Source organism: Pseudomonas sp. PDM01 (assembly GCF_014852325.1).
Taxonomy (GTDB): Bacteria; Pseudomonadota; Gammaproteobacteria; order Pseudomonadales; family Pseudomonadaceae; genus Aquipseudomonas; species Aquipseudomonas migulae.
Window position 1 is genome coordinate 115,344 of sequence record NZ_JACVBK010000012.1, and the last position, 85,467, is coordinate 200,810.

The window sequence follows — 85,467 nt, forward strand, 5'->3', positions numbered from 1 at the left end:
TCTTTATCAGGCCATCCTGCTATTGCTGTGAACAGCACGAGGTGCAAAAGCATGAACGGATTTCGACGGTTGCTGGCCACTGTTCTGGTCGCTTTCGGTCTGGGTTCACCCATTCCCGTATTCGCCGCCCAGGCGCCGATCCACTTCGCCGACCTGAACTGGGAAAGCGGCAGTCTGATCACCGATATCCTGCGGATCATTGTCGAGAAGGGCTACGGGCTGCAGACCGATACCTTGCCGGGAACGACCATCACCCTGGAAACCGCCCTGGCCAACAATGACATTCAGGTCATTGGCGAAGAATGGGCCGGTCGCAGCCCGGTCTGGGTCAAGGCTGAAGCCGAAGGCAAAGTCGCGAGTCTTGGCGATACGGTGAAGGGCGCCACCGAAGGCTGGTGGGTGCCCGAATACGTGATCAAGGGCGATCCGGCCAAGGGGATCAAACCGCTGGCCCCCGGCTTGCGCAGTGTCAGTGACCTGCCGAAATACAAGGACGTGTTCAGTGACCCGGAAAGCCCGGGCAAGGGGCGCTTCCTCAACAGCCCGATCGGCTGGACCTCGGAGGTGGTCAACAAGCAGAAGCTCACGGCCTATGGCTTGAACGACAGCTATGTGAACTTTCGCAGCGGCTCCGGGGCGGCGCTGGATGCGGAAATCAGTTCGTCGATCCGTCGTGGCAAGCCGGTCCTGTTCTATTACTGGTCGCCTACGCCCTTGCTCGGGCGCTTCAAACTGGTTCAGCTGGAAGAACCGCCGTTCGATGCCGAAGCCTGGAAAACCCTGACCGACGCCGACAACCCCAATCCGAAACCGACGCGCTCACTGCCCTCGAAGCTGTCGATTGGGGTGTCCACACCGTTCCAGAAACAATATCCGCAGATTGCCGAGTTCTTCAGCAAGGTCGATTTCCCCATCGGCCCGTTGAACAAGGCGCTGGCTGATATGAGCGAGAAACACACTCCACCGCGCCAGGCGGCGGAGGCGTTCATGAAGGCGCACCCGGATGTGTGGCAGGCGTGGCTGCCGAAGGACGTGGCGGATAAAGTCTCCGCCGATTTGAAATGATGGGTGCCGCTGATATCACCGGACTGTAGGAGCCAGCTTGCTGGCGATGGCGGCCTCCAATTCGATGCAGAACGCTCGGGCCTCATCGCCAGCAAGCCGGCTCCTACAGTGGGTCGTGTTGTTCACCTTATTCAGGCTAGCCACAACATCCCTTGTAGGAGCCGGCTTGCTGGCGATGGCGACCTCGAAATCGATGCCGAACGCTCGGGCCTCATCGCCGGCAAGCCGGCTCCTACAGTGGGTCGTGTTGTTCACCTTATTCAGGCCAGCCACAACATCCCTTGTAGGAGCCAGCTTGCTGGCGATAACGACCTTCAATTCGATACAGAACGCTCGGGCCTCATCGCCGGCAAGCCGGCTCCTACAGTGGGTCGTGTTGTTCACCTTGTTCAGGCCTGCCACAACATCCCTTGTAGGAGCCAGCTTGCTGGCGATGGCGACCTCCAAACCGATGCAAAACTTTCGGGCCTCATCGCCAGCAAGCCGGCTCCTACAGGGAGTGTGGATCGAGCACTAAAACCGGGTTTGCACCGCCAGTTCGAAAGTCCGCGGTGTACCCAGGTAATACGCCGGCGACACGTGCGCAAACTCGGCATACACCTCGTTGGTCAGGTTGCGTACCCGGCCAGTGACGGTGGTGTGCCGATCGACCTTGTAGCTGAGAAACGTGCCGTAAAGCGTGTAAGACGGCACGGTCATCGTGTTGGCGCTGTCGGCAAACACCGAGGCGACGTACCGCGCATCGACACCTCCTTGCCATTGCGGCGCAAAGTCATAGGTCAGCCACAGATTGCCGACCCGGTCCGGCACGTTGGTCGGTGTGTTGCCCTTGCGTGAAACCACCACACCCGCAGCATTCTTCTCGGTGAACTCGTCGTACTGAGCGTCAACCCAGGCAAAGTTACCTTCGGCCAACAGCTTGTCGGTGATCCGCAGCGAACTGGCCAGTTCGATGCCTTTGGACGTCTGCTGGCCCACGGGAATGCTTAGCGTCGGGTCCAGCGGATCGGTCACCGCGAAGTCTTTGCGCTCAATCGTGTACGCCGCCAGCGTCGCCGAACCGCGCCCGTCCAGATAGTCGAATTTGCTGCCGACTTCCCATTGCTTGCCGGTCGAGACATCAAAATCCTGCGTGCCGTTGGGTTGTTCGGCGGCGGTGCTGTATTGCACGTAGACGTTGGCGTCTGGGATGAACTGGTAGGTCAGACCGACGCGCCCAGTCACAGGTTCCCAGCTACGTTTGAGATGACGTGGATTGCTGGCGGTCACTTCCCGGTGGTTGGTCACGTCCAGATCGATGTCGTCGTAACGCAGGCCGGTCAGCAACGACAATTTATCGGTCAGCGCCAGGCGGTTCTCGGCGAACAGTGCCTTGGTGGTGACTTCGTTGGTCTTGTCGCTGACAAACCCCGGCCGGGTGCCCGGGATGTCGTAGAAATGTCCCGGCTGAAAGTTGTTCGGGTTGACCGTGCTCGCGCCTTTGACGTTCAGCGGCGAATTGGTGGTCTGGTTGACCTTGTACTCGAAACCGCCGGACCAGGTGGTGTCCAGGCCAAACAACGTGTTGTCGTGACGCAGTTCGAACTGGTTGCCGTTCTGCTCGCCCTGATGGCGCACCTGATACGCCGTGGAACGGTTCACCGCGCGGTTGTTGGCGCTGTACTGATAGGTTTCCAGGTTGCGGTAATCGCGCTGACTGTCGAGGTGATAAAGCGTGTTGCGCAGGGTGGTGCTGTCGTTGATCCGGTAATCGATGATCGAGCGCACCCAGATCGTACGCTGCTCGTAACGGCCGTCCTCGACGTTGTAGTTGTTGAAGCGGTTGTGCTTGTCGATCTTCAGTTCACCGGCCTTGGGATTCAGCACCGGCGTGCCCCAGTACGGACTGTCTTCGTGTTCATCCTGATATTCCAGGGCCAGGGTGTGGGACAGGTTTGGCGTCAGGTCACTGAGCAGCGAAAACGCCACGCTCCACGCATCGCGCTCCTGGCGATCAATGTAGCCGTTGCCGGTGTTGTGGCTGACATCCAGCCGCGCGTAGTGCTGCACATCCGCGCTGGCTTCACTGAGCGCGTGATTAAGGCCGAACGCGGTCTCGGTGGTGTCGTAACTGCCGTAGCTGACCCGGCCTTCGACCGCTTGCTCTTCACGGGTCGCCAGTTTGGTCACGTAGTTCAGTGAACCGCCCACGGAGCCGGCGCCATTGATCAGCGATGACGGGCCGCCCACCAGCTCCACCCGATCATAGATCCACGCATCCACGGGCCGGGCAAGGCCGCCGGAGACGTTCACGCCATTGAACATCTGGGTGATCTGGCTGCTGGTGAAACCACGGTAGGAAACGAACCCGCCGAAACCCGGCGGCGCACTGGCATTCACGCCGGGCAAGGTGTTGGCGGCGTCCTGGAAGTTCTGCGCGCCGTGGCGTTCGATGTCGTTGCGGTTGGCAATCGCCACCGACGCCGGGGTTTCACGCACGCTCAGCCCCAGGCGCGAGGCCATCCCGCTGGATTGGTCCAGGCTCAGACCCGGCTCGGCGATGGCTTCGCCATCAATGGTGATTGGTGCGAGGTCCACTGTGGATTGTGCCCAGGCGTTAACGGACAGGCAGCCGATCAGGCTGGCCAGCAAAGGAATGGTTTTCATCGATGAATCCTGAATGCTTGCTAGGAAACAGCGCACAGGCGAACGCCTCGCGTTGGCGAAGTGAGCTGATTGAATGGCGAAGGATTCAGGCGAACGGCGGGGCGCGGGGGTTGGCCGAAGGCCAGGTGAAGCGGGCAGGGAGGTCAGCGTTGGCGACGACCGCCAAGGGTGGACTGTGTGTTTGCGGGAGGATCGCCAGGGTCAGGCTGGAATTGAGCGCCGGGCCCATGCCTCCGGTGGAGCACAACGGGCAGCCGAAGGCTTTCGACAGTGTCGGCAGTTGCTCTTCGGACGTGTTTGAGGACGCAGGTGCCTGAGTGCGCGGGTCAACCGTACAGAACTGGCCACCGAGGCCGTTGAGCTGCGCCCCGACCATTTGCCCGTGACCGATGCTGCAGGCGAACACATTGAACAGGACGCAGCAATAAAGCATCCATGCAATGAGTGAGCGATCGGTCCGGGCGAGTTTCATGGGGTGGCACTTTACCACCGTTGATCAGCCGCGCACTTCTAAAAATGCCGACTAGGATGATTCTGTTAATTCACTTTCAAGGATCCTCGACATGACGTTTGTGTTGGCTCAGTGGCTGGTGACGATCTTCGCGGTGATAAGCCTGATACATGTCTACTGGGCGCTGGGTGGCCAGTGGGCTTTCGTGGCGGCCGTGCCGCAAGTGCCGGGGGAGGACGGCGCGCAATCGCGACCCGCATTCAAGCCTTCGAGGTGGCTGACGTTATTGGTGGCTTTCGGATTGCTGCTGATTGCAGCGCTGGTGTGTTTGCGCGTTGGCTGGTGGGTGCCGGCGGTGACCCATCAATCGCTGCAATGGGTGATCAGCGCCATCGCGATGCTGATGTTCGCCCGGGCGATTGGCGATTCGCACCTGGTGGGGTTTTTCAAGCAGGTCAAGGGATCGGAATTTGCCCGGCTGGATACGTGGGTGTATTCGCCGTTGTGTGTGGTGTTGGGGGCGGGGTTGTTGGTCGTTGCCTGGATTTGAAAAGCATCGCCGGCAAGCCGGCTCCTACAGGTGAACACAAACCCCTTGTAGGAGCCGGCTTGCCGGCGATGAGGCCCGAATAATCAACACAAATCCCCGGATTTAACTCCCGCTTTCAGTCCGCCGACTACTCACCTCGGCCGGCACATCATCCCCCGCCATACGCTTGCGGAACAACGCCGCCCGCGCCAGCAGCAGCGTGGTCACCGGCACCGTAATCGCCAACAGAATCGGGATCAGCCAGGCATGCAGCACCGGCCCGGACTTGAGCGCCGAAAAGTAGATGATCGACCCCAGCGCCACGCACCACGCACCCAATGTCGAGGCCAGCGCCGGCGGGTGCATGCGTTGAAAATAATCCTTCATACGCACCAGCCCGATCGCCCCGATCAGCGCAAAAACACTGCTGAGTACCAGCAGGATCGCCACCGGGATTTCCACCCACAGAGACAGTTCAGCGTTCATTCGATCACCTCGCCACGCAGCAGGAATTTCGCCAGGGCAAACGAGCCGACGAAGCCGAACAGCGCGATCAGCAGCGCCGCTTCGAAGTACGTGTCACTGGCATAACGAATACCCAGTGTCAGCATCATCAGCATCGCGATGATGTACAGGTAATCCAGCGCCAGAACCCGGTCCTGCGCCGACGGCCCTTTGAACAGGCGGATCAGGGTCAGGACCATCGCCAGCGAAAAAATGAACAGGCTCAGCAGAACCGCATTCGACAGCAACGGGCTCATTCGAAAATCTCCATCAACGGGCGTTCGTAAGTCACCTTGAAATGCTCGATGAACAGCGCTTCGTCATCCAGATCGAAGACGTGCAGCAACAAAATGCTGCGGTCCAGCGCCAGTTCGGACCAGACCGTACCGGGCACCACCGTGCAGATCATCGCCAGTGCCGCCAGGCCGTTGGCGTCGCGCAAATCCAGCGGCACCTTGATGAACCGCGAGCGCGGCGGGCGTCGACCGGCGTTCAAGACACCCCAGGCCACAGCAAGGTTGGAGACCAGCACGTCGCGACCGACGATCAAGAACAAACGCAGAATCACACCGGGACGCCGAATGCGGATCGGCAGGGGGCGCAACTTGCGCATCATCAACGGCGCGCAAAACCCGAGTACGGCGCCCAGTAGCAGATTGCCGGGGCTTATCGACAGGTTCAGCACCAGCCACAACAACCACAGCGCCAGCGACAACCAAGGTGCAGGAAACAGACGCCTCATGGCTGCACCTCCGCGACGGCCGCTTTGGCTTCCGGACTCGGAACTGCCCGGGTGCCAAGCACCGCCATCACGTATTGCTGCGGATTGTTCAAGGTTTGTGCGGCGGCCTGGGTGTAACGCAGCAGCGGCTCGGCCTTGAAGGTCAGCAGAATGCTCAGGCCCAACAGTGCAATAATCGGCACACATTCGAGCCGTCGCAGCAAGGGTGATGGCCGTTCTTCAGGCGTCCAGAAACGCTGGATGCCCAGACGCGAGAAGGCAATCAACGACGCCAGCCCGGAGAGAATCAGCAACGCCAACAAACCCCACGCGGCGTTCGACACCGGTTCATCCGCGCCATTGCCCAGGCCCAGCGGGTTGAGCAGGGCGTGCAGTAAACCGAGTTTGCCGATAAAGCCGGACAGCGGCGGCATGCCGATGATCAGCAACGCGCAAGCGATGAAGCTCAAGCCGAGAAAGGCCATGGTCCAGGGAATCACCTGGCCGACCACGGCTTTTTGTTCATCGTCGAGGTTGATGCCTTTGAGCGGTTGTAGGGGCTCCATCGGCCGCGCAATCAGGTCGGCGTCATCGAACAGTGGCATTTCGTTGGCCGAACGCGAACGTTCGATCAACTCGGCCAGCAGGAACAACGCGCTCAACGCCAGGGTCGAGCTGACGAGATAGAACAGCGCCGCGCCGATCAGGTTCGGCTGGGCGAAACCGATGGCCGACAGCAGAATCCCTGCCGACACCAGAATGCTCAGGCTGGCCATGCGTTCCAGACGTTGCGCGGCGAGGATCGCCACGGCGGCGCAGACGATGGTTGCCATGCCGCCGTAGATCAGCCAGTCGCCGCCAAAATACGCCGACGCGCCGGCCTGACCGGAGAACAGCAAAGTCCACAGGCGCAGCAAGGTGTAGACGCCAACCTTGGTCATGATCGCGAACATCGCCGCCACCGGCGCACTGGCCGAGGAATAGGCCGGCACCAGCCAGAAATTCAGCGGCCACATCCCGGCCTTGGCCAGGAACGCCACGGCGAGAATCGCCGCGCCGGCATGCAGCAAGCCGCGATCGGCTTCCGGTACCAGCGGGATTTTCAGCGCCAGGTCAGCCATGTTCAGCGTGCCGGTAACGCCGTAGATCAGCGCCGCGCCAATCAGGAACAGCGAAGAGGCCAGCAGATTGATCGAGATGTAATGCAACCCCGACGACACCCGCGCCCGGCCCGAACCGTGGAGCATCAGGCCGTAAGATGCCGCCAGCAGCACCTCGAAAAACACGAACAGGTTGAACAGGTCCGCCGTCAGGAACGCGCCATACAAACCCATCATCTGGATCTGGAACAGCGCGTGGAAACTGGAACCGGCGCCGTCCCATCGGGCCATCGCGAACAGCAGGGCGCTGACGCCGATGATCCCGGTCAGTACCAGCATCAGCGCGGACAGGCGATCGACCACCAGCACGATCCCGAACGGTACTTGCCAGTTGCCCGGCAGGTAGACGCCGATGGAGCCGGGCACATCAGTGGTTTGCGTCCATTGCAGCAACAGCACGGCGATGCCCAGCCCCAAGAGGCTGGAGAGCAGGTTGATTTTAGCCTTCAGCGGGCGGTGCTTCTCGCCCAGCATCAGCATGATGGCGGCGGTCAGCAGCGGCAACAGAATCGGTGCGGCGATCAGGTGCGTCATTGCATTCATTCTTTAGGCTCCCGGCCATCCACATGGTCGGTGCCGGTCAAGCCACGCGAAGCCAGCAGCACGACGAGAAACAGCGCGGTCATGGCGAAGCTGATCACGATGGCGGTCAGCACCAGCGCTTGTGGCAGCGGGTCGGTGTAATGCAACAGATCTTGCGGCACGCCGTCCTTGATGTTCGGCTCTTTGCCGATGAACAGACTGCCCATGCTAAAGATGAACAGATTGACGCCGTACGACAGCAGGCACAGGCCCATGACCACCTGGAACGTCCGTGGCCGTAGCACCAGCCAGACACCGGACGCGGCCAGTACGCCGATGGCGATTGCGATGACTTCTTCCATCAGACGGCTCCTTTCGTGGCGACGGATCTGGGCTGGGCAGCGGTTTTGTGGCCGCGTACCGATTGGTGGCCGAGTGCAGTGAGGATCAACAGCGTCGAGCCGACCACCACCGAGTAAACGCCGATGTCGAAGAACAGTGCGCTGGCAATGTGAATGTCGCCCAATACCGGCAGTTCGGCATGCCAGGTGTGGGTGGTCAGGAACGGATAGCCGACCGCCATCGCCCCGAGCCCGGTGACCGTGGCGAACAGCAAACCGGTGCCCATCCAGCGCAGTGGTCGCAGGCTCATTTGTGCCTCGACCCACTGCGTGCCGGCGACCATGTATTGCAGGATGAACGCCACCGACATCACCAGCCCCGCGACAAACCCGCCGCCCGGCTGGTTGTGGCCGCGCATGAACAGGTAGATCGAGACCACGAACGCAATCGGCAACAGCATGCGCACCAGCACCGCCGGGACCATCATGAAACCGAGCGCGGTGTCGCTGGCGTGACGCGGGTTGACCAGATCGGTGACCACGTCGGGCGCGAGCAAGCGTTGTTGCGCCGGCAGTTGCAGGCTTTCTTTCGGCGGGCGGAAGCGTCGCAACAGCGCGAACACGGTCAGCGCCACAGCCACCAGCACGGTGATTTCGCCGAGGGTATCGAAGCCACGGAAGTCCACCAGCATCACGTTGACCACGTTGCTGCCGCCACCTTCCGGCAGGGCTCGGCTGAGGTAGAACGAGGAAATATCGTTGGGCGTCTGGCGCGTCAGCATTGCGTACGACAGCAACGCCATGCCGCCGCCGACAGCGATCGACAGCAGCAAGTCGCGCAGACGCCGGATGCGTGCCTTGCGCAGGCTGCTCGGCAGCGGCGAGACCTCTTCGATCCGTCGCGGCAACCAGCGCAGGCCCAGCAGGATCAGCACCGTGGTCACCACTTCAACCACCAGTTGCGTCAGCGCTAGATCGGGCGCGGAGAACCAGACGAAGGTGACGCAGGTCATCAGCCCACAGACGCTGACCATGGTCAGGGCCGCGAGCCGGTGATACTTGGCTTGCCACGCCGCGCCGAGGGCACAGGCAATCGCCAGCAGCCACAAGGTCACGAACACGATCGAGCCCGGAATCTTCGGCCGGTCACCCCAGCTCAGGCTGCTGTGCAGCATCGGGATCAACCCGGCCAGCACGGCGGCGAGCACCATCAGGAACAGCTGGGTTTGCAGGCGTCTGGTGCTGATCCGCCGCTCCAGGCGACGGGCCAGGCGCATCATGATCACCAGGCTGCGCTCGAACAGGCGCTTGCCGTTGAACAGGCCAATCACCGGCGGGTATTTGAAACGCCCGTGCTTGAATTGGTTGCGCAGCAGCAGGTAGAGCACGATGCCGCCGGACATGGCGACCAGGCTCATGATCATCGGCGCGTTCCAGCCGTGCCAGATCGCCAGGCTGTATTCAGGCAAGGTGCCGCCAACGACGGGCAGGGCAGCGGCAGCCAGTAACGAGCCGACCACTTGCGCCGGGAAAATCCCCACGATCAGGCAGGTGAACACCAGCAATTCCACCGGCGCACGCATCCAGCGTGGCGGTTCGTGCGGGGTGTGCGGCAGGTCGGTGGCGGTCGGGCCGAAGAACACATCAACCGTGAAGCGCAGTGAATAGGCAACGCTGAACGTGCCGGCGATGGTTGCGACGATGGGCAGGGTCAGCTCGATCCAGGCGGTCGCGTTGATGAATACCGTTTCGGCGAAGAACATCTCTTTCGACAGGAAACCGTTGAGCAATGGCACGCCCGCCATCGAGGCACTGGCGACCATGGCCAACGTCGCGGTGAACGGAATCAGTTTGATCAGGCCGCTGAGTTTGCGAATGTCGCGGGTGCCGCTTTCGTGGTCAATGATCCCGGCGGCCATGAACAGCGACGCCTTGAAGGTGGCGTGGTTGAGGATGTGAAACACGGCGGCCACGGCAGCCAGTGGACTGTTCAGGCCCAGCAGCAGGGTGATCAGGCCTAGGTGGCTGATGGTCGAGTACGCGAGCAGGCCTTTGAGGTCGTTCTGGAACATCGCGCAGTACGCGCCGAGTAACAGGGTGCAAGCACCGGCACCGCTGACGATGTAGAACCATTCTTCACTGCCGGACAACGACGGCCACAGCCGCGCCAGCAGAAACACCCCAGCCTTGACCATGGTCGCCGAGTGCAGATACGCAGAGACCGGTGTCGGCGCCGCCATCGCGTGGGGCAGCCAGAAGTGGAAGGGGAATTGCGCGCTTTTACTCAGGGCGCCGATCAGAATCAGGGGAAGCAAAAGAGGGTAGAGGGCATGTGCACGAATCAGATCGCCGGCGGCCAGGACCTTGTCCAGGTCATAGCTGCCGACCACATGGCCAAGCAGCATGACCCCCGCCAACAGGCACAAACCGCCCGCGCCGGTGACCATCAGCGCCATGTAAGCGCCGCGTCGCGCATCGGCGCGGTGGTGCCAATAGCCGATCAACAGGAATGAAAAGAGGCTGGTCAGCTCCCAGAAAAACACGATCTGGATCAGGTTGCCGGAAATCACCAGGCCGAGCATGGCGCCCATGAACGCCAGGAAAAACGCGAAGAACCGCGGCACCGGGTCATCCGGCGACATGTAATAGCGGGCATACAACGACACCAGCGTGCCGATGCCCAGCACCAGCATCGAGAACAGCCAGGCAAACCCGTCCATGCGCAGAACGAAGTTCAGGCCGAGGCTGGGTAGCCAGAAAAACTCTTCGCGAATGACGCCACCATCGGCGATCTGCGGGTACAGGAGTGCGACCTGGACGGTGCCTATGAGGGCAACGACGCCAGCCAACAAAGATTCAGTGTTACGCGCGTTGTGCGGCAGCACGGCTGCCAGACAGCTGCCGACAAAGGGCAGAAGCAGTAGAACTATCAGGGACATAGGCTTCTAATCTGCGGAAGTTTGTGAAGCATCATACGTGCCAGTCCCCGGATCACCAAACGGCAAGCTGTGGCAGAATCCTACAAGGTAGACGGAAAAAGCCTGATTCACATTGTTTCAGGGGGCTGTGTTCAGTGGGGCTGGACCCTTTGTGAGCCGGCTTGCTGCGGGCGGCGTTCCGACGATGGCGTACTTATGGCCGGCGTGTTTCTTTGATGGTGTACATATCCATTGCTGCGGTGACGGCCACTTATGGTTTCGCCCTTACGGCGAGTCACTTGGAAAAGCCCCAAGTAACCAAGGGCTCTTGCCCCTTTCGTTCGGTGCCTCGCTAATGCTCGGCATGCCCTCGCTCCGGTCCTGCTCCGTGGGCGCGCCGCCATCGGCCATCCCTGGCCGGGGGCGGCTAACCCGGCATCCATGCCGGGTTGCCCACTACGCAGAACCTCCACTCGGCCTCTCGAGGGGGCGCTCAGATCAAAAGCTGAAGGCGAGCTAACGCTCGGCCTGATGAGTGGTGGGAATCAAAAGCGTATGGGGTTCCCTGTAGGAGCGAGGCTTGCCCGCGAAAAACGTCCGGACAACGCATTCATTCAGACAGCCCGCGTTATCGTTGACGTCCATCGCCGGCAAGCCAGCTCCTACAGGAGGGATGTGTACATGGCGACCAGCAACACCGGAATATCGCAATCATTGTTGGTCTTCGGTATGTGCAGGTTCATGTGTCACCTCCCGCTTGAGCGGCGTGCATGCCGTCAATAGAGGCCTGTCCCCGTGAGCGCGGTGCCGATCATATGTTTGGCATGTTCCGCAGCGTCGAGCAGCGGGATGTCGGGTTGTACGGCAAAGAGGTGAAGGTCGACGTGGTCGCAAGGGGCGAAGACGATTTATCAGGCGCTTCAAATCTTGAGGCTTACCCCTGAGTTTCGCGCTCCAACTCTTCCTCGACCGCAGCTGCCTTACCCTTGGTCTTCAACTCACTCACAATCACCGCCGCCACAATCAACCCCGCGCCCACCAACGCAATCGCCGGCAACCGCTCCCCGGCGATCCTTCCGACGATTCCGGCCCACACCGGTTCACCGGCATAGATCAACGTCGCCCGCGTCGGAGAAACGCTCTTCTGCGCCCAGTTCATCGCCACCTGAATCGCCGCGCTCGCTGCGCCGAGGCCGAGGGCGCTGCACAGCAAAAACCATGAAAAGTCAGGAATGACTTCCTGAGTCGGCACCACCAGCAAGAACGACAACACCGAGGTGGTCGCCAATTGCACCACCGTCACCCGGCGCACATCGACCTGGCCGGCGTAGGTGCTGATCAGAATGATCTCCGCGGCAATCGCGATGGCGCTGATCAGCGTGGCGATTTCACCCGGACTGAAGTTGAACGATGCACCCGCGGGCCCCGACAGCAACATCAACCCGGTAAACGCCAGCATGATCCCGATGCTCGGCATCAACCCCGGACGCCGCCCCAGCACCAGCCATTGCAGCAACGGCACGAAGGGTACGTACAGCGCGGTAATAAAGGCCGACTGACTGCTTGGAATGCTCTGCAGCCCGACGGTCTGCAGGCCGTAGCCGAGCATGATCGCCACGCCGATAAAGGCGCCGGCCTTGAGTTCGAACAGGGTCATTTCCCGCAGATGACGCCAGGAGAACAGGGCGACGATGCACGCGGCGGCGGCAAAGCGCAGGCCGACGAAGAACATCGGGCCGCTGACGGTCATCGCGTGCTGCACCAGCAAGAAGGTCCCGCCCCAGACCATGGTGATCAGCAACAGCACGCACTCGGCCTTGCTGAATTTGCGGGAAGAAGCCGGGGAGGAGTTCAACGACGTCATGACCTTGCGCGCTACCTGAGGGCGACGCACAATGCGCCGAATGTTGCGCAGTATACTGCCCAACCCCGATAAGTGAGCAATATAGTGCACAAAGATTCAACGCAGCGGGCTTCGGTCCTTCAGCACGTCAGTCTGAACGTTCGGCGCCTGCGCCACGCCGCCGACATGAGCCAGACCGCGCTCGCCGAAAAGTCCGGGGTCAGCCGCCGGATGCTGGTGGCCATCGAGGCCGGCGAGAAGAACGTGAGCCTGACCACCCTCGACCGCGTGGCCGAAGCGCTGGATGTGGCCTTTAGCGACCTGATCCAGGCGCCGGACGCCCGCGACCCGAGCCGCATCAATGAAGTGGCCTGGGCCGGGGTGATTCCGGGCAGCAAAGCCGTGTTGTTGTCCAAAGCCACCGCCACCCGCGAAGTGGAACAGTGGGAGTGGTGCCTGCAACCGGGGGAGATTTATCCGTCGCAACCGGATGCAGAAGGTTGGAGCGAACAGATCTACGTGTTCGAAGGTTGCCTGACGCTGATGGTGCGCGACACGCCACATAACATCGGCGCGGGGGAGTTTTTCATGTTCGCCAGCAACCAGCCTCATTCCTATCGCAACGATGGGGACGTGGCGACGCGATTTGTGCGAAATGTGGTGATCTGATTTCGGATACCGCTCATCTGAAATGATGCGCTACCTGTTATTTATGACAGTAGGCGGGCGGGATGATTGTTCTTTAAATATCGTTTAGTACGTTGTACTCGTGACTTGCCCTGACTGCCGGGTAGGGTTTGCCCGACCGTCCACTGAACGGAGTTGGATAAATGGCTTTATTACCAGCGCTCCAAATGAAAGAAGCTGTAGGTGGGGTGATTAAACTTACAGATGTTCCGGCGGATGGCGCTACGGCCCTCATTCCTGAGCCCGACAATAATTTTCCCCGTGAAGATGTTAGCGTGTTTATTGAGCGTCAGGAGTATCTGCTGAAGCTCGGCGTGCCGACCGATGGTTATTATCAAGTAAAAGTACCAAAAAGTACTTTGCTTGATCATGTAGGGCCGAACAAACAGTTCAAATACATCATCTGGCATGACGCGACCGGAGACCTCTCTGATTCAATAAATTACGAGATCTTGCGTTCTTGATTGAGTGGAATAACAAAGCGCTCGACCTCTATGAAAGGGGCGAGCGTTTTGCTGTCAGAAGTGTTTGTCGAGCAACAGTAAATCCACAGATTGTCTCGCTTCATTTAGTTAAGTCATTTAAGTTTTGTCGGTAACGTACTGATTAATAAGGATTCAAAATATTGGCACGACTTCTGTAGAGGTGTTTGGGTATTCACCTGACGCTGGAGTCGCGTAATGACAATCTCAGCCCAACCCCCTCGCACCGTCCACGTCATCCATTCGGATGCCGAGGCAATCGCCGTCGCTCACAAACTCGCTGCACGCTTCGCCGTCGAGGCCAGCGTGCGTGATCGCGAGCGCCGCTTGCCGGTCGCCGAGCTCGACGAGTTTTCCGCCAGCGGCCTCTGGGGCATCACCGTTCCCAAGGCATACGGTGGCGCCGGCGTTTCCTACGTGACCGTCGCCGAAGTGATCAAGATCATATCCGCCGCCGATTCTTCCCTTGGCCAGATCCCGCAAAACCACCTCGGCGTGCTCGACATCCTGCTGCAAACCGCCAGCGAAGAGCAGAAGCGCTACTACTTCGGCAAAGTCTTGCAGGGTTACCGTTTCGGCAACGCTTTCTCCGAGTCCAAAAGCAAAAACGCCGGGGCCTTTGAAACCCGCATTCGTTTCGACAAGGACACCGCGCAGATCGACGGCGAGAAGTTCTACTGCACCGGCGCGCTGTTTGCGCACATCGTCCCGGCGGTGGCGGTCAACGAGCAGAACCAGGCGTTCATCGCGTTCATCGAGCGCGACAATCCCGGCCTGACCGTGATCGACAGTTGGGACGGTTTTGGCCAGCGCACCACCGCCAGCGGCGGCGTCACGTTGAATGCGGTTAAGGTGCCATTGAGTGCGGTGATCCCTGCTCACAAAGCGTTTGACGAACCCACTGCGGACGGCCCGATTTCACAGATCATCCAGGCAGCGGTGGACACCGGCATCGCCGTCGGCGCGCTGGAAGAAACCAAGCGCTATGCCCGTGAATCCCGGCCATGGATCGACAGCGGACAGGATCACGGCTGGCAGGACCCGTTCAGCATCGCCGCCATCGGCGACCTCGAATGGCGGGTCCACGGCACCGAAGCGATCCTCAAGAAAGCCGGGCAAGCCATCGACGCGGCGTTGCTCAATCCCAATGAAGACACAGTGGCCAACGCTTCGGTGGTGGTCGCCCAGGCCAAAGTCCTGTCTGCCGAAATCGCGCTGCTCGCCAGCAGCAAACTTTTCGAACTGGCCGGCACCCGCTCGGTGCTCGGCAAGTACAACCTCGACCGCCACTGGCGCAACGCCCGCACGCATACGCTGCACGACCCGGCACGCTGGAAATACCACCTGATCGGCAACTACCTACTCAACGGCGTCAAGCCTGCGCGCCACGCCTGGAACTGAGGAGTCCACCATGAATGCCTTGACCCAACCGATTGCTGCCGGGCAACTCCTGGCCAAGAGTCAGCACGACTTGCACAACGCGCGCAGTTTGCTCGATGCGACCCTGCGCTTCGTTCGTCAGCAGAGCAAAACCACGGACGATCCGTTTGTCATCAGTCGCTTCGGCGATGCGTACATCCGCATCGAAGTTGCCGCCGCGCTGCTCGAACGTGCGGAGGAGTTTTTGAATAGCCATGAAGATGCCACTGAGGTCAGCGTCGCCATTGCCGAGTCTCACCTTGCCAGTGCAGAGGCGCTGAGTGCGGTCAGCAGTGCTGAATTCGAACTGACTGGGCAACGCACTGTGTTGCCTGGATCGCTGCAGGATCCGTTGCGCTGGAAGCTTCACCTTATTGGCAATTTTCGACTGAATGGCATACATCCGGCGAAGTTTTCTTAGGTAGCTTCCGGACAAATAAAAAAGTTTTTCGACAACAACTCCAAGCCTGTCGCAATGACAGGCTTTGTCGTAGCCGAATTCTTGCTCGACGCGGCCAGTTAAACCTCCGTTACCACTCGTCTGAAACGCATGTTGACCTGTTATTTCTGTCAGTAGACGCCCTCGCATTACCGGTTTTATATATAAGTCAGTGCAAGTGCATGCACTAACCCAGGTTGGGTGCCGAAATCCGAACCAATCCAAAAGTTATATTTGATTTCTAAAAGGGAGTGCGAAATGTCAAACGAACTGGATGCTCCAAAGGTGGAAGTAACGAAGTTTAACTTTGAAATCTCTACTCCTCCGTCGACTAATAAAAATGCGAAAAAAGGTCAGCTTGTCCATGGCTGGTTTAAGCCAGGGGAACTTAATTATTTTTCGTTAGGTACACACGAAGTGAAAAAAGATGGCGGGCAAGCAAATTTTACAATTGAAAAGAACCACGAAAAGCTAAAGGGCCAAAAAACTGTAGCGTTTAGATATGATCTGGAGAATGCAGACGGCAGTGAGCGGCATAAGTCGACTGCCGTTACAGTTGCAAACCCTGGTTCTTGATTATTAATAGTTGATATGCAAATAAGTGCTCTTGTCTGCCTGCAGATTCGAGCGCTTTCAATCGCAGGTGTTGCTCTGCAAACAGTTGTTCAGCATTTTGTGTTGTCAGATGGATTCCTGTTTCCTGTCGCTCGGCATGAAGTGTCGAAGTTTAGTGGTTTATCTATTATGGCGCGACTCCTGCATTAGGACTCTCATGTCCATCAGGAGTCCGAAAGTCATGTTGTCCACTTCTGCTATTCCCCGTTTTAATCGCACTATCGCCTGCGCGGTTTCAGGAGTATTGCCTGATGCCTCGTGAAATCCGCCTCAACGCTTTCGACATGAACTGCGTCGGTCACCAGTCGCCCGGTTTATGGGCGCACCCACGGGACCGTTCGTGGCAGTACAAAGACCTTGAATACTGGACCGACCTGGCGAAAATCCTCGAGCGCGGCAAGTTCGACGGATTGTTCATCGCCGACGTGCTCGGCATCTACGACGTCTACAACGGCAACGGTGAGGCGGCGATCCGTCAGGCGGCGCAGGTGCCGGTCAACGATCCGCTGCAACTGATTCCGCCGATGGCGCTGGTCACCGAACATCTGGGTTTCGGCCTGACTGCGTCGCTGTCGTTTGAGCACCCGTATCCGTTCGCCCGACGCCTGTCGACCCTCGATCACCTGACCAAGGGCCGCGCCGGCTGGAACATCGTCACCTCGTACCTGGAGAGTGGCGCGAAGAACCTCGGGCAGAAAAACCAGACTGAACACGACGCCCGCTACGACTTCGCCGAAGAGTACCTGGAGGTTTGCTACAAACTCTGGGAAGGCAGTTGGGAAGAGGGCGCGATCCTGCGCGATCGCGAGCGTCGGATTTTCAGTGATCCGAGCAAAATCCACGAAATCCAGCACGTCGGCAAACACTTCCAGGTGCCGGGCATTCACCTCTGCGAACCGTCACCGCAACGCACGCCCGTGCTGTACCAGGCCGGCGCATCGAGTCGTGGCAAGCAGTTCGCCGCTGAACATGCCGAATGCGTGTTTGTGGCAGCGCCGTCGAAAGTGCTGCTGAAAAAGACCGTGGCCGACATTCGTCGTCGCGCCGCCGAGGCTGGGCGTGATCCGTCGAAGATCCTGATCTTCAACCTGCAAACGGTGATCCTCGGTGAGACCGATGCCAAGGCTAAAGCCAAGTTCGAGGAATACAAAACCTGGGTCAGCTATGAAGGTGCGATGGCATTGATTTCGGGCTGGACCGGGATTGATTTCAGTCAGTTCAAACCGGATGAACCGCTCAAGCATGTGCACACCAACGCCATTCAATCGGCGGTGGAAGCGTTCTCCACGGCCGATCCGAACAAGGTCTGGACGCCGAATGAACTGGCCGACTGGGTCGGGATTGGCGGGTTTGGTCCGCTGTTTGTCGGCAGTCCCGAGACGGTTGCCGATCTTTTGCAGGAGTGGGTTGAAGAGACCGATGTGGACGGCTTCAACCTGGCCTATGCGCTGACGCACGAAACCTTTATCGACGCCGTGGAACTGCTGGTGCCGGAGTTGCAGAAGCGTGGGGTCTACAAGACCGAGTACGCACCGGGGACCTTGCGCGAGAAGTTGTTCGGGGAGGGCGCGCGGTTGCCGGAGATTCATCCGGGCGCGGGGTATCGGGATTTGGCGGGGTTGCGGCAGCAGGGGAAGAAAGTGGTGTCTGCCTAGAGGCCATCGTCGGAACGCCGCCCGCAGCAAGCCGGCTCCTACAGGATTCGTGTTGCCGGTGATTTCCGTGGACGACACAAAACCCTGTAGGAGCGTGGCTTGCCCGCGAAGAGGCCGGTACATCCAGCATTGATGTCGGCTGTCTCGCCGCCATCGCCGCCATCGCCGGCAAGCCGGCTCCTACAGGGTTTTGTGTCATGCACAAATATCACTGGCGACACGAAACCTGTGGGAGCGAGCCTGCTCGCGAAGGGGCCGGTACATCCAGCATTGATGTCGGCTGTCACGCCGCTATCGCCAGCAAGCCGGCTCCTACAGGGTTTTGTGTCGTGCACAAATATCGCTGGCGACACGAAACCTGTGGGAGCGTGGCTTGCCCGCGAAGAGGCCGGCACATCCAGCATTGATGTCGGCTGTCACGCCGCTATCGCCGGCGAGCCGGCTCCTACAGGATTCGTGTTGTGGATGATATTTGCAGACAACACAAAACCCTGTAGGAGCGAGGCTTGCCCGCGAAGGGGCCGGTACATCCAGCATTGATGTTGGCTGTCACGCCGCTATCGCCGGCGAGCCGGCTCCTACAGGGGATGGTGGTGTTTTAGAGATTTTGGCCCAGCGGACCACCGCACGCTTTTGCCCATGAACAGGAGGTCAACCCATGAGCGTGCATGAACTCAAACGTCCGCCCTTTGCGGACACCGCCGAGTGGCGGGTCGAGCTGCCCACGGCGCTGGAGCAATTGCGTCACTGGGCGCAGGTCAGTCCGTTGCAGCCGGCGCTGCGTCACAAGCGCCATGGCCAGTGGTTTGTCTGGCGCTGGATCGATGCCCTGCGCGATGTCGAGCGCTTGGCCGACGGCTTGCGCCAACAAGGTTTTACCGAAGATTCGCGGTTGGCCCTCAGCGGCGCGTTCGAACCGAATCTGTTGCTGCTGGCCCTGGCCGCACAACACATTGGCGGGCAATTGCTGACCCTGCCGGACAACCTCGACCCCGAATCCCTGCACAAAACCCTCTGGCGCAGCGGGCCCACGCACGCCTTCGTTCAAGGCCGGCAGACCCGGCAACTGTGGCTCAATCAGGGCCAAACGCTGCTCAACTTCAACGACCTGCTTGGCCCGGTCGACACTCCGCAGCGCCTCAACCGTTGGCGCCAGAACGCGCAACTGTGGAGCGAAGAGGGCACGCAATGGCAGGCCGGCCTGACGGTGTTGCTTGAGCAATGGCTGAGCAGCGGCCAATCCCTGGCTTTCCCGGAAAGCCCCGGCAGTGCCAGTCGCGACCGTCGTGAGGTGGCGCCTTCGGGGCTGTTGCTGTCGGCCGAACGCCTGCAACTGCTGGCCGAGGAAATCGACAGTCGCCTCGCCGCGCAAGGCACCTGGCGTCGACGACTTTGCGAGTGGGCCATCGCTCACCCGGAAAAAGGCCTGCAACGCCTGATCAAGAACCGCGTTCGGCGACTGCTCGGTTTTCACAACCTGCATTACATCTGGCAAGCCACGCGCACGCCTGAGGTGAAAGCCGCGCCAACCTGGCTCACTGAATTCAAACAGGACATCGCATGACTTCGACCGATTCCATCCTGCAAGTCAGCGGCATTTCCCTGTCCTTCAAAGGCGTGAAAGCGATCAACGAGCTGTCCTTCGACGTGCGTCGGGGCGAGATCTGCGCGCTGATCGGCCCCAACGGCGCGGGCAAGAGTTCGCTGCTCAACGTACTGAACGGCGTGTACCGCTTCGACACCGGTTCGATTGTCTTCGAGCAACAGCCGTTCAAACGCATCGACCCGTTGACCGCTGCGCGCCGAGGCATTGGCCGCACGTTCCAGAACAACGCGTTGTTCAAGAAAATGAGCGTGATCGACAACATCCTCACCGGCCTGTCGCGGCACTTGCGCAGCAGCTTCATCGAACAGGCACTCAACCTGCCGCGAGCACGCCGCGAGGCCGAAGCCTTCCGCCAGCAAGCCCAGGGCATTCTCGAATTCCTTGAGCTGCAGGCGCATCGCGATGTGCCGGTGGGCAATCTGTCCTACGGCCTGCAAAAACGCGTAGAGCTCGGCCGCGCCTTGATCGCCGGCCCGCGCCTGTTGCTGCTGGATGAGCCGATGGCCGGAATGAACGCCGAAGAGAAACAGGAAATGGCCCGTTTCATCGCCGACATCAACCGCGATCTCGGCACCACGGTGGTGTTGATCGAGCACGACATGAGCGTGGTCATGGGCCTGTCCGACCACGTCGTGGTGCTCGACTACGGGCGCAAGGTCGGCGACGGCACGCCGGCCGAAGTGCAGGCCGATCCCGAAGTGATCGCGGCGTATCTGGGAGTGGTGCACTGATGACATTTTTCTTCGAAACCCTGCTCGGCGGCTTGCTCGCCGGGACCATGTATTCGCTGGTCGCCATCGGCTTCGTGCTGATCTACAAGGCCAGCGGCGTGTTCAATTTTGCCCAGGGCGCGATGCTGTTGTTCGCCGCGCTGACCTTCGTCAGCCTGCACGATCAGGGCGTGCCGTTTGCCCTGGCGCTGTTGCTGACCGTGGTGGTGATGATCATCGGCGCGTTGCTGATCGAACGGCTGGTGCTGCGGCCATTGGTCAACCGCTCGCAGATCACCTTGTTCATGGCCACGCTTGGGCTGTCCTTCATCATCGAAGGCCTGGCACAAGGCTTGATGGGCTCGCAAGTGCGGGCGCTGGACTTAGGGATAGACGACGTGCCGGTGTTCATCGGCGGGATGATGGTCAGCCAGTTCGACCTGATCGCCGCGGCGGCGGCCATTGTGCTGGTCACGGTGTTGGCGTTGCTGTTCAACAAGACCCGCATCGGCGTGTCGTTGCGGGCGGTGGCGGATGACACCACCGCCGCGTTGTCGATTGGCATCAACCTAAACCGGATCTGGCAGATCGTCTGGGCCGTCGCGGGCATTGTCGGATTAGTCGCGGGTTTGCTCTGGGGCGCACGCCAAGGCGTGCAGTTTTCCTTGTCGCTGGTGGTGCTCAAGGCTCTGCCGGTCTTGATCATCGGCGGCTTCACTTCGATTGGCGGGGCGATTGTCGGCGGGCTGATTGTCGGCGCGGCGGAGAACCTCGCCGAGGTCTACGTCGGTCCGCTGATCGGCGGCGGCATCACCCCGTGGTTCGCCTATGTCCTGGCTTTGGCCTTCCTGTACATCCGTCCCGCCGGCCTGTTCGGCGAGCGCGCCATCGAGCGAGTCTGAACCCATGACCATTTCCCTTGCCCGCGAAACCGCGCCGTCGGTGTTGATCCAGCGTCGTATCCCGTTTGGACTGCTTGGCCTGTTATTGATCGCCTTCGTGGTCGTGCCGCTGACCGGCAACGACTATTGGCTGAACGCAATCCTGATCCCGTTTCTGGTGCTGTCCCTGGCCGGCCTCGGCCTGAATCTGCTCACCGGATACACCGGCCAGACCTCGGTCGGCGCAGCCGGGTTCATGGCGGTCGGGGCGTTTGCCACGTATGGGTTTTTGCTGCGTTTGCCTGAGCTTGGCTTGCCCGTCGCGCTGCTCGGCGGCGGGTTGATCAGCGCGGTGGTGGGGTTTGTTTTCGGCCTGCCGAGTTCGCGGATCAAAGGCTTTTACCTGATGGTCACCACGCTGGCGGCGCAGTTTTTCCTGGAGTGGCTGTTCGTCAAATTCCCCTGGTTCTACAACTACGGATCGTCCGGGACCATTTCCGCACCGAAACTGGCGCTGTTCGGGCACGACCTGAACACTCCGCTCGGTCGCTATCTGCTGACCCTGACCACCGTATTGTTGCTGACCTGGGTGGCGGTGAACCTGGTGAAAAGCCAGACCGGCCGCAACTGGATGGCGATCCGCGACATGGACACCGCCGCAGCGGTAATCGGCATTCCGGTGGTGCGCTACAAACACCTGGCGTTCGCCGTCAGTTCGTTCTACCTCGGCATCGCCGGCGCGCTGTGGGCCTTCGCCTACCTGGGCACCGCCAGCGCCAGCAGTTTCGATATCAACCGGTCGTTCCAGATCCTGTTCATCATCATTATCGGCGGCATGGGCAGCATCGCCGGCAACTTCGTCGGCGCGGCGTTCATCAGCCTGTTGCCGATCCTGCTCAGCCACGCCGGGCAAGCTTTGTTCGGTGGTTCGGTGGACGCCGGGCAGTTGCAGAACCTGCAAAAAATCATCTTCGGGGTGCTGATCATCCTGTTCCTGATCAAGGAGCCGGAAGGCCTGATCCGCCTGCTGGGCAACCTTCGTGAACGGCTGAGTCACTGGCCGCTGCGCTTCTGAATCCTTTCCATTATTAGATAGAGAGACAACATGCGTGCATCCTTGAAACGTTCGTTGGTCGGCGCCGCTTTGACGCTGGCCGTTTTCAGCAGTGCAGTGCCGGTGGTCCAGGCCTCGGCGGACCAGCAATTCTTCCCGTTGGCCACCTATCGCGTCGGCGCGTACGCCTCCAGCGGCGTGCAGGTGTGGGCCGGGATGCTCGATTACCTGAACTACATCAACGATGTGGAAGGCGGAATCAACGGCGTCAAATTGGTATGGCAGGAATGCGAAACCGAGTGGACGGCGGAGAAGGGCATCGAGTGCTACGAGCGCTTCAAGAAAGGCCTGGATGGCGCGCCGGTGGCGATCTATTCACCCAACGGCGCGCCGGCGGCCTATGCGCTGAGCGAGCGCGCGGAAGTCGACAAGATCCCGCTAATTACCCTCGGCTACGGGCGCACTGAAGCCACCGACGGCACGGTGTTCCCGTACAACTTCCCGGTGATGCTGACCTTCTACAGCGAGGCGTCGAGCCTGATCAATTACATCGCTCAGCGCGAGGGCGGTTTCGACAAACTCAAGGGCAAGAAGATTGCCACGGTCTATCACGACTCCGCTTATGGCCGGGAAACCCTCGGCCCATTGAAACTGTTGGCGGAGAAATACGGCTTCGAGAACATCCAGATTCCGGTGGCCGATCCGGGTAATGAGCAGTCGGCACAATGGCGGCAGATTCGCCAGGTCAACCCGGATTGGGTGTTCCTGCGCACCTGGGGCGTGTCGACGCCGGTCGCGGTGAAAACCGCCGCGCGTTTCGGCTTCCCGGTGGACCACATCGTCGGCGACATCTGGGCCAGTTCCAGCGAAGACGTCTTGCCCGCAGGCGCCGCCGCGAAGGGGTATCTGGCGCTGACGCCATACCCCGCTGGCGCTGATTTCGAGATCCACAAACGCCTCAAGCAATTCATCCTCGACAAGGGCAAGAGCGACCTCAAGGACCTGAAAAATTTCGGCAGCGTCTACTACAACTCCGGGCTGGTGAATGCCGCTGTCATGGTGGAAGCGATCCGCACGGCCCAAGGCAAATTCGGCAAGCGTCCGTTGAATGGCGAAGAAGGCCGCTGGGGGCTGGAGCACCTGAACATCGACGATGCGCGGCTCAAGGACATGGGTTATTTCGGCCTGATGCAAAACCTCAAATTGTCCTGCAAGGATCACGAAGGCGGCGGTTCGGCGCGGGTTCAGCAGTGGGACGGCGCTAACTGGACGCTGATCAGCGAGTGGATCGCCGCCGACCGCGCCTTGTTGCGACCTTTGATCGATGAAAAATCCGCCGCGTTCGCCAAGGAAAAAAACCTGACGCCACGCACTTGCACCGGGGATGAATAAACCATGAGCCAAGCCGCCAGCGACATTGCCGCCAACGACCTGTTGCGAGTCAACGACATCGAGGTGATCTACGACGGCGCGATCCTGGCCGTGGCCGGGGTTTCGCTGACGGTGCCCAATGGCGGCATCGTCGCGTTGCTGGGTGCCAACGGCGCCGGTAAAAGCACCACGCTGAAGGCGATTTCCGGGCTGGTGCGGGCCGAGCGGGCGCAAGTCAGTCGCGGCACGATCGAGTTTCTCGGCCACGATACGGCGGGTGTCGATCCCAGTCTGCGGGTGCGCCAAGGGATGGTGCACGTGCTGGAAGGTCGCCACGTGTTCCCGCAGTTGACGGTCGAAGACAACCTGCGCAGTGGCGGCTTCGTGCGCGGCTTGAACCGCCAGGACCTGGCCCGGGACCTGGAGCGGATTTACGCCTGGTTCCCGCGCCTGAAAACCAAGCGCAAGACCCAGGCCGGGCTAACGTCCGGTGGCGAGCAGCAGATGGTCGCCATCGGTCGGGCGTTGATGACGCGTCCTACTTTGGTACTGCTTGATGAACCTTCCATGGGTTTGGCGCCTATTATCGTCCAGGAGATTTTCGAGATCGTCGCCCAGCTCAATCGCGACGAGCAGGTGAGCTTTCTGATTGCCGAGCAAAACATTAATGTGGCGCTCAAGTACGCTTCACAGGCCTATGTCCTCGACACCGGCCGGGTGGTGTTGTCCGGCAGCAGCGAGGCGCTGTTGGCGCGGGGCGATCTGCATGACTTTTATCTAGGTAAACACTGAGCAGTGAGAACGCCATGACTGAAACCCAACGCGGACAGGCGACCGACGCCATCCGCCATGCGGACATCCTCATCGTCGGCGGTGGCCTCAGCGGCGCGATGCTGGCGGCGCAGTTGTTGCGCCTGCCCGGCAAACGCTCGTTGCTGGTGATCGAGCCCCGGGCAGAACTTGGACGGGGCGAGGCCTACAGCGCGGTCGAGTTGGGCCATACGCTCAACGGCAACGCGGCGCGCATGAGCGTCGACCCGGACAACGCCGACGACCTTACGCAATGGCTGACCGAGTACATCGCCGGTGGTGGCTGGCCGGAGTCCGATGAGCAGCATGTGCCGGTCAGCGAGCTATTTCCGCCCCGGGGGATTTTCGGGTTGTACGTGCAGCAACGGTTGGCCGAAGCGCAGGCGCTGGGTGCGTTGAATGGCTCGACGGTCGAGCATGTGCGGGCCGAGGTGGTGGACTTGCAGGCGCTGGATGATTCGGTGCGGCTGAGCTTGAGTGACGGCCAGCGGTTGCAGGGCGCTTATGCGGTGCTGGCGACCGGGATGTTTCCGGCTGCGCGCACGCCGCAGACCGAGTCCAGTGGCTTGAACGCTGCGGCGCTTGATCCCTGGGATGTTGCCGCGATGCGTGAGCTGGATCCGCAATCGACAGTGTTGATCATCGGTTCGGGCCTGACCATGGTCGATGCCGTGGTGTCGCTGGAACAGGCCGGGCATCGCGGGCCGATCGAAGTGTTTTCCCGGCATGGCTTGCTGCCGCACGTGCGTCGACAACCACCGGCGTGGGTGGATTTTCTTGCCGAGGATCACAGTATTCGTACGCCGCGACAGTTGGTGCGTGAACTGCGTCGGCATTGCCGGGATGCCATTGCGCAGGGTGTTGACTGGCAGGCGCCGCTGGATACGGTGCGGGCGCATATCGGTCGGTTGTGGAGTCAGGCGACGGATGGGCAGCGTCGGCAGTTTGTGCGGCATGTGCGGCCGTGGTGGGAAAGTCATCATCACCGGTCGCCGCCCTTGAGTGCGCAGTTGGTGGCGCGATTGCACGGGGAAGGGCGGTTGCGGATTCAGGCGGCTTCGTTCAAAGGGCTGGAGCCGGCTTCGGGTGGTGTGAGTATCCGTATTCGTCGACGTGGTGAAGGGCAAACGGTTGTCGTCAGTGGCGCGGCGTTGATCAATTCCAGTGGCATCGAGTATGACTGGCGACGGGTGGCGCGACCGTTGCCGCGGCAGCTGTTGGCCCGTGGGTTGGTGCGGCCGGGGCCGTTGGCGCTGGGGATTGCGGCGGCGGTTGATGGCGCGGTGCTGGGTGGTGATGGGCAGGTTGCGAGGCGGCTGTTTGCCATGGGGCCGCCGTTGCGGGGGATGTGGTGGGAGAGTACGGCGGTGACTGACGTGGCTAGTCAGGCCAAGGCTTTGGCTTTGCGCTTGGTTGGGGGTTAGGTTGGGGGTATATCCGTTTTTTTTGTGATGGCTGGTATTGGTTTCGCCCTTACGGCGAGTCACTTTGGAAAAGCCCCAAAGTAACCAAAGGGCTTTTGCCCCTTTCGTTCGGTGCCTCGCTGTGGCTCGGCATGCCCTCGCTCCGGTCCTGCTCCGTGGGCCCGCCGCCATCGGCCATCCCTGGCCGGGGGCGGCTAACCCGGCATCCATGCCGGGTTGCCCACTACGCAGAACCTGCGCTCGGCCTCTCGAGGGGGCGTGTACCTCAAGATCAAAAGCTGAAGGCGAGCTAACGCTCGACCTGATGAGTGGTGAAAATCAAAAGCAAACGCAGATCCCTGTAGGAGCCAGCTTGCTGGCGATAGCGTCCGTCCAGTCAATAAACAGGTTGACTGACCCACCGCCATCGCCAGCAAGCCGGCTCCTACAGGGGAATGCGTAAGTGTCCGAAATTAGTGGGCCACCACAAGATCAAATGCGAAAGCCAAAGCCAAAGCCAAAACGAGGCGGCTTGCCAACCGACCTGTCTCATTGATCGTACGCATTCCCCTGTAGGAGCCAGCTTGCTGGCGATGGACGTCAACGATAACGCGGGCTGTCTGGATGAACGCGTTGTCCGGTCGTTTTTCGCGGGCAAGCCTCGCTCCTACAGGGGATCGCGTGTGCTTTTGATTTTCACCACTCATCAGGCCGAGCGTTAGCTCGCCTTCAGCTTTTGATCTGAGCGCCCCCTCGAGAGGCCGAGCGCAGGTTCTGCGTAGTGGGCAACCCGGCATGGATGCCGGGTTAGCCGCCCCCGGCCAGGGATGGCCGATGGCGGCGGGCCCACGGAGCAGGACCGGAGCGAGGGCATGCCGAGCCTAGGCGAGGCACCGAACGAAAGGGGCAAGAGCCCTTGGTTACTTGGGGCTCTTCCAAGTGACTCGCCGTAAGGGCGAAACCAATATCAGCCATCACAAAAAAAACGGATATGCCCCCAAACAAAGAAACCCCGAAAAGACCAAATCCTCCCGGGGTTTCCTATTCAAAGCCGCACAAACCAGCCAATCAATAACGCTGATACTTGGACCCAAACTCAGGACGGTTTTCAGCGACATACAACGTACTCGCCTGACTGTCTTTACGATCAACACCAACCGTATTCACATTCAACGTAGCCGGCTGACTGACCTTCGCCGCCGCCACCACTGGCAACGTAGCATGCGGGGCAGCGATGGCCGATGTAGCACCAAGAACCGAAAGGACGAAACCAAGACCGATAATGCTTTTCATGATGTTGCTCCAGAACTTTGGGAAGAAGATGGGCCCACAGTAGTCCTGGAGCATCACGATGAAAAAACACCCTCACGCATAGTCTTTATCGAGAACGTTGATCCACGCCGTCAGCGTGGTGTACGGTCTGCCAGCCAGCGCTGCTTGAGCTGTTCCAGGCGCCCGTCCTGGCGCATCGTGTTCAGCGCCTGTTGCCAGCGCGCAATCTGACGCGGGTCGGTCAACGGCGAAAAAGCGATATACGTGGCTTCCTTCATCAGCGGTATCTGGTAGTGCAACTGCTCGGGTGGCACTCCTTCTTCACGGGCCATGGTGGCGACGGAAAGGGTATCGGCCACCACGAACTCCGCGCGACCCAGACGGGCCAGGCGCATCATTTGTTCGGGGGTTTCCACGCCGTACAGATTGTTCACATCCTGCTTCTGCAAGTAGCTGTAGACCAGCCATTTTCGCGGAACGGCAATGCGGCCCTGATGACCGGCCTCCAGCAGACTGCGCACCGGCTGCCGGGTGCTTTCAGTGGAATACAGAGCGGTTTCCACCTCCATCAGCGGACCGACCCACTGATACTGGCCATCACGCTCGGCAGTGCGCAACACGGTGAACACCCCCGTGGCGGGCTCGGTGCTGGCCACGTGCAAGGCGCGCAGTAGCGGGACTTGCTGAAAGTGCACCTGGTCGCCAGCCATGTCGGCCAATGCCTGAACCACATCCACGCCAAACCCCACCAGCTGATTACCCTGCTGGAAATGCAGGGGCGGGTGGTTGTCAGTCAGCATGTTCAGGTCTGCCGCGACCGCAGTGAACGTCAAAAGAGACAGCAGGCAAACGGCGATGCGCTTCATGAATCGTCCTTGATCGAATGTGGCGCAAAGCTTAGTACGAGCGTGCAGTCACTGTCCCGCGCAATTGAGCGGGCTTTTGCGTCAGACCTGAGGATTTATGGGTATCACTCCCACAGGGGATCTTTGTTGCGATGTAGATCGCGATCAATACCGCTGATATTTCGAACCGAACTCTGCGCGGTTTTCCGCCACGATCACGCCGCCGCGTACGGCGTTGTCCGGGCTGATCAGGGCGACACGTTCACGCAGTTCCTGCAGGCGATCGGCACCCCCTTCAGCAACACGTTCACGCAGCTCTTGCAAACGATCGGCGCCACCTTCGGCGACACGTTCGCGCAGCTCTTGCAGGCGATCGGCACCGCCTTCAGCCACGCGGTTCTGTTGCAGCCGATCCGAGCCACCTTCCACCAGCAGCTGCTGGATCTGACCGTGGGACACCGCGCTCACGGTGCTGGCCGAGGCCAGATTCGACAGGCCGAGACCACCGACCAGTGCCAGACCGAGTGCCAGGGAAGAAACTTTCGAGAAATTGATCATGGTGATTCTCCGTGCGTTTAGTTTGAGTGGGTCGGTAGCTGCTGCTATCCGGTGATCACAGTTAAACGCCCGGGTGTATCGGTGATGTGTGCTCGAACCCGGCGAAATCGCTGTCTGCGTATCTGCAGCGGGTTCTTATACAGACGGATACAAAACCCTTCGGATGTGAAGGGCGGTCGTGTTCAGCGCCAGGCACGCTTCATGATTCTGCGCCGAGCATTTCCACCGGGTAGGAGAACACATAGCCTTCGCTGCGCACGGTCTTGATGTAGGTCGACTCGCGCGAGTCATCCATCAAGCGTTGGCGCAAACGGCTCACCAGCAAATCGATTGAACGATCGAACAGGTCGGCATCGCGTCCCTGGGTCAGGTTGAGCAATTGGTCGCGGCTGAGTACCCGTTGCGGGTGATCGAGGAATACGCGCAACAAGCGGTACTCGGCACCACTGAGGGCCACCATCGTGTTGTCTTCGTCGAGTAGATGGCGGGCAGTCGTGTCGAGGCGCCAGCGGCCGAAACCCAACAGTCGGCCACTTTCGGTGATCAGCAGGTTGGGCGGCAGCATTCGCGTACGGCGCAATACGGCGTTGATCCGCGCCAGCAACTCGCGGGCGGCGAAGGGTTTGGTCAGGTAGTCGTCGGCGCCCATTTCCAGGCCAAGGATGCGATCGGTTTCGTCGTTGCGTGCGGTGAGCATCAGGATCGGCGTCGCTTTATGTTTACCCGAGCGCAACTCGCGGCACAGCACCAGGCCGTCATCGCCGGGCATCATGATGTCCAGCACGATCAGGTCCACCTGATTGGCTTCCAGAAAACTGCGCATCTGCCGGCCGTCGGCAACCACCGTGGTGCGCAGGCCGTTCTTCTTCAGGTAATTGCCGACCAGCTCGCGAATCTCCCGGTCGTCGTCGACGATCAGAATGTGGTTTACATGTTCCATTGCTCAACCCTCTTGTTATTCGCACGTTGCGCATTCTAGGCAGCCACGGTGCACCTGCCCACAGGCTTTGTATCACAGTGTATCCGCTGCCCTGTTTGACACCTTACGCCTTAATACCGCGGGTTCTAAGACACATGGCAGATACCTCGGGTCGATTAAATGGGCTCCATCGAGACAACACGGTTTGCCTCGCAACCATTGCCCATTGCAACCCTGAGGAATTCATCATGAACTGGAAAAAACTGATTGCCGCCAGCTTCTTCGCAGTCCTGAACGTTGCCGCATTTTCGGCCCATGCCGATGTTCAAGCCCCGGCGCAGACCACGGCGTACGGCACGCACCTGGATATCAAGAAGGTTGTTTCCATCGTCGACAACGGCGGCGGCACCTGCGGCATTGTCGATGCCCGCCTGACCTACCTCGACTCCAATGGCGCACAGAAAGTCGCCGGGTACAGCAAATTCGCAGACTGCGCGAATCAGGGCGGCTGATCTTTCCACTACGCTCATCGCAGTCGATGTCGAGCAACGCACCGTTTGCTCAGCGCCCCGCGATGGCTGATTCATGTCGTCCAAACACCCGATCAATGACTTGCAGGGATATCACCATGAAGATCAATGTGTTGAGCAGTACTTCCGCCTCGCGTCGTCGCCGTTTCCTTGGCCCCTCGGTCCTCGCGTTCGCGCTGATGCAGCTCGGTGCTCTCGGGGCTGCCAGTGCGCAAGCCGCGACTGCCGAGCCCGTGGTGGCGAGTGCAGCGACCCTCAAGGCGGACACGTTCGGCCCGCTCAAACATGTCAATGCCGGGTTGCTGAGTGTGGCGTACGCCGAAGTCGGCCCCGCCGATGGGCCGGTGGTGATTCTTCTGCACGGCTGGCCGTACGACATTCACAGCTACAGCGAAGTGGCGCCGTTGTTGGCGGCCAAGGGTTACCGGGTGTTGATCCCGTATGCACGGGGCTACGGTGACACGCATTTCCTGTCCGACAAGACTGTTCGCAACGGCCAGCCGGCGGCGTTGGCCAGTGATGTCATCGACTTCATGGATGCACTGAAGATCAAGAAAGCGGTGCTGGGTGGCTACGACTGGGGAGCACGCTCGGCGGACATCGTTGCCGCACTTTGGCCGGAGCGGGTCGAGGCGCTGGTCGCCGTCAGCGGTTATCTGATCGGCAATCAGGCTGCGGGCAAGAACCCGCTGCCGCCCAAGGCCGAGTTGCAATGGTGGTACCAGTTCTATTTCGCAACCGAGCGCGGCCAGGCCGGCTACGAAAAGAATCGTCACGACTTCGCCAAGTTGATCTGGGAGCTGGCATCGCCAAAATGGCGCTTCGACGACGCAACGTTCGACCGCAGCGCGGCGGCCCTGGACAACCCGGATCACGTCGCTATCACGATTTTCAACTATCGCTGGCGGTTGGGCATGGTGCAGGGCGAACCCCAGTATGAAGCGCTGGAGCAGCAACTGGCCAAGGCCCCGGTGATTACGGTGCCGACCATCACCATGGAAGGCGATGCCAACGGCGCGCCGCATCCGGCCGCCGAGGATTACGCCAAACGCTTTACTGGCAAATACGAATACCGCCTCATCAGCGGCGGCATCGGCCACAACTTGCCGCAAGAAGATCCGCAAGCCTTTGCCAAGGCTGTGATCGACGCGGACAACCTGTAGTTTGATGCGCTGCGCAAGGCTTTAGGGCCCCATCGCCAGCAAGCCGGCTCCTACAGGAATCGTGGGTGTCGGTAGTTTTTTATACGACACCAAATTGTAGGAGCCGGCTTGCCGGCGATGGCGGCCGGATGAACGATGCACGGTTCGAGGGCCTCATCGCCAGCAAGCTGGCTCCTACAGGAATTCTGGGTGTCGGTAGTTTTTCACACGACGCGGAACTGTAGGAGCCGGCTTGCCGGCGATGGCGCCCGGATGAGCGATGCACGGCTCGAGGGCCTCATCGCCAGCAAGCTGGCTCCTACAGGGTTTGGTTATGCAACCACGCGATAACACGGCACATACGCCGCGCCGCCCGGCAGTTTCATCCGGTGCTGGGCCACGAACGCCTTGAGCAACTGATCCAGCGGCTGCATCACCGCCGCATCGCCACGGATCTGGTACGGCCCGTGTTCTTCGATCAGGCGGATACCCTTGTCCTTGACGTTGCCGGCGACGATGCCGGAGAACGCGCGACGCAGGTTGGCGGCCAGTTCGTGGGCCGGCAGGCTGCGGCTCAGTTTCAGGTTGGCCATGTTTTCGTGGGTCGGGTCGAACGGGCGCTGGAAGCCCTCGTCGATCTTCAGCAGCCAGTTGAAATGGAACGCGTCGTTGCGCTCGCGGCGGAACTGTTTCACCGCTTTGAGGCCAGCAGTCATCTGCCGCGCGACTTCAGCCGGGTCGTCGATGATGATCTCGTAATGCTGCTTCGCCGCGTCACCCAGGGTGGCGCCGACGAACGCGTCCAGTTGTTCCAGATACGGCGCCGCGTGTTTCGGCCCGGTGAGGATGACCGGGAAGGGCAGGCCCTTGTTGTCCGGGTGCATCAGGATGCCGAGCAGGTACAGGAACTCTTCAGCCGTGCCCGCGCCGCCGGGGAAAATGATGATGCCATGGCCGACACGCACGAACGCTTCCAGGCGTTTCTCGATGTCCGGCAGAATCACCAGCTCATTGACGATCGGGTTCGGCGCTTCGGCAGCGATGATGCCGGGTTCGGTCAAACCGAGGTAACGGCCACCGTGAATGCGTTGTTTGGCATGGGCGATGGTCGCGCCTTTCATCGGGCCTTTCATTACGCCGGGGCCGCAACCGGTGCAGATGTCGAGGCTGCGCAGGCCCAGTTCGTGGCCGACTTTCTTGGTGTATTTGTATTCTTCGGTGTTGATCGAGTGGCCACCCCAGCACACTACGATCTTGGGCTCGACGCCGGGGCGCAGGGTGCGGGCGTTGCGCAGCAGGTGGAAGACATAGTCGCTGATGCCCTGGGAATTGCTCAGGTCGATGCGCTGGCTGTCGAGTTCGTTTTCGGTGTAGACGATGTCGCGCAGGGCGCTGAACAGCATTTCCCGGGTACTGGCGATCATTTCGCCATCGACGAATGCGTCGGCCGGGGCGTTCAGCAGCTCCAGGCGTACACCGCGGTCTTGTTGGTGAATGCGGATTTCGAAGTCCTTGTAGGCTTCGAGGATGGTCTTGGCGTTATCGACATGGGCGCCGGTATTCAGAATGGCCAGGGCGCACTGGCGGAAGAGGGTATAGGTGCTGCCGGATCCGGCTTCGCTCAGTTGCTGTACTTCACGTTGAGAGAGGGTTTCCAGGCTGCCTTTGGGGCTGACCGAAGCGTTGATTACTTGTCGTTGGGACATTCAATGATCCTTAAAACGATGTCACCCGCCGAGGACGCATGACATCCGAATAGTATGTATCCACGAAAGAAGATGGCACGAACTGCGCAGTATCGCCATGTTCCCCTTTGACGATGAAAAGATGAAAAGGAGCCCCAGCATAGCTAAATCCCTCGCAGAGGCGATAATGCCCCGCAGTCTTTTTGCTCACGCCGCCTGAGGAACCCCGTCGCGATGTTTGAAATCCAGCCGCAGAACCCAGAAATCTATCGAAGCCAGACGCGCCGCAGCACGATCATCATCGCCCTGGTTTTCCTCGCCCTGGCGATGGTTTTGTCCACCGCGGCGGTGGCGATGTTCGGCGAACCGGGGGGCGACAATCTACGCTTCAACGTGGGCGGCGTGTTTGTCGCGGTGCTGTTGATGGCGGCGCTGATGCGCGGCAAATTCTGGACCCAGGAGTGGATGGCGCCGGCGGTCTACGGCTGGCAGCTCAAACGCAGCCTGATGAGCATCACCAACGTCATGCACCAGGTGACGGCGGCGGTGGACGCGGGTGATCCGAGTGCCATGAAGCTGCTGCGTTTTTATCACCTGGGGCTGAGCCAGATGCACCAACTGGACGGTAACTCCAGTGATCACAGCCAATTGATACGTGAAATGGACCTGCACAAGGCACGAATGGAAGCGCTGAGCATCGAGACCGAACAGACGCAATTGAACCCGGCGTGGCTTGAGGCCGTGAAACAGACGCCACGCTAACCGGTACAGGATCAAGGCACATAGATAATAAAAAGGCGAACGGGATCAGTCGCCATTCATCAGGATTCAGGGAGCGTCATGGGTAACCCGTCTGTCAAAGACCGAATTGAACAATTGCGCCACAGCGTGCCTTTGGTCACCGAACAGGCCGGTGCCAGGATCAAGGTACGCTCCGCGGTGGTACTGCTTGTTGCAGTGTGCCTGTCCATGATTGTCATCGTGATCTGGGAAGCGTGGAGTTCGCGCCAGTATCATCTGCATGACAAGGAAGTGGCGATGTCCAACCTTGCGCAGACCCTGGCCTCGCAAGCGCAGGCGACGATCAAGCAGGCCGATACGCTGCTGTTTACGCTGGTGGAACGCCTCGAAAGCGACGGCTTCGACCCGGCCGGGCTGCCACATCTGGAGCGCTTGCTCAGCGCCCAGCGCAGTGAGTTGAGTCAGTTGCATGGCCTGTTCGTCTATGACGAAACGGGGCGCTGGATTGCCAACTCCAACGGCGCCGCCCTGACCGATGCCAACAATGCCGACCGTGAATATTTCATCTTCCATCGCAATCATCCCGACCGTGGGCCTCATATCGGCCCGTCGATCAAAAGCCGCTCCAGCGGCGAATGGATCATGACGGTGTCGCGCCGGATCAATCATGCCGATGGGAGTTTTGCCGGTGTGGCGCTGGCGACGATTTATCTCAATCATTTCCTGTTCCTGTACGACAGCATCGACATGGGCCGCAACGGCGTAATCAACCTGATCGCCGACGATGCCACCATCATCGTTCGCCGGCCGTTCAACGAGGCGGATATCGGCACCAGCCTCGCCAACAGCCCGCTGTTCAAGCAGTTGTTGCCCTCGGGGAGTTCAGGGACGGCAACATTCAAATCCATGGTGGATGGCGTTGTGCGGGTGGTGGGGTTTCGCCGGGTCGAGGGGTATCCGCTGGTTGTTTTCGCCGCGCTCGACAAGGAGGAAGTCCTGGCCGGCTGGCGTGAGGAATCCATGCTCAGTGCTGGCATCGTTACGCTTTTGCTGGGTTTTGTCGGTGTACTGGGTTTTCGCCTGATCAATCTGATGAAGCAGCAGAACCGCATTCAGAACCAACTGCTGGACGCTCAGGACAAACTGCTCGAGGTCAATCGCGGCCTGGAATTGCTGGCCCTGGAAGACGCGCTGACGGGGCTGTCCAACCGGCGTCAGTTCGACCTGTTCATCCACTCGGAAATGGGCCGCGCCCGGCGCAACCTGAACGGCCTCGCGCTGCTGATGATCGATGTCGATCACTTCAAACTGTTCAACGACCACTACGGTCATGTGGCCGGCGACGAATGTTTGCGCAACATCAGCGCGATCATCACCGACAACATCAAGCGGCCCGGGGATCTAGCGGCGCGCTACGGCGGTGAAGAGTTTGCGGCGGTGCTGCCGGGGACTGACTATGTGGGGGCGTTTCTGGTGGCGGAAAAAATCCGTCGTGCGGTGTTGCAGGCCGGTATTCCCCACCGTGAAGGCGCAGAAGGCATGGTGACGGTCAGTATCGGCGTCGCCGCTTACGATCCGGCATCACAGGCCCAGCCGAACGACCTGGTGGGCGCTGCGGACAAGGCGCTTTACGTGGCCAAGGCCAGCGGCAGGAACATGAGCGTCATTGCCAACTGACTTCAAACAAACCCACCGCTGCCCTGAACCAGTTGGGTCGCCAGGTACGATTGCTTGAGTTTTTCCAGCCACCAACCCAGGGCGCGACCGTCATGGTCGCCACGCCAGCCGGCATACAGAATGTTCGGCTCGCGCGGGTCGGCCATCTGTTTTTCGACCAGCGTGCCGTTTTTCAGTAGCGAGCCGACCCGATGTTTGGGCAGCCACCCCACGCCCAGGCCGTCGCACTGGGCGAGGATTTTGGCGCGCATGGTCGGTACGGCGAGCACGGGTTGTCCGCCGGAGACACCATAAGTGCTGCCTTCGGTGACTCTGGACGAGTCGGCCACGACAATCGCCCGGTGTTGCGTCACCGTTGCCCGTGAGATCGGCTCCTTGGCCTTGGCCAGCGGGTGCTTCGGTGAGACCGCAAACACCCATTCCATTTCCCCCAACTGCATCCAGCGCAAGGAAGGGATGGCCGGCGGTTCGTTGGTGGCGCCGATGATCAGGTCCGCCCGGCCTTCGCGCAGGGCTTCCCAGACACCTTTGAGCACTTCCTGGGTGATGCGCAACGGTACGCCGGATTCCAGTGCATCGAACTCGTGAATCACCGGGATCAGGGTTTCGAACTCCAGCAGTTCGTCGGTGACGATCCACAGCCGACTCTCCCAGCCATTGGCCACTTGCTGCACCCGTTGGGTCAGGCGCGAGACGTCCTGCATCAGCCGCGCCGCCTCGTTCACCAGCAATTCCCCGGCCGGGGTGAGCTGCAAGCGGTAGCGGCGGCGATCGAAGAGCAAGGCGTCGAAACGCTCTTCCAGTTGCCGCGCCGCATACGACACGGTCGATGGCGCCTTGCCCAGGTGCACCGCCGCGCGCGACAGGCTACCGGTTTCCCGAATGGCCTCCAGCAACGCCAGGTCTTCAATCGACAACATGTTCTGAATCCTCGAACGAACGGCCTGGAAATGAATGTCTGGAGCAACGAAAACAAAATCGCGGCCACCTGAAATGTATAGGCCAACCCCAACCCCTGTAGGAGCGAGGCTTGCCCGCGAAGAGGCCCTTGAACGCTACGTTGAATTTGAGGCCGCCATCGCCAGCAAGCCGGCTCCTACAAAATCGCGGGCTGTTTGAAATTTATCGGCCAATCCCAACCCCTGTAGGAGCCGGCTTGCTGGCGATGAGGCCCTCGAACACTACATTGAATTTGAGGCCGCCATCGCCGGCAAGCCGGCTCCTACAGGGATCGTGTGGTATTTGAAAGGGTGGACGTCCGGCGTGACTTGCGCTGCCTGAACACCCGAACGTAGACCAACACGTTGATCACCAGCACCACGCCGCCGAGTCCCAGCTGGATACTCGGGGTCAACCCGGCCGGGTAAATCACCGGCCACACATAATGCTCGATGAAACCACCGCCATAGCCGGTCTGCCCGGCCGCGCTGCGCATGAGGTTTTCCCACTGTGTCAGCGGGCAGGTCAGGTGGAACACCTCGACCGCAATCCCCCACGTTGCGGCCGGCAGGTGCCACCAGGCCAGGTGGCGCCATTTGAGCACCAGCAGCCCGCCGAACAGCACGAACAGAATGAACAGCAGGTGAAACAGCACCAGCCCATCGGCGGCGATCCGGTAAAGCATGGCGACTCCCTGACGCGTGATGCGAATCACTCCATGGTACTCGGGCGGGGCGTCGGCGCTCTATCTATTGTTTGCTGCCCAACCCGGCGAGCACGGTCTTCAGACGCAGCACCATGGCCTCACTGCTGCGTTGCATCGGCGCGCGCAGTTCGTCGTCGATCAAGCCTTCAAGGGCCAGTGCGGTTTTCACCGGGGCAGGATTGGGTTCAATGAACAGGCTTTGAATCAGCGGCAGCAACCGGAAAAACGTCGCCCGTCCTTCCGCCAACCGCTGGTCGCGGATCTGTTGATACAGCGTCACGAACAACTCCGGATGCACATGCGCCGAGGCGGCAATCGCCCCTTTGGCGCCGAGGCACAGGGCGCTGAAGATCTGGTTGTCTTCGCCGCACAACACGTCGACCTTGCCGCTGGTCAGCAGCGCCAGGGTGTTGGCCTGATTGCCGCCGCAATCCTTGATCGCGACGATTCGCTCGTGGGCCACAATGTTGAGCAACGTTGCCTGTTCGAAGGCGATGCCGGTGCGATACGGGATGTCGTACAGAATGATCGGCACAGTGGACGCATCGGCAACCGTTTTGAAAAACGCTTCAAGGCCCGCCTGGGACGGGCGAATGTAGTACGGCGGCGGCACCAGCAACCCGGCCAGCGGCCGCTTGAGGATTTCGTTCTGCAATTGCAGCAGTTCGGTCAGGTTGTTGCCGGCCAGCCCCATGACCACCTGATCCGCAGGCACCCATTCAAGCACGGCATCCAGCACCGCCAGTTGTTCATGTTTGCTCAGTGCCGCCGCTTCAGCGGTAGTGCCGCAGACCACCAGGCCATCGACGCCTTTGTCCAGCAAATGGCTGACGAGCCGGCGCAACCCGACGAAATCGATCGCACCGTGTTGAAACGGCGTAACGAGCGGAACCCAGATACCTTGAAACGATGACATGCACTTACTCCTGAAAGTTGACCGATTTCGTCACCGTCAGAAGCGTAGAAGGAAGTAAGCAGGGGAGGGTGCCCGTCGCGCTCAATGTCCTGTCAGCTCATCTGACGGGACAGCGCGCCCCGGTCACATGAGCGACTGTTTCTTCGATTTGAGGGCGTGCGCAACGCAACCTTGCGCCTTGGCAATCAAGCCAATGGCGTCAATGTTGAGGTTGAAGGTTGCGGACATGTTTGCTTACACCCTGAATGAGGCGCTCAGTTTTAAGAGTCGGCGGGAATTTTGTCAATCACCAAAATCGGTACAAGTGCGCAAGATTGTTCAAGCCATCGGGCGCGGCTGCTGGCACAGTCAGGCGTCTTTTCCTGTTTGTAGAGCGTTATGACTCACTCACTCATGCCGCGCAGCGCCTTTCTTCGCGGCGCCGCGGCGATCATGCCGTTGTCCCTGGCGACCGCGCCGTGGGGATTGCTGGCCGGCTCCATGGCCATCGAAGCCAACCTCACGCCGCTGCAAGGCCAGGGGTTGTCGAGCATCGTGTTTGCCGGGGCGGCGCAATTGGTGGCCATCGGCATGCTCAAGGGCGGTGCCGGAATCTTTTCAATTCTGCTGACCACGTTATTGCTGACGTCGCAGCATTTGCTCTACGGCATGAGCATGCGCTCGGTAATTTCCCCACTGCCGGGTCGCTGGCGTGCGGGGCTGGGCTTTTTGCTCACCGACGAGCTGTTCGCCCTGACCAGCCAGCATGACAAACAGCAATTCAACCGCTGGTATGCCCTGGGCGTCGGCCTGACGTTTTACATCGCCTGGAACCTCTTCACGCTGGCCGGCATTGTGCTGGGCAGTAGCATTCCCGGCCTGGAACATCTGGGCCTGGATTTCTCCATCGCCGCGACCTTCATTGCCCTGATCACCCCGGTGGTGCGCAACGTACCGACCGTGGTCTGCGTGGCGGTTTCGCTGTTTTGCTCGGTGTTGTTCAGTTACTGGCAATGGGGCTCGGCGCTGGTGTTGTCGGGGTTAGCGGGCATGACGGCGGGCTTCATCTGCAACAAATTCTACGGTGGACGCACATGATGGTCTGGGCGGTGATTGTCGGTATGGGGATTCTGGTGTTCCTTAACCGTTATGTATTTCTCGAGCCGCGGCTGCCGCTGCGCCTGAGCAGCAACGCCCGGCAATTCCTCGGCTTTGCGGTGCCGGGCATGTTGACCGCCATCTGCGGCCCGATTGTGTTCATGCCGGATAAACAGCTGAACCTGCAATGGGACAACCCGTACCTGATCAGTTCGCTGGTGGCGGTGGGGCTGGTGCTGTACACCCGCAACACCTTGCTCAGCATGTTGTTGAGCATGGGCTTTTTCTTTTTGCTGCGCTGGTGGCTCTGAGCCGGGAGCGCGAAACTGTTCTACGCTTAAAGTTGATGACTGATCCCTTAGGGAGAGAGGTGAGCATGGCAACTGAACAAAAGCGTCCGGATCCGGAAGATGAAGACATGGATGAACCGACGGAAGAAGAGATCGAGCGGCAGAAACGTTCGACGCCTGACTGGAAGCATCCCGACGACGGGAAGGAACTGTCAGAACCTGATCGAAAGTTTTAGCAGGCGCTCTGACCGATCTGCGCATACAACAAAGCCCCGCCAATGCGCGGGGCTTTTTTTTGCCAGTCAATCAGATCGACACGTTCCAGCGAATCTGGGTAATGCCCAATTGCTGTGCTTTGATCCGTGCCGCTTCGAGGGTGGCGTGTTCGGCGATCTTGCGGCCGGATTCAGGGTAAGCATGCGCAGACGCCGAATGAATCGCTTCGACATCGGAAAAATGCACAGCCATCTTGAAAAAGTGCTGTCGCACACCGTCGAATAAGTAATGCACGGCATAGGGAATGAGTTCACTCATCTATCTCTCGTGGAGCCAGCCAGGTCAGTGGCTTAGTCGTCGAATAAAAATTCAGAGAGATCTGCGGTGAAAGTGTGATGCAGAAATAGGACTGCTGAAAAAGGAGGAGGCTCAGTGAGCCTCTACCGTTCAGAGTGCTGCGACGACGGGTTCGTTCAGTTCTTTTGCCAAACGTAGGCCTGCGCGTCGTTTCAAGCGTCGTCGAGTTGCAATTCGTCGGGATGTGAGGCCCGATAGCCCAGGGTCTTGTCGATCCATGCGTTCACTTCGTTGACCATGACCGGCGGCTTGCCGGGATAGTGTATGAGCGTTGAACGCAAGGTGCCGTCAATCCCCGGAACCGATAGCAGGTTACGGGTCTTTATGTATTGCTCGATGAAACAGTCCAGCCGATAGTGCTCTGTCGTCGAAAGATAAACGCACTCCAGACCAACGACTTGATTGATTGCAAAATCGTCGCGCATTTAATTCTCTGCAAGGCTTGTTGTAGTTGGGATTTCCTTAGTTGTTGACTTATTGGTCAACCAGGCGATGCCAGTGGAAATGCGGCGCGCATGCTATCCGTAGTTATTCTAAATGTATGTATGACGATCAAATTGTCGGACAAGCGGTTGACGCAGCAAAGCGCCCTCTATCAGTAAGTGTTACTTGGGTGAAACAGTCTGTGTAACGTTTAAGTTATTGGTCTGCATAACTAACAGTTATTGGCTGCCGTCAGGCTGTTGGTATTGATAAATTCATGCACTCTCGTCAATCAGCGACGCGTCTTGATTCCTCACGTTGCCTACAGCCTTGCCAACCTTGTACCACTCGAAAACTTCGCTGCCTTCGCCTTGAAACAAGGCCATCTGTTCGGCGCGTTCCGGGGGCGTGGCGGGATCGAGCCATTCCCGTGCCAGTTCCGGCGACAACACCACCGGCCGCCGGTCGTGAATGTCGAGCATGCCACCGGCGCTGTCCGCGGTAATGATCACGAAACCGTTGTTGTCTCTCGGTTCCTCGCCATCTGTGGGAAACCGGCCAATCGCGGCACAGAAAATCGGATCGCGGTCCTGCCGCCGGATGAGCCATGGCTGTCTCGTTGAGTCCGGCGTATCGACCCATTCGAACCAGTTGTCGATCGGCACAATCGCGCGGTGCGGCCAGATTGCGCGGAAGAACGGACCATGGGCGACTTTCTCCACCCGTGCATTGATCGGTGCCGCACGATCCTTCGCCCAATGCGGCCGCCATCCCCAGCGCACCTTGTCGGCCTGGAGCCCATTGCTTTCCCGATGAAACAACGCGAGTTGATTCGTCGGCGCGGCGTTGTACCTGGCCAGCGGTTCATCGCCGACATGGTTGATCAGCGCGTCGGGAATACTCAGCACCGCCACGAAGTCATGAATGCCCCGGTATTGCGAGAGTCTTCCGCACATCGAAAGAAACCTCCGACTGGAACCTTCAGCTTAGACGCTTCACCTGTAGGAGCCGGCTTGCCGGCGATGGCGATCTTACGGACGCCTTCGCCGGCAAGCCTGGCTCCTACGGATCGTCAGGATGTTCGGGATCGGGGATTCACGCGAACCCTGTAGGAGCCGGCTTGCTGGCGATGGCGATCTTACGGGCGCCTTCGCCGGCAAGCCTGGCTCCTACGGATCGTCAGGATGTTCGGGATTGGGGATTCACGCGAACCCTGTAGGAGCCGGCTTGCTGGCGATGGCGATCTTACAGACGCCATCGCCGGCAAGCCTGGCTCCTACGGATCGGGGAACGCTGGGCGATTCAAATGACGTGCGCCCGTTGCAGTTCGGTCAACGACAGGGCCTTCAATTGCGCCAGCAGCGGATCGCGCCGATCACGCGGATGGGGCAGTTGCACCGCCAGTTCCTGGCGAATGCTGCTGGGGCGATTGTCCATGACCAGGACGCGGTCGCTGAGGTACAGCGCTTCATCGACATCGTGGGTCACCAGCAGCAGGGCGATGGCGTGACGCTCGGCCAGTTGCAGCAACAGGTCTTGCAGTTTCATCCGGGTGAAGGCATCCACCGCGCTGAACGGTTCGTCGAGCAACAACACATCGGGCCGTGAGTAGAGGCCGCGAGCAATGGCTACCCGCTGCGCCATGCCGCCGGAAAGCGCCTTGGGTAACGCTTGAGCGAACCCGCTGAGGCCGACTTCATCGATCAGTTGTGCGACCCAGGCCTTGTCATATCGGTTGTCGGCGCTGAAGCCGATGTTTTGCTCGACCGTCAGCCAGGGCATCAATCGAGGTTCCTGAAACACGAACGCAACCTCACCGGCGCTGCGATTCAGTTCACCCTGAAAGTCCTTTTCCAGACCGGCAACGATCCGCAACAACGTGCTTTTTCCGCACCCGCTGGGGCCCAGCAGGCTGACGGTTTCCCGGGGCTGCAATTGCAGATGGATATCCCTGAGCACGGTGGTTGTGGCGAAAGTTTTGCGCTCGACGCGAATGTCCAGCAGGTAATCGGTCATGGCTCAATCCTCTGTGCTTTGGCCGTTGAACGTGTCGCGCCACGCCAGGAAGCGTTTCTCCAGACCAGCGAGGATTCCATCGCTGAGTTTGCCCAGCAGCGCCAGCACAATGATTGCCGCGAGCACGATGTCCGGGCGGGAGGTCTCGCGACCGTCACTGAGCAGATAACCCAACCCTTTGGTCGCGGCGATCAGCTCGGCGGCCACCAGAAACATCCACGCCAGGCTCATGCCGCTGCGCAACCCGGTAAACAGGCCGGGTAGGGCGGCGGGTAGCAGAATCCGCCGGACCAGCCGTGTGCGACCGAAGCCATACATCTGCCCGACTTCCACCAGTTTGCGGTCGATGTCGCGAATCGCCGCGACGCCGTTGAGGTACACCGGGAAGAACGCGCCGATGGCAATCAGGACGATTTTCGAGGTTTCGTCGATGCCCAGCCACAGCAACAACAGGGGCACCCAGGCCAGGCTCGGAATCGAACGCAGGCCGGCGAAGGTCGGCTCAAGCCAGGCTTCGGCTTCGCGGCTCAAACCGACCCAGGCGGCAAACACCAGTGCCAGGCCGGCGCCGATGGCGAAACCGAGCAACACGCGCAACAGGCTGGTGCTGATGTGTTTCCACAGCGCGCCTTCGGCGAGGTCTCTCAAGGTCAGGGCGATTTCGCTGGGCGCCGGCATTTGGTAGGACGGCAACCAGCCGATGCGTACGACAAATTCCAGCACCAGGAGGATCAGCACCGGCAACGCCAGACCCTTGAGACGCAAACGCCAGGCATTGTTCAAGGAAAGAGCGGCACGACGTGGCGTCGGCAGTTCGAGGGGCAGGTCTTTGCTTTTGCTGGTCATGAGATTCTCCGGTCACGACGAATCCGCGACTGGCGCGGATTCGTTGTGCCCCGTTGGCGGTGATTTACTGACGGGCCACGGTTTCCTTGAAGCCGGTGTCGATCAACTGATCGATGACCTGATCGACATTCACCCCGCGACGCACCAGTTCTTCGGACACCAGAATCGGCGCGGCGGCCTTGGAGGCGATCACATCCCTGGCGGTCAGTTGCGGGCTGCTCAGGTCAGTGCGGGACAGTTGCAGCTTGGCCACTTCCAGCGGCAGACCGGATTCGGTAGCGAGCAGTTTCGCCAGTTCGTCAGGGTTTTTTACCGCCCAGTCGCGGGCCTTTTCGTACGCCTTCAGTACGGTTTCGATGGTCTGCGGGTGCTCTTTCGCATAAGTGTCAGTAACGCTGACTACGCCATAACTGTTGAAGTTGGTGTTGCGATACAACAGGCGCGAACCGGCCTGGACCTGGCTCGCGGCCATGTGCGGATCGAGGCCGGCCCAGGCGTCGACGTCACCTTTTTCCAGGGCCGTGCGGCCATCCGGGTGCTGCAAATGCACCAATTCCACATCGTCCTTGCTCAGACCGGCCTGTTGCAGGCTGCGCAGGGTGAACAGGTACGGGTCGGTGCCTTTGGTGGCGGCGATCTTCTTGCCTTTCAGGTCGGCGACGGTCTGGTAGGGCGAATCCTTGCGCACCACCAATGCGGTCCATTCGGCGCGGCTGTAGACGTAAACCGATTTGATCGGGCTGCCATTGGCGCGGCTGAGCACGGCGGCGAGGCTGGCAGAGGAGGCGAAATCAACGCCGCCGCTGTTGAGGTACTCCAGCGAGCGATTGCTGCCCTGACTCAGCACCCAACTGACTTTGGTCTGCGGCAGGGCTTTTTCCAGAAATCCAAAGTGTTTAAGCACCAGGCTCACTGGCGAGTAGTAGGCGTAATCCAGATGCACTTCGGCCGGCGGTGTTTCAGCGGCCTGCGCGACGGGTTGCAGGCTCAAGGCCAGGGCGCAGGCGCTGAGCAGATACCTGACTTTGGGAAAGCGGAAGGTGGACTTCATGGGATCGGCTCCGGACAAGGCGTTGAGTTTCTTATGTCGAAAATTCATTTTTTATAAATGATTCATGCATAAAAGGAATATTGCAGGCTCTGTGCCATGTCTTGGATATCAGGCGTTTTCAAGGCGTTGAGGCGAGGAATGAAGCAGAAGGGTGTTGCAGGGAAAACAGTCTGTCGGCTCACTGTTGCCGGGTGAACAGTGTTGACTGACAGTCATGAGCTTATGCGTAAATCGAATTTAAAAAGCGTCCTGTAAGAGCGTTATGGTCTATGCCATTCACTCTCAAGGAGCCCCCGATGAACCTGTCCAGATTCGTTCGCAGTTTGCTGACCAGTGCGTTGTTTGCTGCGCCAATGGCCTACGCCGCTGAGCCCGTTGTCCTGCATGTCGGTGATCAGAATTACTACAACGTGCGCGCTTCGGTGGAGGCTTCGGGGGTGCTGGATGGGGCGCCTTACACCGTTGACTGGAAGCATTTTCAGGCCGCTGCACCGCTGGCCGAAGCGTTGAACACCGGGGCGCTGGACGTGGGTTTTCTGGGCGATTCAGGCTTCCTGTTCCTCGCTGCAAAGCAGGCGCCGGTCAAGCTGATCGGCGTCTCGCGGCAGAACCCGGACACCATCGCCTTGCTGGTGCCCAAGGACTCGCCGGTCAAGACCATCGCCGATCTCAAGGGCAAGAAAGTTGCCTACTGGCCCGGCGCCTGGAGCCAGCAATTGACCCTGCGCGCCTTGCAACAAGCTGACCTGCCGGAGGACTACGTCGACTTCATCAAGCTGATGCCGATCGATGCCGCCGCCGCGCTGCCTCAGGGCAGCATTGATGCCTTCCCGGTCTGGGAACCCTACATTTCCCAACAGATTCTGTTCTCCGGCGCGCGACCGATTCTTACCGCCAAGAACCTCATGCCAGGCCTCAGCGCCATCGCCGCTTCGACGCCGTCAATCGACAGCAAGCGGGAAGCCATCGCCGACTTCCTGGTTCGCCTGAAAAAGGCACGGGCCTGGGTCGACAATCACACCGACGAATATGCCGATCTGTGGGCGAAGAAGGCCAATCTTGACCAGAACGTCTCGCGTCACTGGTTACGCCAGGCTCACATGACTGTCGGCCCGGTGGATGCACAGGCTGCTAAGGACCTGCAAAGCACGGCGGATTTTCTGTTCAAGGTCAAAGCACTGCCGACAGCGCTGGCGACCGCGCCGATTATCGACAACTCGTTCGAGCAGGCGTTTACCCAGTAATCGACAATGCCGGGCAGCACCGGAACCAAACACTGTGTACCCTGATCCAAACCGCGCCCGCACAACTGTGCGGGCTTAACGGTCCGGCTCAAGGCACAACATGAAACAGCTGTTCAAGATTCTCAGCGCACTCGCCATTGCCGTCGGGCTGGTGGGTTGCATCGCTGCTCCCATCGAAATGACACCGCAAACCGAACAGCGTCTGCACGCGCAAGCACCGATCCGGTTTCTGCTGACGTTCGACGACGGCCCCAGCGCGTCGAGTTTCTGGAACCCGACGATGACCATCCTCGACAGTCTCGCCACCAACCCGGTGCAGCCGAACCTCAAAGCGGTGTTCTTTGTGCAGACCGGCGCGCCACGGGCGGGCGACAGCGACATCGGCCGTGAGGTCATGCGCCGCGAGCATGCCGATGGGCAGATTCTCGGTTTCCATACGGCCACCCACTGGCACACCAATCACCGTTCTCTGAGCCCGGAAGAACTGGAACAGTCATTGACCAAAGGCAGTGCCGACATCGCTGCCATCACCGGTGCGCCGCCGACCCTGGTGCGGCCGCCGTTCTGGAACTACGACAAACGGGTTTTCGCCGCTTATCAAAAGCACGGCATGCACGTGTTGCTGACCGACCTGAGCGCCAACGACGGCAAGATCTGGGGTTTCAACGCCAGCCCCCGACGCCGGTCCAGCATGTTGCGGCAGATGTCAGAGGTGCGTGAGCGCATCGCAATGGGTGAGTTGCCGACGGTGGATGGGGTGATCCCGGTGGTGGTGACCTTCCACGACCTCAATCGCTACACCGCCCGACATGCCCGCGAATACCTGCAAATCCTTCTCGACAGTGCGCAGGCGACCGGCGTGAAAACGGCGCAGAAGCCGTTTTACGATGATCAGGCTGAACTGCAACGGGCGGCCATGGCGCGCACCGTTCGCGACAGTGCGCAACCGGTGAAATTGCCGGGGGTCTGGAACTGGATCTGGGGAGCGGATGCGCAGTGATCAAAACGCAAGACTCACGGGCCCTTCGCCGGCAAGCCGGCTCCTGCAGATGATCGCTGTCGTTCACATGTGCACGATTCAGTTCATAAACAACGGCAAATAACCAAGCTCTACCAGTTTGGTATCAATATCCCCAACCTGTCCGAAGTGGTCGAGGTTTTGCTCATTCATGACTTCAGGACAGCTGACGATAATGGTCCCCCTGTCGGGCACGGGAACCAGTTTGTGTGCCTGAGGGAAGTCTTCCTGTTTCAACGGTTGCGGGCAAAAGCCAATCCATCCAATTGTCTGTCGGTCCTTGAAAACACGACCTTTTCTGAAATAGTTGGCCGGTACCACGGTGACCCAGTCAATTTCTGGCCAGATATTCACGGCCAGATTGATAATTTTTGTGAATGTCTCTTCCGGGTGCGCAAGCTTCATCAACAAAGCACCAGCGTCCTCGAAGGACATGGCTGACACTGAATCGAGGTTGTGCGCGCTGTAATGAAAGGCGACTCCGCCCTCAAGCGGATCCTGGATGGCATTCCAGACCGAAAATTCGGTCAGGTCGGGAAGGTCAGGATCATGAGCGCGCTTAACTTTGTCGATCAGCGCTTGAGTGTTGTTACTGACGTTAGTTGAAAGCGAGTCTTTCAGGCTTTTCCCTTGCAAATACCAGTTGGCCAGAAGCGGACTGATTGCACCCACCTGACGCAAAAACTCGGCAGCTTTTTCGACCTGCGTTTCAAGCGTAAGTGAGGTAATGGCCTGCTTGTTGAACCTGAAGGTAAAAATGAAGCTTTTGAAATTTGTCATGCTGACACCTTGAATGCTTTGCTCTTAACCGGCACCTAAAGTTTTCCGAATTGAGACACAAATAACATTTGTCCCAAGTATTCGCCCGAGCAGGCTTGGTAGGCCCATCTATTCTCAAAGGGTCAATCCGATCAACCGCCACCCGAGACACCCTTTATGGTTTCAGTTCCAGAACTTTGCCGCATTGTGGAGTCCGGTTTTCAACCGCTTTCCTGCGCCTGCACGGTGAATCCTGACGGGTCGCTACGGATCAAGGTTTTCGAGCGCTCCACCGGCAGGATTGATCTGCTGATCACCGGCGTGTCACCCGCGCAACTGAGCAGCGCTCGTGCTATTTCAAACCTGATTGGCGAATTTCACACCGAAATGCGCGCCGGTCGCCGCGCGTTTGCCGGCTGAGGAATAACCGCAAAACCTGTAGGAGTCCGGCTTGCCGGCGATGGCAATCTCACGGGCGCCATCGCCGGCAAGCCGGGCTCCTACAGGTTTTGCGTAACCCCTCAATCCCGAACACATCCACGATCTGTAGGAGCCGGCTTGCTGGCGAAGGCGATCTCACGGACGCCATCGCCGGCAAGCCGGGCTCCTACAGGTTATGCGTAAACCCTCAATCCCGAACACCTCCACGATCTGTAGGAGCCGGCTTGCCGGCGATGGCGATCTCACGGACGCCATCGCCAGCAAGCCGGGCTCCTACAGGTTTTGCGTGAACCCTCAATCCCGAACACCCCCACAATCTGTAGGAGCCGGCTTGCTGGCGATAGCGATCTCACGGACGCCATCGCCAGTAAGCCGGGCTCCTACAGGTTTTGCGTAAATCCTCAATCTCGAACACACCCACGATCTGTAGGAGCCGGCTTGCCGGCGATGGCGATCTCGCGGGCGCCATCGCCAGCAAGCCGGGCTCCTACAGGTTTTGCGTAAATCCTCAATCTCGAACACACCCACGATCTGTAGGAGCCGGCTTGCCGGCGATGGCGATCTCGCGGGCACCATCGCCAGCAAGCCGGGCTCCTACAAAGCGTTCAGCTGTTGCGGCGATAACTCATCAATCATCCGCAAGCAATGATTCAACCCTGGCGACACGTCGCCCACGCGTCGGCTGAGGATGATCGGCGAGGTCGCATTGTCTTCCAGCAGCGGCGTGAAGCCGATGTCGTCGCGGTGCAGCAATTGCACCGAGGCCGGCACCAGGGTGACGCCGATTCCTGCGCCCACCAGGCCGATGGCGGTTTGCAGTTCGTTGGTCCACTGCGCCACGTGAATGCTGACGCCATAGGACTCGAACAGCCCGATCACATGGTCGGCGTAGCTGGGGCGCGGGTTGCCGGGGTACAGCACGAAAGGTTCCTTCGCCAGTTCGCGCAGGCTGATCGGCCCGGCCAGTAGCGGATGACCGGCGGGCAGGGCGGCGACCAGCCTGTCTTCGGTCAACACCGTCTGGATGATGGCCGGGTCGTCGATGCGGATGCGGCCGAAACCGATATCGATCCGCCCGGCCTTGAGCGCCTGCACCTGTTGCAGCGTGGTCATTTCCGAGAGCCCCAGTTCCAGCTCCAGAGGCTCGCCGCTGCGCAAGCGGCGAATCAGTTCCGGCAGCACGCCATAGAGTGTCGACGGCGCAAAACCAATCCCCAGCCAGGTTTTTTCTCCCAGGCCGATGCGTCGCGTGTTGTCGCAGACCTTGCCCAGTTGCTCCAGCAGGGCAGTGCTGTGTTCATGGAAAAACCGCCCGGCGTCGGTCAGCTTCAGCGGCCGCCCGCGATCCAGCAGCAACACCCCGAGTTCATCCTCCAGTTGCTGAATCTGTCGGCTCAGTGGCGGTTGGGCAATGTGCAGCAATTCGGCGGCGCGGGTGAAGTTGAGGGTTTGAGCCAACACCTGAAAATACCGCAGGTGACGCAGTTCCATGAGGCCTCCGCAAAGCAGTTTGCATACCTTAAAGGTATCAAGTCAGACCAATTCTATATTGGCTTCCCGAAAAAAGCCGTACCAGAATCGGTTCCAGAACTTTAAGAACCTGACGGGTATCGACATGCTTGCAACTGCCATTGAATCGATCGAGACGATCATCGTCGATCTGCCGACCATCCGCCCGCACAAGCTGGCGATGCACACCATGCAGAACCAGACGCTGGTGATCATTCGCGTGCGCTGCGCCGATGGCATTGAAGGCATTGGCGAATCCACCACCATCGGTGGCCTGGCGTATGGCAATGAAAGCCCGGACAGCATCAAGACCAACATCGACCGGCACTTCGCGCCGCTGCTGCTGGGTCAGGACAGCGCCAACGTCAACGCTGCGATGTTGCGCCTGGAGCGCAGCATCCGTGGCAACACCTTCGCCAAGTCAGGTATCGAAACCGCGTTGCTTGATGCCCAGGGCAAACGCCTAGGCCTGCCGGTCAGCGAACTGCTGGGCGGCCGCGTTCGGGATGCGCTGCCAGTGGCCTGGACCTTGGCCAGCGGCGACACCGACAAGGACATCGCCGAAGCGGAAAAAATGCTCGACCTGCGCCGCCATCGCATCTTCAAACTGAAAATCGGTGCCGGCGAAGTCAATCGCGATCTGGCCCACGTCATCGCGATCAAGAAAGCCCTTGGCGATCGCGCCAGCGTGCGGGTCGATGTCAATCAGGCCTGGGATGAGGCCGTCGCGTTGCGCGCCTGCCGGATTCTCGGCAGCAACGGCATCGACCTGATCGAGCAGCCGATCTCGCGCAATAACCGCTCGGGCATGGCGCGCCTGAACGCCATCAGCCCGGCGCCGATCATGGCCGATGAATCCATCGAGTGTGTGGAAGATGCGTTCAACCTTGCCCGTGAAGGTGCGGCTTCGGTGTTCGCCCTGAAGATCGCCAAGAACGGCGGCCCACGCGCCGTGCTGCGGACCGCCGCGATTGCCGAAGCGGCGGGCATCGGCCTGTACGGCGGCACCATGCTTGAAGGTGGTCTGGGCACCATGGCGTCGGCCCATGCCTTCGTCACGTTGAACAAACTGGCGTGGGACACCGAGCTGTTCGGCCCGCTGCTGTTGACCGAAGACATTCTCAGCGAGCCGCTGGTCTATCGCGATTTCGAGCTGCACGTGCCGAAAACCCCTGGGCTGGGCCTGAACCTCGATGAAGAACGCCTGGCGTTTTTCCGTCGCGACAAGACATCCACTGCCATTCATCAAGCCTGAGGAGAGCATTATGCTGTTCCACGTAAAGATGACCGTGAATTTACCGGTCGACATGAACCCCGAACGCGCCGCGCAGCTCAAGGCCGACGAAAAAGCCCTGGCCCAGCGTCTGCAGGATCAAGGCAAGTGGCGTCACCTGTGGCGCATTGCCGGGCTCTATGCCAATTACAGCGTGTTCGATGTCGACAGCGTTCAAGAGCTGCACGACTTGCTCATGCAATTGCCGCTGTACCCGTACATGGCGATCGAAGTCACCGCGATGTGCCGGCATCCTTCTTCCATCCGCGAGGATGACCGCTGAACCTGGCCTGTTCAGTTCGCCACGCTAATAATTACAAGATGAGGAACCCATAAAATGAACGTAAAAATTTCCCACACTGCCAAAGCCCAGAAGTTTCTCGAAGAGGCCAGCGGCCTGCACAACGATGCCGGCAATCCGCGCACCAAAGCGCTGATCTACCGCATCCTGCGTGATTCGGTGAACATCATCGAAGACCTCGCCGTGACCCCGGAAGAGTTCTGGAAAGCCGTCAACTACCTCAACGTGCTGGGTGCGCGCCAGGAGGCTGGACTGGTGGTGGCCGGGTTGGGCCTGGAACACTACCTCGACCTGCTGATGGACGCCGAAGACGAACAGGCCGGCAAGGCTGGCGGCACGCCGCGCACCATCGAAGGCCCGCTGTACGTGGCCGGTGCACCGTTGTCCCAAGGTGAAGCGCGTCTGGATGATGGCGTCGATCCGGGTGTGACGCTGTTCATGCAGGGCCGTGTGTTCAACACCGCCGGCGAACCGTTGGCCGGTGCGATTGTGGATGTCTGGCACGCCAATACCGGCGGCACTTATTCGTACTTCGATACCACGCAATCCGAATTCAACCTGCGTCGGCGCATCGTCACCGACGCCGAAGGTCGCTACCGCTTCCGCAGCATCGTGCCGTCGGGTTACGGCTGCCCGCCGGACGGTCCGACTCAGCAACTGCTCGATCAACTGGGCCGTCACGGCCAGCGTCCGGCGCACGTGCACTTCTTCATCTCGGCGCCGGATCATCGTCACCTGACCACCCAGATCAACCTCGACGGCGATCAATACCTGCACGACGATTTTGCCTATGCCACCCGTGACGAGCTGATCGCGAAAATCACCTTTAGCGATGATCAACAACGCGCAGCGGCGCATGGCGTCAGCGGTCGTTTTGCCGAGATCGAATTCGATTTCACCTTGCAGTCGTCCGCCCAGCCGCAAGAGCAGCAGCGTCACGAGCGGGTTCGCGCGCTGGAGGACTGATTCCAGCTTGGCGATGACTGACACACCGCTTTCGCGAGCAGGCTCGCTCCCACATTCGACCGTGTTTCTTCAGTGGGACTACGGCCAAAATGTGGGGGCGGGCTTGCTCGCGAAGGGGCCCGGACATTCCACATGTCGATCAACTGACACACCGCCGCAAGCACTGCCTTAGAATGACCCGTCGCACCCCATAAAAACAACGAGAGTGACCCGATGATGCAAGCGCAACTGTTGAGTCAGCGCAGCTCCGTATTCGACCATGCCGACCCGTACGCGGTGTCGGGCTATGTCAATCAGCATGTCGGTAATCATTGCATCCTGATGCCGCGCGCCGGGCAACCCCTGGCCAGTCTCAATCATCGCAAGTTTGCCAGCCTCGACCTGTGCCGCATCAGCTATGGCGGCAGCGTGCGGGTCACCTCGGGCGCACTGGAAAGCATCTATCACCTGCAAGTGTTGCTGCGTGGCAACTGCCTGTGGCGCGGGCACGGTCAGGAACATTACTTCGCGCCCGGCGAGTTGCTGCTGATCAATCCCGACGATCCGGTGGACCTGACGTACTCTGACGATTGCGAAAAATTCATCCTCAAAGTTCCCACGACGTTGCTTGAGTCCGTGTGCGACGAGCAGCGCTGGCGCTATCCGGGGCAGGGCGTGCGGTTTCTGGAGAACCGTTACCAGCTCAATGAACTGGAAGGGTTTGTCGGTCTGCTGGCGATGATTTGCCAGGAGGCCGAGGCCACCGAGCAGATTCCCAAGGTGCAGGAGCATTACGCACAGATTATCGTCAGCAAGATGCTCAGCCTGATGCAGACCAACGTCAGCCGCATCAACCTCGGCTCACAGACGGCCACGTTCGAGGTGATTGCCGACTACATTGCACGCCACCTCAAGCAGGACATCGACAGTGAAGAACTGGCGCGTCAGGCACGGATGAGCCTGCGTTCACTGTATGGCTTGTTCGAGCGCAACGCCGGCACCACGCCGAAAAACTACATCCGGCAGAAACGTCTGGAGCGTATCAATGCCTGTTTGAGCGACCCGACCTGTAATGTGCGTAACGTTACGGAAGTGGCGATGGATTATGGGTTTTTGCATTTGGGGCGATTCTCCGACAACTACCGCAAACAGTTCGGCGAGTTACCGTCGGACACCCTCAAACGCCGCGAGTGATCGCAGGTACACCACGAACTGTAGGAGCCGGCTTGCTGGCGATTCAAACGACGCGGTCTATCTGACACGCCGCATCGCCTGAATCGCCAGCAAGCCGGCTCCTACAGAATGGTGGTGTGTCTGGCACACCGCGTTGCGTCGATCGCCGGCAAGCCGGCTCCTACATCGGTCTTTGCACTAAACGGATAAAGGTCTGCACCCAGCGGATAGTCCACCCCATTGCCCCGTCCTAGCATGAGCCTTGCCTGAACAATAACAATGGAGGCGGCGGCCATGACCCTGCGACCCGAATATCTTCAATCCCTGCTTGAGGACGATCCAGAACAAGGCATCTACCGCTGCAAGCGCGAGATGTTCACCGACCCACGGCTGTTCGACCTTGAGATGGAACACATCTTCGAAGGCAACTGGCTGTACCTGGCGCACGAAAGCCAGATCCCCAACAAAAACGATTTCTACACCACCACCATGGGGCGCCAGTCGATCTTCATCGCGCGCAACAAGGACGGTGAGCTCAATGCCTTCATCAACGCCTGCAGTCACCGTGGCGCGATGCTTTGCCGACACAAGTCCGGCAACAAAAGCTCGTACACCTGCCCGTTCCATGGCTGGACCTTCAACAACTCCGGCAAACTGCTGAAGGTCAAAGACCCGGCAGCGGCCGGCTACCCGTCGAGCTTCAACTGCGAAGGCTCCCACGACCTGACCAAAGTCGCCCGTTTCGAATCCTATCGCGGCTTCCTGTTCGGCAGCCTCAAGGCTGATGTGGTGCCGCTGGTTGAGCATTTGGGCGAGTCGGCGAAGATCATCGACATGATCGTCGACCAGTCCGCCGACGGCCTGGAAGTGCTGCGCGGTTCGTCCAGCTACATCTACGAAGGCAACTGGAAACTCACCGCCGAAAACGGCGCCGACGGTTACCACGTCAGCTCGGTGCACTGGAACTATGCCGCCACCCAGAACCAGCGCAAACAGCGCGAGGCCGGCGACACCAACCCGACCATGAGCGCCGGCAGCTGGGCCAAGCAGGGCGGTGGTTTCTACTCGTTCGACAAAGGCCACATGCTGCTCTGGACCCGTTGGGCCAACCCGGAGGACCGTCCGCTGTACGAACGTCGCGATGAGCTGGCCAAGGACTTCGGCAAGGCCCGCGCCGACTGGATGATCGAAAACTCGCGCAACCTGTGCCTGTACCCGAACGTGTACCTGATGGACCAGTTCAGCTCGCAGATCCGCATCGCCCGGCCGATCTCGGTCAACCGCACGGAAATCACCATTTACTGCATCGCCCCCAAAGGCGAAAGCGATCACGCCCGTTCGAGCCGGATTCGTCAGTACGAGGATTTCTTCAACGTCAGCGGCATGGCCACCCCGGACGATCTGGAAGAGTTTCGCTCCTGCCAGACCGGTTACCAGGGCAGCGTGACCGCCTGGAACGACATGTCCCGTGGCGCCGAGCACTGGGTCGAAGGCGCCGATGACGCGGCGAAGGAAATTGACCTGCATCCGTTGCTCAGCGGTGTGCGCACCGAGGACGAAGGCCTGTTCGTGTTGCAGCACAAGTATTGGCAGCAAACCATGCTCAAGGCCCTGGCTGCCGAGCAATCGAAGCTGATTGCCGTGGAGACCGTGTAATGACCATCACCTATGAAACCGTGCGCGACTTCCTCTACCGCGAAGCGCGTTACCTCGATGATCGGCTATGGGACGAATGGCTGGAGTTGTACGCCACGGATGCGACGTTCTGGATGCCGTCCTGGGACGACAACGACGAACTGACCGAAGACCCGCAACGGGAAATCTCGCTGATCTGGTACGGCAACCGCACGGGTCTGGAAGACCGCATCTTCCGTATCAAGACCGAGCGTTCCAGCGCCACCGTGCCGGACACCCGCACCTCGCACAACATCAGCAACATCGAGCTGCTGGAACAGGCGGACGGCCTGTGCAAGGTGCGCTTCAACTGGCACACCTTGAGCTTTCGCTACAAGACCGTCGACAGCTATTTCGGCAGCAGTTTCTACACCCTCGATATGCGCGGTGAAAACCCGCTGATCAAGGCCAAGAAAGTGATCCTGAAGAACGACTACGTTCGCCAGGTCATCGATGTTTACCACCTGTGAGGCGGCCGTCATGACTCATTCCATCGCATTCAATTTTGAAGACGGCGTCACCCGTTTCATCGACGCCAATGCCGGCGAAACCGTGGCCGACGCCGCGTACCGCCAAGGCATCAACATTCCGCTGGATTGCCGCGACGGCGCCTGTGGCACGTGCAAGTGTTTCGCCGAGGTTGGCAGTTACGACCTGGGCGAGGAATACATCGAGGACGCGCTCACGGCGGAGGAAGCCGAACAGGGTTTTGTCCTGACCTGCCAGATGCGCGCCCAGAGCGATTGCGTGGTGCGGGTGCCGGCCTCCTCGGAAGTCTGCCGCACCCAGCAGGCCAGTTTTGAAGCGACTATCAGCGCCGTGCGCCAGCTGTCCGACAGCACCATCGCGTTGTCGATCAAGGGCGATGCACTGAGCAAACTGGCGTTCCTGCCGGGGCAGTACGTGAACCTCGGGGTTCCCGGCAGCGAGCAGACCCGCGCTTATTCGTTCAGCTCGTTGCAGCGCGACGGCGAGGTCAGTTTCCTGATTCGCAATGTGCCTGGCGGTTTGATGAGCAGCTTCCTCACCGGCATGGCCAAGGCCGGCGACAGCATGAGCCTGGCCGGGCCGCTGGGCAGTTTTTATCTGCGCGACATCCGTCGGCCGTTGTTGCTGCTGGCCGGTGGTACGGGGCTTGCGCCATTCACCGCGATGCTGGAAAAAATCGCCGAGCAGGGCAGTGAACATCCGCTGCATTTGATCTACGGCGTGACCAACGATTTCGACCTGGTGGAAATGGATCGGCTGGAAGCCTTCGCCGCGCGAATCCCGAATTTCAGCTTCAGCGCCTGCGTGGCCAGCCCTGATAGCCAGCACCCGCTCAAAGGCTACGTGACCCAGCACATCGAGCCCAAACACTTGAACGAGGGCGACGTCGATGTCTACCTGTGCGGCCCGCCGCCGATGGTCGAGGCAGTCAGCCAGTACATTCGCGAGCAAGGCATTGCGCCGGTGAATTTCTACTACGAAAAATTCGCTGCCAGCGCGGCATAACCCTGTGTGACCACGTCCCCCTGTAGGAGCTGGCTTGCCAGCGATGGACGTTAACGATAACGCGTTTTTACAGGATTAATGCGGTGCCTGTGCGTCCATCGCTGGCAAGCCAGCTCCTACAGGTCGAGAGCGATTTTCGATTCGAGGTAGGTATGAACAGATTTCACGAAAAAGTCGCGTTGATCACCGGTGCCGCCCAAGGCATCGGTCGGCGTGTTGCCGAACGCATGGCGGCGGAAGGGGCGCGCTTGATTCTGGTTGACCGCTCCGAGCTGGTGTTTGAAGTGCAGCAGCAATTGGGGAAGGACAGCCAAGTGCTCGCGCTGACTGCCGATCTTGAGCAATACGGCGAATGCAACCGTGTGATGCAAACTGCCGTCGAGCGCTTCGGTCGTCTCGACATCCTCATCAACAATGTCGGCGGGACGATCTGGGCCAAACCGTTCGAACACTACGAAGCCGACCAGATCGAGGCCGAAGTCCGCCGCTCGCTGTTCCCGACGTTATGGTGCTGCCATGCCGCGCTGCCGTTCATGCTGGAGCAGGGCAGCGGCGCAATCGTCAACGTCTCGTCCATCGCCACGCGCAGCGTCAACCGTGTGCCGTACGGTGCGGCGAAGGGCGGGGTGAATGCGCTGACCGCGTGCCTGGCGTTCGAAACCGCCGGTCGTGGCGTGCGGGTCAATGCCACGGCGCCCGGTGGCACTGAAGCGCCGCCGCGGGTGATTCCGCGCAACAGCGCCGAACAGAGCGCCGAAGAAAAAGTGTGGTACCAGCAGATCGTCGATCAGACGCTCGACAGCAGTTTGATGAAACGCTATGGCACGCTGGATGAGCAGGCAGGCGCTATTCTGTTTCTGGCCAGCGACGAAGCGTCCTATATCACCGGCATGATCATGCCGGTGGGCGGCGGCGACCAGGGCTGACAGCGTTCGCCAACAACCCCATCAAACGGAGTCAACGTGATGAGTGAAAAACCCACGATCGTGCTGGTCCATGGTTTTTGGGGCGGTGCCGCCCACTGGAACAAGGTTATCGCCGAACTGTTGAACAAGGGCTACACCCGCATCCGCGCGGTCGAGATGCCGCTCACGTCGTTGGCCGATGATGCCGAGCGCACGCGCAAAATGGTCGCGCAAGTGGCGGGGCCGGTGTTGTTGGTGGGGCATTCCTATGGCGGCGCGGTCATCACCGAGGCCGGCGATCAAGCGAATGTCGTGGGTCTGGTGTACATCGCCGCGTTCGCGCCGGATGCGGGTGAAAGTCCCGGCGCCATCACTCAACGGCATCCGCCCGTTGCCGCAGCGAACCTGGCGCCCGACAGTGATGGTTATTTGTGGGTCAGACCGGAGCGTTACCACGAAAGCTTCTGCCAGGACCTGCCCGCAGCCGAAGGACTGGTCATGGGCATCACCCAAAAAGCCCCCTTGGCCGGCACGTTTGGCGATGCGATCACTACGGTGGCGTGGAAGAGCAAACCGTCGTGGTATCAGGTGTCGACCGACGACCGGATGATCGCGCCGCAAAACCAGCAGTGGATGGCGGGGCGGTTGAACGCCAAAGAGATCCTGACGTTGCACGCCAGCCACGCGTCCCTTGCCTCAATGCCGGTCGAAGTGGCGGCGTTTATCGACAAGGCGGCAACGGCAGTGGCCAAGGCCTGACCCACCTTACAGGCGACGCTGAAACGCTCTGACGATTCGCAGCGTGGCGTCGCTGGTTTTCAGGTTCTGCACGGCGTCCAGCGGATACCACAGGCAGTCGAAGATTTCATTTTGCGGTCGGGCCTTGGACGAGTTGAGCACCGACGCCTCGTAAACGTGGTGTCGGGTGCCGCCCGTTTCCAGTTGCATCAGGTACAGCATGTCGTCGACCCCAAGCCCGGTCTCTTCCTGAAGTTCACGCATGGCGGCGCCTGCCGCAGTTTCTCCGGGCTCGACCTTTCCGCCGGGCAACGTCCAGCGACACCTTGGCTTGCGCACAAGGAGAACGTGCCGGTCCTGCTCACAAATGACGGTTGCGCGTACTTTCATGTGTTACCTGAGTGCTTGCTGTCATAAATCAGTAATAAAAATGCAATATTCAGGCCGCCCAAGGCTGCACGGGCCTCTTGGCTGGTTAGAGGTCTCACAGGGGCTGAAAGTGCAACCGAATGGCGGAATCCTGTCGCGACGTCTGGTCGGCACCTCGGCAAAGGGCGGGTGTAAGGTAGGCAGGTCAATCCTGGACATCAGTACCGAAAATGGAGGTGACTTATGAGCGTTCCGATGCTGAATAAGATGCACATGAACGGTTATGACGTACTTAGCGTGAGCAATGGCCCATGGCGGGTGTGCACCCAAGGTGACCAACTGGGCGCTTTTGCCAGCCGGGAAGAGGCACTGGCCTTTGCCGCGGCACTTCCCGGTTACAAATCCCGGGCCAAAAGGCCGGCGAGCAACCAGACGACGGTCAAGTAAAACGCTTCTAGCCCCGGTTTTTTCCGGGGCTTTTCATTTTGGCTCAGTAACCGCCGCCACCGCCGCCGGTGCTATGGGAAGACTCCCTGGCTTTTGTTTGCAGGCGGCTCCATTCCGCACAGGTGATGAAGCTCGTGTGGTCGACCTTGCCCCGGTTATCGAAACTGACGTTGTACGCTTGTTGATGGCCGGCTTTCGTCAGCTTGTAGTCATAGCAAGTGCCAGGCACCGCCGTGCGTTCGGTGATGGTGTGAGGCGGCCCGCCGATTTGCTCGACCTGATCCTTGCTCATGCCAGTCTCGACTTTGGCGACCAACGGGAGGTCGCCATAGAGGCGTGATTCAGTGCTGCAGCCCGCCAGCGCTGCCAGTACGACAACCAGCGCGAATAAAGGCTTGTTCATGGCCGCGCTCCTGTTCAGTGAGCTTTGTTGCGACTGATGGCCTTGGCTTTCACTTCTTCGGCATAGCCTGCCAATCGCTGTTCGTCGCCCTGAAACAGGTCGCACAGCCTCAGCACCGCCTGCGCATCGACATCATTGCCAGACAGCTTTAACTGATCTGCCAAGCGTAGAAGCTCCACCGCCGACCATCTCAGGTCCGATGCAACGCTTTGCAGGTCACGTCGAAGTTCGTTTTCAGATTCGTTGAGCCACATGACGATCTCCAGAAAACCTCTGCTACGAAATTTTAGTCCCATTTCCCTCGACAGGGCGTTTTGTTCGTCCGAACTGCCAATGCTGCCTTTGGTCGGGAAGATGCACGCCAGCGAAAAGATTTGCTGTCGTATTGAAGTGGCGAATTTCCGCCGGGGCGAGGCAATTTCAAATGACGACGACCGATGACTTCAGGGTTCACGCGCATGAGCTGATGGTCGATCTGGACGCGGCGACCACGGAGATGATGAAGCTGATTTCTGCTCATCAACTCAGCGGCCCGGAGTGGGAGCGGGTCACTCAATGGCAGCACGAAGCGTATGAACGATGGATGACTTTCCTGAACGAGCGGCCCGCTGCGCATCCCGGCCAGAGCACCGAAAAACGCTGAGAAAGGCTCAATGAATGGATGTCTGCAAGACGACGCGCTACATTTCCTTTTTTTTGAATAGGGGGGCGTCATGCGGACGTTGATTGCGGGAGTCGTGGTGGCGTTACTGGCGGGGTGCTCCTTGCCTGCGTCGCTGGTGCCGGGTGAGCCGAATGTCAGCAAATACAGTGAGAAGGCGCCGAAAGAGTATGCCGCCTGCGTATTGCCGGCGTGGCAGAAAGAGATTTCCAATACGACTCAAACGCCGATTTCCAATGGCTACCGGATCAAGGCGCCGAGCATCATCACGGCCGACGAAATTCTGGATATCGTGAAATCGAAAGACGGCAGCCGGGTTTCGCTGTATCAAGGGCCGCCATGGGCCAAGTCAGGCGCACTGCGTCAGGCGGTTCGGGACTGTTTGTAGGACTTGGCCGCGAGTTATAGCGGTGTTTGATAGATAGCCATCGCCGGCAAGCCGGCTCCTACAGGGGATTACGGTGCCTTTGTAGGAGCCGGCTTGCCGGCGAAGGCGTCAAATGTTGGTAACCACAATGGTCTGCTCGTCAGCGGCCGGGGCAGCGCTTTTCTTGTCCCGGCGATCACTCATCCAGGTATCAACCTGAGCACTGAACTCCGAGGGCGCCTTTCGTCCGACTTTCCTGGCGAGATCCAGGATGGTCTGCTGGGCGAGGGCCTCTTCCATGCGTTTCTGCGCCGTCATCATGACCGCATGGACCGAGCAATGGCCTGACACCGCCCAATCCGGGGCGGAACCTTCGAACAGGGCGCAACGCCCGCGAATTTCCCGGCAATCGAAAATCAGCTTTTGGCCGTCGATGGCATTGACGATATCGAGCACGCTGATTTCGTCGGAGGGCCGGGCCAGTTTGAACCCGCCGCGCACGCCTTCAGTGGCGACCACCAGTTTTGCCTTGGCCAGTTTGGTGAAAATTTTCGCCAGATAGTCCAGTGGCACGCCTTGCAGCTCTGCGAGGTCACGCACGCTTGCCTCACGGGTGTCGCCGCAATTGCCCACCAGGAAAATCAGGCAATGAATGCCGTACTCAACGCCAGCACTGTAAAGAGACATTTGGATCTCCGACTAATCTTGTCGCAAATGTTAGCAGCTGAAGGTTAGGCAGGCAACGAATCCCGTCGGCGCATCTCTCTGTGCATTACCCCTTGTGCGTGGGTAAAGGCTCTCTCGGTCGAGCCATCGAACCTTTCGATGGCAACCATCAGAAAAAACCGATTGCGTTAATTAACTAGGATCAATACAGTCGTAGTTGTTCGGTCGGCACTGGCAAGCGCACGACCTCTACGAATTCATTGATCGGCCTTCTCACGGAGTTAAAGATGAAACAGCACATTCTGGTAATCGGCGCAGGTTTCGGTGGCATGTGGACGGCTTTGAGCGCCACACGCCTGTTCGACATTCATGGTCATAACGACGTAGAAGTCACCGTCCTGGCCCCGCAGGCCGAGCTGCGCGTGCGTCCGCGGTTCTATGAGCCGAACGCGCACCAACTGGCCGCGCCGATTGGCGAGCTGTTCGATGCGGTGGGCGTGAAGTTCATCAAGGGCGCTGCAGAAACCATCGACGTCGGGCAAAAACGCGTGGGTTATGTCGACGCCTCGGGTGCGAAACAGGTGTGCAGCTACGACAAACTCGTTCTGGCTACCGGCAGCCGTCTGGCGATTCCGGCGACCGCCGGCGTGGCTGAACACGCGTTCGATGTCGACCAGATCGAAGAGGCCGTGCGCCTGGAAAACCATCTGAAATCCCTGGCCAGCCTGCCGGAAAGCAAAGCCCGCAACACCGTGGTGGTGGCCGGCGGCGGCTTCACCGGGATTGAAACGGCGACCGAGATGACCGCACGTCTGCGTGCCATTTTGGGCGATCAGGCCGACGTCGAGGTGATCATCGTCGATCGCGGCGAGAAAATTGGCGGGGCGATGGGGGCTGAAATCGCCAGGTCGATCGAAGAGGCCAGTATTGAAACCGGCGTGAAATGGCACTTGAAGGCTTCGGTACTTTCCGTCGATGCCAACGGTGTCACTTTGAGCGACGGCCAGCGTATCGAGGCCAAAACCGTGGTCTGGACCACCGGCGTGCGCGCCAGTTCGCTGACCGAGCAGATCCCTGCCGAACGCGATCACCTGGGCCGCCTGCACGTGGACAGCCACCTGAAAGTCATCGGTCAGGACGATATCTTTGCCACCGGCGATGTGGCTTATGCCGCGTCCGACGACATCGGCAACTACGCCTTGATGACCTGCCAACACGCCATCGTATTGGGGCGTCACGCCGGCAATAACGTTGCCGCGCAGATCCTGGGCGTGGACCCGACGCCGTACAGCCAACCCAAATACGTCACCTGCCTGGACCTGGGTGCCTGGGGCGCGGTGTACACCGAGGGCTGGGACCGTCAGGTCAAACTGGTGAAACAGGAAGGCAAGAACCTGAAGACGCAGATCAACACCGTGTGGATCTACCCGCCGGCAGCTGATCGTGCAACCGCATGGGCCGCAGCAGATCCGCTGATCCCGATCGCTTGAGTCGCTGAACGGAAATCACCTGAATCCCTGTAGGAGCGAGCTTGCTCGCGATGGAGTGTCAGCCACATTGGGTTGACTGACACACCATCGCGAGCAGGCTCGCTCCTACAGGTTCTTGCGTTCGTGAAATAACGTGTGTATTTTTTCATGAAATTTAAATAATAAAATTTCATGAGGCTCGCATGTTCCAGCAATCCACCCGCCATGTCGCCAGTTACTACGCTCACACTTGCGCAGATCGCTTGGTGGAACGTGCGGCGTTGGAGGGCGAGCACGACACCGACGTGTTGATCATCGGCGCCGGCTTCAGTGGTTTGCACACGGCATTGCGACTGGCCCTGGCGGGCAAGCGCGTGACGCTGCTGGAAGCCAGTCGAGTGGCTTGGGCAGCGTCGGGGCGTAATGGCGGCCAGGCCATTCTCGGTTGGTCATGCGATATGCCGCCGCTGGAGGCCGCGCTGGGTTATGAGCGCGCACGGCGCTTGTGGGACGGCATGCGCTGGGCTGCGCAGGAACTGCGCGCGCTGCCCGACCGGCATGAATTCGATTGTGATTATCGGCCCGGCCACCTCTGGACATCGGTGATGCCGCGCCGGGTGAGCCTGCTGACCGAGTGGCAACACGAGGCGAGCCACAAATGGGGTCACGATGGATTGCAATTCATTCCCCGTGAGCAGTTGCCGCAATGGGTCGCCAGCGAGCGCTACCAGGCGGGCCTGTTTGATCCTGAAGGCGGACACCTGAACCCGTTGAAACTGGCACTTGGCCTGGCGGCGGCCATTGAGCGCGCCGGTGGTCGTATTCATGAACAAAGCAAGGCGCTGAATTACCGCGAGGAGGGTGGCCGGTACGTGGTCACCACTGAGCGCGGACGCATCCGGGCCGATGTGCTGGTGCTGGCGTGCAACGCCTATCTGGACCGGCTCGATCCGCAGCTATCAAGTTGTGTGTTGCCGGTCGGCACCTATCAGGTGGCCACCGCGCCGCTCTCGCAAGCACAGGCGACCGCGCTCCTGCCGAGCAATGTCTGCGTCACCGACAATCAGTTCGTTCTCGATTATTTCCGTCGTACACCGGATAACCGCTTGCTGTTCGGCGGCGGTTGCACCTACCTGGGCGGCATGCCGAAGGACATCGCTGCCGCGACCCGGCCGTTCCTGCAACGGGTATTTCCTCAGCTCCAGGGCGTCGACCTGGAATTCGCCTGGGGCGGGCATATCGACCTTACGCTTAAACGCACGCCTGACATTGGCCGACGCGGCGATCTCTATTGGCTGCAGGGTTATTCGGGCCACGGTGTGCTGCCGACCCTGGCCGGGGCTCGCGCCGTGTCCGACGCGATACTCGGTCAGGCAGACGAGCTGGGCTTGTATCAGGGCCTGGTCAACGGCAGCTTCCCCGGCGGCAAATACATGGCCGCGCCCCTGGAAGCCATCGGCAAGGCCTGGTATCGGTTGCGCGACAGCCTTTGAAACGCACATTTTCTGGAAGCTTTCAGATGGACATGCAAGAAGAGATTTCGGCGCTGGCGATCCTGATTCAGGACCTGCGCAAACACAAGAAATACACGCTCAAGGAACTGGCGGACAAGATCGGTCGTTCCGTCGGTTTTCTTTCGCAAGTCGAGCGTGGATTGTCACGTCCGACCGTGGCGGACTTGACCGCGATCAGCGAAACCCTCGGCGTGCCGACCACCTATTTCTACAGCCTGCCCAAACCCATGGCCTTGCCGTGGGTGACCCGGCCGGACGAGCGCCGCACGCTGTATTACGCCGACGGCATCACCGACATTCTGGTCTCGCCGAAAATGCGCGCCACGTTCTCGATGCTCGAAAGCCGTCTCGAACCCGGCGCCAGCAGTGGTGACCGGCACATGGATGACAGCTCGGAGCAGGGCGGTTACGTGCTCGAAGGGCAACTGACACTTTGGCTGGATGACAATCAACCGGTCACTCTGGGGGCCGGGGACAGCTTTCAGCTCGCCAGCCATACCCATTGCCGCTACGGCAATCTCACCGATCAGCTCACCCGGGTGCTCTGGGTTTACACCTGATAAAAACAACAAGGAACAACATGATGGATGCTGTCTGCTCTGATCTGGTTGCTGAAGTGCGCGCATTTCGGCAGCGCTTTCCGGATGTGCGCTACGTCGACCTGATTTCCCTGGACATCCCGGGGCATTTCTACGGCAAGCGCTATCCGATCGAGATGCTCGAAAAGGTCGCCGCCGGCAGCGCGCTCAAGCTGCCGCAGAATTGTGTATTGCTCGGCACTCAAGGCGGGCTGTTCAAAATCGGCGACTACTGTTTCAACGACGGCGACCCGGATGCGCCCCGTCGGTTGGTGCCGGGTACGCTGAAAATCGTCGACTGGGAAAAACAGCCGCTGGGGCAGATGTTGATCACCTCCAGCGGCACTGAAAAACCGATCGTCTTCGAGCCACGGGAAGTGCTGGCGCAAGTGCTGGAACGCCTCGCTGGCAAAGGGATTTTCCCGGTGGTGGCTTTCGAACTGGAGTTCTACCTGTTCGATCGCCAGTTGCGTGACGGCTTGCCGCAGTTTGCGCGTGATCCGCTGACCGACGATGCGGACGATCAGCCGAACATGCACATCGAGCGGCTGTCGCGGTTTGCGCCGGTGCTCGATGAAATGGTCGAGACGGCGCGGGCGCAAGGCATCGACACCACGGTGATTACTGCCGAGCTGGGCCCGGGTCAGTTCGAGATCAACTTCGGCCACCTGGATGACGGTCTGCGGGCTGCCGACTGGGCGGCGCTGTTTTGCCGCAGCACCCGTGGCGTGGCGCTCAAGCACAACTACCGCGCCAGTTTCATGGCCAAGCCTTACTTGCAACATCCCGGCAGCGGCATGCATGTTCATGTGAGCCTGTACGACGAGGCGGGCAATAACCTTTTAGCGGCCAATGACCAACAGCCGCTGCGCCATGCCGTGGCTGGTTGCCTTGAACTGTTGCCGCATTGCATGCCGATCTTCGCGCCAAACCACAATGCGCTGCGTCGCTTGAGCGGCACCGTGAATGTCGCGACGCGTGCCAGTTGGGGCTTCGAAGATCGGGACGCCTGCCTGCGGGTTCCTGAGTCGGACGCGAGGAATCTGCGCATCGAACATCGCCTCGCCGGTGCCGATGCCAACCCGTATCTGGTGTTGGCGGCGATTCTGGTGGGGTTGGAACAAGGACTTGAAACCGGTCGTCAACCGATAGCACCGTTGAATGAAGATCGCAGCAGTGGCATCAACTTCCCGCTGGAGATGCTGGAGGCCGTTCAATCCATGCAACACAACGCGCAGTTGCGTGAAGGGTTGGGTGCGGAGTTTGTAAATGTCTACTGCGAAAACAAGCGTCAGGACCATTTGGCATTTATGCAGGACATCAATGCGCGTGAATATCGCTGGTACTTGTAGTTGACCGCTTTTCGTCACTCGACCTTAAAAAAAGTGTGGATATTTAAGGACTTGGAAAGATTAGTAACCGGATGGTGAGTCAAAATATCTTGTTACACGGTGAAATATTCCGTAATATCCGCACCGCGTTCACCACCACGGTTTATGCATTTTTAAATCCCAGGCGTCCATCAGCTGCCTGGGATTTTTTTTTGCCTGAAATAAGCTGTGCTTCAAAAATTATTCGTTCAGTTAGAACGATTATTTCTTTCGGTTATTTAAATAGACCTCTTCTGCATATCCATAACCGTGAAATCCGCGTTGTGGATCGGGTTGTGTCTGCAATCAAATCCGAATGGCGGTCATGGCAGAAATAGACGTTCGATCCACCTCGTTAAAGCTGCCCCAGCATCAAATTCCGCTGTTCGATGGTCATCTTGTTGCCCCCGGTCCAATCCTTAGAATCGGCGCCATCAGCTTCGTCCAACTATTCAAACCTTTGGGGAACAACACCATGATGAACGCCATGCAGATGCAAATGCCGATGAACGCCAACATGCCGATGATGCCGATGATGGGCATGCCGATGATGATGGCGACCATGACGTGCGAAATGATGGACGACGGCATGATGTGCAAAATGATGCCGGCCGCTGGCATGGACATGGCGATGTTCAAGAACAGCGCAGAAATGATGCAGATGATGATGAACTGCGGCATGCCGATGATGATGCACTGCGGCAACATGAGCATGATGTGCATGTCCCAGGCGGCCATGGCCATGCCGATGATGAACATGATGATGCCAATGCCGATGATGGGCATGCCGATGCCGTCGATGAAGTGCGTGATGGAATGCACCATGATGGCTGACGGCATGATGTGCAAAATCATGCCGATGGCGGGCATGAACATGGACATGATGAAAAACTGCTGCACCCTAATGATGAAAATGATGAACGATTGCAGCATGCCGATGATGATGAGCTGCAATGGCATGCCGATGATGTGCTGCACCTGCTGATCCTGAGCGACAGCCATTAAAAAGCCCGGCCAATGCAGATTGGCCGGGCTTTTTTATGCCCTGTTTTTGTAGGAGCCAGGCTTGCCGGCGAAGGCGTACTTGAGGGCGCCATCGCCGGCAAGCCGGCTCCTACAATGTTTGCGTCGTTCGATGAGTTGGAGTTGACCACCCACCCTGTAGGAGCCAGGCTTGCCGGCGAATGCGTACTTGAGATCGCCATCGCCAGCAAGCCGGCTCCTACAGTTTGATGTCGTCTGAAAAACTGGTGGTATCCACGACCCTGTAGGAGCCAGGCTTGCCGGCGAAGGCGTATTTGAGATCGCCATCGCCGGCAAGCCGGCTCCTACAGTTTGATGTCGTCCGAAAAAATAGCGGTAACCACGACCCTGTAGGAGCCAGGCTTGCCGGCGAAGGCGTATTCGAGATCGCCATCGCCAGCAAGCCGGTTTTGTCAGTCGAGGCGTTCCGGGTAAGTCACCACCAGATACGCCACCGCTTCACTGTCCGCCGGGTTGCGATAGCGGTGGGGCTGGTCGGCGTAAAACAGGATCGAATCGCCGGTGGAAAGCAGGTAGCGTTCGTCGTTGACGCTGATTTCCAGTACGCCCTGCGATACCACCAGGTTCTCCTGGACGCCGGGGCCATGGCCCTCGGAGACGTCCTCTCCCAATGGGCTCAAGCGCAGTTCGTAAAACTCCGATTGGCGCGCCACGTCAAACGGGAACAGCGCTCGGCTCACAAAGGCGCCGCTGGCGCTGACCAGGCGTTTGCTCTGGCTCGCCGATAACACGGCCACCCCTTCAAAGGCCCGATGTTCAAGAAATGCGGCCACCGAAACCTTCAAGCCTTTGGCGATCTTGCACAGCACTTTGATCGACGGCACGCTGCGTCCGGATTCGATCTGCGCGAGCATCGCCCGGCTCACACCGCATTGTCGCGCAAGGGCGTCGAGGGACAGGTGACGCTTGCCCCGCAGGCGTTGCAGGTTTTGCGCGACCCGCTCGCAGATCGGGTCCTCTTCCAGTGATTCGAGGTTGTTCAGGTCCAGCACGGGTTCGTCAGCGCTCGCCAGAAAGCGCGAGGGGTTTTGTGTATTCACGCCTGACGAGTCTCGGTCGAACGCGAAGCCTGAACCCACTGAAAGGCCTGCAGGCCAGCATTGCGTGCGTACATTTCCCACATGGCCCGTGCCCGTTGCTGCGCTTGTTTGCGTTTGCGGTAGCTGGCGAAGTCGATGATGTTGGCGGTCGGATTCATAGGGCTCTTCACTGTCGTGGTGAATGACGGGATGGTCTGAGACTACGCGGATATTTTTATAACGATAAATACTGTTTATGTATTTATTAATTCCTTTTGGTTCTTTTGAAAGCCAACTGCCAGAAGGACTCTAGATGCCCCCTGACCCTGTAGGAGCCGGCTTGCTGGCGATCGGATCGACGCGGTATATCAAGCCAGACGCCATCGCCGGCAAGCCAGCTCCTACAGGATTCTGTGTTTATCAAATGACCTTGTAGGAGCCGGCTTGCCGGCGATGGCGGCGCATCGGACACACCGCGTCGTTTCAATCGCCAGCAAGCCGGCTCCTACAGGTCCAGCGTTTAATGCCCCACCAATTCCTCAAGCAGCTGTTCCTTGTACCCCTGCAAAACCGTTGAAGCCCGGTCCCGTGGATGGGGCAGGTCGACCTTGATTTCGTGCTTGATCCGGCCCGGGTGGGCGTCCATCACGATGACCCGGTCGCCCAGGTACAGCGCTTCTTCGATGTCGTGGGTGACCATGATCACCGTGCAACGCTGTTGCACCCAGATGCGTTGCAACTCGTGTTGCAGGCGCACCCGGGTCAAGGCGTCGAGGGCGCCGAGGGGTTCGTCGAGCAGCAGCACTTTCGGTTGGTTGATCAGTGCGCGGGCGATGGCCGCGCGCTGCGCCATGCCGCCGGACAACTGGTGTGGGTAGGCGTTTTCAAAACCTTCGAGGTTGACCAGCGCAATGTGCTCGGCCACCAAACGGTCCTTTTCTGCCTTGGACAACGGATGGTTTTTCAACGCCAGGGCAATGTTCTGGTTCAGGGTCATCCACGGAAACAGCCGATGGTCCTGAAACACGATCCCGCGTTCCAGGCTGGTGCCGACCACCCGTTTGCCATCCAGCAGAATGTCGCCTTCATAGTCGTCTTCCAGCCCGACGATCAGCCGCAGCAGCGTCGACTTGCCGCAACCGCTGGCACCGACGATGCTGACGAACTCACCGGGACGAACGTCGAGATTGATCTGCTGCAGCACCGGTAAAGGCTGGCCTTCGATCCGGTAGGCCTTGCTCAGGCCGCGAATCTGCAGCGCACCGGTGTGTAATGAGGTGCTGTGTGGCACAGCGTGTTGGGCAATTGCGTTCATGGTTATCGGCCTTTCAGCGAATGTTGCGCCAGCGCAGCAGATGGCGGCTAAGAAGAGTGAACAGCAGGGTCATCAGGTAACCGCAGAGGCCAATGCACAGCACGCTGAGGACGATGACTTCCATGCGTGAGCCGGCTTCGGCGTTCATCATCAGGTTGCCCAGGCCGGCGCCCGAAGACAGGAACAGTTCGCTGCCCACCGCGGTGACCCAGGCAAACGCCAGCGCATGCAGCACGCCGGTGGCAATGCTCGGCAGCGCCGCCGGCAGCAGCACATGACGAAAGCGTTGCCAGCGGCTCAGCACCAGCACCTGGCCGACCTCGCGATAGCGCTTCTCGACATGGCTGAAACCCTGATACGTGTTGAGGACCATCGGATAGAACGCCGCGAGACTGACGATCAACACTTTGGAAAACTCGCCATTGCCAAACCACATGGCGATCAACGGAATCCAGCCGAGCATCGGCACCTGGCGGATCGAATGAAACAGCGGCCCGACCAGCCGATTGGCCACCGCCGACAGCGCCATCAGCACCCCCAGCAGCACGCCGAAGACAATCCCCAGTGCCAGGCCGGTGCTGGTGCGGGCCAGGCTGGCCAGCAGGTTCACCAGCAACTCGCCGTTGGCCAACAGTTCGAGCAACGCCGCGCCGATCGCGGACAACGGCACAAAGGCATACGCGCCTGCGGCACCCTGGCGCGACAGGTATTCCCAGCCGCCGATCAACAGCAGCGGCAGCAGCAGGCCACGGGATTTGGCAAGCAATCGAATCATCATCGGCTCCTAGCGGGTCTGCCAGCGGAACAGTCGCTGTTCCAGTTGGCGGAAGGTGAAGTCCAGGGCGAAACCGATAACGCCGGTCACCACAATCCCGACCATCACCACATCAATGCGCAACATCTGCCGGCTCATTTCGATCATCTGCCCCAGACCGCTGTCGGCGGCCAGCAACTCGGTGGCCACCAACACCACCCAGGCGCGGGTCAGGCTGATGCGAAAACCGGTGATGATCGGCGGCGCGGCAGCGGGCAGGGCGATCGCGCGGACAAACGTCGGCCAGCGCAGGCGATACACATCGGCGACTTCGAAGTAGCTGCGCGGAATGGCCTTGACCCCTTCGCTCGCGGCCAGCGCCACGGGGAAGAACGCGGTCTTGGCGACGATGATGATCTTGAAGGTTTCATCGATGCCGAACAGCAACACAAACATCGGGATCAGCGCGATGCTGGGGATCTGACGCAGGGTATGGAACAGCGGCGAGCAGTAGATCTCGACGTTCTTCGACAACGCCATCAGCACCCCGAACGCCAGGCCCAGCAGCGAGCCTATGCCGAATCCCAGTCCCAGCCGTGACAGGCTGTTGAGCAAGTGGTCGAGCAGCTCACCGCTGGCCGACAATTCCTCGAAGGTCTGCCACACCTGAGCGGGCGGGACGAGCAGGTTGCGCGGGAAAATCTCGGCCTCGGCCACCACCGCCCAGAGCAACAGCAGGGCGGCAGGGGAGATGAGCCAGGTCAGGGAAAACAACAGACGTCGGGTACGCATGGCGGGTCTTATTTCGGCGAAGTACCGCAGGGGTATCGCAAGAGGTGTGCCATCGCACAGAGAGTGGTTGATCGCACTGACGCCTTCGCGGGCAAGCCTCGCTCCTACAGGGACAATGCGTAACCTGTAGGAGCGAGGCTTGCCCGCGAAGGCGTCAGCCTATGCACCGCACATTGATGCCATGCCAACACCCATTGCTGCCCCAGCAACACCCCATCAGCACCCGCGTCAGAACTCGTAACTGACGCTGGTGTAATAGAACGCACCCTGCGCCCCTTCAGGGCTGGTGATCGAGTATTTCGGTACGCCGTACAACTGCGCGCCTTCCGCCTTGTCCGGGTGTGTGTCGAACAGGTTGATCGCGCCCACCGACAGCTTCAGCGCCTTGTTGAAGGTGTACGACACATCCAGGTCCGTAACCCATTGCGGGCTGTAGGTCTGGTCCAGGGTCGGGTTGGTGGCGTTGAGGCTTTTCCATTCACCGTAACGACGCTGAGCCACGGTCACCCCCCACTCATCAAACAGCCAGTTGGCGCTAAGCACCAGTTTGGTTTCCGGTGTGCCGTCCTCGATCAGGCCCTGGGTGGTACGGCCGACAATCTGCGAGCCCTTGATATTGCCGACATCGCGCAACGCGGTGATTTTCGTGTTGTTCTGGCTGATGCCGCTGCTCAGGTTCAGGCGTCCCCATTGCTGCAGGTCCAGCTGATAGTTACCCATCAGCTCGATCCCGTCGGTGCGGGTGTCGGCAACGTTGGTGTAGAAGGCCGCGCTCTGGATATTCGCGTAGGGCGTGCCGGCGAAAATCGGCGACACCACCGCCGCCGGTAACTGATCCGAGAGGGTGATGCGGTTGTCGATGTCGATCCGGTAGGCGTCCAGCGTCACCGACGCGTTGGCCAACGGGCGCCAGACCAGGCCCAGGGAATAACTGGTGGACTCTTCCGGTTTCAGCGACTTGCCGCCCAGCAGCGCCGCTTCCGGGCTGTCGGCGCGCAATGTGCGTTGCTGCACTTCGACGAAGTTGCCGCTGCCGGGCGGCTGCTCGACCACCTGCACGCTGAACGAAGACAAGCCGCTCTGCACCAGCGACGGCGCGCGATAACCCGTGCTGGCCGTGGCCCGTGCGGCGATCTGCGGAGTGAAGTCATAACGCAGCGACAGTTTGCCGTTGGTGGTGTCGCCGAAGTCCGAATAGTGCTCGGTGCGCACCGCGACGCCGGCCTGGAATTTCTCGGTGATCTGCCCTTCGACGTCGATGTAGGCACCCAGCACGTTGCGGTCCAGTGAAGCCGCATCGACCTGGGTGATGCCCGAGTAGTAACCCGGGATGCGCCGGCCGGTGACCGGGTCGACGGTGTTGAACAACGGGCCGTTCTGCCAGCCTGCCGCTTCGCCGGCGCTCAGCTCGTAATTCTCCTGACGCCAGGCCAGGCCAGCCGAGAGAGTCAGCGGCTTGAACAGCAGGTCGGTGGGGAAATCCCGCACCCAGTCCAGCGTCACGTTGGTCTGATCGGCCTCCCGTTCGCCGGTGAAGATTTTTTCCGGGCTGGTGGCGCCCCAGCTGGGGTTGATCGCGTTACGGTCGGTGGACTTCAGGGTGTTGTTGCCATGGTTCACGGCGAAGTCGAATTTACCCAGAAGGTCGTCTTCGTAACGCAGGCCGCCGGTCAGCGCATAGTCTTCCAGCGAATAGCGCGTGATCGGCAGGCGCCCGTCCGGGAAGCGCTGCAACGCGGTGCTGCTGTAGTTGTTGCGCAGGGTGGTGGGCGGGTCGAAGAAGCCTTCGGCGTCGGTGTTTTTGTGCGAGTAGGTGGCGAAACCGTAGGCCGTCAGACCGTCGCCGATGCCGACTTCGCTGTTCGCGGCGAAGTTGTACTGGTCCGAGACATTGCCCGAGCCCCAGCGCCAGGTGCGGTAGCGGTTGTTCTGCTCGCGCGGCGTGTTGATGCTGGTGGAACCGGGGTAGAAGATCCGGTTGTCAGGGTTGGTGTCGCTGGCCGGGTCCTGGCTGCCGGCGTCGAAACTCAGGGTCAGGAAGCCGTCGTTGGGCAGGGCGAAACCTTTCCAGCCGCTGAGCTTGCGCTGGATGCCGTCACCCTTGTCGTAGCCGCCGAAGCGGTAACCGAGGTTGCCGCCGTCGTCCTTTTCCTTGAGCACGATGTTGATCACCCCGGCGATGGCGTCGGAGCCATATTGAGCGGCAGCACCGTCGCGCAGGATTTCGACGCGCTGGATCGAGCTCAAGGGGATCAGGCTCAGGTCGACCGCGGCGGCGCCACGACCATTGACCAGGCTTTGTCGTGTGACGTTGGCGCTGGTGTGGCGACGTTTGCCGTTAACCAGCACCAGCACCTGATCGGAGGCCAGGCCACGCAACGAGGCGCCCTGAGCGATGGAACCGGCAAACGCGCCCTGGGGTGATTGCGGATAGCTGAACGAGGGCGACAGGGCCGTGAGCGCACCGGACAGGTCGCTGGCACCGGTCTGCTGCAATTGCTCGCCGGTCAAGACGTCTACCGGTGCGGCGCTTTCCAGTGCGGTGACATCACTGCGCCGGGTGCCGAGCACCACGACAGTGTCCAGGTGATCGGAAGTGGCGGCAGGTTTGGTTTCGGCAGCTATTACAGGCACGGCAAGGCTGCCTATGACCAGCGCAATAGCGCCAGCCAACGGAGTGCGATGGAACATGAGCAGAGTCCTTAAAAGGTCCGCAGCCCCTGTAGGAGCCGGCTTGCCGGCGATGGCGACCGCATGAGCGATGCGCGCCTTGAGGCCCTCATCGCCGGCAAGCCAGCTCCTACAGGGGAAGCGGTGTCACGGAAATTGAGAACAACACAATCCTTTGTAGGAGCCGGCTTGCCGGCGATAGCGTCCTCACTGGCGACGCAAGGCTTTAGGCCCTCATCGCTGGCAAGCCAGCTCCTACAGGGGAAGCGGTGTCACGGAAATTGAGAACAACACAATCCTTGTAGGAGCCGGCTTGCTGGCGATAGCGTCCTCACTGGCGACGCAAGGCTTGAAGGCCTCATCGCTGGCAAGCCAGCTCCTACAGGGGGAAGCGGTGTCACGGAAATCGAGAACAACACAATCCTTTGTAGGAGCCGGCTTGCTGGCGATTGCGTCCTTACCGCCGATGCAAGGCATGAAGGCCCCATCGCCGGCAAGCCGGCTCCTACAGAGGGGGCGTCAGAAGCGGCTGGTCACGCTCAGGCCGACGGTGCGCGGGTCGCCGTAGGTGATGACGTACTGACCGAGGGTGCCGTTGGGCCGGCCATGGACCTGGTAGCGACGGTCGGTGAGGTTGTTGACGAAACCGGTGACGCTGAGTTTTTCATCCGGGCTGAACCAGGTCAGGCGGGTGTTGGCCAGGGTGTAATGGGGTTGGGTGAGCGTCTTGTCGGCGCTGCTCTGGCGATCGGCGAGGAAGTATTCCTTGTCGCGAAAACTCACGTCACCGCCGGCCACCAGCTTGCCGCCGATCTCCAGCGGGAAGGTGTAATCGGCACCGAGCGACACCACATTGCGTGGCGAACGCACGAAGCTGTTGCCGCTGTAGTCACCGGTGACGGCGCCTGTGGTCGGGTTAGTATTTTTGAAATCGGTGTATTCGGTGTCGAGGAACGACACCGCCGCCCGCAAGTGCAGGTAGTCCGTCGGCTGGCCTTCGAGCTCCAGCTCGGCGCCCTTGACCGTACCCTTGGCGCCGTTGGTCAGTGCGGTGGTCAACACGCCGTTGTTGACCGTCAGCAGGTTCACCTGAATGTCCGAGTAGTCGTAGTAGAAGATGTTGGCGTTGGCCGTCAGGCGATGGTCGAACCACTCGGACTTGAGGCCGATTTCGTAGGCGTCGAGTTGTTCCGGATCAACCGTGGTCAGCTGCGCAAGGCTGGTCGACAGCCCGGTGTTGAAGCCGCCGGAGCGGAAACCGTGGGCATAACGGAAGAACACGCGCACGTTGTCGTTGATCCGGTATTCCGGCGTCAGGTCGTACGTCCAGGCTTCCCAGGTCTTGTCTTCCTGACGATTGCCGTTGGTGCCGGCGCCGCCCAGTGGCACCAGCGGGCCGTTGGCGGTGGTGCGGGTCAGTTGGGTCAGGTTGAGGTCGATGTCTTTCTTTTCCTGGGTCCAGCGCAGGCCACCGGTGACGCTGAAATCGTCGGTGAAGTCGTAGGTCAGGTTGCCGAACAACGCATAGCTGTCGGTGGTGTGGTCGAAGTTGAGGTCACGAAAATCGGTGGCGCCGCCGGTCTGGTTCGAGCCGGTGCCGTTCGGTGTCGGGCCGGGCGTGATGATGCGCTGGGCCGAGCTGTCGAGGTCTTCGTGGAAGTAATGCGCACCGGCGAGCCAGCGCAGGGTTTCCTGCTGCGGCGAGGCCAGGCGGATTTCTTGCGAGTACTGGGTGTATTTGTTATCGGAAATCGCGGCGCCGTTCACCTCAAAAGGCGTGTAGTCGGCATCGCTGGTGGACTGGCCACGGATGTAGTCATAAGCACTGATCGACGTCAGGGTGTAATCACCCAAATTCCAGTTCAGGGTCAGCGACGTGCCGTCGTGATCAAGCTTGGAATCCTCGTTGACGTTCAGCGCGGTGTCGCGCCCGTTGGGTCGTTGATAACCGACGTTGTAGTAACGCCCGACGGCCAGCGAGCCGTTGCTGCCATCGCCTTTGAATTCACGGCTGTGGATCTTCAGCAGGGCATCCAGGTCAGGGTTCAACTGGGCGAGGAATTGCAGGCGTACGGCTTTCTTGTTGACGTCGCCGTAGGTGTTGTCGTCGACGAGGTTCTTCTGGAAACCGTCGCGCTCTTCGGAATACAGCGCCACCCGTGCGGCGAGTTTTTCATCCACCAACGCGCCGCCGAGGGCACCGCTGACGATGCGTTCGTTCTTGCTGCCGAAGCCAATGGTGCCGAAACCGTCAGTGTCGAAAGTCGGCTTTTTGGAAATGATGTTCACCGCGCCGGCGGTAGTGTTCTTGCCGTACAGCGTGCCTTGCGGACCGCGCAGAATCTCCACGCGTTCCAGGTCGAACAACGGCCCGCCACCGGCAATCGGCGCGTTCAGGTACACGTCATCGGCGTAGATCCCCACCGGGAACACCGTGGCCGCGCCCGTATCACCGGTGCCGAGGCCGCGAATGTACCAACGCGGCCGGCCATCGCCGTCGGGGTTCTTCGCCGCTACGTTGGGAACGAATGTGGTGATGTCGCCGATATTGCGCACGCCATCGGCTATCAGGCTGGTGCCCTGTACCGCCGACACGGCCACCGGAACCTCTTGCAGGGTTTCTTCCCGGTGTTGAGCGGTGACGGTGACCGTCTTGAGTGAAGGCTCCGTGGTGGTCTTGTCGCTGTCTGCGTCCTTGGATTGCGCCGCCAGCAGCCCCTCGCTGACAGTCCCCCCGGACAGCAGCAAGGTTAACCAGATACTCTTGGTGATTGGATTAAGTTTATGCATGTGAATCTCCCCCGTTAAAGTTTCGCTAATAGGGGTAGAGCAGAGATCGTGCCAGATTATTTTTTAGGGTTTTTAGTTTTGTTAAATGATTGAAATATAACGATTAAATAGTTTCTTTAAGTTGCCGTTAAAGACGATTTTTAATAAGTGAGTTAGTTGGATCCAGTCTGGCGCTAAGTGCCTGTCGGGGATTCAGCAGAAAGTTGCTTGGCGGGTGTTGCTGGAGCAGCAGGAGTGGGGCAGGGGTGTGTTGCTGGGCGAGCAATGCGGTGATGTTGAATACGCCATCGTCGGAACGCCGCCCGCAGCAAGCCGGCTCCTACACGGGGTCGCGGCGCACGCGGATTAACGGTTGGAATCGTGAGACGCCTTCGCGGGCAAGCCTCGCTCCTACAGGGGTGGTGTGTCGTTCAAATTTATTGTGGTCGACACCCCCCCCCCCGTAGGAGCGAGGCTTGCCCGCGAAGGCGCCCTCACAAACGAAAAAACCTCAAACCGCCAATCGTGACGTCGAACCAATCACCTTTTCCAGCACGCTGAAATCAATCCAGTCGCGCACATCGAACCGGCGTGGAATGAAATCCCAGCGATGCAGGAAATCGGTGAAATCCTGCAACACTTCAATCGAGCGCGCATCCAGGGTTGTGCGCAAACGCCGATGCGCATCTTCACCATACGCAGCGGCCACCCAGTACTCGCTGGTATTGAGTTCCCGCGCCAAAAAGCGTCGGGTTTCTTCCGGATTGGCCCACGCCCATTGCTCGGTGCGCAGCACGGTGTCGACGATTTTCACGCTGGCATCGAAATGCTCGTGCAGCAGGTGCGTGTCCACGGTCAGGGTCCGTGGCGTGCCGTTGTTCGAGCGAATCAACGGGTCAGGGTGCGAGCCGGTATCGACCACCACCTGCAAGCCGAATTCGTTCGCCAGGTGCACGGCGTGTGCACCCTTGAGGAAAATCGCGTCGATGTCGCCGCGCAGCAGTCCGATCAGTTCGTTATTGCGCTTGCTGAAGCGCGTGACACCAAGGCTGACTTCCGAGCCGAAGACATGCTGTTTTTGATCGTCGCTGTAAGTACCGCCGTAGGGGTAATCCACCAGCTCGACGTCGGACACCTCCAGGCCTTCAAGCTTGAGGGCGTTTTCCAGTCCGCGCATGGCCTGGGCGCGAGTGAAATCGATCTGCACGTTGGCCCATTTCGGCAGGCCGAAGCGGCGGTTCTTCAGGTCGCGAATACTCTTCACACCGCTTTCCGCAGTGGTCAGGATCAACTGCACCTCGTCGCTCCAGGACAACCCCAGTACGCGGGTTTGCACGCCGCTGGCGTAGGCCCAGATCGCTGGAATATTGCCGCCGTGGCGCACCGAATTTTTCAGGTGATGGTCGTAATGAGCTTCGCGAACTTCCCGTTCACTGGACTCGCGCAAGGACTGGATATTGGTGCCGAACGGCAGAAAGGCTTCCGCCAGGCGTCCGGACTGCACGGCGATGCCAAGCCCGGTGGGCACCGGGCTGTGGGTGTACCAAAGGGTATCGAGTGGTTTGCTCATAAGGGTCTTCAGTTCCAATCCATGAAATCCGGCGGGTTAGCCAGCCAGTGCGGTGGGTGTTGCCAGCAGCGCTTGCAACGGCCGCGGATCGATCCAGTCGCGCACGTCGAAGCTTTTCGGGATGAAGCGCCAGCGATGCAGGAAGTGGGTGAAATCCTGCAACGCGGCGATGGCCTGTTCGTCGAGTTCGGTGCGCAGGCGCAGGTGCGCGTCGTCGCCGTACGCGGCGCTGACCCAGTACTCGCTGCTGTTGGTTTCCCGAGCCAGGTAGCGACGGGTTTCTTCCGGATGGGTGTGCGCCCATTGTTCGGCGCGCAGCACCGAATCAAGAATGCCGGTGGCCACATCGAAATGCTGGTCCAGCAGGTTCAGGTCCACGGCCAGTGTGCGCGGGGTGCCGTTGTTGCTGCGAATCAGCGGTTCCGGGTGCGAGCCGGTGTCGATCACCGTGTGCAGGCCAAACTCGTGGGCCTGCCGGGCGGCACTCGCGCCCTTGAGGAAAATCGCATCGACCTCACCGCGCAGCAGGCCCACCAGTTCCAGGTTGCGCCCCTCGACCCGTTGCGCGCTGACCGGTGTGCCGTTGACGGTTTGCACCTGCGGGTCGCTGAACGTGCCGTCATAACGGAAGTTCACCAATTGCACGTCGCCGACTTGCAGGCCTTCGAGTTTCAGGGCGTTTTCCAGGCCGCGCAGGGCCTGGGCGCGGGTGAAGTCGATCTGCGCGCCGGCCCAGTCCGGCAGACCGAAACGACGGCCCCTGAGGTCCTTGACGGTTTTGATGCCGCTGTCGGCGCGGGTCAGGATCAGTTGCACTTCATCAGCCCAGGACAGGCCGATGACCCGGGTTTCCCGGCCCTGCGCACGGGCCCAGATTGCCGGGATGTTGCCGCCGTGGCGTACCGAGTTGCGCAAGGTGTGATCGAAGTGCGATTCGCGAACCGCTTTGTCAGTGGACTCGCGCAGCGATTGAACCTCGGTGCCGAGCGCGCCGACGGTGTCTTGCAGCCAGCCTTTTTGCACGGCGATACCGAGCCCGGTCGGGACCGGGCAGCGGGTGTACCAGAGGGTGTCGAGGGCTTGCGTCATCAATGATTCTCCCGCCGCGCTCAGGCGCTGGCCTTCAAGTGAGTTTGCGGTTGGGCGACAGGGCGCTGGTGCACCAGCGGCAGCACTTCCTGACCGATGCGCAGGGCTTCTTCCAGGTGCGGATTGCCGGCGAGGATGAAGGTCGAGAAACCGGCGTCGCGGTATTCCGACAGGCGTTCGGCGATGTTCTGGTGACTGCCCACCAGGCCCACGGTCGGCCCGGGTTTGGCCTTGGCGAAACCGGCCCAGATGTTCGGGCCAATGATCAGGTCATCAAAGCGATCGACGTTCTGGTGGTAAGCCGTTTGCCGTGCGCCGCCGACCGAATCGGAACCGCTGGTAAAGCCTTTGGCGACCACGCTGCTCTTGCCTTCGAGCTTGTCGAACTGGCGGCGCAGATCTTTCCAGGCCTGCTCTTCGGTTTCGCGGGCGAAGAGGTCGACGCGCAGTCCGAAGCGCACGCTGCGACCTTGTTTGTCCGCCAGTTCGCGGACGCGCTCGATGTGCGGCTTGAGCTTGTCGATCGGCTCGGCCCAGTTCAGGTAAACGTCGGCATGTTTGGCGGCGACATCTAGCGCGGCATCGGAAAAACCGGAGAAATACACGCCGGGTTTGCGTTCGTTTTGCAAACCATGGGGCAGGGCGCCGTTCTCCAGTTGGTAGATATCGCCGTCGTAGGAGAAGCGTTCGTTCTGCCAAAGACCCTGGATGATGTCGAGGAATTCGCCGGTGCGCTTGTAGCGCAGGTCGTGTTCGAGGAAGTCACCGTTGGCCCGCTGACTGGCCGGGTTGCCGCCGGTGATGATGTTCCACTCCAGGCGGCCGCGACTGAGGTTTTGCAGGATGGCCGCTTGTTGCGCGGCATAGGCCGGCAAGGTCCAGGTGGCCTGGAAGGCGATCAGGAATTTGATCCGGCGGGTTTCCCGGGCCAAGGCCGCTGCGGCAATCCACGGCTCCGGGCCGGTGGGCAGCAGGGCGCCTTCGAACCCGGCCAGTTCCGCCGCTTTCGCGACCTGGGCGATGTAGTCGATGTAAGTGAAGTCATCCGGTTCGCCGTTGGGCAAACGCCCCGGTGCGATGTTGCCCGGTCGATAGTCCGGATTGCCACGATTGTGTTTGTCGGTGGTCAGTTGCGGACCATCGGTGCCCAGCGGCAGACGCCAGAAAAATTCAGTGCTCATGGGGTGCTCCTGATTCAAGTACGCGTTGCGTCGCGCAGGTGCGAGGACGCCTTGGCAGGGGTGGTTGCAACGGACATGCCATGGTCGGCGGGGTGGGTTTGGGGCCGCAGGGGCGGGGGGATGACGGGGGGAGAAACGGTGTCGGCGGTGGGAGGTGCTGCTGTAGCAGCAGTCTGTCAGCAATGGTTGTTCGGGGTGCAGCAGGTGGGTTTTGCGGTGTTTTGCAGACCGCCATCGCCAGCAAGCCGGCTCCTACAGGTTTCGTGTACGACGCCAATCCCCTGTGGGAGCTGGCCTGCCAGCGATGGCGGCCTGCCTGACACACCGCGCAATCCGCATCGCCAGCAAGCCGGCTCCTACAAGCGATTGCGGTTTTCGTTACGCCGGCGCTGTGGCGACGATATCGTCGATCGACGCACCCGCTTCGGCGCTGCGCAGATAGGTCTGGTACAACGCCGCATAGGCGCCACCCTGGTCGATCAATTGGCTGTGCGGCCCTTGTTCGACCAGGCGGCCATGACGGATCACTGCAATGCGGTCGGCATCGCGAATGGTTGCCAGGCGGTGGGCGATGATGATCGCGGTGCGACCCTCGCACAGTCGGCGGAACGCGCGCTGAATGCGTCGCTCGGTGTGGATGTCGACCGCCGAAGTCGCTTCGTCCAGCACCAGCACTGCCGGGTCCGCGAGGTAGGCGCGCACCAGACACACCAGTTGCCGCTGGCCATGGCTCAAGTGCCCGCCCAGCGGCCCGACTTCGGTCTGGTACTGATGCGGCAGGCGTTCCAGCACTTCGTCCGCTCCCAGCTCCCGGGCAGCAGCAATCAGCCGGGCATCGTCCGACAGGGGCGCGGCGAGGCGCAGGTTGTCGAGGATGCTGCCGCTGAACAGCACATTGTCCTGCAGCACCACGCCGACGTTGCGCCGCAGTTCATGCTGGGTGAGGTCGCGGATATCAACGCCATCGAGCTTCACCGCTCCCGACTGCACCTCGTAAAAACGCGTCAGCAACTGCACCAGCGTGCTCTTGCCATGGCCCGAGGGGCCGACGATCGCCAGCACTTCGCCGGCCGGAATCTGCAGGTCGAGGTCATTGATCACCGGTGAAGAACTGCCGGCATCGTAGGCAAACCGCACCCGTTCAAAACTGACTTCGCCTCGGGCCTTGTCCAGGTGTTGCGGGGTAGTGCTGTCGCTGATCTCCGGGCGCGTGTCGAGCAGCAAAAAGATCCGCTGCGCCGAGGCCGAACCGGTGGCGTAACGCTCGAACAGGTCCGACAGTTCCTGCAACGGCCCAAGAAACAGGAACACATAAAACAGGCTTTCCGCGACTTGGCCCACGGTGACATCCGCCTGCGCCAGACCATAGGCGCCCACCAGCAACAGCACCGCCATGCCGGCGGAGCTGAGCAGCGCGGTGAACGGTGCAAACCAGCTGGATCGCAGGCTGCCGCGAATCAGCGCCTGATTGAAATCATCCAGCAAGCCGCGATAGCGCCGCAAGTTGGGCGCTTGCTGGGCGCATTGTTGCAACATGCGCGCGCCGCTGACGCTCTCCACCAGATGCGCGGTGAAACGGCTGCGGTTTTCCGCGACCTTGGCCCAGTTACGTTGGGAAATGCGTTTGAAACTCCAGGTCGCCAACACCAGCAACGGCACCGTGGCGGCGAGGCTGAGAAAGAATCGCGGGTCGATCCGCCACAGCATCACCGAAGCCAGGCCACAGCGCAGCAGCGCGCCCAGCAGTTCGGGCGGGCCCTGAATCAGCAGCGGTTCGAGGGCGTCGACATCGCGGTCGGCGCGAGAAATGATCCGCCCGGCCTTGGTCCGGTCGAAGTAGCTGACACTCAAGCTCTGCACATGGGCAAATACGCGCACCCGCAAGTCATTGAGTACGCGGATCGCCGCGCTGCCTGCGACAAACTGCGAGACACCGGCGAGCAGGAAACGCCCGAGCCAACTGGCCGCCAATCCGAGGCCGAGCCACAGCACCAAACGTTCGTCCAGCAACCAATGATCGTTCTGTTGAATCAGCCCACGGTCGAGCAACTCACGGACAAACCACGGCCGCAGAAACACCGTGAACACCAGCAGCAGTTCAATGCCGATGACGCCGACAATGTGCCGGCGAATCGGTTTCAGCAGCGGCAACAGCCGGCTGAACATGCTGCGGTCGAGGGCCTTGCGGGCGAGCATTTCTTCGATTTCGATATCGCTCAAGGCCTTGCCGGCGATTGGGTTAGCCATGGTCGATCCCTAGCAGGTCGCGGTAGTCCGGATGGGTGTTGAGTAAGGTTTCGTGAGTGCCGTTGGCTGTGATTTTGCCGTCCTGCAGCATCAGCACGCGGTCCGCCAGGAGGATGGTCGAGAGCTTGCTGGAGATCACCAGCAACGTGGTGGCCCGGCCCTGATCGCGGCGCAACTGGCGAATGTTGTTCAGCACCTGGCGTTCACTGATCGCATCCAGCGCGCTGGTGGCGTCGTCCAGGCACAGAATGTCCGGCTCGCCAAGCAGCGCGCGGGCCAGGCTCAGACGCTGGCGCTGGCCGCCGGACAAGGTTACGCCGCGATCCCCCAGCGGCGTGGCCAGGCCGTGCGGCAGGCGTTCCAGCACGTCTTCGGCGGCGGCCAGGCGCAAACCGTGACGCAGTTGTTGATCGCTGGCGTCGGGTGCGGTCAGGCGCAGGTTGGCCGCCAGGGTGTCGGAAAACAGGAAGCTTTCCTGTGGCACCACGTGCACCCGGCGCCGCAATTCGTCGAGGTTCAACTGGCGAATGTCTTGCCAGCCGGCGCTGTCCGAACCGATCAGCAGGCGCCCGGAACTGATGTCGCTGAGGCGTGGCAACAGGCTTGCCAATAGACTTTTGCCAGTGCCGGTGGCGCCGACGAGCGCGACGATTTCGCCGGGCTGCACGGTCAGCGAGCAGTCATGAAGAATGTCCAGGCCGCCACCCGGTGCGCTGACGTTGACGTGTTCCAGTTTCAGCCCCAGCGGCGTATCGGGCAGGATTGCGTTGCCGCTGCGGATCGCCGCAGGCTCGTCCAGCAGTTGCCAGATCCTTTCGGCGCTGGAGCGTGCGTCGGCGAAGGTCTGCATCACCCGGCCAATGCCTTCGATGCGGAACACCAGGGTGGTGGCGATCAGCAGCGAGGTCACCAGTTCACCGATGCCCAATTGCGCGGTGGCCACCAGGTGCGCGCCGTACACCAGAATCCACACATGCCCCAGTGCGACGACCGCTTGAGGCAGCGGAATCCGCGAACTGGAATAGGCGAGGGCCTGGCGGGCGTGCTCGGCGAACACCGCCACCTGCCCGGCGAAACGCTGGATGCGGCTGTGTTCCAGACCAAACGATTTGATCACCCGCACGCCGCCGATGCCTTCGCTGAGGTCCTGATTGACCCGGTCGTAGGCCTCGCCGACGGCGCGGTCGAGGCTGACCAGACGCTCGGTCTGGCGCACGAAAATCCACAGGCCGAACACCGTCAGCAGCAGCGGCACCAACCCCAGCAGCGGGTTGTACCAGCTCAACAGGCCGACGGTGGCCAGCACCACCAGCGGGGTTTCCACCACCTGGCGCCAGAAACTGATCAGCGCATCGCGCACCTTGTCGGCATCGCGGGTGGTGCGGGTGATCATTTCGCCCATGCCGTGCTGCCAGTGATAACCCAGGTGCAGGGTTTGCACCTGCTGCAGGATGCGCTCGCGCAGGCGCGTCAGCAGTTCCTGGCTGAGCACCAGCGACAGTACGCTGGCGGCGTATTGCAACACGCCACGGCCGAACGCCACGGCGAGCATCAGCCACAACCAGTACCAGCCGAGGCTGGCGTCGAGACTGCCATCGGCTTGCCGGACAACCGCGCGGCCGGCGCTGACGTCGTTGACGGCGTGGCCGATCAGCCATTGCTGCCAGACCAGCCCGAGGTTCACCGCGATGTACAACGCCGCCACCAGGGCGAAGCGCCAGGGCATCTCCCGGTAAATCGCCAGGCTGCGCAAGAGAGGATGTTTTTCGATCATGAAAAAGCTCTGTGTGGTGTGCGGACACGATCAGGTTGCCGGCGATGGGGCCTTTGAATTTGCATCGATTTCGAGGACGCCATCGCCGGCAAGCCAGCTCCTACAAGGTTTCGCATTTGTTCAGGTGGAACGCCGTCCTTGTAGGAGCCAGCTTGCTGGCGATAGGGTCTTTGGATTTTGCATAGGGCTTTAGGGCGCCTTCGCGGGCAAGCCTCGCTCCTACAGGGTTTTGCATTTGTTCAGGTGGAACGCCGAACCTGTAGGAGCCGGCTTGCTGGCGATGGGGCCTTTGGATTTTGCATAGGGCTTTAGGGCGCCTTCGCGGGCAAGCCTCGCTCCTACAGGGTTTCGTATTTGTTCAGGTGGAACGCCGAACCTGTAGGAGCCGGCTTGCTGGCGATGGGGCCTTTGGATTTGCATCGATTTCGAGGACGCCATCGTCGGAACGCCGCCCGCAGCAAGCCGGCTCCTACAAGGGGAGGCGGTGTCTGGGGGATCACCGTCCGGGGCTGGTCGCGCCCTGTTTTTCCTTGGCATTGAGGATCGCGGTGTATTCGCCGGGGTCGACGCCGTTGAGGTAGTAGTTGCCGACGTGGTGCAGGCGCCAGCGGATCGGGTCGTGGGTGGTGTGGACCCTTGCGTTGCGCCAGAAGCGGTCGAGGTTCCATTTGCTCAGCGAGGAACTGGCGCCAAGCAGGGAGAAAATGTCGCTGGAGATTTTCAGCGACGCCGCGTCGGAGTGGGCGCGGGCGGTGGCCACCGACAGAATCAGCTCGTCCTGCAGTTCCTTGTTGTCCGGGTCCAGTTCGTGCTGATCGAACACCCGCGCCGCGTCGCGCAGCAGCGATTGCGCGCCGCGCAGGGCCACGGCGTATTCGCCGATCTGTTTGATGATGTGCGGCTCCTGATTGGCGTGATCGACGCCGCTTTCCACCCACGGCCGCGCATTGTGATTCAGGTAATCCACCGCAGCTGACAGCGCGCCTTCGGCAATGCCGGTGTCGATGGCCGCATGAAGGATCTGCGGGAAGGTCAACCCAGTGCGTTTCATCGGCCCTTTGCGCTGGGAGACAAAACCTTCGTCGAGTTCGATGTTGTCGAAAATCACTGTGCCGCTGACCGAGTTTTTCTGGCCGAACGCTTCCCAGTCGTCCACCAGCGTCAGGCCCGGTGTGTTGCGATTGAGCAGCACCCCGGCACCGCCGTCATCACTGGCGGCGGTCAGGGAAATCCACTCGGCCAGGTAAGAGCCGGTGGAGTAGAACTTGCTGCCATTGAGGATCAACTTGCCGTCGGCGCGGCGTTCGACGCGAGTCTTGAGGGCGAATTTGTTCTTGCCGCCGACTTCCGCCAGGGCATTGCCGAAGCGCTTGCCGGCTAATACATCGCGAACCAGTCGGTCGCGAATCTCGTCGGAGTACCCGGTAAAAATCCCTCGCAGCATGACGTTGTGGATTTGCAGCAACTGACCGACGCCGCCGTCGGCCACCGAGATGAGGCGCACGGTTTCGACGATGGTTTCCACCGAGGCGCCGAGGCCGCCAAACGCCTTGGGCACGCCAATGGCGGTCAAGCCGCTCTCCGACAACAGTTGCGCCTGACGCCGTGGCAGTTGGCCGTTTTGACTGGCGTCGGCGGCAATTTCGGCAATCTCCCGGGCGATGTCCCTGGCCACGGCGATGGCTTGAGCCTCGCTGTCCAGCAGGCGGATCGGCGCCTGTTCTTGTATCAGTTGTCCGGCGGGGTTGTGTTCGACCTTGCTCATTGCTGTACCTCTGATCATTGATCTGATGATGGCCGTGAACCCTTGTAGGAGCCGGCTTGCTGCGGGCGGCGTTCCGACGATGGCGGCGGATCAAACAACATTGATGTCGCCTGATGCACCGC

Annotated in this window: 85 protein-coding genes; 42 read left to right on the forward strand and 43 right to left on the reverse strand. The window is 60.2% G+C overall.

What is annotated here, in order from left to right; all coding sequences use genetic code 11:
- Window positions 1-51: 51 nt before the first annotated feature.
- On the forward strand, window positions 52-1,065 hold the full coding sequence (locus tag IB246_RS26295) for an ABC transporter substrate-binding protein (RefSeq protein WP_008044085.1): 1,014 nt from the start codon (window positions 52-54) through the stop codon (window positions 1,063-1,065).
- Window positions 1,066-1,080: 15 nt separating this feature from the next.
- On the opposite strand, the gene IB246_RS26300 is transcribed toward IB246_RS26295, so the two are convergent.
- The 3 genes from IB246_RS26300 to IB246_RS26310 form a co-directional block, all read right to left on the reverse strand.
- The gene (locus IB246_RS26300) at window positions 1,081-1,512 is read right to left on the reverse strand and encodes a hypothetical protein (protein ID WP_192230208.1); all 432 of its coding nucleotides are present in this window, start codon (window positions 1,510-1,512) and stop codon (window positions 1,081-1,083) included.
- Between the two features lie 66 nt (window positions 1,513-1,578).
- Window positions 1,579-3,711: a TonB-dependent receptor gene (locus IB246_RS26305; RefSeq protein ID WP_008043769.1), complete on the reverse strand. Its 2,133-nt coding sequence runs from the start codon at window positions 3,709-3,711 to the stop codon at window positions 1,579-1,581.
- An 85-nt stretch (window positions 3,712-3,796) separates the two neighbouring features.
- Window positions 3,797-4,183 carry a DUF2946 domain-containing protein gene (locus IB246_RS26310; protein WP_008029173.1) on the reverse strand — a complete coding sequence of 129 codons (387 nt, stop codon included), beginning with the start codon at window positions 4,181-4,183 and terminating at the stop codon, window positions 3,797-3,799.
- A 91-nt stretch (window positions 4,184-4,274) separates the two neighbouring features.
- Here IB246_RS26310 and IB246_RS26315 point away from each other — a divergent pair, with 91 nt between their 5' ends.
- On the forward strand, window positions 4,275-4,712 hold the full coding sequence (locus IB246_RS26315) for a DUF3995 domain-containing protein (RefSeq protein WP_008043767.1): 438 nt from the start codon (window positions 4,275-4,277) through the stop codon (window positions 4,710-4,712).
- A 102-nt stretch (window positions 4,713-4,814) separates the two neighbouring features.
- Here the strand turns inward: IB246_RS26315 and IB246_RS26320 are convergent, their stop codons facing one another.
- From IB246_RS26320 to IB246_RS26350, 7 genes are all read right to left on the reverse strand, one after another.
- Complete coding sequence (locus IB246_RS26320) at window positions 4,815-5,177, reverse strand: Na+/H+ antiporter subunit G (protein ID WP_008029177.1); 363 nt, start codon at window positions 5,175-5,177, stop codon at window positions 4,815-4,817.
- Entirely contained in the window at window positions 5,174-5,452 is a 279-nt protein-coding gene (locus IB246_RS26325; protein WP_008029179.1) for a K+/H+ antiporter subunit F, read from the reverse strand. The genes IB246_RS26320 and IB246_RS26325 overlap by 4 nt, the downstream gene beginning before the upstream one ends.
- Entirely contained in the window at window positions 5,449-5,937 is a 489-nt protein-coding gene (locus tag IB246_RS26330; RefSeq protein WP_008043764.1) for a Na+/H+ antiporter subunit E, read from the reverse strand. The genes IB246_RS26325 and IB246_RS26330 overlap by 4 nt, the downstream gene beginning before the upstream one ends.
- On the reverse strand, window positions 5,934-7,619 hold the full coding sequence (locus IB246_RS26335) for a monovalent cation/H+ antiporter subunit D (RefSeq protein WP_008043761.1): 1,686 nt from the start codon (window positions 7,617-7,619) through the stop codon (window positions 5,934-5,936). Before IB246_RS26335 ends, IB246_RS26330 begins: the two co-directional genes overlap by 4 nt.
- Entirely contained in the window at window positions 7,616-7,960 is a 345-nt protein-coding gene (locus tag IB246_RS26340; RefSeq protein WP_008029186.1) for a Na+/H+ antiporter subunit C, read from the reverse strand. The genes IB246_RS26335 and IB246_RS26340 overlap by 4 nt, the downstream gene beginning before the upstream one ends.
- Window positions 7,960-10,878 carry a monovalent cation/H+ antiporter subunit A gene (locus IB246_RS26345; protein ID WP_008043759.1) on the reverse strand — a complete coding sequence of 973 codons (2,919 nt, stop codon included), beginning with the start codon at window positions 10,876-10,878 and terminating at the stop codon, window positions 7,960-7,962. Before IB246_RS26345 ends, IB246_RS26340 begins: the two co-directional genes overlap by 1 nt.
- Window positions 10,879-11,791: 913 nt before the next feature.
- Window positions 11,792-12,811, reverse strand: coding sequence for a DMT family transporter (locus IB246_RS26350; protein ID WP_081500228.1), 1,020 nt, complete (start codon window positions 12,809-12,811; stop codon window positions 11,792-11,794).
- Here IB246_RS26350 and IB246_RS26355 point away from each other — a divergent pair.
- The 13 genes from IB246_RS26355 (at window position 12,806) to IB246_RS26415 (ending at window position 25,853) form a co-directional block, all read left to right on the forward strand.
- On the forward strand, window positions 12,806-13,369 hold the full coding sequence (locus IB246_RS26355) for a helix-turn-helix domain-containing protein (RefSeq protein ID WP_008043180.1): 564 nt from the start codon (window positions 12,806-12,808) through the stop codon (window positions 13,367-13,369). The two genes, IB246_RS26350 and IB246_RS26355, sit on opposite strands and share 6 nt — an antisense overlap.
- A 161-nt stretch (window positions 13,370-13,530) precedes the next feature.
- A complete protein-coding gene (locus IB246_RS26360; RefSeq protein ID WP_008043182.1) occupies window positions 13,531-13,851 on the forward strand; it encodes a hypothetical protein in 321 nt (106 codons plus the stop codon).
- A gap of 216 nt (window positions 13,852-14,067) precedes the next feature.
- Window positions 14,068-15,270 (forward strand): SfnB family sulfur acquisition oxidoreductase, encoded by a 1,203-nt coding sequence (locus tag IB246_RS26365; RefSeq protein ID WP_008043184.1) that lies wholly within the window; start codon window positions 14,068-14,070, stop codon window positions 15,268-15,270.
- A 10-nt stretch (window positions 15,271-15,280) separates the two neighbouring features.
- Complete coding sequence (locus tag IB246_RS26370) at window positions 15,281-15,709, forward strand: hypothetical protein (RefSeq protein WP_008043186.1); 429 nt, start codon at window positions 15,281-15,283, stop codon at window positions 15,707-15,709.
- 276 nt (window positions 15,710-15,985) lie between these two features.
- The gene (locus IB246_RS26375) at window positions 15,986-16,303 is read left to right on the forward strand and encodes a hypothetical protein (RefSeq protein ID WP_008043188.1); all 318 of its coding nucleotides are present in this window, start codon (window positions 15,986-15,988) and stop codon (window positions 16,301-16,303) included.
- Window positions 16,304-16,593: 290 nt separating this feature from the next.
- A complete protein-coding gene (locus tag IB246_RS26380) occupies window positions 16,594-17,997 on the forward strand; it encodes an LLM class flavin-dependent oxidoreductase (protein WP_008043190.1) in 1,404 nt (467 codons plus the stop codon).
- A 658-nt stretch (window positions 17,998-18,655) separates the two neighbouring features.
- Complete coding sequence (locus IB246_RS26385) at window positions 18,656-19,561, forward strand: AMP-binding protein (protein ID WP_008043192.1); 906 nt, start codon at window positions 18,656-18,658, stop codon at window positions 19,559-19,561.
- The gene (locus IB246_RS26390; protein WP_008043194.1) at window positions 19,558-20,334 is read left to right on the forward strand and encodes an ABC transporter ATP-binding protein; all 777 of its coding nucleotides are present in this window, start codon (window positions 19,558-19,560) and stop codon (window positions 20,332-20,334) included. The genes IB246_RS26385 and IB246_RS26390 overlap by 4 nt, the downstream gene beginning before the upstream one ends.
- A complete protein-coding gene (locus IB246_RS26395; RefSeq protein WP_008043195.1) occupies window positions 20,334-21,215 on the forward strand; it encodes a branched-chain amino acid ABC transporter permease in 882 nt (293 codons plus the stop codon). Before IB246_RS26390 ends, IB246_RS26395 begins: the two co-directional genes overlap by 1 nt.
- 4 nt (window positions 21,216-21,219) lie before the next feature.
- A complete protein-coding gene (locus IB246_RS26400) occupies window positions 21,220-22,269 on the forward strand; it encodes a branched-chain amino acid ABC transporter permease (RefSeq protein ID WP_008043196.1) in 1,050 nt (349 codons plus the stop codon).
- 30 nt (window positions 22,270-22,299) lie between these two features.
- Window positions 22,300-23,640, forward strand: a complete 1,341-nt coding sequence (locus tag IB246_RS26405; protein WP_008043197.1) for an ABC transporter substrate-binding protein — start codon at window positions 22,300-22,302, stop codon at window positions 23,638-23,640.
- A 3-nt stretch (window positions 23,641-23,643) separates the two neighbouring features.
- A complete protein-coding gene (locus IB246_RS26410; RefSeq protein WP_008043199.1) occupies window positions 23,644-24,411 on the forward strand; it encodes an ABC transporter ATP-binding protein in 768 nt (255 codons plus the stop codon).
- A gap of 14 nt (window positions 24,412-24,425) precedes the next feature.
- Window positions 24,426-25,853 (forward strand): FAD/NAD(P)-binding protein, encoded by a 1,428-nt coding sequence (locus tag IB246_RS26415; RefSeq protein WP_008043200.1) that lies wholly within the window; start codon window positions 24,426-24,428, stop codon window positions 25,851-25,853.
- Window positions 25,854-26,900: 1,047 nt separating this feature from the next.
- Here IB246_RS26415 and IB246_RS26420 read toward each other — a convergent pair.
- From IB246_RS26420 to IB246_RS26435, 4 genes are all read right to left on the reverse strand, one after another.
- Complete coding sequence (locus IB246_RS26420) at window positions 26,901-27,125, reverse strand: hypothetical protein (protein WP_032832783.1); 225 nt, start codon at window positions 27,123-27,125, stop codon at window positions 26,901-26,903.
- Window positions 27,126-27,235: 110 nt separating this feature from the next.
- Window positions 27,236-27,970, reverse strand: coding sequence for a substrate-binding periplasmic protein (locus IB246_RS26425; protein ID WP_008043213.1), 735 nt, complete (start codon window positions 27,968-27,970; stop codon window positions 27,236-27,238).
- A 144-nt stretch (window positions 27,971-28,114) separates the two neighbouring features.
- The gene (locus IB246_RS26430) at window positions 28,115-28,507 is read right to left on the reverse strand and encodes a hypothetical protein (protein WP_008043215.1); all 393 of its coding nucleotides are present in this window, start codon (window positions 28,505-28,507) and stop codon (window positions 28,115-28,117) included.
- Window positions 28,508-28,706: 199 nt separating this feature from the next.
- A complete protein-coding gene (locus IB246_RS26435; RefSeq protein WP_008033593.1) occupies window positions 28,707-29,447 on the reverse strand; it encodes a response regulator in 741 nt (246 codons plus the stop codon).
- A 227-nt stretch (window positions 29,448-29,674) separates the two neighbouring features.
- Between IB246_RS26435 and IB246_RS26440 the strand changes: the two genes are divergently transcribed.
- Window positions 29,675-29,938 carry a DUF2790 domain-containing protein gene (locus tag IB246_RS26440; RefSeq protein ID WP_008043219.1) on the forward strand — a complete coding sequence of 88 codons (264 nt, stop codon included), beginning with the start codon at window positions 29,675-29,677 and terminating at the stop codon, window positions 29,936-29,938.
- A gap of 116 nt (window positions 29,939-30,054) precedes the next feature.
- Window positions 30,055-31,119: an alpha/beta fold hydrolase gene (locus tag IB246_RS26445; protein ID WP_008043220.1), complete on the forward strand. Its 1,065-nt coding sequence runs from the start codon at window positions 30,055-30,057 to the stop codon at window positions 31,117-31,119.
- Window positions 31,120-31,430: 311 nt separating this feature from the next.
- Here the strand turns inward: IB246_RS26445 and ppnN are convergent, their stop codons facing one another.
- Window positions 31,431-32,804: a nucleotide 5'-monophosphate nucleosidase PpnN gene (ppnN, locus tag IB246_RS26450; protein WP_008034560.1), complete on the reverse strand. Its 1,374-nt coding sequence runs from the start codon at window positions 32,802-32,804 to the stop codon at window positions 31,431-31,433.
- Between the two features lie 213 nt (window positions 32,805-33,017).
- Between ppnN and IB246_RS26455 the strand changes: the two genes are divergently transcribed.
- Together IB246_RS26455 and IB246_RS26460 are read left to right on the forward strand one after the other, a co-directional pair.
- Window positions 33,018-33,545 (forward strand): DUF3087 domain-containing protein, encoded by a 528-nt coding sequence (locus IB246_RS26455; RefSeq protein ID WP_008043221.1) that lies wholly within the window; start codon window positions 33,018-33,020, stop codon window positions 33,543-33,545.
- Between the two features lie 78 nt (window positions 33,546-33,623).
- Window positions 33,624-35,201: a sensor domain-containing diguanylate cyclase gene (locus IB246_RS26460; RefSeq protein WP_008043222.1), complete on the forward strand. Its 1,578-nt coding sequence runs from the start codon at window positions 33,624-33,626 to the stop codon at window positions 35,199-35,201.
- Window positions 35,202-35,203: 2 nt separating this feature from the next.
- On the opposite strand, the gene IB246_RS26465 is transcribed toward IB246_RS26460, so the two are convergent.
- From IB246_RS26465 to dapA, 3 genes are all read right to left on the reverse strand, one after another.
- The gene (locus tag IB246_RS26465) at window positions 35,204-36,121 is read right to left on the reverse strand and encodes a LysR family transcriptional regulator (protein WP_008043223.1); all 918 of its coding nucleotides are present in this window, start codon (window positions 36,119-36,121) and stop codon (window positions 35,204-35,206) included.
- 302 nt (window positions 36,122-36,423) lie between these two features.
- The gene (locus tag IB246_RS26470; RefSeq protein WP_008030239.1) at window positions 36,424-36,825 is read right to left on the reverse strand and encodes a DUF2784 domain-containing protein; all 402 of its coding nucleotides are present in this window, start codon (window positions 36,823-36,825) and stop codon (window positions 36,424-36,426) included.
- Between the two features lie 64 nt (window positions 36,826-36,889).
- Window positions 36,890-37,762, reverse strand: coding sequence for a 4-hydroxy-tetrahydrodipicolinate synthase (gene dapA / locus IB246_RS26475; protein ID WP_008043226.1), 873 nt, complete (start codon window positions 37,760-37,762; stop codon window positions 36,890-36,892).
- Between the two features lie 378 nt (window positions 37,763-38,140).
- On the opposite strand from dapA, the gene IB246_RS26480 reads away from it, so the two are divergent.
- The 3 genes from IB246_RS26480 to IB246_RS26490 all read left to right on the forward strand — a co-directional run bounded on the left by IB246_RS26480 (window position 38,141) and on the right by IB246_RS26490 (window position 39,365).
- Window positions 38,141-38,839, forward strand: a complete 699-nt coding sequence (locus tag IB246_RS26480; RefSeq protein WP_032828797.1) for an AzlC family ABC transporter permease — start codon at window positions 38,141-38,143, stop codon at window positions 38,837-38,839.
- Window positions 38,839-39,150: an AzlD domain-containing protein gene (locus IB246_RS26485; RefSeq protein ID WP_167362959.1), complete on the forward strand. Its 312-nt coding sequence runs from the start codon at window positions 38,839-38,841 to the stop codon at window positions 39,148-39,150. Before IB246_RS26480 ends, IB246_RS26485 begins: the two co-directional genes overlap by 1 nt.
- Before the next feature lie 65 nt (window positions 39,151-39,215).
- The gene (locus tag IB246_RS26490) at window positions 39,216-39,365 is read left to right on the forward strand and encodes a hypothetical protein (RefSeq protein ID WP_008043229.1); all 150 of its coding nucleotides are present in this window, start codon (window positions 39,216-39,218) and stop codon (window positions 39,363-39,365) included.
- A 70-nt stretch (window positions 39,366-39,435) separates the two neighbouring features.
- On the opposite strand, the gene IB246_RS26495 is transcribed toward IB246_RS26490, so the two are convergent.
- The 6 genes from IB246_RS26495 to IB246_RS26520 form a co-directional block, all read right to left on the reverse strand.
- Entirely contained in the window at window positions 39,436-39,663 is a 228-nt protein-coding gene (locus tag IB246_RS26495) for a DUF6555 family protein (RefSeq protein WP_008043230.1), read from the reverse strand.
- 191 nt (window positions 39,664-39,854) lie between these two features.
- Window positions 39,855-40,127, reverse strand: a complete 273-nt coding sequence (locus IB246_RS26500) for a hypothetical protein (protein WP_008043235.1) — start codon at window positions 40,125-40,127, stop codon at window positions 39,855-39,857.
- A gap of 273 nt (window positions 40,128-40,400) precedes the next feature.
- On the reverse strand, window positions 40,401-41,081 hold the full coding sequence (locus tag IB246_RS26505; protein ID WP_008043236.1) for an SOS response-associated peptidase: 681 nt from the start codon (window positions 41,079-41,081) through the stop codon (window positions 40,401-40,403).
- Window positions 41,082-41,427: 346 nt separating this feature from the next.
- Window positions 41,428-42,141 carry an ABC transporter ATP-binding protein gene (locus IB246_RS26510; RefSeq protein ID WP_008043237.1) on the reverse strand — a complete coding sequence of 238 codons (714 nt, stop codon included), beginning with the start codon at window positions 42,139-42,141 and terminating at the stop codon, window positions 41,428-41,430.
- A gap of 3 nt (window positions 42,142-42,144) precedes the next feature.
- Window positions 42,145-42,987 carry an ABC transporter permease gene (locus IB246_RS26515; RefSeq protein ID WP_008043238.1) on the reverse strand — a complete coding sequence of 281 codons (843 nt, stop codon included), beginning with the start codon at window positions 42,985-42,987 and terminating at the stop codon, window positions 42,145-42,147.
- A gap of 64 nt (window positions 42,988-43,051) precedes the next feature.
- Window positions 43,052-44,038: an aliphatic sulfonate ABC transporter substrate-binding protein gene (locus IB246_RS26520; RefSeq protein WP_008043239.1), complete on the reverse strand. Its 987-nt coding sequence runs from the start codon at window positions 44,036-44,038 to the stop codon at window positions 43,052-43,054.
- Window positions 44,039-44,391: 353 nt separating this feature from the next.
- On the opposite strand from IB246_RS26520, the gene IB246_RS26525 reads away from it, so the two are divergent.
- Window positions 44,392-45,282 carry an ABC transporter substrate-binding protein gene (locus IB246_RS26525; RefSeq protein ID WP_404943260.1) on the forward strand — a complete coding sequence of 297 codons (891 nt, stop codon included), beginning with the start codon at window positions 44,392-44,394 and terminating at the stop codon, window positions 45,280-45,282.
- 100 nt (window positions 45,283-45,382) lie between these two features.
- Complete coding sequence (locus IB246_RS26530) at window positions 45,383-46,282, forward strand: polysaccharide deacetylase family protein (RefSeq protein ID WP_008043241.1); 900 nt, start codon at window positions 45,383-45,385, stop codon at window positions 46,280-46,282.
- 78 nt (window positions 46,283-46,360) lie between these two features.
- On the opposite strand, the gene IB246_RS26535 is transcribed toward IB246_RS26530, so the two are convergent.
- Complete coding sequence (locus tag IB246_RS26535; RefSeq protein ID WP_008043243.1) at window positions 46,361-47,080, reverse strand: Imm52 family immunity protein; 720 nt, start codon at window positions 47,078-47,080, stop codon at window positions 46,361-46,363.
- Window positions 47,081-47,236: 156 nt separating this feature from the next.
- Here IB246_RS26535 and IB246_RS26540 point away from each other — a divergent pair, with 156 nt between their 5' ends.
- A complete protein-coding gene (locus IB246_RS26540; protein WP_008043245.1) occupies window positions 47,237-47,479 on the forward strand; it encodes a DUF1652 domain-containing protein in 243 nt (80 codons plus the stop codon).
- 615 nt (window positions 47,480-48,094) lie between these two features.
- Here IB246_RS26540 and IB246_RS26545 read toward each other — a convergent pair.
- Complete coding sequence (locus tag IB246_RS26545; RefSeq protein ID WP_008029078.1) at window positions 48,095-48,991, reverse strand: LysR family transcriptional regulator; 897 nt, start codon at window positions 48,989-48,991, stop codon at window positions 48,095-48,097.
- A gap of 124 nt (window positions 48,992-49,115) precedes the next feature.
- Between IB246_RS26545 and IB246_RS26550 the strand changes: the two genes are divergently transcribed.
- From IB246_RS26550 to IB246_RS26590, 9 genes are all read left to right on the forward strand, one after another.
- Window positions 49,116-50,264 carry a muconate cycloisomerase family protein gene (locus IB246_RS26550; RefSeq protein ID WP_008029080.1) on the forward strand — a complete coding sequence of 383 codons (1,149 nt, stop codon included), beginning with the start codon at window positions 49,116-49,118 and terminating at the stop codon, window positions 50,262-50,264.
- A gap of 10 nt (window positions 50,265-50,274) precedes the next feature.
- Window positions 50,275-50,565, forward strand: a complete 291-nt coding sequence (gene catC / locus IB246_RS26555; RefSeq protein WP_008029082.1) for a muconolactone Delta-isomerase — start codon at window positions 50,275-50,277, stop codon at window positions 50,563-50,565.
- A gap of 54 nt (window positions 50,566-50,619) precedes the next feature.
- Window positions 50,620-51,549: a catechol 1,2-dioxygenase gene (gene catA / locus IB246_RS26560; RefSeq protein WP_008029084.1), complete on the forward strand. Its 930-nt coding sequence runs from the start codon at window positions 50,620-50,622 to the stop codon at window positions 51,547-51,549.
- 213 nt (window positions 51,550-51,762) lie between these two features.
- Window positions 51,763-52,722: an AraC family transcriptional regulator gene (locus IB246_RS26565; RefSeq protein ID WP_008044866.1), complete on the forward strand. Its 960-nt coding sequence runs from the start codon at window positions 51,763-51,765 to the stop codon at window positions 52,720-52,722.
- 273 nt (window positions 52,723-52,995) lie between these two features.
- A complete protein-coding gene (benA, locus tag IB246_RS26570; RefSeq protein ID WP_008044860.1) occupies window positions 52,996-54,357 on the forward strand; it encodes a benzoate 1,2-dioxygenase large subunit in 1,362 nt (453 codons plus the stop codon).
- Window positions 54,357-54,845 (forward strand): benzoate 1,2-dioxygenase small subunit, encoded by a 489-nt coding sequence (gene benB / locus IB246_RS26575; RefSeq protein WP_008044859.1) that lies wholly within the window; start codon window positions 54,357-54,359, stop codon window positions 54,843-54,845. Before benA ends, benB begins: the two co-directional genes overlap by 1 nt.
- Before the next feature lie 10 nt (window positions 54,846-54,855).
- Complete coding sequence (gene benC / locus IB246_RS26580) at window positions 54,856-55,869, forward strand: benzoate 1,2-dioxygenase electron transfer component BenC (RefSeq protein WP_192230210.1); 1,014 nt, start codon at window positions 54,856-54,858, stop codon at window positions 55,867-55,869.
- Between the two features lie 152 nt (window positions 55,870-56,021).
- Window positions 56,022-56,795 carry a 1,6-dihydroxycyclohexa-2,4-diene-1-carboxylate dehydrogenase gene (locus IB246_RS26585; protein ID WP_008044857.1) on the forward strand — a complete coding sequence of 258 codons (774 nt, stop codon included), beginning with the start codon at window positions 56,022-56,024 and terminating at the stop codon, window positions 56,793-56,795.
- A 39-nt stretch (window positions 56,796-56,834) separates the two neighbouring features.
- On the forward strand, window positions 56,835-57,533 hold the full coding sequence (locus tag IB246_RS26590; protein ID WP_008044856.1) for an alpha/beta hydrolase: 699 nt from the start codon (window positions 56,835-56,837) through the stop codon (window positions 57,531-57,533).
- A gap of 6 nt (window positions 57,534-57,539) precedes the next feature.
- On the opposite strand, the gene IB246_RS26595 is transcribed toward IB246_RS26590, so the two are convergent.
- Window positions 57,540-57,902, reverse strand: coding sequence for an NUDIX hydrolase (locus IB246_RS26595; RefSeq protein ID WP_032832890.1), 363 nt, complete (start codon window positions 57,900-57,902; stop codon window positions 57,540-57,542).
- Between the two features lie 222 nt (window positions 57,903-58,124).
- Between IB246_RS26595 and IB246_RS26600 the strand changes: the two genes are divergently transcribed.
- Window positions 58,125-58,328: a hypothetical protein gene (locus IB246_RS26600; RefSeq protein WP_008029102.1), complete on the forward strand. Its 204-nt coding sequence runs from the start codon at window positions 58,125-58,127 to the stop codon at window positions 58,326-58,328.
- 43 nt (window positions 58,329-58,371) lie between these two features.
- Here the strand turns inward: IB246_RS26600 and osmE are convergent, their stop codons facing one another.
- Window positions 58,372-58,731: an osmotically-inducible lipoprotein OsmE gene (osmE, locus tag IB246_RS26605; protein ID WP_008044854.1), complete on the reverse strand. Its 360-nt coding sequence runs from the start codon at window positions 58,729-58,731 to the stop codon at window positions 58,372-58,374.
- 14 nt (window positions 58,732-58,745) lie between these two features.
- Window positions 58,746-58,985 (reverse strand): hypothetical protein, encoded by a 240-nt coding sequence (locus IB246_RS26610; protein WP_008029106.1) that lies wholly within the window; start codon window positions 58,983-58,985, stop codon window positions 58,746-58,748.
- A gap of 170 nt (window positions 58,986-59,155) precedes the next feature.
- Here IB246_RS26610 and IB246_RS26615 point away from each other — a divergent pair, with 170 nt between their 5' ends.
- Together IB246_RS26615 and IB246_RS26620 are read left to right on the forward strand one after the other, a co-directional pair.
- Window positions 59,156-59,374 (forward strand): hypothetical protein, encoded by a 219-nt coding sequence (locus IB246_RS26615; protein ID WP_008044853.1) that lies wholly within the window; start codon window positions 59,156-59,158, stop codon window positions 59,372-59,374.
- A gap of 70 nt (window positions 59,375-59,444) precedes the next feature.
- On the forward strand, window positions 59,445-59,780 hold the full coding sequence (locus IB246_RS26620) for a hypothetical protein (protein WP_008044852.1): 336 nt from the start codon (window positions 59,445-59,447) through the stop codon (window positions 59,778-59,780).
- A 108-nt stretch (window positions 59,781-59,888) separates the two neighbouring features.
- Here the strand turns inward: IB246_RS26620 and IB246_RS26625 are convergent, their stop codons facing one another.
- Window positions 59,889-60,446, reverse strand: a complete 558-nt coding sequence (locus tag IB246_RS26625; protein ID WP_008044851.1) for an RrF2 family transcriptional regulator — start codon at window positions 60,444-60,446, stop codon at window positions 59,889-59,891.
- Window positions 60,447-60,712: 266 nt separating this feature from the next.
- Here IB246_RS26625 and IB246_RS26630 point away from each other — a divergent pair, with 266 nt between their 5' ends.
- The 5 genes from IB246_RS26630 to IB246_RS26650 all read left to right on the forward strand — a co-directional run bounded on the left by IB246_RS26630 (window position 60,713) and on the right by IB246_RS26650 (window position 66,341).
- A complete protein-coding gene (locus tag IB246_RS26630) occupies window positions 60,713-61,915 on the forward strand; it encodes an NAD(P)/FAD-dependent oxidoreductase (RefSeq protein WP_008044849.1) in 1,203 nt (400 codons plus the stop codon).
- A 182-nt stretch (window positions 61,916-62,097) separates the two neighbouring features.
- Window positions 62,098-63,387 (forward strand): NAD(P)/FAD-dependent oxidoreductase, encoded by a 1,290-nt coding sequence (locus IB246_RS26635; protein ID WP_008044848.1) that lies wholly within the window; start codon window positions 62,098-62,100, stop codon window positions 63,385-63,387.
- A 26-nt stretch (window positions 63,388-63,413) separates the two neighbouring features.
- Window positions 63,414-63,968, forward strand: a complete 555-nt coding sequence (locus IB246_RS26640; RefSeq protein ID WP_008044846.1) for a helix-turn-helix domain-containing protein — start codon at window positions 63,414-63,416, stop codon at window positions 63,966-63,968.
- Window positions 63,969-63,991: 23 nt separating this feature from the next.
- Window positions 63,992-65,338, forward strand: coding sequence for a glutamine synthetase family protein (locus tag IB246_RS26645; protein ID WP_032828749.1), 1,347 nt, complete (start codon window positions 63,992-63,994; stop codon window positions 65,336-65,338).
- Window positions 65,339-65,831: 493 nt separating this feature from the next.
- Complete coding sequence (locus IB246_RS26650) at window positions 65,832-66,341, forward strand: hypothetical protein (RefSeq protein ID WP_081500240.1); 510 nt, start codon at window positions 65,832-65,834, stop codon at window positions 66,339-66,341.
- Window positions 66,342-66,792: 451 nt separating this feature from the next.
- Here the strand turns inward: IB246_RS26650 and IB246_RS26655 are convergent, their stop codons facing one another.
- From IB246_RS26655 to IB246_RS26715, 13 genes are all read right to left on the reverse strand, one after another.
- A complete protein-coding gene (locus IB246_RS26655; protein WP_162130711.1) occupies window positions 66,793-67,383 on the reverse strand; it encodes a helix-turn-helix domain-containing protein in 591 nt (196 codons plus the stop codon).
- Between the two features lie 53 nt (window positions 67,384-67,436).
- Complete coding sequence (locus tag IB246_RS26660) at window positions 67,437-67,598, reverse strand: hypothetical protein (RefSeq protein WP_177318177.1); 162 nt, start codon at window positions 67,596-67,598, stop codon at window positions 67,437-67,439.
- Between the two features lie 341 nt (window positions 67,599-67,939).
- Entirely contained in the window at window positions 67,940-68,734 is a 795-nt protein-coding gene (locus IB246_RS26665) for an ABC transporter ATP-binding protein (RefSeq protein ID WP_008039792.1), read from the reverse strand.
- A 13-nt stretch (window positions 68,735-68,747) separates the two neighbouring features.
- Window positions 68,748-69,509 carry an ABC transporter permease gene (locus IB246_RS26670; protein ID WP_008029127.1) on the reverse strand — a complete coding sequence of 254 codons (762 nt, stop codon included), beginning with the start codon at window positions 69,507-69,509 and terminating at the stop codon, window positions 68,748-68,750.
- Window positions 69,510-69,518: 9 nt separating this feature from the next.
- A complete protein-coding gene (locus IB246_RS26675; protein ID WP_008039794.1) occupies window positions 69,519-70,280 on the reverse strand; it encodes an ABC transporter permease in 762 nt (253 codons plus the stop codon).
- A gap of 228 nt (window positions 70,281-70,508) precedes the next feature.
- Window positions 70,509-72,971 (reverse strand): TonB-dependent receptor plug domain-containing protein, encoded by a 2,463-nt coding sequence (locus IB246_RS26680; protein ID WP_008039796.1) that lies wholly within the window; start codon window positions 72,969-72,971, stop codon window positions 70,509-70,511.
- 498 nt (window positions 72,972-73,469) lie between these two features.
- Complete coding sequence (locus IB246_RS26685) at window positions 73,470-75,740, reverse strand: TonB-dependent receptor (protein ID WP_008042562.1); 2,271 nt, start codon at window positions 75,738-75,740, stop codon at window positions 73,470-73,472.
- 490 nt (window positions 75,741-76,230) lie between these two features.
- Window positions 76,231-77,289: an ABC transporter substrate-binding protein gene (locus tag IB246_RS26690; RefSeq protein ID WP_008042560.1), complete on the reverse strand. Its 1,059-nt coding sequence runs from the start codon at window positions 77,287-77,289 to the stop codon at window positions 76,231-76,233.
- A gap of 36 nt (window positions 77,290-77,325) precedes the next feature.
- Entirely contained in the window at window positions 77,326-78,378 is a 1,053-nt protein-coding gene (locus IB246_RS26695) for an ABC transporter substrate-binding protein (RefSeq protein ID WP_008042558.1), read from the reverse strand.
- A gap of 20 nt (window positions 78,379-78,398) precedes the next feature.
- The gene (locus tag IB246_RS26700) at window positions 78,399-79,559 is read right to left on the reverse strand and encodes an LLM class flavin-dependent oxidoreductase (RefSeq protein ID WP_008042556.1); all 1,161 of its coding nucleotides are present in this window, start codon (window positions 79,557-79,559) and stop codon (window positions 78,399-78,401) included.
- Window positions 79,560-79,937: 378 nt separating this feature from the next.
- Window positions 79,938-81,806 (reverse strand): ABC transporter ATP-binding protein, encoded by a 1,869-nt coding sequence (locus IB246_RS26705; RefSeq protein WP_008042555.1) that lies wholly within the window; start codon window positions 81,804-81,806, stop codon window positions 79,938-79,940.
- Window positions 81,799-83,580, reverse strand: a complete 1,782-nt coding sequence (locus tag IB246_RS26710; protein ID WP_008042552.1) for an ABC transporter ATP-binding protein — start codon at window positions 83,578-83,580, stop codon at window positions 81,799-81,801. The genes IB246_RS26705 and IB246_RS26710 overlap by 8 nt, the downstream gene beginning before the upstream one ends.
- Window positions 83,581-84,076: 496 nt before the next feature.
- The gene (locus tag IB246_RS26715; RefSeq protein WP_008042551.1) at window positions 84,077-85,345 is read right to left on the reverse strand and encodes an acyl-CoA dehydrogenase family protein; all 1,269 of its coding nucleotides are present in this window, start codon (window positions 85,343-85,345) and stop codon (window positions 84,077-84,079) included.
- Window positions 85,346-85,467 lie beyond the last annotated feature (122 nt).

Coding starts and splice junctions, on each gene's coding strand:
- IB246_RS26295 (WP_008044085.1), top strand. CDS start 52: ATGAACGGATTTCGACGGTTGCTGGCCACTGTTCTGGTCGCTTTCGGT.
- IB246_RS26305 (WP_008043769.1), bottom strand. CDS start 3,711: ATGAAAACCATTCCTTTGCTGGCCAGCCTGATCGGCTGCCTGTCCGTT.
- IB246_RS26310 (WP_008029173.1), bottom strand. CDS start 4,183: ATGAAACTCGCCCGGACCGATCGCTCACTCATTGCATGGATGCTTTAT.
- IB246_RS26315 (WP_008043767.1), top strand. CDS start 4,275: ATGACGTTTGTGTTGGCTCAGTGGCTGGTGACGATCTTCGCGGTGATA.
- IB246_RS26320 (WP_008029177.1), bottom strand. CDS start 5,177: ATGAACGCTGAACTGTCTCTGTGGGTGGAAATCCCGGTGGCGATCCTG.
- IB246_RS26325 (WP_008029179.1), bottom strand. CDS start 5,452: ATGAGCCCGTTGCTGTCGAATGCGGTTCTGCTGAGCCTGTTCATTTTT.
- IB246_RS26330 (WP_008043764.1), bottom strand. CDS start 5,937: ATGAGGCGTCTGTTTCCTGCACCTTGGTTGTCGCTGGCGCTGTGGTTG.
- IB246_RS26335 (WP_008043761.1), bottom strand. CDS start 7,619: ATGAATGCAATGACGCACCTGATCGCCGCACCGATTCTGTTGCCGCTG.
- IB246_RS26340 (WP_008029186.1), bottom strand. CDS start 7,960: ATGGAAGAAGTCATCGCAATCGCCATCGGCGTACTGGCCGCGTCCGGT.
- IB246_RS26345 (WP_008043759.1), bottom strand. CDS start 10,878: ATGTCCCTGATAGTTCTACTGCTTCTGCCCTTTGTCGGCAGCTGTCTG.
- IB246_RS26360 (WP_008043182.1), top strand. CDS start 13,531: ATGGCTTTATTACCAGCGCTCCAAATGAAAGAAGCTGTAGGTGGGGTG.
- IB246_RS26365 (WP_008043184.1), top strand. CDS start 14,068: ATGACAATCTCAGCCCAACCCCCTCGCACCGTCCACGTCATCCATTCG.
- IB246_RS26370 (WP_008043186.1), top strand. CDS start 15,281: ATGAATGCCTTGACCCAACCGATTGCTGCCGGGCAACTCCTGGCCAAG.
- IB246_RS26375 (WP_008043188.1), top strand. CDS start 15,986: ATGTCAAACGAACTGGATGCTCCAAAGGTGGAAGTAACGAAGTTTAAC.
- IB246_RS26380 (WP_008043190.1), top strand. CDS start 16,594: ATGCCTCGTGAAATCCGCCTCAACGCTTTCGACATGAACTGCGTCGGT.
- IB246_RS26385 (WP_008043192.1), top strand. CDS start 18,656: ATGAGCGTGCATGAACTCAAACGTCCGCCCTTTGCGGACACCGCCGAG.
- IB246_RS26390 (WP_008043194.1), top strand. CDS start 19,558: ATGACTTCGACCGATTCCATCCTGCAAGTCAGCGGCATTTCCCTGTCC.
- IB246_RS26395 (WP_008043195.1), top strand. CDS start 20,334: ATGACATTTTTCTTCGAAACCCTGCTCGGCGGCTTGCTCGCCGGGACC.
- IB246_RS26400 (WP_008043196.1), top strand. CDS start 21,220: ATGACCATTTCCCTTGCCCGCGAAACCGCGCCGTCGGTGTTGATCCAG.
- IB246_RS26405 (WP_008043197.1), top strand. CDS start 22,300: ATGCGTGCATCCTTGAAACGTTCGTTGGTCGGCGCCGCTTTGACGCTG.
- IB246_RS26410 (WP_008043199.1), top strand. CDS start 23,644: ATGAGCCAAGCCGCCAGCGACATTGCCGCCAACGACCTGTTGCGAGTC.
- IB246_RS26415 (WP_008043200.1), top strand. CDS start 24,426: ATGACTGAAACCCAACGCGGACAGGCGACCGACGCCATCCGCCATGCG.
- IB246_RS26420 (WP_032832783.1), bottom strand. CDS start 27,125: ATGAAAAGCATTATCGGTCTTGGTTTCGTCCTTTCGGTTCTTGGTGCT.
- IB246_RS26425 (WP_008043213.1), bottom strand. CDS start 27,970: ATGAAGCGCATCGCCGTTTGCCTGCTGTCTCTTTTGACGTTCACTGCG.
- IB246_RS26430 (WP_008043215.1), bottom strand. CDS start 28,507: ATGATCAATTTCTCGAAAGTTTCTTCCCTGGCACTCGGTCTGGCACTG.
- IB246_RS26435 (WP_008033593.1), bottom strand. CDS start 29,447: ATGGAACATGTAAACCACATTCTGATCGTCGACGACGACCGGGAGATT.
- IB246_RS26440 (WP_008043219.1), top strand. CDS start 29,675: ATGAACTGGAAAAAACTGATTGCCGCCAGCTTCTTCGCAGTCCTGAAC.
- IB246_RS26445 (WP_008043220.1), top strand. CDS start 30,055: ATGAAGATCAATGTGTTGAGCAGTACTTCCGCCTCGCGTCGTCGCCGT.
- ppnN (WP_008034560.1), bottom strand. CDS start 32,804: ATGTCCCAACGACAAGTAATCAACGCTTCGGTCAGCCCCAAAGGCAGC.
- IB246_RS26455 (WP_008043221.1), top strand. CDS start 33,018: ATGTTTGAAATCCAGCCGCAGAACCCAGAAATCTATCGAAGCCAGACG.
- IB246_RS26460 (WP_008043222.1), top strand. CDS start 33,624: ATGGGTAACCCGTCTGTCAAAGACCGAATTGAACAATTGCGCCACAGC.
- IB246_RS26465 (WP_008043223.1), bottom strand. CDS start 36,121: ATGTTGTCGATTGAAGACCTGGCGTTGCTGGAGGCCATTCGGGAAACC.
- IB246_RS26470 (WP_008030239.1), bottom strand. CDS start 36,825: ATGCTTTACCGGATCGCCGCCGATGGGCTGGTGCTGTTTCACCTGCTG.
- dapA (WP_008043226.1), bottom strand. CDS start 37,762: ATGTCATCGTTTCAAGGTATCTGGGTTCCGCTCGTTACGCCGTTTCAA.
- IB246_RS26480 (WP_032828797.1), top strand. CDS start 38,141: ATGACTCACTCACTCATGCCGCGCAGCGCCTTTCTTCGCGGCGCCGCG.
- IB246_RS26485 (WP_167362959.1), top strand. CDS start 38,839: ATGGTCTGGGCGGTGATTGTCGGTATGGGGATTCTGGTGTTCCTTAAC.
- IB246_RS26490 (WP_008043229.1), top strand. CDS start 39,216: ATGGCAACTGAACAAAAGCGTCCGGATCCGGAAGATGAAGACATGGAT.
- IB246_RS26495 (WP_008043230.1), bottom strand. CDS start 39,663: ATGAGTGAACTCATTCCCTATGCCGTGCATTACTTATTCGACGGTGTG.
- IB246_RS26500 (WP_008043235.1), bottom strand. CDS start 40,127: ATGCGCGACGATTTTGCAATCAATCAAGTCGTTGGTCTGGAGTGCGTT.
- IB246_RS26505 (WP_008043236.1), bottom strand. CDS start 41,081: ATGTGCGGAAGACTCTCGCAATACCGGGGCATTCATGACTTCGTGGCG.
- IB246_RS26510 (WP_008043237.1), bottom strand. CDS start 42,141: ATGACCGATTACCTGCTGGACATTCGCGTCGAGCGCAAAACTTTCGCC.
- IB246_RS26515 (WP_008043238.1), bottom strand. CDS start 42,987: ATGACCAGCAAAAGCAAAGACCTGCCCCTCGAACTGCCGACGCCACGT.
- IB246_RS26520 (WP_008043239.1), bottom strand. CDS start 44,038: ATGAAGTCCACCTTCCGCTTTCCCAAAGTCAGGTATCTGCTCAGCGCC.
- IB246_RS26525 (WP_404943260.1), top strand. CDS start 44,392: ATGGCCTACGCCGCTGAGCCCGTTGTCCTGCATGTCGGTGATCAGAAT.
- IB246_RS26530 (WP_008043241.1), top strand. CDS start 45,383: ATGAAACAGCTGTTCAAGATTCTCAGCGCACTCGCCATTGCCGTCGGG.
- IB246_RS26535 (WP_008043243.1), bottom strand. CDS start 47,080: ATGACAAATTTCAAAAGCTTCATTTTTACCTTCAGGTTCAACAAGCAG.
- IB246_RS26540 (WP_008043245.1), top strand. CDS start 47,237: ATGGTTTCAGTTCCAGAACTTTGCCGCATTGTGGAGTCCGGTTTTCAA.
- IB246_RS26545 (WP_008029078.1), bottom strand. CDS start 48,991: ATGGAACTGCGTCACCTGCGGTATTTTCAGGTGTTGGCTCAAACCCTC.
- IB246_RS26550 (WP_008029080.1), top strand. CDS start 49,116: ATGCTTGCAACTGCCATTGAATCGATCGAGACGATCATCGTCGATCTG.
- catC (WP_008029082.1), top strand. CDS start 50,275: ATGCTGTTCCACGTAAAGATGACCGTGAATTTACCGGTCGACATGAAC.
- catA (WP_008029084.1), top strand. CDS start 50,620: ATGAACGTAAAAATTTCCCACACTGCCAAAGCCCAGAAGTTTCTCGAA.
- IB246_RS26565 (WP_008044866.1), top strand. CDS start 51,763: ATGATGCAAGCGCAACTGTTGAGTCAGCGCAGCTCCGTATTCGACCAT.
- benA (WP_008044860.1), top strand. CDS start 52,996: ATGACCCTGCGACCCGAATATCTTCAATCCCTGCTTGAGGACGATCCA.
- benB (WP_008044859.1), top strand. CDS start 54,357: ATGACCATCACCTATGAAACCGTGCGCGACTTCCTCTACCGCGAAGCG.
- benC (WP_192230210.1), top strand. CDS start 54,856: ATGACTCATTCCATCGCATTCAATTTTGAAGACGGCGTCACCCGTTTC.
- IB246_RS26585 (WP_008044857.1), top strand. CDS start 56,022: ATGAACAGATTTCACGAAAAAGTCGCGTTGATCACCGGTGCCGCCCAA.
- IB246_RS26590 (WP_008044856.1), top strand. CDS start 56,835: ATGAGTGAAAAACCCACGATCGTGCTGGTCCATGGTTTTTGGGGCGGT.
- IB246_RS26595 (WP_032832890.1), bottom strand. CDS start 57,902: ATGAAAGTACGCGCAACCGTCATTTGTGAGCAGGACCGGCACGTTCTC.
- IB246_RS26600 (WP_008029102.1), top strand. CDS start 58,125: ATGAGCGTTCCGATGCTGAATAAGATGCACATGAACGGTTATGACGTA.
- osmE (WP_008044854.1), bottom strand. CDS start 58,731: ATGAACAAGCCTTTATTCGCGCTGGTTGTCGTACTGGCAGCGCTGGCG.
- IB246_RS26610 (WP_008029106.1), bottom strand. CDS start 58,985: ATGTGGCTCAACGAATCTGAAAACGAACTTCGACGTGACCTGCAAAGC.
- IB246_RS26615 (WP_008044853.1), top strand. CDS start 59,156: ATGACGACGACCGATGACTTCAGGGTTCACGCGCATGAGCTGATGGTC.
- IB246_RS26620 (WP_008044852.1), top strand. CDS start 59,445: ATGCGGACGTTGATTGCGGGAGTCGTGGTGGCGTTACTGGCGGGGTGC.
- IB246_RS26625 (WP_008044851.1), bottom strand. CDS start 60,446: ATGTCTCTTTACAGTGCTGGCGTTGAGTACGGCATTCATTGCCTGATT.
- IB246_RS26630 (WP_008044849.1), top strand. CDS start 60,713: ATGAAACAGCACATTCTGGTAATCGGCGCAGGTTTCGGTGGCATGTGG.
- IB246_RS26635 (WP_008044848.1), top strand. CDS start 62,098: ATGTTCCAGCAATCCACCCGCCATGTCGCCAGTTACTACGCTCACACT.
- IB246_RS26640 (WP_008044846.1), top strand. CDS start 63,414: ATGGACATGCAAGAAGAGATTTCGGCGCTGGCGATCCTGATTCAGGAC.
- IB246_RS26645 (WP_032828749.1), top strand. CDS start 63,992: ATGGATGCTGTCTGCTCTGATCTGGTTGCTGAAGTGCGCGCATTTCGG.
- IB246_RS26650 (WP_081500240.1), top strand. CDS start 65,832: ATGATGAACGCCATGCAGATGCAAATGCCGATGAACGCCAACATGCCG.
- IB246_RS26660 (WP_177318177.1), bottom strand. CDS start 67,598: ATGAATCCGACCGCCAACATCATCGACTTCGCCAGCTACCGCAAACGC.
- IB246_RS26665 (WP_008039792.1), bottom strand. CDS start 68,734: ATGAACGCAATTGCCCAACACGCTGTGCCACACAGCACCTCATTACAC.
- IB246_RS26670 (WP_008029127.1), bottom strand. CDS start 69,509: ATGATTCGATTGCTTGCCAAATCCCGTGGCCTGCTGCTGCCGCTGCTG.
- IB246_RS26675 (WP_008039794.1), bottom strand. CDS start 70,280: ATGCGTACCCGACGTCTGTTGTTTTCCCTGACCTGGCTCATCTCCCCT.
- IB246_RS26680 (WP_008039796.1), bottom strand. CDS start 72,971: ATGTTCCATCGCACTCCGTTGGCTGGCGCTATTGCGCTGGTCATAGGC.
- IB246_RS26685 (WP_008042562.1), bottom strand. CDS start 75,740: ATGCATAAACTTAATCCAATCACCAAGAGTATCTGGTTAACCTTGCTG.
- IB246_RS26690 (WP_008042560.1), bottom strand. CDS start 77,289: ATGAGCAAACCACTCGATACCCTTTGGTACACCCACAGCCCGGTGCCC.
- IB246_RS26695 (WP_008042558.1), bottom strand. CDS start 78,378: ATGACGCAAGCCCTCGACACCCTCTGGTACACCCGCTGCCCGGTCCCG.
- IB246_RS26700 (WP_008042556.1), bottom strand. CDS start 79,559: ATGAGCACTGAATTTTTCTGGCGTCTGCCGCTGGGCACCGATGGTCCG.
- IB246_RS26705 (WP_008042555.1), bottom strand. CDS start 81,806: ATGGCTAACCCAATCGCCGGCAAGGCCTTGAGCGATATCGAAATCGAA.
- IB246_RS26710 (WP_008042552.1), bottom strand. CDS start 83,580: ATGATCGAAAAACATCCTCTCTTGCGCAGCCTGGCGATTTACCGGGAG.
- IB246_RS26715 (WP_008042551.1), bottom strand. CDS start 85,345: ATGAGCAAGGTCGAACACAACCCCGCCGGACAACTGATACAAGAACAG.